The organism is Phycisphaeraceae bacterium, assembly GCA_015709595.1.
Taxonomy (GTDB): domain Bacteria; phylum Planctomycetota; class Phycisphaerae; order Phycisphaerales; family SM1A02; genus CAADGA01.
Map to the genome: position 1 here is coordinate 114327 of CP054178.1, position 115343 is coordinate 229669.

At 66.1% G+C, this 115343-nt stretch carries 88 protein-coding genes, 4 tRNA genes, 2 rRNA genes, 1 other RNA gene and 1 pseudogene (1 of these 96 only partly in view); 48 read left to right on the top strand and 48 right to left on the bottom strand.

Annotation, left to right across the window (positions count from 1 at the left end; all coding sequences use genetic code 11):
* Nucleotides 1–155: 155 nt before the first annotated feature.
* Together gmk and HRU76_00545 are read right to left on the bottom strand one after the other, a co-directional pair.
* Entirely contained in the window at nt 156–746 is a 591-nt protein-coding gene (gene gmk, locus HRU76_00540) for a guanylate kinase (protein ID QOJ16175.1), read from the bottom strand.
* Between the two features lie 60 nt (nt 747–806).
* Nucleotides 807–1721, bottom strand: a complete 915-nt coding sequence (locus tag HRU76_00545) for a sugar kinase (protein QOJ16176.1) — start codon at nt 1719–1721, stop codon at nt 807–809.
* 248 nt (nt 1722–1969) lie between these two features.
* Between HRU76_00545 and HRU76_00550 the strand changes: the two genes are divergently transcribed.
* Nucleotides 1970–2749 (top strand): hypothetical protein, encoded by a 780-nt coding sequence (locus HRU76_00550; protein ID QOJ16177.1) that lies wholly within the window; start codon nt 1970–1972, stop codon nt 2747–2749.
* 97 nt (nt 2750–2846) lie between these two features.
* Here HRU76_00550 and HRU76_00555 read toward each other — a convergent pair whose 3' ends face one another.
* The 3 genes from HRU76_00555 to HRU76_00565 form a co-directional block, all read right to left on the bottom strand.
* A complete protein-coding gene (locus tag HRU76_00555; GenBank protein ID QOJ16178.1) occupies nt 2847–3797 on the bottom strand; it encodes a N(4)-(beta-N-acetylglucosaminyl)-L-asparaginase in 951 nt (316 codons plus the stop codon).
* Between the two features lie 59 nt (nt 3798–3856).
* Nucleotides 3857–5236: a hypothetical protein gene (locus tag HRU76_00560; protein QOJ16179.1), complete on the bottom strand. Its 1380-nt coding sequence runs from the start codon at nt 5234–5236 to the stop codon at nt 3857–3859.
* A gap of 214 nt (nt 5237–5450) precedes the next feature.
* Entirely contained in the window at nt 5451–6587 is a 1137-nt protein-coding gene (locus HRU76_00565; GenBank protein ID QOJ16180.1) for a hypothetical protein, read from the bottom strand.
* Nucleotides 6588–6865: 278 nt separating this feature from the next.
* Between HRU76_00565 and HRU76_00570 the strand changes: the two genes are divergently transcribed.
* Together HRU76_00570 and HRU76_00575 are read left to right on the top strand one after the other, a co-directional pair.
* Nucleotides 6866–9568, top strand: a complete 2703-nt coding sequence (locus HRU76_00570; GenBank protein ID QOJ16181.1) for a glucosidase — start codon at nt 6866–6868, stop codon at nt 9566–9568.
* Nucleotides 9569–9775: 207 nt separating this feature from the next.
* Entirely contained in the window at nt 9776–10447 is a 672-nt protein-coding gene (locus tag HRU76_00575; GenBank protein QOJ16182.1) for a hypothetical protein, read from the top strand.
* A gap of 11 nt (nt 10448–10458) precedes the next feature.
* Here HRU76_00575 and HRU76_00580 read toward each other — a convergent pair whose 3' ends face one another.
* The gene (locus tag HRU76_00580; protein ID QOJ16183.1) at nt 10459–11244 is read right to left on the bottom strand and encodes a TatD family hydrolase; all 786 of its coding nucleotides are present in this window, start codon (nt 11242–11244) and stop codon (nt 10459–10461) included.
* A 91-nt stretch (nt 11245–11335) separates the two neighbouring features.
* Nucleotides 11336–13933, bottom strand: a complete 2598-nt coding sequence (locus HRU76_00585; protein ID QOJ16184.1) for a cation:proton antiporter — start codon at nt 13931–13933, stop codon at nt 11336–11338.
* A 183-nt stretch (nt 13934–14116) separates the two neighbouring features.
* Between HRU76_00585 and HRU76_00590 the strand changes: the two genes are divergently transcribed.
* Nucleotides 14117–14833: a hypothetical protein gene (locus tag HRU76_00590; GenBank protein ID QOJ16185.1), complete on the top strand. Its 717-nt coding sequence runs from the start codon at nt 14117–14119 to the stop codon at nt 14831–14833.
* Between the two features lie 102 nt (nt 14834–14935).
* Here the strand turns inward: HRU76_00590 and HRU76_00595 are convergent, their stop codons facing one another.
* Nucleotides 14936–16015 carry a hypothetical protein gene (locus tag HRU76_00595; GenBank protein QOJ16186.1) on the bottom strand — a complete coding sequence of 360 codons (1080 nt, stop codon included), beginning with the start codon at nt 16013–16015 and terminating at the stop codon, nt 14936–14938.
* Nucleotides 16016–16183: 168 nt separating this feature from the next.
* Between HRU76_00595 and HRU76_00600 the strand changes: the two genes are divergently transcribed.
* On the top strand, nt 16184–17353 hold the full coding sequence (locus tag HRU76_00600) for a hypothetical protein (GenBank protein ID QOJ16187.1): 1170 nt from the start codon (nt 16184–16186) through the stop codon (nt 17351–17353).
* Nucleotides 17354–17583: 230 nt separating this feature from the next.
* Entirely contained in the window at nt 17584–17973 is a 390-nt protein-coding gene (locus HRU76_00605; protein QOJ19049.1) for a VOC family protein, read from the top strand.
* A gap of 44 nt (nt 17974–18017) precedes the next feature.
* Here HRU76_00605 and HRU76_00610 read toward each other — a convergent pair whose 3' ends face one another.
* The 5 genes from HRU76_00610 to HRU76_00630 all read right to left on the bottom strand — a co-directional run bounded on the left by HRU76_00610 (nt 18018) and on the right by HRU76_00630 (nt 22536).
* Nucleotides 18018–19463, bottom strand: coding sequence for a 2-oxo acid dehydrogenase subunit E2 (locus HRU76_00610; GenBank protein ID QOJ16188.1), 1446 nt, complete (start codon nt 19461–19463; stop codon nt 18018–18020).
* Between the two features lie 337 nt (nt 19464–19800).
* A tRNA-Glu gene (locus HRU76_00615) sits at nt 19801–19875 on the bottom strand.
* A gap of 195 nt (nt 19876–20070) precedes the next feature.
* The gene (locus HRU76_00620; protein ID QOJ16189.1) at nt 20071–20640 is read right to left on the bottom strand and encodes an NADH-quinone oxidoreductase subunit B; all 570 of its coding nucleotides are present in this window, start codon (nt 20638–20640) and stop codon (nt 20071–20073) included.
* A 126-nt stretch (nt 20641–20766) separates the two neighbouring features.
* Complete coding sequence (locus HRU76_00625; protein ID QOJ16190.1) at nt 20767–21162, bottom strand: STAS domain-containing protein; 396 nt, start codon at nt 21160–21162, stop codon at nt 20767–20769.
* A 114-nt stretch (nt 21163–21276) separates the two neighbouring features.
* Nucleotides 21277–22536, bottom strand: coding sequence for a hypothetical protein (locus tag HRU76_00630; GenBank protein ID QOJ16191.1), 1260 nt, complete (start codon nt 22534–22536; stop codon nt 21277–21279).
* 129 nt (nt 22537–22665) lie between these two features.
* On the opposite strand from HRU76_00630, the gene HRU76_00635 reads away from it, so the two are divergent.
* The gene (locus HRU76_00635; protein QOJ16192.1) at nt 22666–23817 is read left to right on the top strand and encodes a DUF1570 domain-containing protein; all 1152 of its coding nucleotides are present in this window, start codon (nt 22666–22668) and stop codon (nt 23815–23817) included.
* Between the two features lie 25 nt (nt 23818–23842).
* Here HRU76_00635 and HRU76_00640 read toward each other — a convergent pair whose 3' ends face one another.
* Entirely contained in the window at nt 23843–25081 is a 1239-nt protein-coding gene (locus tag HRU76_00640) for a hypothetical protein (GenBank protein QOJ16193.1), read from the bottom strand.
* 184 nt (nt 25082–25265) lie between these two features.
* The gene (locus HRU76_00645; GenBank protein QOJ16194.1) at nt 25266–26600 is read right to left on the bottom strand and encodes a YihY/virulence factor BrkB family protein; all 1335 of its coding nucleotides are present in this window, start codon (nt 26598–26600) and stop codon (nt 25266–25268) included.
* A gap of 212 nt (nt 26601–26812) precedes the next feature.
* Between HRU76_00645 and miaA the strand changes: the two genes are divergently transcribed.
* Nucleotides 26813–27793, top strand: a complete 981-nt coding sequence (gene miaA, locus HRU76_00650; protein QOJ16195.1) for a tRNA (adenosine(37)-N6)-dimethylallyltransferase MiaA — start codon at nt 26813–26815, stop codon at nt 27791–27793.
* 79 nt (nt 27794–27872) lie between these two features.
* On the opposite strand, the gene HRU76_00655 is transcribed toward miaA, so the two are convergent.
* Nucleotides 27873–28262: a hypothetical protein gene (locus HRU76_00655; GenBank protein ID QOJ16196.1), complete on the bottom strand. Its 390-nt coding sequence runs from the start codon at nt 28260–28262 to the stop codon at nt 27873–27875.
* 261 nt (nt 28263–28523) lie between these two features.
* On the opposite strand from HRU76_00655, the gene HRU76_00660 reads away from it, so the two are divergent.
* The 7 genes from HRU76_00660 to HRU76_00690 all read left to right on the top strand — a co-directional run bounded on the left by HRU76_00660 (nt 28524) and on the right by HRU76_00690 (nt 31669).
* On the top strand, nt 28524–28829 hold the full coding sequence (locus tag HRU76_00660; GenBank protein ID QOJ16197.1) for a MoaD/ThiS family protein: 306 nt from the start codon (nt 28524–28526) through the stop codon (nt 28827–28829).
* Between the two features lie 149 nt (nt 28830–28978).
* On the top strand, nt 28979–29344 hold the full coding sequence (locus HRU76_00665; GenBank protein QOJ16198.1) for a DUF1428 domain-containing protein: 366 nt from the start codon (nt 28979–28981) through the stop codon (nt 29342–29344).
* 61 nt (nt 29345–29405) lie between these two features.
* A tRNA-Ser gene (locus HRU76_00670) sits at nt 29406–29494 on the top strand.
* 92 nt (nt 29495–29586) lie between these two features.
* A tRNA-Pro gene (locus HRU76_00675) sits at nt 29587–29661 on the top strand.
* A gap of 82 nt (nt 29662–29743) precedes the next feature.
* Nucleotides 29744–30796: a hypothetical protein gene (locus HRU76_00680; protein ID QOJ16199.1), complete on the top strand. Its 1053-nt coding sequence runs from the start codon at nt 29744–29746 to the stop codon at nt 30794–30796.
* A complete protein-coding gene (locus tag HRU76_00685) occupies nt 30786–31052 on the top strand; it encodes a hypothetical protein (GenBank protein QOJ16200.1) in 267 nt (88 codons plus the stop codon). The genes HRU76_00680 and HRU76_00685 overlap by 11 nt, the downstream gene beginning before the upstream one ends.
* A 101-nt stretch (nt 31053–31153) precedes the next feature.
* Nucleotides 31154–31669 carry a DinB family protein gene (locus HRU76_00690; GenBank protein ID QOJ16201.1) on the top strand — a complete coding sequence of 172 codons (516 nt, stop codon included), beginning with the start codon at nt 31154–31156 and terminating at the stop codon, nt 31667–31669.
* Here HRU76_00690 and HRU76_00695 read toward each other — a convergent pair.
* From HRU76_00695 to HRU76_00715, 5 genes are read right to left on the bottom strand one after another with little or no spacing between them, the layout of a single operon-like run.
* Nucleotides 31661–32410 carry a 16S rRNA (uracil(1498)-N(3))-methyltransferase gene (locus tag HRU76_00695; protein ID QOJ16202.1) on the bottom strand — a complete coding sequence of 250 codons (750 nt, stop codon included), beginning with the start codon at nt 32408–32410 and terminating at the stop codon, nt 31661–31663. The genes HRU76_00690 and HRU76_00695 overlap by 9 nt on opposite strands.
* Nucleotides 32407–33087 (bottom strand): class I SAM-dependent methyltransferase, encoded by a 681-nt coding sequence (locus HRU76_00700; GenBank protein ID QOJ16203.1) that lies wholly within the window; start codon nt 33085–33087, stop codon nt 32407–32409. The genes HRU76_00695 and HRU76_00700 overlap by 4 nt, the downstream gene beginning before the upstream one ends.
* Entirely contained in the window at nt 33084–33746 is a 663-nt protein-coding gene (locus HRU76_00705) for a YkgJ family cysteine cluster protein (protein QOJ16204.1), read from the bottom strand. The genes HRU76_00700 and HRU76_00705 overlap by 4 nt, the downstream gene beginning before the upstream one ends.
* Nucleotides 33743–34234, bottom strand: a complete 492-nt coding sequence (locus HRU76_00710) for a YkgJ family cysteine cluster protein (protein ID QOJ16205.1) — start codon at nt 34232–34234, stop codon at nt 33743–33745. Before HRU76_00710 ends, HRU76_00705 begins: the two co-directional genes overlap by 4 nt.
* The gene (locus tag HRU76_00715; protein QOJ16206.1) at nt 34227–35216 is read right to left on the bottom strand and encodes a hypothetical protein; all 990 of its coding nucleotides are present in this window, start codon (nt 35214–35216) and stop codon (nt 34227–34229) included. The genes HRU76_00710 and HRU76_00715 overlap by 8 nt, the downstream gene beginning before the upstream one ends.
* Before the next feature lie 199 nt (nt 35217–35415).
* Here HRU76_00715 and HRU76_00720 point away from each other — a divergent pair, with 199 nt between their 5' ends.
* The 5 genes from HRU76_00720 (at nt 35416) to HRU76_00740 (ending at nt 42483) form a co-directional block, all read left to right on the top strand.
* A complete protein-coding gene (locus tag HRU76_00720) occupies nt 35416–36801 on the top strand; it encodes a sodium-dependent transporter (protein QOJ16207.1) in 1386 nt (461 codons plus the stop codon).
* A 32-nt stretch (nt 36802–36833) separates the two neighbouring features.
* A complete protein-coding gene (locus tag HRU76_00725; protein QOJ16208.1) occupies nt 36834–38636 on the top strand; it encodes a sodium:alanine symporter family protein in 1803 nt (600 codons plus the stop codon).
* 168 nt (nt 38637–38804) lie between these two features.
* Entirely contained in the window at nt 38805–40613 is a 1809-nt protein-coding gene (locus HRU76_00730; GenBank protein ID QOJ16209.1) for an SLC13 family permease, read from the top strand.
* A 41-nt stretch (nt 40614–40654) separates the two neighbouring features.
* Nucleotides 40655–41293, top strand: a complete 639-nt coding sequence (locus tag HRU76_00735) for a hypothetical protein (GenBank protein ID QOJ16210.1) — start codon at nt 40655–40657, stop codon at nt 41291–41293.
* Nucleotides 41294–41385: 92 nt separating this feature from the next.
* Nucleotides 41386–42483 (top strand): TlpA family protein disulfide reductase, encoded by a 1098-nt coding sequence (locus HRU76_00740; GenBank protein QOJ16211.1) that lies wholly within the window; start codon nt 41386–41388, stop codon nt 42481–42483.
* A 124-nt stretch (nt 42484–42607) separates the two neighbouring features.
* Here the strand turns inward: HRU76_00740 and rpoN are convergent, their stop codons facing one another.
* The 5 genes from rpoN to ffs form a co-directional block, all read right to left on the bottom strand.
* The gene (gene rpoN, locus HRU76_00745; protein ID QOJ16212.1) at nt 42608–44119 is read right to left on the bottom strand and encodes an RNA polymerase factor sigma-54; all 1512 of its coding nucleotides are present in this window, start codon (nt 44117–44119) and stop codon (nt 42608–42610) included.
* 131 nt (nt 44120–44250) lie between these two features.
* The gene (recR, locus tag HRU76_00750) at nt 44251–44895 is read right to left on the bottom strand and encodes a recombination protein RecR (GenBank protein ID QOJ19050.1); all 645 of its coding nucleotides are present in this window, start codon (nt 44893–44895) and stop codon (nt 44251–44253) included.
* A 28-nt stretch (nt 44896–44923) separates the two neighbouring features.
* Nucleotides 44924–45298, bottom strand: coding sequence for a YbaB/EbfC family nucleoid-associated protein (locus HRU76_00755; GenBank protein ID QOJ16213.1), 375 nt, complete (start codon nt 45296–45298; stop codon nt 44924–44926).
* Entirely contained in the window at nt 45291–46889 is a 1599-nt protein-coding gene (gene dnaX, locus HRU76_00760) for a DNA polymerase III subunit gamma/tau (protein QOJ16214.1), read from the bottom strand. Before dnaX ends, HRU76_00755 begins: the two co-directional genes overlap by 8 nt.
* A gap of 59 nt (nt 46890–46948) precedes the next feature.
* An RNA gene (gene ffs / locus HRU76_00765) (signal recognition particle sRNA small type) lies at nt 46949–47045 on the bottom strand.
* A gap of 88 nt (nt 47046–47133) precedes the next feature.
* Between ffs and HRU76_00770 the strand changes: the two genes are divergently transcribed.
* On the top strand, nt 47134–48441 hold the full coding sequence (locus tag HRU76_00770; GenBank protein ID QOJ16215.1) for a PIN/TRAM domain-containing protein: 1308 nt from the start codon (nt 47134–47136) through the stop codon (nt 48439–48441).
* Between the two features lie 37 nt (nt 48442–48478).
* Here the strand turns inward: HRU76_00770 and HRU76_00775 are convergent, their stop codons facing one another.
* Both HRU76_00775 and HRU76_00780 read right to left on the bottom strand, forming a co-directional pair.
* On the bottom strand, nt 48479–49846 hold the full coding sequence (locus tag HRU76_00775; protein ID QOJ16216.1) for an acetylglutamate kinase: 1368 nt from the start codon (nt 49844–49846) through the stop codon (nt 48479–48481).
* A gap of 239 nt (nt 49847–50085) precedes the next feature.
* The gene (locus tag HRU76_00780; protein QOJ16217.1) at nt 50086–50598 is read right to left on the bottom strand and encodes a peroxiredoxin; all 513 of its coding nucleotides are present in this window, start codon (nt 50596–50598) and stop codon (nt 50086–50088) included.
* A gap of 467 nt (nt 50599–51065) precedes the next feature.
* On the opposite strand from HRU76_00780, the gene HRU76_00785 reads away from it, so the two are divergent.
* From HRU76_00785 to HRU76_00800, 4 genes are all read left to right on the top strand, one after another.
* Nucleotides 51066–52256, top strand: a complete 1191-nt coding sequence (locus tag HRU76_00785) for an FtsW/RodA/SpoVE family cell cycle protein (GenBank protein QOJ16218.1) — start codon at nt 51066–51068, stop codon at nt 52254–52256.
* A 219-nt stretch (nt 52257–52475) separates the two neighbouring features.
* On the top strand, nt 52476–53603 hold the full coding sequence (locus tag HRU76_00790; GenBank protein ID QOJ16219.1) for a UDP-N-acetylglucosamine--N-acetylmuramyl-(pentapeptide) pyrophosphoryl-undecaprenol N-acetylglucosamine transferase: 1128 nt from the start codon (nt 52476–52478) through the stop codon (nt 53601–53603).
* A 242-nt stretch (nt 53604–53845) separates the two neighbouring features.
* On the top strand, nt 53846–54586 hold the full coding sequence (locus tag HRU76_00795; GenBank protein ID QOJ16220.1) for a hypothetical protein: 741 nt from the start codon (nt 53846–53848) through the stop codon (nt 54584–54586).
* Nucleotides 54583–56115 (top strand): diguanylate cyclase, encoded by a 1533-nt coding sequence (locus HRU76_00800; GenBank protein QOJ16221.1) that lies wholly within the window; start codon nt 54583–54585, stop codon nt 56113–56115. The genes HRU76_00795 and HRU76_00800 overlap by 4 nt, the downstream gene beginning before the upstream one ends.
* On the opposite strand, the gene HRU76_00805 is transcribed toward HRU76_00800, so the two are convergent.
* The 3 genes from HRU76_00805 to HRU76_00815 all read right to left on the bottom strand — a co-directional run bounded on the left by HRU76_00805 (nt 56116) and on the right by HRU76_00815 (nt 62355).
* Nucleotides 56116–57159: an LOG family protein gene (locus HRU76_00805; protein QOJ16222.1), complete on the bottom strand. Its 1044-nt coding sequence runs from the start codon at nt 57157–57159 to the stop codon at nt 56116–56118.
* 22 nt (nt 57160–57181) lie between these two features.
* Nucleotides 57182–61630 carry a hypothetical protein gene (locus HRU76_00810; GenBank protein QOJ16223.1) on the bottom strand — a complete coding sequence of 1483 codons (4449 nt, stop codon included), beginning with the start codon at nt 61628–61630 and terminating at the stop codon, nt 57182–57184.
* A 113-nt stretch (nt 61631–61743) separates the two neighbouring features.
* Entirely contained in the window at nt 61744–62355 is a 612-nt protein-coding gene (locus tag HRU76_00815) for a cob(I)yrinic acid a,c-diamide adenosyltransferase (GenBank protein QOJ16224.1), read from the bottom strand.
* 123 nt (nt 62356–62478) lie between these two features.
* Here HRU76_00815 and HRU76_00820 point away from each other — a divergent pair, with 123 nt between their 5' ends.
* Nucleotides 62479–62850: a hypothetical protein gene (locus HRU76_00820; GenBank protein ID QOJ16225.1), complete on the top strand. Its 372-nt coding sequence runs from the start codon at nt 62479–62481 to the stop codon at nt 62848–62850.
* A gap of 419 nt (nt 62851–63269) precedes the next feature.
* Here HRU76_00820 and lpxI read toward each other — a convergent pair whose 3' ends face one another.
* The 3 genes from lpxI to HRU76_00835 all read right to left on the bottom strand — a co-directional run bounded on the left by lpxI (nt 63270) and on the right by HRU76_00835 (nt 66002).
* Nucleotides 63270–64142, bottom strand: coding sequence for a UDP-2,3-diacylglucosamine diphosphatase LpxI (gene lpxI / locus HRU76_00825; GenBank protein QOJ16226.1), 873 nt, complete (start codon nt 64140–64142; stop codon nt 63270–63272).
* An 80-nt stretch (nt 64143–64222) separates the two neighbouring features.
* Nucleotides 64223–64726 (bottom strand): Lrp/AsnC family transcriptional regulator, encoded by a 504-nt coding sequence (locus HRU76_00830; GenBank protein ID QOJ16227.1) that lies wholly within the window; start codon nt 64724–64726, stop codon nt 64223–64225.
* A gap of 136 nt (nt 64727–64862) precedes the next feature.
* Nucleotides 64863–66002: a DNRLRE domain-containing protein gene (locus tag HRU76_00835; GenBank protein QOJ16228.1), complete on the bottom strand. Its 1140-nt coding sequence runs from the start codon at nt 66000–66002 to the stop codon at nt 64863–64865.
* Nucleotides 66003–66205: 203 nt separating this feature from the next.
* Here HRU76_00835 and HRU76_00840 point away from each other — a divergent pair, with 203 nt between their 5' ends.
* The gene (locus HRU76_00840) at nt 66206–67030 is read left to right on the top strand and encodes an SDR family NAD(P)-dependent oxidoreductase (protein QOJ16229.1); all 825 of its coding nucleotides are present in this window, start codon (nt 66206–66208) and stop codon (nt 67028–67030) included.
* 73 nt (nt 67031–67103) lie between these two features.
* Here the strand turns inward: HRU76_00840 and HRU76_00845 are convergent, their stop codons facing one another.
* Nucleotides 67104–68360 carry a hypothetical protein gene (locus HRU76_00845; GenBank protein QOJ16230.1) on the bottom strand — a complete coding sequence of 419 codons (1257 nt, stop codon included), beginning with the start codon at nt 68358–68360 and terminating at the stop codon, nt 67104–67106.
* 104 nt (nt 68361–68464) lie between these two features.
* Between HRU76_00845 and ribB the strand changes: the two genes are divergently transcribed.
* Nucleotides 68465–69655 carry a 3,4-dihydroxy-2-butanone-4-phosphate synthase gene (gene ribB, locus HRU76_00850; GenBank protein QOJ16231.1) on the top strand — a complete coding sequence of 397 codons (1191 nt, stop codon included), beginning with the start codon at nt 68465–68467 and terminating at the stop codon, nt 69653–69655.
* A gap of 256 nt (nt 69656–69911) precedes the next feature.
* A complete protein-coding gene (locus HRU76_00855) occupies nt 69912–70790 on the top strand; it encodes a hypothetical protein (protein QOJ16232.1) in 879 nt (292 codons plus the stop codon).
* Nucleotides 70791–70846: 56 nt separating this feature from the next.
* Here the strand turns inward: HRU76_00855 and HRU76_00860 are convergent, their stop codons facing one another.
* On the bottom strand, nt 70847–71437 hold the full coding sequence (locus HRU76_00860; protein ID QOJ16233.1) for a cysteine dioxygenase family protein: 591 nt from the start codon (nt 71435–71437) through the stop codon (nt 70847–70849).
* A 104-nt stretch (nt 71438–71541) separates the two neighbouring features.
* Between HRU76_00860 and HRU76_00865 the strand changes: the two genes are divergently transcribed.
* From HRU76_00865 to HRU76_00880, 4 genes are all read left to right on the top strand, one after another.
* A complete protein-coding gene (locus HRU76_00865; protein ID QOJ16234.1) occupies nt 71542–74220 on the top strand; it encodes a tetratricopeptide repeat protein in 2679 nt (892 codons plus the stop codon).
* A 36-nt stretch (nt 74221–74256) separates the two neighbouring features.
* Complete coding sequence (locus tag HRU76_00870) at nt 74257–74997, top strand: hypothetical protein (GenBank protein QOJ16235.1); 741 nt, start codon at nt 74257–74259, stop codon at nt 74995–74997.
* Nucleotides 74994–75848 (top strand): hypothetical protein, encoded by an 855-nt coding sequence (locus tag HRU76_00875; GenBank protein QOJ16236.1) that lies wholly within the window; start codon nt 74994–74996, stop codon nt 75846–75848. The genes HRU76_00870 and HRU76_00875 overlap by 4 nt, the downstream gene beginning before the upstream one ends.
* Nucleotides 75849–75939: 91 nt before the next feature.
* The gene (locus HRU76_00880) at nt 75940–77229 is read left to right on the top strand and encodes a hypothetical protein (GenBank protein QOJ16237.1); all 1290 of its coding nucleotides are present in this window, start codon (nt 75940–75942) and stop codon (nt 77227–77229) included.
* A gap of 91 nt (nt 77230–77320) precedes the next feature.
* On the opposite strand, the gene rrf is transcribed toward HRU76_00880, so the two are convergent.
* The 5 genes and pseudogenes from rrf to pilM form a co-directional block, all read right to left on the bottom strand.
* A 5S ribosomal RNA gene (gene rrf, locus HRU76_00885) occupies nt 77321–77427 on the bottom strand.
* Nucleotides 77428–77597: 170 nt separating this feature from the next.
* A 23S ribosomal RNA gene (locus tag HRU76_00890) occupies nt 77598–80426 on the bottom strand.
* Nucleotides 80427–81655: 1229 nt separating this feature from the next.
* Nucleotides 81656–81775, bottom strand: a pseudogene (locus HRU76_00895) (RNA-binding protein).
* A gap of 1084 nt (nt 81776–82859) precedes the next feature.
* Nucleotides 82860–84245, bottom strand: a complete 1386-nt coding sequence (locus HRU76_00900) for a hypothetical protein (protein QOJ16238.1) — start codon at nt 84243–84245, stop codon at nt 82860–82862.
* Nucleotides 84242–86590 carry a type IV pilus assembly protein PilM gene (gene pilM / locus HRU76_00905; protein QOJ16239.1) on the bottom strand — a complete coding sequence of 783 codons (2349 nt, stop codon included), beginning with the start codon at nt 86588–86590 and terminating at the stop codon, nt 84242–84244. The genes HRU76_00900 and pilM overlap by 4 nt, the downstream gene beginning before the upstream one ends.
* A gap of 968 nt (nt 86591–87558) precedes the next feature.
* Between pilM and HRU76_00910 the strand changes: the two genes are divergently transcribed.
* Complete coding sequence (locus HRU76_00910) at nt 87559–88761, top strand: S1 RNA-binding domain-containing protein (GenBank protein ID QOJ16240.1); 1203 nt, start codon at nt 87559–87561, stop codon at nt 88759–88761.
* 6 nt (nt 88762–88767) lie between these two features.
* On the opposite strand, the gene HRU76_00915 is transcribed toward HRU76_00910, so the two are convergent.
* Nucleotides 88768–89358, bottom strand: coding sequence for a hypothetical protein (locus HRU76_00915; GenBank protein QOJ16241.1), 591 nt, complete (start codon nt 89356–89358; stop codon nt 88768–88770).
* 197 nt (nt 89359–89555) lie between these two features.
* On the opposite strand from HRU76_00915, the gene HRU76_00920 reads away from it, so the two are divergent.
* Complete coding sequence (locus HRU76_00920) at nt 89556–90545, top strand: hypothetical protein (protein QOJ16242.1); 990 nt, start codon at nt 89556–89558, stop codon at nt 90543–90545.
* A 129-nt stretch (nt 90546–90674) separates the two neighbouring features.
* On the opposite strand, the gene HRU76_00925 is transcribed toward HRU76_00920, so the two are convergent.
* The 4 genes from HRU76_00925 to rpsO all read right to left on the bottom strand — a co-directional run bounded on the left by HRU76_00925 (nt 90675) and on the right by rpsO (nt 95352).
* Complete coding sequence (locus tag HRU76_00925) at nt 90675–91253, bottom strand: response regulator (GenBank protein ID QOJ16243.1); 579 nt, start codon at nt 91251–91253, stop codon at nt 90675–90677.
* 176 nt (nt 91254–91429) lie between these two features.
* Nucleotides 91430–92503 (bottom strand): threonine aldolase, encoded by a 1074-nt coding sequence (locus HRU76_00930; protein QOJ16244.1) that lies wholly within the window; start codon nt 92501–92503, stop codon nt 91430–91432.
* A 99-nt stretch (nt 92504–92602) separates the two neighbouring features.
* Nucleotides 92603–94891 carry a polyribonucleotide nucleotidyltransferase gene (gene pnp, locus HRU76_00935; GenBank protein ID QOJ16245.1) on the bottom strand — a complete coding sequence of 763 codons (2289 nt, stop codon included), beginning with the start codon at nt 94889–94891 and terminating at the stop codon, nt 92603–92605.
* Nucleotides 94892–95088: 197 nt separating this feature from the next.
* Nucleotides 95089–95352, bottom strand: a complete 264-nt coding sequence (gene rpsO / locus HRU76_00940) for a 30S ribosomal protein S15 (protein QOJ19051.1) — start codon at nt 95350–95352, stop codon at nt 95089–95091.
* A gap of 248 nt (nt 95353–95600) precedes the next feature.
* Here rpsO and HRU76_00945 point away from each other — a divergent pair, with 248 nt between their 5' ends.
* Together HRU76_00945 and HRU76_00950 are read left to right on the top strand one after the other, a co-directional pair.
* Nucleotides 95601–95957 carry a hypothetical protein gene (locus HRU76_00945; protein ID QOJ16246.1) on the top strand — a complete coding sequence of 119 codons (357 nt, stop codon included), beginning with the start codon at nt 95601–95603 and terminating at the stop codon, nt 95955–95957.
* Nucleotides 95918–96550, top strand: a complete 633-nt coding sequence (locus tag HRU76_00950; protein ID QOJ16247.1) for an SIS domain-containing protein — start codon at nt 95918–95920, stop codon at nt 96548–96550. Before HRU76_00945 ends, HRU76_00950 begins: the two co-directional genes overlap by 40 nt.
* A gap of 652 nt (nt 96551–97202) precedes the next feature.
* Here HRU76_00950 and HRU76_00955 read toward each other — a convergent pair.
* Both HRU76_00955 and HRU76_00960 read right to left on the bottom strand, forming a co-directional pair.
* Nucleotides 97203–97988, bottom strand: coding sequence for a hypothetical protein (locus HRU76_00955; GenBank protein QOJ16248.1), 786 nt, complete (start codon nt 97986–97988; stop codon nt 97203–97205).
* 3 nt (nt 97989–97991) lie between these two features.
* Nucleotides 97992–99764, bottom strand: coding sequence for a hypothetical protein (locus HRU76_00960; GenBank protein ID QOJ16249.1), 1773 nt, complete (start codon nt 99762–99764; stop codon nt 97992–97994).
* Nucleotides 99765–99926: 162 nt separating this feature from the next.
* Here HRU76_00960 and HRU76_00965 point away from each other — a divergent pair.
* The 11 genes from HRU76_00965 to HRU76_01015 form a co-directional block, all read left to right on the top strand.
* Nucleotides 99927–100000: transfer RNA gene (locus HRU76_00965), tRNA-Met, on the top strand.
* Nucleotides 100001–100648: 648 nt separating this feature from the next.
* The gene (locus HRU76_00970) at nt 100649–101155 is read left to right on the top strand and encodes a DUF2924 domain-containing protein (protein ID QOJ16250.1); all 507 of its coding nucleotides are present in this window, start codon (nt 100649–100651) and stop codon (nt 101153–101155) included.
* Nucleotides 101152–102750 carry a recombinase family protein gene (locus HRU76_00975; protein QOJ16251.1) on the top strand — a complete coding sequence of 533 codons (1599 nt, stop codon included), beginning with the start codon at nt 101152–101154 and terminating at the stop codon, nt 102748–102750. Before HRU76_00970 ends, HRU76_00975 begins: the two co-directional genes overlap by 4 nt.
* A complete protein-coding gene (locus HRU76_00980) occupies nt 102747–103160 on the top strand; it encodes a hypothetical protein (protein ID QOJ16252.1) in 414 nt (137 codons plus the stop codon). The genes HRU76_00975 and HRU76_00980 overlap by 4 nt, the downstream gene beginning before the upstream one ends.
* A gap of 134 nt (nt 103161–103294) precedes the next feature.
* A complete protein-coding gene (locus HRU76_00985; GenBank protein QOJ16253.1) occupies nt 103295–105442 on the top strand; it encodes an SAM-dependent DNA methyltransferase in 2148 nt (715 codons plus the stop codon).
* Between the two features lie 372 nt (nt 105443–105814).
* On the top strand, nt 105815–107902 hold the full coding sequence (locus tag HRU76_00990) for a restriction endonuclease subunit S (GenBank protein QOJ16254.1): 2088 nt from the start codon (nt 105815–105817) through the stop codon (nt 107900–107902).
* A gap of 3 nt (nt 107903–107905) precedes the next feature.
* Complete coding sequence (locus tag HRU76_00995) at nt 107906–110017, top strand: ATP-binding domain-containing protein (protein ID QOJ16255.1); 2112 nt, start codon at nt 107906–107908, stop codon at nt 110015–110017.
* Nucleotides 110014–110706 (top strand): DUF2290 domain-containing protein, encoded by a 693-nt coding sequence (locus HRU76_01000; protein QOJ16256.1) that lies wholly within the window; start codon nt 110014–110016, stop codon nt 110704–110706. The genes HRU76_00995 and HRU76_01000 overlap by 4 nt, the downstream gene beginning before the upstream one ends.
* 45 nt (nt 110707–110751) lie before the next feature.
* Nucleotides 110752–111876, top strand: coding sequence for a DUF262 domain-containing protein (locus HRU76_01005; GenBank protein QOJ16257.1), 1125 nt, complete (start codon nt 110752–110754; stop codon nt 111874–111876).
* A 3-nt stretch (nt 111877–111879) separates the two neighbouring features.
* Nucleotides 111880–112620, top strand: coding sequence for a hypothetical protein (locus HRU76_01010; protein QOJ16258.1), 741 nt, complete (start codon nt 111880–111882; stop codon nt 112618–112620).
* A protein-coding gene (locus HRU76_01015; GenBank protein ID QOJ16259.1) for a type I restriction endonuclease subunit R crosses the window boundary here: on the top strand, nt 112610–115343 show its 5' portion. The gene runs 386 nt beyond the window's last position; only the first 2734 of its 3120 coding nucleotides appear in the window; it begins with the start codon at nt 112610–112612; its stop codon lies off the right edge, out of view. Before HRU76_01010 ends, HRU76_01015 begins: the two co-directional genes overlap by 11 nt.

The following is a 115343-nucleotide window of genomic DNA, read 5'->3' on the forward strand; positions in this document are numbered from 1 at the left end:
TGCGCCGCCTGAACAAGCCCCACTCTGCACGAGCGTCGGACCGCTCAGATTCCGACGCTCCAACCCCAGGAGAGCCGCGGTTCTGACCGCGGCTCTCTCTGTTCGTGGGGTCCGCGGTGGCACCGTGAGGATTCGCTGAACCACTCGGACATGAGTCACCCGCGCCGCGCCGTTTCGATCACCGCGCATGCTTCGTCGATGGCGCGATCGAGATCGTCGTTGACGATGAAATGGTCATAGGCGCCGCTGGAGCGGGCGGTCTCGATCTCGCGCCGCGCCTCGGCGAAGCGGCGCTGAATGGCGGGTTCATCATCGCGACCTCTGGCGCGCAGGCGACGAAGCAGGTCATCCTCCGAAGGCGGCTCAATGAAGATGAGCAGCGCGCCGGGCATGGCCCGTCGCACCTGAAGACCTCCCTGCACGTCGATCTCGAGAATGACCAGCCGCCCTTCCGTCAGCGCCCGCTCCACCGGCGCGCGGGGCGTGCCGTACCAGTTGCGACCGAAGACCTGCGCGTATTCGAGCATTTCGCCGGCATCCACCCGGCGCTGGAACTCCGGCTCGGAGAGGAAGTAGTAATCGCGTCCCTCCACATCAGCCGCCGTGCGCGGCCGGGTGGTCGCCGACACGCTGAAGACGGCGTCCAGCCGCTGCTCCACGGCGCGGGCGATGGTGGTCTTCCCGGCGCCGGAGGGTCCGGAGATGACCACCAGCAGACCGCGATGTGTCGTACCCGGCTGGGACATGGATCGAGAGTGTATCGGTTCGTCGTCAACGGGCCAGCGATGCCAAGTCGGCCGCCGCGTTCACCCGACCCGAGCCGCCCTTCTGAACACGGCCATGCGGCGGTCGATCTCCTCGCGCGTGAGCGTCCGCAGGCGCGAGAGGCCGAACGACTCGATGGTGAAACTCGCCGTCACCGTGCCCCAGGCCAGGGCGGTCTGCACGGCCTCAAGATCGGTGCGTCCGGCGGCGGCCAGATACCCCATCATGCCGCCCGCGAAACTGTCGCCCGCGCCGGTGGGATCAACGACGTGCTCCAGCTCGGCCGGGTAGGCGGGCAGCACGGCCACGCCCTCCCGATGCACCAGGATCGCCCCGTGCTCCCCCTTCTTCACGGTGACAAACTTCGGGCCCATGTCGAGGATCGCTCGCGCGGCGGTGACCGGGTTGCGCGTGCCCGCCAGTTGCTCGGCCTCCTCGTAGTTCAGCGCCAGACCGTCCACCTGCTTCAACAGGGCGCGGAGCTCGTCGTTGGCGATGTTGATCCACAGATCCATGGTGTCCGCCACGGCCAACGTGCGATGCGGGAAGTGGCTGAGCAGCTCCATCTGCACCGCCGGGTGGGTATTGGCGAGGAACACAAACCGGCTGTCGTGGAACGCCTCGGGCACACGGGGCGGCTGCTCCTCCACCACGCCCAGGTGGGTGTAGAGCGTCTCGCGCCGATTGAGGTCGTCGAAGTATCGCCCGCCCCACGCGAACGTCTTGGAACGAGGACGGACTTCCAGCCCCGAGAGATCCACGTTGCGGAAGGATGAGAGAATGCGGCGATGCTCCTCGGGCCAGTCGCCTCCCACCGCCGCCACCACGCGCACCGGTGCAAAAAACGACGCCGCGGCGGCGAAGTAGGCGCACGACCCGCCGGGCACGCCTTCCGCACTGCCGGTGGGCGTGTGAACAGAGTCAATGCCGATGGTTCCGGTGACGATGAGGGACATGATGCTTCCTGCGCGGACAGATGGTGGGTTCGTAGCATAGCGAACACCTCACGTCCGGACAGCCGCCGGCATGTCGTCGGACATCGATCGTCGGAACCAGACAGGGCGGGTCTCATCACGTGATCCGCCAGCAGCTCCCCGGCGTTATGCATACGCCTTCTGCCACCGACAAGGCGACGCAGCGGTACAAATGGCACGCTCGACGCGGCTGTTCACACGTCCCGGCGTCGCGTCATCGAGGAGTCACCATGCATCCGATCGCGATCATCATCCCCTTTGTCATGCTCGCTCAGGATCCCGCGGCGCCCAAGCAGGAGGAGTCGCCCGCCCTCGCCATCCTGAAGGCGGCGGACGAGGCCACGGCCAAGGTCATTTCCGTCCGCTACCAGGGCCACTTCGAGGGCACCGGCGCGCAGGCGGGCCGGCAACCCGTGGCGCATGGCACGGTCACCAAGGGCTGGGCCAGCGAGTCGGACGAGACCATGCGCATCATCGGCAGCGGGTGGTTCTTCGTCCCATCGGGCGCACAGGGCGCCAGAACCACGCCGTACAAGGCCATGTTCGACGGGCGAATCATCCGCCGCCTCGACCCGGAGAAGAAAGTGGTGTACGAGGGCTCCGACGCCTCGGTGCTGGGGCCGGTCTTCCGGCTCGACATGTTCGAGTACGGGCACGACACGCCATTCCGTGACGAGCTGAGCGGCACGGTGCAGATTCACGAGGGACGCACACTGGTCGGCGGCATCGTCTGCGACGTGGTGTATGTGGAATACGGCATCGAAGGCGCCATGCCCGCCCGCTGGTACTTCGGCGCGGAGGACCACCTGCCTCGCAAGGTCGAACGGCTGGCGCCCGTTGACGGCCGCGCCGGGGCCCTGGTGCTCACGCTCACCAATCTGGAAGTCAACTTCGAAGTGACGGAGAAGGATTTCGAGCTGACCGTCCCGGAGGGCTACACCAAGGCCTCCAGTCGTTCCGGTGGTCCGACCCCCACGGCCGAGCCGCGCCCGATCGGACGCCAGTCCTGAAAGGCGCGGCGGCGGCACGGGCGTCCCGCCCGTGATCGAAGCCGGTGGCGTGAACGTCCAACGGCGCGGCGTCACCGCATGCGTCTGACTCGTCGTGTCAATCCCGTCGAAGCACGATCGGCGGATCTACGATGGCGTCCGTCGCGTCATCGCGGATCGCGACCTTGAACCCCGGCCGGAGCGCGCCCGCGCTCCATTCGCCGCGCGGCGTCAGCGTGACGAAGGCGACCTGATGCTCGGGACGGAGCGCCTGCGTGCGCTCGATGCGGCCCAGCGCCTCACGGATGGCTTGGGCGGGCGATGCCCCGCGTCGGAGCAACTCGACGATCAGAAAAGACCCGCAGACGCCCATGATGAGTTCGCCGGTGCCGGTGGCGGTCGACGCGCCGACCTCGGGATCGACGTACAGCCCGTGCCCGATGATGGGCGAGTCGCCCACTCGCCCCGGCAGCTTGTACGGCATGCCGCTGGTGGAGCACGCGCCGGCGATGACGCCGCTGCGGTCAATGGCCAGCGTGCCGATGGTGTCGTGGCCCGCCATTTCACTGGACGCGACGAACAATCGCCCGGATTGGTCCGCGTCCACAGGCCGCAATCCCCGGCCCGAATCGCGCGACTGGTCCACGGCGCCGCGGCCTGAAGTGCGCCAGGTCTCCCATGCGCTCCGCGCCGCGTTGCTGAGCAGCGAGGTCGGCTCGAACCCCTGCTCGAGCGCGAACCGCTCCGCCCCATCGCCCGAGAGCATGCGATGAGGCGTTCGCTCCATTACGCACCGGGCCAGCGACGCCACGTGCAGGAATCGGCGAACGTAGGTGACGCTGCCATGACGCGACGGCGAGAGCATGATGGACGCGTCCAGCGACACTTCGCCGGAGGCGTCAGGCAGCCCCCCGAAGCCGACGGAATCGACCTCCGGGTCCGACTCGACCACGCGGCAGGCCTGTTCAACCGCGTCGAGCGACGAGCCGCCGGAGGCAAGAATCGGCCACGCCATCGCGTGCCCGCGCTGTCCGAACGACCAGGTGGAGAGGATGATGGGGGGTGTCACGGGTGACGATTCTCCGGCGCCGCGCTGACGAACCAGGCCCATCGTAGCGTGCGAAATCGTCACCGCGCCAGCCACCCCACGCGGTCGATCTGGCTCGTCCACGTCGGCGCGATGGCGAAGGCCAGGGCGTTGCACTGGATCAGCGCGCGAATCCGGCCCGTCTCGACGTTCACGAATCGTGACGGGTCGCCCGGCGGCGTGATCTCCAGCAGTCGATCCGTCGTTGTCATGGGTCGGGAGTCCACGATCACCCATGTCTCACCAACGTGATCGAACAACAGCACGCGCTGCATGATGTTGTTGACGCTGGCGCGGCTCTCGATGAGGAACCGCAGATCGCACACATGCTCGATCGGGCAGACCGTCTCCACCATCACCTGGACGGGCGGCACCGCGCTGGTGCGGAAGACATCCGGACGGGTGACGAGACGATTGTCGTCATCCTCGTGAAGCGAACCAAGATCGCCCGACACCGGCAGGCCCCGCACGCGTGTGAAGGAATCCGCCAGCGACGGCTCATACGGCGCGGATGAGCCAGGCCCTCGGAGCAGCAGCGAGCCGCTGTAGAGCATGTGGACCGACTCGAGCTGGTTGGTGATCAGCAGGTGGGCGGTGGCTCCAGGTGGGAGAATCGTGGGCACATCCACCGGAAAGGCGTCCAGCCCCACCCCCTCGAACGGACCCTCGAAAAGCTCATCCAGTTCCCACTCGCTCTCACCCTCCAGCACAAGTCCGTTTCCTGTAATCGTCACCTGCGCCGTCACGGGCAGTTCGAGCAGGAACGGCTCCAGTTCGACGGGCTCCTCGTTGAACTCGGCCTCCATGAGCACTTCGACCGTGACGACGACGGCGATCTGATACACGCCGCCGCCCAGATCGATCAGCGTGCCGACGGCGGGGCCGCCGACCTGGATCGCCTCCAGGCGCGTGACGACCATCTGACCAAGCGGAAACTCGAAGGGGATGCCGCCGATGAACAGCGAGTTGGGCTGGAAGGTGCGGAAGGTCTGAAACAGCACTTCCAGGACGAGGTCAAAAGTCGGCGTCGAGCCGCTGAGCAGGTCCAGCGTCAGCCCCGAGATGCTGGCAGTATCGGTCTCGTGGTCGAGACAGAGCCGGAAGACGCCGTCCGGAGCGCCATCAATCGCGCCTTCGCTGATGCCCGTGCTGTCGAAGTTGATCGGCATGTTGCCGCTGCCCCCGAACGTGCCGGGCCGGGTCATGGTTCCGGTGGGGTTCTCCACCGGGTCGTAGTTGCCGATGAGGAAGCCCGGCAGGTCGGCCTCGACCCGCAGCGTGCTCTGCAGCTGGCTCTCCTTGCCGGTGATCACGACGTTGAAGACATCGCCCGCGATCGCGGGTGTGGACACCATGATGCAGGCCGCCATGAGCCAGGCCATTGAGAACCCCGGGTGTCTGACTGTCTGGAACCGGACCATGCCGCTTTCTCCTCTGATGAAGCCCTTCAGCCGGACGCCATCGTACCAGTTCATCCGGGAATCAAGGGCTCAAAACGCGCGGAATCGGCGATGACTCCTTCCGCAAGGGGACTCGCTCGGCCGCCGTCGCCATGTCAGGAACGGGGAATGAAACGGGGCGGCGCGGGTGATGCCCACGCCGCCCCGGAGATGAAGGAACCACGTCCGGAAGACGTCAGTTGACCACCGTCACCACCACATCGTCCATCCGGTGCTGCCAGATCGGCGCGATGGTGAAGGCCAGCGCGTTGCATTGCACCAGCAGCCGGATGCGACCGGTGCCCGCCTGCACGTAGCGAGACGGGTTGGTCGTGATCGTCAGGTCGATGCTGCTGTCCACCTGCGTGAGCGTGCGGGTGTTGAGCAGGTCGTAGGTCTGCGTGTCATTGTTCCAGATCAGCGTGCGCTGCGAGATGTTGTTGGCGTTCACAGCGGATTCGAGGTGGATTCGCAGTTCGCTGGGTGTGTCGGTGGGCGAGGTGAAATCCATCTGCGTCTGCACGGGCGGAACCGCCGAGGTGCGGAACACGTCAGGCCGGTGCGTCAGGTAGGCGTTGTCCGACCCGCACAGGTTGGCGAGCGTCCCGCCGACCAGCAGCCCGCGGACGGCGGTGTATGAGGCGGGGCAGAGCGGCGTCTCGCTGCTCACCGGCTGAACCGAAAGGTCGTCGTACCAGTAGGTGCCAGTCTCGGCGTAGAGATCCACGGCCTCGATGGCGATGTTCGCCCCGGACCACTGCTGGGGCTGCGTGAACATCGGCACGTTGTTGTAGTAGAGGTCATGCAGGTTGTTGTCGAGATCGACGACGATGCGGACCTCCACCCATTGATCGCGCACCAGCGGCACAGGCGTCCCGAGCGCCAGGTGCGCGTCCTCGCACATGCCGGTGTCGGCGTTGAGGCGCACCTGGGCGGACCACTGGTTGAAGTTGTACACCCAGTTCTGGCACTCCGACGCGGTGGGATAGTCGTTGAGCACGATGAAGTACGTCGTTCCCGTTGCACCGGTGGGAACGTAGGTCCACAGCGAGAGTTCCCACATGCCGCTGGTCGCGTCAACGCGATGCGTCATGTCGTCGCCTGGGTCACCCTGGATTGACTTCGACCCGCTCCGAGCCCGCAGATTGGTCACTGTCACATCCACCCCGCTCGACTGGCACCACTCGCTCCATCCTCCCTGGCCGTTGATGCCGCCGCCCACCGTGTAGCTCTCGAAGTCATCGGTGAACGCCTGGCCGTGAGCGGCTGCTCCCAGCATCGTCGCCCCGATCCCCAGCAGTCCGAGAGTGATCCGTCGTGTGAGTGCGTTCATGCTCAGATCCTCCATTCGAGATTGAAAGCGTTCGACGACCGGACGACATCGCCGCAGCGTTGCGGCCACGCGCCCCGGTCGCCATGTGTCGCGGATTCGATCCCTGAACCACCCCAGCCGCGCCGTCATGCGCGGCACGTCGTCGAGAAGAACCCCCGAATCTCCTCGACCCGTGCAGCATACCCGCGGTGCATCGGGGCTGCAACGGTGGACTCCGACTTCAGCGTGAACCACATCACGCCGTTCCTTGCGGTACCATCGTCGCACGAGCCATTCCCATGCCGCCCCCCACGCCTACGCCGCCCATCGACCCAGAAGCCCGACGACTCATCGAAGACGCCGCCCGCGCCCGCAACTGGAAGCGCTGGGGGCCGTATCTGGCCGAGCGACAGTGGTCCACGGTGCGCGAGGATTACTCCCCGGACGGCAACTGCTGGGAGTACTTCCCCCATGAGCACGCCCGCAGCCGCGCCTATCGCTGGGGCGAGGATGGCCTGCTCGGCATCACCGACCGCCAATGCCGGTTGTGCTTCGCCGTCGCACTGTGGAACGGGCGAGACCCGATCCTCAAGGAACGGCTCTTCGGGCTGACCAATCCGCAGGGCAATCACGGCGAGGACGTCAAGGAGTGCTACTACTACCTCGACGCCACGCCCACGCACTCCTATCTCAAGGCCCTCTATCGCTATCCCCATCAGGAATTCCCCTATCGGCAACTGATCGACGAGAACGCCCGGCGCGGTCCAGATGAGCCGGAGTACGAACTGCTCGACACCGGCGTCTTCGATGAGAATCGGTTCTTTGACGTGCTGGTGGAGTACGCCAAACACTCGCCGGACGACATCCTCATCCGCCTGACGCTCACCAACCGCGGCCCCGAGGCGGCGGACCTGCACGTGCTGCCCACGCTCTGGTTCCGCAACACCTGGTCGTGGGGACGCCGAGGCGAGGAAGGACATCACGACAAACCGCGCCTGGTTCGACACGACGCGACGACGCTGCACGCGGAACACGAGTCCATCGGCGCCTTCCGCTTCGCCGTCGAACCGGGATCGGACGGGGCCGCACCGGTGTTTCTCTTCACAGAGAACGAGACGAACGCCCAGCGGCTCTTCAACGCACCGAACCCCGCGCCCCACGTCAAGGATGGATTCCACGACGCGGTCATTCACGACCGTGCCGACGCCGTCAACCGTGACCCTTCCGGCACCAAGGCGACGGTCCATGTCCGGCTTCGCATCGACCCCGGAGCCAGCGTCACGCTGCGGCTGCGGCTCACTGTCGAGCAGGAGGCAACGATCGATCCATTCGGTCAGGCGTTCGACCAGGTGTTCGCGGCTCGAATCAGCGAAGCGGATGCGTTCTACACCTCCCGCATTCCCGCAGGATTGACCGACGATCAGCGGCTCATCGCCCGTCAGGCGTACGCCGGGCTTCTGTGGAGCAAGCAGTTCTACCACTACGTGGTGAGGGACTGGCTGGAGGGCGACCCACGGCAGCCGCCTCCTCCGGAATCGCGCAAACGCGGGCGGAACGCGGACTGGACGCACCTGTTCAACCGCGACGTGATCTCCATGCCCGACAAGTGGGAGTATCCCTGGTACGCGGCGTGGGATCTGGCCTTCCACATGATTCCCTTCGCGCGCATCGATCCGCACTTCGCCAAGGAGCAGCTGCTGCTCCTGCTGCGTGAATGGTACATGCATCCCAATGGTCAGATTCCCGCCTATGAGTTCGCGCTGGGCGACGTCAACCCGCCGGTGCATGCCTGGGCGGTGTGGCGCGTGTACAAGATCACCGGGCCGCGCGGCGGACGGGATCGCCAGTTTCTCGCCCGAGCGTTTCAGAAACTGCTCATCAACTTCACGTGGTGGGTGAATCGCAAGGACATCGAAGGCAAACACATCTTTTCCGGGGGATTCCTGGGTCTGGACAACATCGGCGTCTTCGATCGCTCGCGCCCCCTGCCGACCGGCGGACACCTGGAGCAGGCCGACGGCACCGCGTGGATGGCCTTCTACTGCGCCACCATGCTGGCCATCGCCCTGGAGCTGGCGGCGGAGGATCCCGCCTACGAAGACGTCGCCAGCAAGTTCTTCGAGCACTTCGTGGCCATCGCCGACGCCATGAACACGCTGGGCGGCTCGGGGCTCTGGGACGAGGAGGACGGCTTCTACTACGACCAGCTGCACGTCGACTCGCGCGTCACGCCTCTCAAGGTGCGGTCGATGGTTGGCCTGATTCCGCTCATCGCGGTTGAGATCCTGGAGGATTCGGTGATCGACCGACTTCCCGGCTTCCGGCGGCGAATGCGCTGGTTCGTGGAGAATCGCCGTGACCTGGCCCGACACATCTCGTACATGGAGGCGCCCCACGGATCCGACGCCCGGGCCCATCATCTTCTGGCGATCCCCTCGCGTCTGCGCCTGGAGCGCGTGCTACGGTACATGCTCGACGAGTCCGAGTTCCTTTCTCCCTTCGGGCTTCGCAGCGTCTCGCGCGTTCACGCGTCGAAGCCGTACATCTACCGCGCCAATGGCGACGAGTTCCGCGTCGATTACGTGCCGGGAGAATCCACAACCGGGCTGTTCGGCGGCAACAGCAACTGGCGCGGCCCCGTGTGGTTTCCGCTCAACTACCTGCTCATCGAGTCGCTGGAGCGATACCACCATTTCTACGGCGACTCCTTCACCATCGAGTGCCCCACGGGCTCCGGACGTTTTCTGACGCTTGACCGAGTGGCTCACGAACTGCGTCGGCGCCTGAGCGCCATCTTTCTCGCCGACGCACGGGGACGCCGCCCCGTCCACGGCGAGGAACTCCGGTACGCGACTGATCCGCACTGGCGCGACCTGATCCTCTTCTACGAGTACTTCCACGGCGACACCGGTCGCGGCGTCGGAGCCAGTCACCAGACCGGCTGGACCGCGCTCGTCGCCTCATGCCTCGACGATCTGGGGGCCGACCCGGCGTCGCGGTAACCGGGTCGGGCCGTCGTTCTCGGACGCGCCGCCGCCCTTGCAGGTTGCCCCGCTTTCCCCGGTGACGCACGCCGATCTCTTCGTGAGGGTCCGGCGTCGACGTGGTTTGCACCGCTCTCGCCCGCGGTCATGGTGAATGCGGCCGCCCGGACTTGGGCGACTCGCGCCAGGCCGGTTCGGCCCAACCTGAAGATCGGAGATGGACCCATGAAGCGCATGCTGCTTTCGGGCGCGATCGGTGCGCTCACCCTCACCGGCTCCGCCCACGCGGACCTCCTGGAAATCGGGCTGTTCTGGAACGTGGGCCAGGGGCAGATCCACTACGAGGGCGCCTTCCGCGACTACATCACCTCGGAACGCACGGGCAACACCGGGCAGTACACCGTCATTCACATCGCGCTCGAAGACATCCTGCGGTCGGTCGGCGCTCATGCCATCGCCGCCCTGCACATCGTGGACTCCGGCAACAACATTTACACCTCCACGCCGGGTGCGGACATCGACTGGGTGCGCTTCAACGGTCTGAGTAGTGATGTCACGTACTCCTACGATGGCCCGACGCCCACCCACCGCGCCGAGACTCCAGGGCAGCTGGCTCAGCGCGTGGCCAATCTCGACTGGGGACAGAACGGCGGCGGCAACCTCCCCAGCATGCAGTTCGTGTCGCTGGGTCGCTACGGCACGCTCACCGCCACCCTTGCCGAACCGCATCGCATCTTCGGCAACCGGGGTTTCCAGCCGTTGACGCTTGACCTTTCAGAGGCGGGCAACAGCGAGAGCTTCTACATCTATGCCGAGAATCTGACCTTTCCCGGCCCCGGATCGCTGGTCTGCCTCGCAATGGGGCTGGCCGCGCCATCACGGCGCCGCCGCGACTGAGTCCGTGGAACTCACGCCGGAATCGTGATGCCGAAGAAGCGCTCGACGTTCCGATCGGTGACGCGCTCAAACTCGTCGGGGTCCATGCCGCGCCTCGCCGCGATGAACCGCGCCGTGTGAACCACGAACTTCGGCTCACAGGGAAAGACGCTGCGATGCGGCGCGGGCGAGAGGAATGGCGCATCCGTCTCCACCATGATGCGGTCAAGCGGGGTGATCGCAGCCGCCTCCGCCACCTCGGGGGCGCTTTTGAAGGTCACCACGCCGGTGTAGCTGATCCATGCCCCGAAATCCAGCACGTTCCGCGCGTCCTGCACGCTTCCCGTGAAGCAGTGGAACACGAACCGCGACGGATCAAGGCCGGACGCGCGGAACACCGGCAGCAATGCGTCGAACGACTTGCGGCAGTGAACGACGATCGGCTTCACCAGCCCTTCCGATGCACAGGACCGGATGAACGCGAGCTGCTCCTCCAGCACGCGCCGCTGAAGGTCGCGCGGCGGATGGTCGTAGTGATGATCCAGTCCCAGCTCGCCCCACGCCACGCACTTCGGATCACGGGCGACGCGCTTCAGATCGTCCCAGTTGCGCGGCTCGTGCGCATGAAGGGGATGCACCCCCGCGCTGCACCAGACGTTCGGGAACCGGCGGGCGATGGCCAGGTTCACCGAAGCGTTGGCGGTGGTGGTGGAGATGGTCACCATGCCGCGCACGCCATCGGCCCGCGCGTCGGCGATCACGCGGTCCACGCGACCTTCGAACACGTCGAAGGCGAGATGGCAGTGAGAGTCGAACATGGAGGAAGAGAGTGCTGAGTGCTGCGTCGAGGAAGTTCGAGGTTCCGCATCTCCGTCGTTCTGAAGCCACGTGGCTCCGTCGCCCACCGCCCTACGCCACACCACCCCCCGGCGCTGTCGAGCCGCTTGCCTGCGGCGTGAAGAGCTGATCCAGTTCGCCGAACGATGTGACACCGATGACCTTGTTGACCACTTCGGCGGAGCGCATCAACCGGCCGATGTTGGCCAGCGACTGCAGGTGCTTCTCCGGCGGCAGGTCGGCGGGGCTGAGGAGCACGAGCATCATCCGAACGGGTCGGCTGATGCGCGGCAGCGTCAGCCCCTGGGGACACGTGGCCAGGAAGAAGGTGGGGCTTGATACATGCGTCACGTGGGCGTGGAGCAGCGCGACGCCGGGGCTCATTTCCGTGGAGTACTCGTTGGCGTTGCGGATCAGCGCGTCGCGCACCTCGCGCAGGGCGGCGGGAAGGGTGCGGAAATGCGGCCTCAGCACGTGCTCGAGCGCCTGATCGAACGGCATGGCCGAGACGCCCAACGCCACGCGCTCGGGCGCCAGAAGTCCGGATGTGCCGGGAATGGCCGCCGATGCCGCGGCCCGGGCTTCGGAGGACTGCTCCGATCCGTAGAACACGATGAGATTCGTACCGGGGAACTCCGCCGCCAGCCGTTGCGGCAGTCGATCCAGCTCCGGCGTCCACGCCAGGCGACCTTCTCGGGTGCTCATCAGCACGATCAGATCATCCGTCTCGATCATCGACTGGAGGCGCGGCACGACGTTGGAAAGCGGACTGACGGGCGTGAAGGTGGTCGCCACCTGGGGCTTGATGGCGCCGATGCGCGGCTGAAGGTGCTTGATCTCCGAATCCGCCGCCGCCACCACCAGTTTCGCGCCCAGGCGGCTGGTCATGAGTTTCACGGTGCGGGCCGCCTCGCCGAACCCGTGCTCGCGCTCGAGGAATCGCGGCACCACCATGATGACCCGGCGGGTGGTGTTGAGCGGCGTCTGCAGGCGACAGAGCAGGAAGGTCTGCGGGTTGCTCTCCAGCAGCTGGTCGATGACGCTGCCGAAGATCATCCGTCTCGCTGACGGCTCGCCCGACCAGCCGATCACCACGGTGCTGATCCGAAGCTCGACGATGGCCCGCGACACGCCGTTGGCGATGCTGGTGTCGACCCGCGTCACGGCATGCACCGGTACGCCGGCCGCCGAGGCATGGGTGACCGCGTAGCCGAGCATGCGCTCTCCGGCGGCCACCTTGGCGGCCACGTCTCCACCCTCGAAGGCCACGGTCAGCGGGTAGAGCGGCTCGGTGGAGTTCTGCCGCCGGATCGCGATGGCCGTCTCCATGAGCAGGGTCGCGGACTGCGGATTGGCCAGCGGAATGAGGATGCGCAGCAGATTCTGGCCCGGTTCGCTCGGCGCCGCCTGCTCGTCGATGGCGACGCGGCGCCCGAAGTGATCGACCACCCACGGACCGAGGATGCACGTGACGAGAATCATCATCACCGCGCCGTTGAGCACCTTTTCATCAAACAGGCCGATGCGGTATCCCACGAACACCGCGGCGAGCGTCGCCGCCGCCTGCGGAACGCTCAGCCCGAACATCACCTGCCCCTCGGCCGACGAGAATCCGAGCACCCTGCCTGAGATGACCGCCGCGAGAAACTTCGTGACGACGACGGCGACCACCATCGACCCCGATACCAGCCACGCCTCCGGACCCGCAACCAGAATCTTCAGGTCAACGATCATGCCGACCGACAGCAGGAAGCACGGCACGAAGATCGCCTCGCCCGTGAAGTGGATGCGGTTCATCAACACGCTCTGCGCCGGGATGAGCCGGTTGAGCGCCAACCCCGCGAGGAACACGCCGATGATCGCCTCCAGGCCCGCAGCCATCGCCAGTCCGGCGCACCCGAAGGCCACCACCATGACAAAGACGTACTCCGTCGGCCCGCGCTCCGTCTGACTCCGGAAGAACCATCGACCGATCCGCGGCACCACGAGCAGGCAGATGGCGACGAACAGGGTCGTCGAGATTCCGAAGCGAGCCCAGAATCCGACGGACAACTCGCCGGTCGAATACGCCGCGATGATCGCCAGCACCAGCAGGGCCAGCGTGTCGGTGATGATCGTCCCGCCGACGGCGGCGCTCACGGCGCGGTTTCTCACCAGCCCAAGCCGGGCCGCCACGGGATACGACACCAGCGTGTGGCTGGCGAACATGCTCGCCAGTAGAATCGCCGCCGGCCAGTTGTAATCGAGCAGCGTCAGCGCCATCACCGTGCCCAGCACCTGCGGCACCGCGAAGGTCAGCAAGCCGAACACCAGACTGTTGTTGCGATGGCGGAAGAGATCATCCAGGTCGATCTCAATGCCGGCCAGGAACATGATGTACAGCAGGCCGACCGTTCCCAGCAGCACGATCGTGGCGTCGCGCTCAAGGAGGCCCAAACCGTGGGGTCCGACGATCATGCCCGCCACCAGCAGACCGATGATCCCGGGCAGTTTGAGCCGCGACATGAAGAATGGAGCGATCAGAATCAGCGCCATCACCAGCGCGAACACCAGCACCGGGTCGGTGAGCGGCAGTTTCGCTCCGACGGCCGACGCGATCGACTCCGCCGCCTCCGCGGCCTGCTCCAGGGCGCTGTCGCCGGGCGGGATGGTCGCTGTCAGAAGGTTCATGCGTCACGCCATCGCCCCGGCGGCGCACTCATCGCCATGCCCATTCGGGGCCAGTCTCCGCCGCCTCGCTCGCCGGGGGCGGCAGAGAATAGCACTTCCCGCCCCGACCGTCGAAGCGCGTGATGTCCCGCCTCGGCATCGATCGGACACGCGGGCGGCTCATGCGCCGGCTACGCTCCCGTGATGACATGGCTCGGACCCGCCATCATGGGCTGCGCTTCGGCACCCGCGGTCATCTGGGCGACCTCTCGACTGTTCGGCGCGCTTCGCCCGTGGCGACTGGCGCGAGCCGGCCATCGGCTGGGGTTGTCCCCCATCGATCAATGCGCCTTCGACCCGGCCACGCACTTCGCCGATGACGCCACTCTCGGCCTGCGCAGCGCGGTGCGGACCGTCATGCTGCGGGGCGAACTCGCGGGACGCCGCCTCGTGGTCTACGAGCAGGTCCACGAGGTGATGGTGAACAATCGGTCGCGGCGAGTCATGCATCGAGTCATCGTCATGGAGGCGCCGGACTGGCCGGTGGTGACGATCGAACCACGCCGATCAGGAAGGTCGTTCCGCCGATCTGATCAGGCGCTTCGACTGGATGATGGTCGCTTCAATCGCCGCTGTCGCGTCTCCGCCGTGGATGACGACTTCGCCATCTACCTGCTGTCGCCTGCCGTGCAGGTCAACCTGCTTCAGGATCGGCGCCGAGCACACTGGCGTCTCGGCGGCGGATTCATCGCCCGTGCGGAATCCGGCCCGCTGCGGCCGTGCGACGCGAAGCGTCTGATCAGCGCTGTCGCGGGCCTCATCGACGCACTGCCCGACGCTCTGCGCGACGAAGCCCGCAGCCCTGGCAACACCTCGGCCGATCCGCCGGAGCGCATCCGAGCACGAGAGCAATGCGTATGAGTGTTCAGTTTGAAGGAATACGCCGCGTCATCGCGCGGCGCCTGGACATGGCCGAGCGATGGAGCACGGCGGCGGCCTGCGGATGAAGAACGGCACGCTGCCTTATCGCCCCGACCGGTCCATCCCCGGCGGGCTGATGCGGCCCGAGGCATCGAGCGTTCTGCTGCGCACATCCTCCACCACGCCTTCCTCGTTGATGTAGATCTCCAGCGGCGAGATGTAGTCCCAACGCCGATCATCCGGCAGTTCCACCCACTGGCAGCTCGGACAGATCAGCGGCTTGTGCAGCAGATCCTGGCTGACGACGATGGCGTCCTTCTCCAGGGGAATCTTGATCGCCACAACCACGCGGTCGGTGATCTCCTTCGAGTACTTCTCATCGAACAGGGCGTGACAGTCCGGGCAGGTCTGGCGATAAAGGATCCATACCTGCTTCCCGCCGTTGTAGAGAGCGTGGTCAATGTTCAGCGCCCTGGCCAGCGGCGTCTCGTCAATGGGATGGCCCTTCCAGAAGTGCGGCTGCTGCTCGTGCCAGGGCACATGCCGCTCGTCGCTGGGCGGGATGGGATTCGTCCCCAGCGCCAGTCCGATGGCCGCCCACACCACGCAGGCCACCACCGCCCATTTGGGCGTGCCCCCCACGCGGCCAGACGCCTGCTCCACGGACCCACGAGCACCCTCCGCGCGCCTGGCCCTTCCCGGGCGGAGGAGCGTCGCGCCCAGCGCCAGAGCGGCGTCAATGAGAAGCATCACGCCTGGTGGAATGGGAAAGCGACCACCAAAGCAGCCGCAGTCCCCGCCGAACGCCGCCGCCCAGTACGTCACGCCGCGCACCGAAGCGTGGTGGACAATCTCCGCCAGCAACACGAAGCAGAACACGGACATGATGACGATGGCCGCCAGCCGCGCGAACCGGGCGATCAGCAGCATCACCCCCACCGCCACGAACTCCACGCACAGAATCGCGCGCAGAATGACCATCAACGTGTCCTCGGCGGCCATCACGTCGCGCGTGTTCTCGCTCACCACGTGCTGAATCCACGTAGGCAGACGGCCGGGATCGGCGGCGGTGTACTTGGCCAGCGCGCCCAGCAGCACCCACAACGGGATTACCAGCCGCACGAGCGCGGCGTCGAGAATCCCTCGAATGGAAGCGGCGGCGGACGGTGGGGAGTCAGACATGCGTCGATGCTCGCGGAAGTTTCGCCAACTGTACGCCCCACGGGCGCGGGAGGATCGGGCGCGGTTCGAGGGATGGAAGATGCCGCTGGACAGCGCAGAGCGTCGATCGGTGTCGTATCGTACGGCCACGTTCCCACCCGTCAGCCGCCAGCCAACCAGATGCCCCCCGTGAGCACCGCCGCCAGCCCAACCCGTCCGATCGTGCTGTTCACCGCCTTTGAACCCAGCGGTGACTCCCACGCCGCTCCGGTGATCCGCGCGCTGAAGCGGCTGGCGCCCGAACTGGACATCTACGCATGGGGCGGACCGAAGATGGAGCAGGCCGGGGCGACGATTGTCGAAAAGAGCGTGGATGACGCGGCCATGGGGCTGGGGGCGATCGGCAAGGCGCGGGCGGTGAAGAAGCAGATCGGCCGCATCAAGCGCTGGGCGAAACAGGCGAGGGTGGTGGTCCATGTGCCGGTGGATTCGCCGGCCTCAAACTTTCCCATCTGCCGCATCCTGCGAAAGCAGGGAGCCAGAACCGTGCATCTGGTGGCGCCGCAGATCTGGGCGTGGGGCGGCTGGCGCATCGGCAAACTCCGCCGCCGGACGGATGGAATCCTCTGCCTGCTGCCCTTCGAGGAGAAGTGGTTCAACGATCGGGGCGTGCCGGCGACCTTCATCGGCCACCCGGCGATCAACCGCGCGCTGGATGAACAGGAACTCCATCGTCAGGCGGGCATGCTGCCGCAGGCCGCGCCGCGGCTGGCGATCTTCCCCGGCTCGCGCACGCACGAGGTCAAGAAGAACGTCGGCCTGCTCTTCGCGGCCTTCCGCGACCTGAAGACGCGGCACGCCGACCTGTGCGGCCTGGTGGTGGCCGCCCGGCCCGCCCTGGGTCAGATCATGCGCAAGAAGTTCGCCGTGCTGCCCACGGGGCTGCACATCGTGAACATCGACCCCGACGTGGCGGTGCATTGGTGCGACTTCGCGCTGACGGTGTCGGGCACCATGTCGCTGGACATCGCGCGGCAGCACAAGCCGATGGTGGGCGTCTACAGGGTGGGGTGGTTCGCCAAGGCGCTCTCGCTGGTGATGCTGCGGACGAAGCACCGCCTGCTGCCCAACATCATCGCGGGCCGGCGCATCGTGCCGGAGTTCGTTCCCTACGCGGGGGGTCCCGGCAGGATTGTGAAGGCCGTGTCGCCGTTCCTGGAAGATACCGCACTGGGAGCGAAACAGCGGGCCGACCTGAAGCAGATGCTGGCGGCGTTCGCCGACAAACGCCCGGCGGAGGAGGGCGCGGCCCTCATCCTTCGCGTGCTGAGGGGGCAGCCGTTCCGGGCGGAGAAGTGAGTCCGCCGATGGACGCGGATGAAGCAGGTGAACGACGGCATGGGCGTCAGGGCGTTGACGCTTCGAGTATGATGCGCAGCATGCGCCAGTTCATTGCCGCGTCATGCGTCGCGCTTCTGCTGGTCACGAGTGGATGCGCCTCGACCACCGCCGCATCATCGAGCGATTCCGCCGGCGAATCGAGCATCATGTCGGTCTCCGGGGAGGCCGTGCAGGAAGGAACATCCGCCATGCGACTCGGCAATTTCTCAGTCAGTCTGGCCGTCAAGGATCTGAACGCCTCGCGCGAGTTCTACGAAAAGCTGGGCTTCCGCGTGTTCGGCGGCGACGCCTCCGGGGGCTGGCTCATCCTGCAGAACGAGTCCAGCACCATCGGATTGTTCCAGGGCATGTTCGAGAAGAACATCCTCACCTTCAACCCCGGCTGGGACAGGGCGGCCAACATGCTGCCGGACTTCGACGATGTGCGCGACATCCAGCGTGAACTGATCCGGCGCGGCATCACGCCCGTCACGCCCGCCGATGAATCCACCACCGGCCCGGCGGCCCTGGTCATCGTCGATCCGGACGGCAACCCCATCCTCATCGACCAGCACGTGCCCAGGCCGGGCGCGAAGTGAGCCGGGGCGGCTGGTCATTGCCGAGTGATGCTGTTGAACCCCGCTCAGTACATCAGCCGCGCCGGGTTCTCCAGTTGGCCGATGATGTCCTGCAGGAAGGCGATCTCCTGCCCGCCATCCGCGATGCGGTGATCGAAGGAGTGCGAGAGGGGCATGATGAAGCGTGGCTGAATCACCGGCGGGACGCCGGCGCCGCTGGGAGATCCGCCCACCACCCAAGGCATCCACCGCGTTCTCCCCACCGCCAGCACCGCGCACTGGCCCGGCGCGATGATGGGCGTGGAGTAATGCGACCCGCCGAACGCCCCGGCGTTGGAGATGGTGTACGTGCCGCCGCGCGTGTCGGCCACGCTGAAGGATGCGGCGCGGGCTTTCTCGATGATGGCATCCAGTGCATCGGCGATCTGAATCACCGAGAGCCGGTCGGCGTCGCGGATCACCGGGGCCACCAGGCCGCGCTCGGTGTGGACGCCCACGGCGACGTGGATATATCGCCTGTAGACGATCGCCTGCTTCTCAGCGTCGAACACCGCGTTGAACACGGGATGGCGCGAAAGCGCCTGCGCCACCGCCCGTACGATGAACGCCAGCATGGTGAGCTTGCGATGGCCGTTGGCGGGCGAAGGATAACCCTTGCGCAGCGCCTCGAGGTCGGTGACATCCGCATCGTCCGAGTCCGTCACATGCGGAATCGTCGTCCACGACTGCGTCATGTTGGCGGCGATGGTCTTGCGCGCCTGGCTGACGGGCACGATGCGGATCGGCCCGTGCGCGTCCGCCGCATCATCGCCGGGGGGAATCGTCATGGCGGCAGGCGCGATTGAAGACGTTGGCGCACCCACTCTTCCTTGGGGAGAGGGCGGGCGTGCGGGTCGTGACCATGTCGCCTGTGCTGTCGCGGCCTCCGTTGAGGCGGGCGCACCGCTCCCAGCCGCCGCCCGCTCGACATCCTCGCGCGTCACGCGCCCGTTGGGGCCGGAGCCCTGAATCGCGTTGAGGTCGATGCCCAGCTCCCGCGCCAGTTTGCGCGTGGCGGGCGAGGCGGGCACATGCCTCCCTGAAATCCCCTCACGACCGCCATGAGACGCCATGGATGACGACACGCGCGGCTCGATCATCGCGGTTTCCGAGCCAGGGACGTCCCCCGTGGCCGCGGTGCCCCGTGCAACCGCACCCGCGACGGGTCGCCCGGCCGCAATGCCGCCGCTCGCCCGTGCTTCTGCACCTCCGTGCGCCGGCTCTCTCTCGCCCCCGCTCGCCTTGCGCCACGTCACCATGACATCCCCCACGTGAGCGAGCTGGCCCTCTTTCACATGCCACTGCTCGATGACACCCGTGAACGGGGCGCGGATTTCGACCGCCGCCTTGTCAGTCTCGACCTCCATGAACGGGGCGTCTTCTCTCACGAAGTCGCCGACCTTGGCGTGCAGACGGATGATCTGCCCTTCGTGAACGCCTTCGCCAAGATCAGGGAGCTTGAAATCAGGCATGGCCGGTGATGCCTCTCAAAGACGGGCGAAACGGGAATTGGATGATAGTGTCTCCCGCGAGTCTGTGCAGTGGAGGATCGCGGGATCGCTCCGCCGTCTCCGAACGCTCATCCACGCAGAACCCTGGTGGCCACAGGATGCTGCAGAAGCCACTCGACACGATGGACTGGACGAGGCGAAAGCCATGCCGGCGGCGGATCGGCTCGTCGCCCGGCACGATGGAATACATGATCCCGGCAATGCCGGGTCGCTTCAAGGCCATGACAGGCCACAACCACAGGCCCCCGGGGCAGCCCGTGGCCGACGGTGCTCGGCACGTATCGATATCAAGAAAGAGCGTCCCCAAGGGGATTTGAACCCCTGTCTTCACCGTGAAAGGGTGACGTCCTGGACCGGGCTAGACGATGGGGACGAGGGTTCGATCGTAGGCGCGCGGCGAAGACCCGCCAACGGAGCGGCGATGTTCGCCAAGGCGAACTCGTTCACAGTCTCCATGCACGCCGGTCCATCATCCAAGATTGCCAAGATGGCTCCGGAAGAGGAGGAAACATCGACAACCGACAACCGATGGCCACGGGATCATCGGCGCCTTTGGCGTCGCGACCGCTCACGTCGCTCCGATCGATACCGGCAGCGGCTGACGAGCGGGCTGATAGTTGGGCTTCACCGCCAGCGAGAGTGGGATGCGCTTGCCGTCCGGCCCCTTGGGAATGTTCTCATCGTCGATCAGCCGCTGGATCGCCATGATGCCTTCGATGAGCATCTCGGGCCTCGGCGGGCAGCCGGGCACGTACACGTCCACCGGAATGAACTGATCGACGCCCTGCACCACGGCGTAGGTATCGAACACCCCGCCGGTGGAGGCGCAGGCGCCCATCGAGATGACCCACTTGGGCTCGGCCATCTGCATGTAGATGCGCTGCAGCACGGGCAGCATCTTCACCGCCACGCGCCCGGCGACGATCATCAGGTCGCTCTGGCGCGGGCTGAATCGCATCACCTCCGCCCCGAACCGGGCCAGGTCGTAGCGGCTGGAGGCGGTGGCCATGAGCTCGATGCCGCAGCACGCGGTGGCGAAGGGCATTGGCCAGACGCTCGACCGCCGCGCCCAGTTGATGAGACGGTTGAGCTGCGTCGTCATGTACCCTTCGCCGGTCAGGGCGGCTTCGAGACCCATGCATCACTCCTGAATGCCTCGCACCGCGATGCGCCGTACGGCGCCGGGGGCTTCGGACCGACAATCGTAGTGGTCGGAGCGACGATGGGCCAGTATCGGATTCGGAGTCCCCCGACCCGGCATGCGTCATGCGGCAAGCCGCTCCAGCTCGTCGGCGGACTTCACGATCGTGTAGAGCCGCTCCAGGCGCATCATGCGGAAGAGCTGGGCCACGTCGGGGCGCAGCCCCAGGAGCACGGACCTGGCCCCCTGCTGGGTGGCCTGGTTGCGAAGATCGATGCACATCCCCAGCCCCATGCTGCTGACGAACGACACGTCGCTGAGGTCGATGACCAGCATCCTGGCCTCGCGCCCGGCACGGCGCATGATTTCGCGCACTTCCTCAAGGATGATCGGCGCCTCGCGCTGACCGATGGATGGACCGACCGGCCGCACCAGCAGCATCCCCCGCTTCAGCTCCGTCGCGACGTACTGACGACGACCGGGTTCCGAAGGTGGACGAGGATCGGGTGTGAGTTGCATGGCCGATGATGAATCGGCTGGTTTCGACGATGACTGGCCGCGCAGGCGCGGCGCCGGGCGGAGGGCCAGCCGCACAAATGGCAGGGGTTCGCCGGCCCGCATGGGCGATGACCGCTAATCTCGCATGTCGGGCAGCCGTCCGGCCGTCAGACGCTGCTCGCCGGAGGCCAGATGGATGCCCGGCGCCAGAGGCCCCGACTGGTCGGGAGGCACGAACAGGTACCCGCCTCGCGCCACGATCGAGCCGTCGGGTTCCTGCCTCCAGGAGGTGCGGAGCCATGCTCTGGGCATGTCCGGGAGCGACCAGAGTCGCTCGTCTCGAAGATTCAGCCCCCGCACCGCCGCGGTGGGGCGTCGCCTCTCGCCATCGACCGTCTCACCGCCGACCACCACGATCAGCCCATCCCGCTCGAACACCGCGGGACGGGCGATGCCGCCTTCGATGCCAAGCCGTGGACCGGGCAGGATCGCCAGCGTTCCCGGGTTCAGGAACCATGTCGCATCACTGCTGCGACCTGTCGCGGGGTCGATACCGCCGACCACGAACACGCGACCATCCGACAGCCGCGAGACGCCCGGCTCGTGGAGATGCAACTCCCAGGGCGTGGCCCACACCTCGGATCGACGACGCTCGTCCACTTCGTCGGGGCGGATGATCTCGATCGTTCCCCGATCGTCGCCGCCGATGACAAGGATGTCACCCCCCGGCAGAGCGATCGAAGCGTGCCCCTGCCTGGCGTGGCGCAGCGGGATCCGATCCACCCATTTCAGCAAGGCGCCGTCGAAGATGCGGACCGCGTCGCGCCACACCACCGCGACGCGGCCGCCCGGCAGCGGGTGGGCGGTATGACCGAACATCGGCTCGTCAATCGCCTCCGCCTCGGTGCTTCCGGCACTGAAGGGGTCGAGCACTTCGCAGGCGTCGAGCGCGCGCAGCGTCCCGCCCAGCGTGCCTTGTACGCCTCCGACGATCAGGTATCGACCATCGCCCAGGGGCGTCGCGGTGTGCCCCGCACGCGACTCCAGCATCTGCGAACCGATCGGCTGCCACCCATTCCGCCGGTCCATGATCTGAATCGCCACCGTCGTCTCCAGACGCTGCGTGAAACCGCCAAGCACCGCCAGTCCGGATCGTCCGGCGACGACCGCGCCATCAAAGACGGGCAGCACCATGCGATCGTCAGTGGTCGTCCACCGCCCCCAGTGAGGCGGCGGCGCCGACGGTGATTCCGGCGGTTCCGCGAATGTCTGACGGTCCGGTTGCCCGGCTTCGCCGATCATGCCAGACGAAAGCGGTTCACGCACCACCCATGGCGGCAGGTGCACGCCCACGAGCGTCAGGCCGATCGCCATGCTGTGCCAGCGGCGTCTCATGCCATTGTCCTGATCGTCTGCCTGTGGCTCGAAGCGCCCGGTGCGATTGCGCCATCGCGTATGACGCCATCAAGCGGCACGGAAGATCGACACGCTCCCTCCCTGATATCGGACGATCCCCGCACCGAGTTGACTCCCTCGTGGGCGCGGTCGAACGCGCTGCCGGTGGATTCCCCCGCGCTCCTGGAAACGCTGCAATGGCTGCCGGAACGGTTCGCGCGGTACGAGACAACCCGCTACATCACCCTGTCCGACGCCGATCCGGACTGGGTTCGAACGCAGACGACGCATCTTGAGCGGGCGCACCAGCAGTTCCTGCGGTTCTGCCGTCGTCTCGGCCTGCAACCGGGACCGCTGCGTCACAAGCTCGTGTGCGTGATCTTCGCGTCGCGGCTGGAGTATCGAACCTTCGCGCGGGAGCGGGACGGCGTCGCCGATCCCTCGATCGCGGGCTACTACGCGCCCGCCGCCGATCGGATCGTCTTCTACGACCCGTGCGACAGCCCCGGCGCGGCGGAGGCGCACGCCGCGCTGCGCCGATTGTCCGAACAGGTCTCCCTGCTGGAAGAATCGGCGCGTCGGTGCGAACGGTTCGGACCATCGGATGAATCACGCCGGTTCCGGAACGAACTGAGCGAACGACGGGCGCAGCTCCACGAAGCACGACGCCAGTTTCAGCACCGGCTCGACCGGGCCGCGGCGGCCACCGTGGTTCACGAAGCCGTGCATCAACTCGCCTTCCACACCGGCGTCCAGTCGCCGTACGTGCAGTATCCGCTCTGGATCAGCGAAGGCCTGGCTACCGCGTTCGAGACTGAATCACCCGAGAACGCCTTTGGTCCCGATCACGAGTACGCCAGCCGACGGCAGGGCTTCGAGCGGACCCTGCGCGCCGGGCATGTGATGCCGGTGGCGACGTTGGCGACGCTCACCATGCTGCCCGGCGGCGGACCAGATTCGTCGGCAAGGCCGACCAGCGCGCCCCCCGATGAACCCCCGGATGACGACGCGGTACGGCTTCTCTACCACCAGAGCTACGCGCTGGTCACGTGGCTTGCCCGGTACCGGCGGACCGAACTCAGACGGTACCTTGACGCCATGCTTCTCGAGCCGCCGGGCCGACCGACGCGCGAGCGGCACCTTGCCATCTTCACCGAATGCTTCGGCGACCCCGTGAAACTGGAGGCCTCCTGGCTTCGGTACGAGCAGGAACGTGCCGGGATGATGCGAGCCGACCACATCAACCCCATGCGAGATCAACCCGACATCGCCGCCGAGTGAACCGGACGCACGCCTCGTCAAGCGGTCAATCCGCCGCGTGCGGCAGCGTGTCCGGATCGTGCCAGAGCGATTCATCCAGCCGCTCGACCTGGATCACCGGCCAGTCGTGCTTGACCTCGATCTCCGCGGTCGGTGGTTCGGACGGGAAGAGTTCATCCACCTGCGCCGCCAAGCCGCGCAGCGACGACGTGGTTCGCCGAAGTTCCGCGGCGATGCGCTCACGAGCCGCCCGCGTGATGCCGGCCACGCGCTGCGCCGCCAGCACGCCGTCGCCATCCAGCAGCAGAGGTCGCCAGGGTTCGAGGGCGCTCAGCGCCTGCCTGGCGCGCTCCTCCACCTGCCCAAGCCGCGCCACGTCGCCATCAAGGGCGTCGAAACGCCACATCTGTTCGGCCACATCAATCGCCCGTCGCTCGCACACTTCCGCACTCTCGAGCATGCGCTGACGCAGGGTGGCCATGCGCAGCTCCACCGAATCGACCTGCTCCTCGCCGTCCACGAGTGCCCTGCTCAGCCGGTCACCGACGACCGTCGCCCGCGCCAGCAGCGACCGCATCTCCTCGATCGCCGCGGAGAATGAGCCGGCGCTGGCGGCGCCTTCGGCAATGTCATCCAGCGCATCGGCCGCGCCTTCGGCGCGTTCGACGGCGGCATGCACCCGCGCTTCGACCTGCTCCAGCCGCTGCCGATGCGCGGTAATGGCTTCTTCGCGGGCGGCCAGTGACGACATCGCCCGAGCCAGGGCCTCGCTCACGCGCGATTCGACCTGCGCATCGATCGCTTCAAGCGCCGCCTGGACGCGTGCTTCAACGACCTGGGCGACGCGCGCTTCAACCGCCGCCAGGTCGTTGACCAGCTGCACCCGGCGTTCGGCGTCCGAAATCAGCCCTTCGATGCGGTCGATCTGCGCCTGGGAGGCCTTGAGCAGCCGCGCCCCCAGGTTCAGCCGTTCCTGCAATTGACGCGCCGCCGCCGCCGAATCCGCCTCGGCTCGGCCCGCGGCCTCCAGCGCGTCGCGGAGCCGCTGCTCCTCCCGTGACGATCGCTCCACCAGCATGCGCAGCGTCTGGATCGTCCGCTCCAGGGCGGGCCTGTCGATCACGCGCGGTGCGGGCGTCGGATTGGCGTCATGCATGGCCTGACCGCCTCGATCAATCGCCGCGGCGACATCCTGCGGCGACACGCTCACCACCCGTCGCGGGCCGGAATCCATCGAACCGGATCGCTCAGGGCGGTCGCCAAGCGTGGCAGGCGAAGCGGTCATGGCGCGTCTCCACGTCTCCCGGAACGGCCGGCTCCGCCGACCGCGTCGTGCCCGTGCGGCGCACGACGGATGTCCCACGTCGCGGTGGGCCGTGGGACGTATCGGCAAGACCGCCGATCGAGCATGAATGACGCACGGCGTCCGCCAGGCGACGCCCTGAGGGCGCCGGCGTGGGTCGCCGCCCCTATGACGGCCGCGGAATGGTCAGCGTCACGCCCGCCGCCTCGCGCAACTGGGCCTCGCGCAGGCGACCGATGATGGCGCCCGGCTGACTCGACTGCCCCTCGTCCACCAGCGCGAACCCGATTCGCAGGAGCCGATCGGCCGGCGCCTGCTCGGGCGGGAGCGCCAGGGCGTACGCGCCCACCGACCCCTCGACGCGATGCAGCAGGCCCTCGCGCACCAGCCGCTCCAGCATCACCTCCACCAGCGGCTCCGGCAGCGACACGGCGGCGGCGGCCTCGGGCGCGGTGGCCGGCTGGCCCTGCTGGAATCGCTCCAGCACGTGCTGCATCAAATGCACGATGCCCGCCGGATCGACCAGCCCGGTCGGGGCCCGTCGGGTCTCCAGATCCTCCATGCGATGCGTGTCCACCATCTGGATGGCGACCGCCACCTCCAGTCCGAACAGCACCACCAGCCACATCACGTACACCCAGAACATGAGGACGGGAATCAGTCCCAGCGACCCGTACACCACGTTGATGGTGAAGGCGTTGGAGAAGTACACCGCCAGCAGCGACTTGCCGCCCATGAGCAGCACCGCCGTCACGAACGCGCCGCCCAGTGCCGCCCGCATGGACAGCGCGGCGTTGGGCACCAGCCGGTACACCAGCAGGATGAACACCCACGCGAAACAGAAGTTCCACGCCAGGTTCGCCAGGTTCAGCACCCAGTGCCACGCCGGCACCGAGGCGATCCAGCCGCCCACCCGATTATCCACGTATTGCGTCAGGGCGATGGCCACCGGTCCGTTGACGAGCACGAAGAAGTAGAGCGGGACGCGCCGCGTCCACGACCGCCCCGAGGGCGCGCGGCAGATCTGGTTGAAGCTGTTCTCGATCGTGACCATCAGCCCGATGGCGGCGTAGATGATGATCGCGGCGCCGATCCAGCCGATCACGTCGAGCCGGAAGCTGGTCGCCGCCTCGACCATCGACTCGACGATCGTGTCCAGCGACCGCTGCTCGGTCGCCCCCGCGGCTGTCTCCTGCGTCAGCGAAATATCGCGCACGCCCAGCGAATCGAGCGTCCACGACACGATGCCGCGGAACATCTCCTCGCCGCGCAGGGCCTTCACCAGCACCGTGGCCACGATCAGCACCGGAATCAGCGCGAAGAAGGTGCGGAACGAGAGGGCCGCCGCCATCTGCGCCGCCCGGTCCTGGCGCAGATTCCGCCAGCCATAGCGCCCCAGGAAGAACAGGTACCGCACCAGCCGCTCGGACGCGCTGCCGCCGCCTGTCGCCGCGGGGGCGTGGACCAGCCAGTTCATCAGGTTGGCAAGGCGATCGCGCATGGTTCCCAGGAGGATTATCGACCATCCACGGACGCGGGACAATGAGGGGTTGAAGGTGGTCGGCTCTCAGTGGGGGCTGCCATCCTTGTGCCAAGGTCGGAGCGGCCGTGCGGCTCATTCCAGTGGAACAATGACCGGAGCATCACCGTCGCCGCGATGGCTCGCCCGGCTGGCACGACTCACAGAGCCGCAGCACGCTGCAAGGGCTGACGATGACCGCCCCTCACTACCATCCAGTCGTGACGCCGAATCGCCCCATTCTGCTGATCCTCGGCCCCACTGCGGGGGGCAAGACGGCCCTTTCCCTCGAACTCGCCCGGCGACTGCCCGGCGGCGGTGAATGCCTCGCCGCCGACTCCATGCAGATCTACCGGGGCATGGACATCGGCACCGCCAAGCCCACTACCGCCGAGCGGGCGGCCGTCCCCCACCACCTCATCGACATCGCCGACCCACGTGGGGGGGCATGTGGGGTGGACGGCTTCACCGTCGATGACTGGCTCGACGCCGCCGAGCACGCCATCGCCGCCATCCGCGCCCGCGGCTGCTGGCCCATCATCGTGGGGGGAACCAACTTCTACATCAAGGCGTTCCTGGAAGGCATGTTCGAAGGCCCCCAGCCGGACCCCGCCCTGCGGCGGGAGCTGGAAGCCCTCGACCAGGCCGCCCTGCGAACCGAACTGGAGCGCGTGGACCCCCCCGCCGCCGCCCGCATCCACCCAAACGACCGACGCCGGACCATCCGCGCACTGGAAGTATTCCGCCAGATGGGCCATCCCATTTCGGCCCTTCAGTCGCAGTGGGATCGCGGCCGGACGCGCCCGAATGTTCGCATCATCGGGCTGGACTACCTCGCCGCCGCCATCAACCCGCGCATCAACGCCCGCGTGAAGGCGATGATGGCCGCGGGTCTGGCGGACGAAGTGAAGCGTCTCTGGCAGGCGGGCGACCTCGGCCCGCAGGCCCGCGAGGCCCTCGGCTACAAGCAGCTGATCGACTGGCTGGAAGGTCGTTGCACACTTGATGAAGCCGTCGAGCAGATCAAGATCCGCACGCGCCGCTACGCCAAGCAGCAGCGGACGTGGCTGCGGCGGTTCCGGCTGTGGCCCAACGCCCGCTGGTTCGAGGTGACCGACCCGGACGCCGGGCCGCCGTTGGAGGCGATCCTGGACTGGGTGATGGAATCGGCGTGACCGTCTACCGTGGCGCCGCCGTCCCGTCGTACACAATCGGGGATGTACGTTACGGGGGGGCGAAATGCGCGAGCACGGCTTACAGGTCGTCTTCCATGTTCTCCATCGCCGGGGCGATGATGGCCAGAAGTTCGGGCTTCGCCATCAACCGCTGCTGCGCGGCGAAGATGGATTGCATGGCCTCGCCCATCTCCTTCTCGAACATCTTGGCGATGCGCTGCTCGGTGGCGGCGTCAATGGGCGGAACTTCCTTGGCACGGCGCCCGCACTCCTGCATCTTGGCCCGAACCGCTTCGATCCTGGGCACGGCGGCCTTGGCGCTGGCCTCATCCGTGATGCCCGTGAGGATGGACGCCATCTCCTTCATGTTGGCGACCATGTCCTTGCTGACCGCCTCGGCGGAGTCTCCGCCGCAACCGACGAGAAGAGAAGCGAGCAGCAGGGTGACGGCGAAGGTTGCGTATCTCATCGAAGACCCGGATCCTTTCGTTGGTGGTTGCGGCAGGCGGCGTGCCGGACATGGCGTTCGAGCACGCTATCGGGCGGCATCGTACGCCGGCCGGAGGCGAACGCCACGACTGGAGCGACGATCTCACACCTGTCGGCGATGGACACCGGCGCGTCTTGATCCGCGGCGTCACGCGTTCCCGTTGCGTCCTCTCAACTGCACGACATGCGCGAGTTCCGGTGGCTTGCCTTCGCCGCCTGACAAAGCCAACGATCACCCCGCATGATCCGCGTCTCGATCCCCTTCCACCTGCGCACGCTCGCCGGTTTGACCGGCGATGGCGATGTGCTGGTGGAAGTCGCAGGGCCGGTGACGATCGCCGCCGTGCTGGAGGCGCTGGAGCAGCGGCATCCCATGCTGCGGGGCACGATCCGCGATCACGGCACGCTGGCGCGGCGGCCGTTCATCCGCTTCTTCGCCTGCGGGAAGGACCTTTCACACGACCCGCCTGAAGAGACGCAGCTTCCCGAGCCGGTGGCGGCGGGGCACGAGCCGTTCCTGGTGGTGGGAGCCATCGCGGGGGGCTGATCGAGGGCGCCGTGATGCAGCGCCACGAGTGGCCGAGCGACCCCAGCGCCGTGGCGCGCTACGCTGCAGCGGGAGTCCTGCCTGGTGTTCAGCCGCTCGCGCGCGGGGCGCGGGCAACCTGGCGGACATCGCCGTGCTGGAGATCAATCATGTCCTATGTTGACGGATTCGTGCTGGTGGTGCCCAGGAAGAACCTCGCCGCGTATCGCCGAATGGCGAAGAAGGCGTGCCGCGTGTGGATGGACCACGGCGCGATGGAGTACCGCGAGTGCGTGGGAGATGACCTGAAGGTCAAGGGAATGGTGACCTTCCCTGCGATGGCCAAGTGCAAGCCCTCGGAGACGGTGGTCTTCGCGTGGATCACGTACCGTTCTCGCAAGCACCGCGACGCCGTGAACGCCAAGGTGATGAAGGATCCGCGACTGGCGGCCATGATGCCGACCGATGCGAAGAAGATGCCCTTCGACTGCTCCCGAATGGCCTACGGCGGGTTCAAGACCATCGTGTCCAGTTGATCCGCCGCCCGGCCGAAGAGGCGACGGATTCGGGCACGCGGCCTATGCTTCCGGTCCTGAAGGACAGGTGTCCGAGCGGCTGAAGGAGCGGCACTGGAAATGCCGTATGCGGGGTTTCCTGCATCGTGGGTTCGAATCCCACCCTGTCCGCTGGCGGAGAAGGGTTGAGGGGTGAGCCACCAGGGATCAGCGGATCCTTTCGGCTGTTGGCTGGCGGCTCATGGCTGGTGGTTTGCACATCACGGGCTGTAGCGCAGCTTGGTTAGCGCGTCTGACTGGGGGTCAGAAGGTCGGAGGTTCGAATCCTCTCAGCCCGATTTCACAGGCCGCCAACGGCGGCCACACTGTCGCGGGGTGCCCTTCCATATCTGCCTGGCGTTGGCCTTCGTGACGTGCTCCATGACCAATCCAGCCGCGGCCGTTCAGCGACTGGCCGACGTTCGTACCCGGCTGATCGACGCCGAGGCCGACGCAGTCCACACCGCCCTCGTCGAGTGGCTGGGGCGTTCGGGCGTGGAGCGGAATCTGCACGCCGCGCTGGACCGATTCGAAGGGCGCATGCGCGACGTGGAGAGCGGTGCGTGCATCGTTCGCACCTTCTGCCCCGAGTTGGCATCATCAGTCCAGTCGGGCGATGTGCTGCCGCGCGTGATCGATCTGCCCGGCGGCGAATCGGCGCTGGCCCGCATCCGCTTTCGGGCGGATGGCAACAACGTTCGATTCATCGCGGTGGAGGCGATGACGTTCGCGCCCCGCACGACGGAAGAGGTCGATGGGCTCCTCGCCGGGCTTCAGCAGGCATTCGCACCGTTCCAGCCGCGGCGCGTGCGGGTTTACGTGCATGGCGGGGCGCGGGGCGAGGGTGCGGGCGTAATGAGCGCGATTCCGGCGCACCCGCGGGCGACGGCATACAAGCGACTGCTCGCCGCGCCGCTGGTGATGTTGCAAGAGCGGGCGGCGACGCTTGCCAGCGATGATGCGAGCGAAGGCGGTGGCGGAATCCCGACCGTGACGGTGGCGCCACCGACCACCTTCGACTTCTACGACGACTACGCTCGGCGCTACGAGCAGTTCTGGCGTGAGCGGCCCGACCTGAAGCACCTGGTTCGATGCGAGACGCTGGATGATCTCATGTCCTTCCATGCCGCGGGCGGATTGCGGCTGGTGTTGATCGGCGGCGAGATTGCCGGCGTGATGGCCGCCTCTCCGGGCGTGGAGCACGGGCTGCGCGGCTGGTGGATGCGCGAGCGATTCCTCTACGACACGCATCGCGGCCAGGGGCTCGGCGCCGCCGCGCTGGCGGCATTTCTGCGATCACTGCCGAGCAGGCCCCACGACCTGCTGTACGGCACGATCGCGCCGAAGAATCAACCGTCCATGCGATCGGCCCTCGCGCTGGGGCGCGTGGACGTGGGTGGGTTGTGGTGGATCGAGCTGCCCCATGCGCGTTGACCGCTGCGTCTGCCATAACCTGACATTCGAGTCGCTCAAATCGATCCGCGACCGCGAGGATCTGGACTTTGAGGGTCTGCGCGCCCGCACGCGCTGCGCCACCGGCTGCCGTCTCTGCGAGCCGTATATCCGGCTGATGATTGAATCGGGCCGGACCGCGTTTCCAGTCCTGAGCGACGGAGAAGTGCGTGACATCATGGCGCGTTCGAGGGCGCGAACTGCGCCGCCTGACGCGCCGGGTGCGAATCACCGTTGATTGTCGGGACCGGAGTGAGCATCCACGACGCGGAGTATGGCGCTACGCTCGTCCGACCTTAGCCACATCAGCAACTCCACTCAGCCCCGCGGGGAGCTCACATGATTGACTATGTCCGCACCATGCTCATCAGCCAGTTCGAGGCGGCCCTGTGCATGATGGACCAGTGCATCCGCGCCTGTCCGCCTGAGCACTGGGAAGGGAAGATCGCCAACGGCACCTTCCGCTGGGCCGCGTACCACACGCTGTTCTGGGTTGACCTCTATCTCTCGCCGGGCGACGAGGACGCCTTTGAGCTGCGCGACCTGCATCGTCGCGGCGGGGACGAGCGACTGCCCGGCGCCTGCGTGGGGCTGAGCAAGGAGGAAACGATCGACTATCTGGCGATCTGCCGCCGGAAGATGCTCGACACGCTGGCGACGGAAACGACGGAATCTCTCCAGCGACCGTGCGCGATTCCGTGGCGGAAGTTTTCTCGCGGCGAACTGCATCTCTATAACCTGCGTCACGTGCAGCACCACGCCGGTCAGATGAGCGCGTACCTTCGACGGGTTGACCCCGCCCTGAGCGATCACAAGCAACTGCCGTGGATCGGTGCGGGCTGGCGCTCACGCTGAGGATCGCATCGAGGCGCCGGTGAGGGCGGCGGCAATCGCCAGCATCGCCGCAGCGGCGGTTTCGATGCGCAGCACGTACTCGCCGAGCGTGACGGGGCGTGCGCCGGCCTCGGTCACCGCGCCGATCTCCGCACCCGTGAAACCACCTTCGGGGCCGACGAGGCAGAGAATCGACCCGGGCTTTGACGCCGATGCGCCGCTGATCACGTGCGCCATCGGTTCGCCGCGCTGATCCGCGAGCAGCACCGGGATTCCCGCGGCGACGCCGGCACGAGCGACTTCCGCCGGCGCCGCCCCCGCGTGGATGGCGGGCAACCACGCGCGCTGACATTGCTTGCAGGATTCGATGGTGATCCGCCGCCACTTGTCCGCTGCGTCATCGCGGCGGGGCGGACGGCCGCGCTCGCAGTGCAGCGGAGTGAAGTCGGTCATGCCCAGCTGGGTGGCCATGTCGAGCATCACGGCGAGACGCTCGCCTGTCGGCAGCGCGGAGGCCAGGTGGAGACACGCGAGTGGAGCGGGGCGATGCTCGATCGATTCGACCTGCACTGCGACGCGGCGCGAACCAGCCCCACCCTGCAGAACGGTGGCGATCGCAACGCTGCCCGCGCCATCGAACAATCGCACCGACTCGTGCGGGCGCAGACGGCGCGAGGCGGCGTGGGCCGCTTCGCGACGGTCCAGCACGAACGTGCCCGGCGCGGCCGGAAGCGCCTCGGAGTAGAACCAGTGGATCGTCATGCGTCGTGCCCGTCACGCCGGCTGGTCATGTACACATCGTACCGCACGAGTTTGCTTCGAATGGCGAACGACGGATCGGGCGCGAGCGGCGGCGCATCGTCCGATCGCTTGACCACCACGCGCTCACGGGCGACGCCGCGGGCAATTTCGAACAGAGATGCCGCGTCGAGATCATCACCCACCGCGGCGCGGACGAGACGGATGGCCTTCTTCGAAAGCGCCGACTTCGACTTGTGCGGGAACATCGGATCGAGGTACACCGCGTCCGGCGGCGGGCGGAGCGTCGGCAGGATGGCGTGGGCGTCGCCCTGGCGCAGTTCGAGCCGCCCATCCAGCCGCAGATTGACGGCGGGGTTGGTTCGAACGCGATCAAGTTCTTCCGCGAGCAATGGGAACAGCAGAGGCGAGCGCTCGACCGCGATCACGCGGAAGCCCGACATCGCCAGCAGAAACGCATCCCGCCCCAGCCCGGCGGTGGCGTCCGCGATCGTCCCGACCCGCTCGCCGAAAGCGCGGCGGAGGGGATCGCGTTTCGGCAGCCCTGCGGGGGTCAATCGCCTGAGCAGGTCATCGAAGCAGGGGGTGACGCCTCGCTCCGGCGGCGTCTCCGCGTCGCACAGCGCGAGCACGCCGTCGGCGCGGCGCACCAGGCGCATGTGATTCGGCGGTTCGCTCATGAGCGCCCCACCTGAACGAGTCGCGAAGGCGGCGGTTCATCCCGCACGACCACGCGTGAGGCCAGCGCCGGGGCGGCCAGAGTCAGACGCCGCAGCAATAAACGCCACTCCGCAAACTCGTAGGGGATCGAGCGCGCCGTGTGCAGGTCGGCGATCTTTCGATGAGCATGCTCGAACAGATCCTGCTGCCACTCCCGCGCAGCAGGATCGCAGAAGTAGACGCGGCAGCCCATCGGGCGGATGGCGTGAACCGTGCAGCGGCCGCGCGAGAGGAACGGGCAGTCGCCGCGCGCCTGGGCAGCGTCGATCACCTGCACCGAAAGAGTCGTCGCAACCGATGCGCGATCCGGCGGAGGAGGCGTTTCCGCCCGTTCCGACACGTCAACCGAGGCCGCACCGGGGTCCGCTCCACCGCGTGTCTCGATGGCGGCTTGACGCAGAAACCACGCCGCCTCCAGCCCTGTCACGTACAACCGATGCCCCCACTGCTCAAAGCGGCAGCAGCGCCCCGAGACGTCGCATCGAGGCCGTGCCGCCGCGGTCTCCCGCGCAATCAGATCGTGAATCGACCGAATCCCGGCGTCCACCTCGGACAGGGCGGCTCCATCAATCCACGCGCGGGCCGCGGCGTCGCCGCGATGGATCGTCGGATCGATCACCGCGAGGCGTCCCGTTGGATGCGGATCGACTCGATGGGCACCAGCCGCCCCGAGTCCATGCCCGGGCAGGGCGTGTGACGCTTGACGCGCTCCCAAGTCGAGCGCGAACGGAGATTCTCCGGCCAGAATGGCCAGGTGCGGCACTGCATGGGGCGGGACTTGTAGATCGAACACACCGCCCTGCCGGGATACGTGGTCCGGTCGAGAAACACGCAATCCTGCCCGTGCTTGGTGGCGCGCTCGTTGAGCGATCGCCGGGCGCCCTCACGCCGGGTGTATTGGTCTAGGAATGTCTCCTCGGTCAGTCCCAGCTCCTCCGCCATGGCGCGGCCCTCTTCAGGCGTGAACCACACGTATCCCGGCGGCCCGGTGCAGCAGTTGCCGCATTGCGTGCAACTGAAACGGAGACCATCGGCATACCACTCCGCCGGCTCGATCGAGGCCTGGGTCGCGGGCACGTCGGGCTGGGCCGGAGAGCCGTCAGGCATCGGTCGGCTCCGTGGGCGGCTCCTCATCCCCGTGCAGGCGCACCAGATGCACCTCGGGCTTGGAGCGGCGCGGCTTCAGGTGATCCAGTTCATCGGGCCGGTCGTCGTAGGCCACGCGGCAGACCGAGTAACACTCGAAGGATGACCACTCGGGATAGTCCTGCAGGGCGGCCTCGATCAGACCCTCCAGTTCGCTGAGCGACTTGGCGCTGGCCCACACTGTCATGAACGCGGATCGGTCGTTGAGGTCGTCATGCACCAGCAGGGTGGCGTACCACAGGGTCATGCCCAGTTCACGCCCCCCGTCATCCACGTTGCGGTCGGGATCGACGTTGAGCTCCAGCCGCCAGCGGCGCCGGAGCTCAAGGATCACGTCGTCCAGCGTCGGCAGCGTCTCCTCGGACGTGTCCAGCACCGGACGGATGGTGGCGTCGTGCGGATGCGTCGGATCGGCGGCCGGCCAGGTTTCCTCCACCTGCTCGATGTGAAGCTGGCTGAGCAGGGCCTCCACCGGCTGACGCAGATCAGGCGGCACATGGATGGACAGCCCCTTCCACTGGTCGAGGAACACCTCGATGAACGGATCCTCGCTGTTGGCCCCGGCCCCCACGGCGCCGTCTTCGAGGAAGACCGGCTCAAAATCCTCCCACGTCTCCAGGAACTCGGAGATGGAGATCGGTTCATCCTCGCGCCCGATGTACACGTCCACCGTGCGGTAGGCGTCGTAGGAGTCGATCTCGATGATGGGCGACACCTGCGCCGGAAGCAGCGTGAAGGCCCGCTGAAGCAGCGGACGCAGCCGTTCATGCGACACCACGATATGAAAGGTGTAGGTGTCCGGCTCGTCGTCCTGGGCCGGGTTATAGGTCAGGGTGTACCCCTGACGCGGCGGACGGGGGTCCACCGGCTCCAATCCGAGGGGAAGGGCGTAGTCGCCCAGCCGGACTCGCTCAAGGTCTGATCTGACGCGGAGGATCGACATGAATCGTCAGTGTATTCGGGCAAGCGGGTTGCCGGTGATCGGTTCCCAGGGGTCGCGGGTGGAATCGACTGACGCCTCTTTGACGCGTCGAAGCCCTGTTCTCATTGGCGCCTCCCCCACAACCGGCCCGTTTCCTTTATGATGGGCCGCGGTCGCCCGCGGGGGCGGCGAAGTCGGCTCGACTGGCGAGGAGTGCGTGATGGCAGGCGACCGTGGTCATTGGGGAAGCCGCATGGGCTTCATCCTCGCAGCGGCGGGGTCGGCGATCGGGCTGGGAAACATCTGGAAGTTCCCGTACATCACCGGCGCCAACGGCGGCGGGTGGTTCGTGCTGATCTACCTCATCTGCATCGCCGTGGTGGGCCTGCCCATCATGATGGCGGAGATCTTCATCGGCCGCACGGCCCAGAAGTCGCCCGTGGGCGCCTTCCGGGCGCTGTCCGCACCACGCAGTCCGTGGATGGGCGTGGGCTGGATGGGCGTGGCGGCGGGATTCATCGTCCTGTCGTACTACAGCGTGGTGGCCGGATGGGCCATGCACTACTCGTGGCTGTCACTCACCGGCGCGCTCACCGGCGACACGCAGGAGCAGATCAACGAGACGTTCGGCGGGCTCTATACCAGCCCGGGGCTGAACCTCTTCTGGCACGCGCTCTTCATGGGGCTGACAATCGCGATCGTGATCGGGGGCATCCGCTCGGGCCTCGAGCGCGCCAGCAAGATCCTGATGCCCCTCCTGTTCGTGTTGATGATCGTGCTGCTCGCACGGGCGACGACCATGGAAGGGTTCGGCCGGGCGGTGGACTTCGTCTTCGCGCCCAACGCCGACAAGCTCACGGCGGCGGGCGTGCTCGAGGCGCTGGGGCACTCATTCTTCACCCTGTCGCTCGGCATGGGCGCGATGATCACGTACGGCAGCTACCTGAAATCGAAGGAGGACATGGTCTCCACGTCGGTCACCATCGGCGTGCTCGACACCATGATCGCCCTCATGGCGTGCCTCGTGCTGTATCCCATCACGTTCAGCTTCGGCATGGAGCCCGGACGGACCGTCGGGCTGGTGTTCATGAACATGCCGCTGGCCTTCGCCCAGATGCCGGGCGGGGCGATCTGGGGCACGATGTTCTTCATCCTGCTCACGTTCGCCGCCCTCACCAGCGCCATCTCCCTGCTGGAGGTGACGGTGAGCTACTTCATCGACGAGCGGGGCTGGAGCCGGACGCTGGCGACGCTGGTATGCGGGCTGGCCATCCTGTTGCTGGGCGTTCCCTCCGCACTCAGCGGCGGAACCGCGCTCTTCGGCTCGGGCTTCCAGTCGCTCACCGCGCCCCTCGGACTGGCCGAGGGCGAGGGCATGAACTGGTTCGATTTCCTCGACTACCTCGCGAGCAACTGGCTGCTGCCTCTGGGCGGGCTGGGCATCGCGATGTTCGTGGCCTGGCGCGTGGGCGGCAAGGCCCGCGAGGAAGGGTTCAAGGCCGGCACCCGGCTCGGCAAGCTTTACTGGGGCTGGGTGTTTCTGCTTCGATTCATCGTGCCCATCGGCGTGCTGGGCGTGTTCCTGCACGCCATCGGCGTGATCTGACCTGACCGACGATTCACTCCCCGGAGCGACGCATGGACCGGCTGATCCAACTTTATCACGACTACGTGCCTGAGTTCACGGACAACATCCTGTGGGGGACGCACACGTTCATCGTGCTGCTTGGCGTGGGCCTGCTCTTCACCATCTGGAGCAAGTTCATCCAGTATCGAGCGCTGACCCACGGCGTCACCGTCATCCGCGGCAAGTACGACGACAAGAAGGATCCCGGCGCCATCAACCACTTCCAGGCCCTCTCCGCCGCCCTCTCGGCGACCGTCGGTCTCGGCAACATCGGCGGCGTGGCGGTCGCCGTGGCCGTGGGCGGACCGGGGGCGGTCTTCTGGATGTGGGTCGTGGGCTTCCTCGGCATGGCCATCAAGAGCGTCGAAGTGACGCTGGCCATGCTGCACCGCGACGTGAGCGACCCGGAGAACCCTCACGGCGGGGCCATGTTCGTCATCAAGCGCGGCTGGGGCGACAAGGTGGGCGGGGCGGCCAAGCCCATCGCCTTCATCATCGGCGCCATCTTCGTCGTCACACTGCTCATCTCCACCATGACGGGCGGCAACATGTTCCAGGTGTGGAACGTGTCACGCATCACCAACGAGTACTTTGGCATCGACACCCGCATCACCGGCATCGTGCTGGCCTCGCTGACGGCCCTGGTCATCATCGGCGGCATCAAGCGCATCGGCGCGGTCGCCGGGCGACTGGTCCCGCTGATGTGCGGCATGTACCTGCTCGGCGGCATCGTGGTGCTGGTGGTCAAGGCCGCCAACATTCCTGAACTGCTCTGGTACATCGTGCGCGACGCCTTCAACCCGCACGAGGCCACCGGCGCGTTCCTCGGCGCCACCGCGTGGTTCGGGCTGACCACCGGCCTGAGACGGGCGCTTTTCTCCAACGAGGCGGGTCAGGGCTCCTCACCCATCGCCCACTCCGCCGCCAAGACCGATGAACCCGTCCGCGAAGGCGTGGTGGCCGGGCTCGAACCCTTCATCGACACCTGCCTGGTCTGCACACTCACCGCGCTGGTAATTCTCTCCACGGGCACATGGAACCGGGAGGCGGTCGGCGAGTTCAAGGGCGACGTGATCATCGCCCAGGTGCAGAACGACGCCGGGCAGACCGTGACGGCGGTGCAGGCCTCCACCTCGCTCGACGCACTGCCCAAGCTGCCCGCACCGGACAACTGGTACGACGGCAACCGCTTCTTCCTGCTGGGAGAAGTCGATCAGATCGCCGCCAACACCGGCACCAACCGGGTGCGCGTGGGCGGGCGGCTGGTCACAGGCGACACCGACGCCGATGGAGACGGACTCAAGGATCTCGTGATCGCCTGGGACACGCCCCCCGACGGGGTGCGTCTGCTCAACAAGGGCGTCTACCGCGACATCGTGGGAGCGCCTCTCACCGGACATGCCTTTGACCGCGCTATTCCCGGGCTGGGCAAGTACCTCGTCACGATGGTCTGCTGGCTTTTCGCCTTCTCCACCATGATCTCGTGGTCCTACTACGGCGAGCAGGGGGTGGTCTTCCTGTTCGGCAAGAAGCTGGCTGGCGGGGCGGTGCTCCTCTACAAGCTCATCTTCTGCGCCCTGGCGATCGTGGCCAGTTGGCCCGGCTTCCTCGAGACGGATGCGCAGCTGGGCCTGCTGGCCGACCTTGGCACGGGCGTGATGCTCTTCGCCAACGTGCCCATCATCGTGTTCATGGGATACCAGTCGATGCGGGCGTTCAACGACTATTTCAGTCGTCTGCGACGGGGCGAGATGGAGCCCCCCCATCAGGCCCCGCCCATGGCGGACGTCATCGAGGGCCGGGACGTGAAGTGACGCCCTGACGGCCTTCGACGACGGCGACAAGCACGAAATCACTCCAAAGCCCGCGGTTTTCGGACCGCGGGCTTTTGCCATCCCCTCGCTTCGACCGATCCTGTAGGGGGCGTCGGACGTATGGATCGCCTGACTCATCGGGCGCGAGCCCTGCACCAGGGGAGAGACATGTCCCTCGAAGCGTGGATCACCATCGCGGTTGTCGTGGGCGTACTGCTGGGGCTGGCGTTGACGCGCATCGCCGCCGATCTCATCATGCTCGCCGCGCTCACGGCGCTGATGGCGATTGACGCCATCGTGCCGGGCGTGACGATCTTCGACAAGCCGGTGGATGGCATTCTCGGCTTCGCCAACGAGGGCGTGCTGACCGTGGGCGTGCTGTTCGCGGTGGCGGCGGGGCTGCGCGAGACGGGCGGCATGGCCATGCTGGTGCAGCGTGTGCTGGGCATGCCCAAGTCGCTGGCGGCGGCCCAGGCGCGCATGATGCTCCCCACCGCGGGCATGAGCGCGTTCATGAACAACACGCCGCTCGTGGCCATGATGATGCCCGTCGTCATTGACTGGTCCAAGAAGCTCCGCCAGCCCGCCTCGAAACTCCTGCTGCCGCTCTCCTACGCAGCCATCCTGGGAGGCGTCTGCACGCTGATCGGCACCAGCACCAACCTCGTGGTGCATGGACTGATGATCGAGCACGAGCGTGCCTCGGGCGTGGCGCGGCCCGTCGGGCTTCACATGTTCGACATCACCTGGGTGGGCGTGCCCTGCGCCCTGGCGGGGCTGGTCTACATCCTCATCGCCAGCAAGTGGCTGCTGCCGGACCGCACGCCCGCCGTCAGCAGCACCGGCGATCCGCGCGAATACACCGTCGAGATGATGGTGGAGGAAGGCAGCGCCTTGGTCGGCAAGACCATCGAGCAGGCGGGTCTGCGGCAGTTGCCGGGGTTATTTCTCATCGAGATCGAACGGGCCGGCGAGGTGCTTCCCGCCGTCGCTCCGCAGACCACGCTGCTGGCCAACGATCGACTGGTCTTCGCGGGCATGGTGGATGCGGTGGTGGACCTGCAGAAGATCCGGGGGCTGCGTCCCGCCACCAACCAGGTGTTCAAGCTGGATTCGCCGCGGGCCATTCGATGTCTGATCGAAGTCGTGGTATCCAACACCTGCCGCGTCGCAGGCCAGTCGATCCGCGATGGCAAGTTCCGCACCGTGTACAACGCCGCCGTCATCGCCGCCGCCCGCAATGGCGAGCGGCTGCGCGGCAAGATCGGCGACATCGTGCTGCGCCCCGGCGACACGCTGCTGCTCGAGGCGCACCCCTCCTTCTTCGAGCAGCACCGCAACTCGCGCGACTTCTACCTGGCCAACCGGCTGCCGGGCTCCAACCCGCCCCGGCACGAGAAGGCGTGGGTGGCCATCGGCATCCTCGCGGGCATGGTGGTGGCGGCGTCGCTGGGGCTGAGCATGCTCATCGCCGCGCTCCTGGCCGGCGGCCTGATGGTGCTGACGCGCTGCGTCAACGCCTCCACCGCCCGCCGCGCCGTGGACTGGCAGATTCTGCTCGTCATCGGCGCAGCGCTGGGCATCGGCAAGGCGATGGAATCGTCCGGCGCGGCGGAGGCCATCGTGAGCGTCTTCAGCGGCATCGGAGGCGACAGTCCGTGGCTGGCGCTCCTTGTCATCTACCTGCTGACCTTGTTCTTTACCGAAGTCATGACCAACAACGCCGCCGCCGCCCTGATGTTCCCCATCGCCACGGCGACCGCCGAGAAACTCGGCGTGAGCGGCATGCCCTACTACATCGGCATCATGATCGCGGCCTCCTGCGCCTTCGCCACCCCCATCGGCTACCAGACCAACCTGATGGTCTACGGTCCCGGCGGATACCGATTCACCGACTACCTGCGCTTCGGCGGTGGGCTCAACCTCGTGGTCGCCGTTGTCGCCCTGGCGCTGATTCCGCTCATCTACAGGTTCTGACACCGCCGCGAGCGGCGCCGCATGGACCGTACCATCCTGCGATGTGGTCGGTCGCTGACATCGCGGACGCCTTGATTGACGGCCTGGCCCGCGCTGAAGCCCGGTTGACCGAGGAGCACGCCATCTATGGGCTGGACGCCCTAGATGAACTGGGTCTGCACCCGGTGATCGAGCAGGCCTTTCGGGAGGCGGGATTCGGCGTGCATCGCGAACAGCGCTATCCCGCCGACCGCATCCTCGCACGCTTCAGCGAGGGCCAGCGATGCGACTTCGTGCTCACGCCGGACGGCTGCGGCCTGCGTGAGCCGGACCGTCCCCCCACGCTCTTCGACCCGCCCGATGCCGTGCCGCTGGACGAGGCCTTCTGGCTGGAGATCAAGACCGCCAGACAGTTCACGACCGACGGCCCCAACCCGCGATACACCACTGAGATGCTCTCGGTATCGCGGGCGGATGTCTCCAAGTTGAGCAGGGACAGGCACATCCTGCACGCCGGGCTGGGGCTGGCGGCGTTCGTCGAGGATCAGCGCGTGGCGGACAATGATTTGAGCGTGTGGTACGAGCGCGCCGTGGCCAGAGGGCTGCCGATTGGCTTTCCCAGCATGCGATTGACGCCCATCACCAATCGCCTGGGCAACGGATTGTGCGCCATCGCCATCTGTCCGGTCAACCATCTGTAGGAATCATCCGGCCGGCCAAGAATACGTCTCCCGTGCCGATCGTTCCTGTGGTAGCATTCCGGGCACTCACTTTTCCACGAGGAGGCAGGTCCATGCGAATCAATCGAACTGGAACGATCGTGCTGGGCGGCACCTTGCTGGCGGTCGCTCCGTGCTGGGCACAGGGAGCCCGCACCGACACACCGACCGCGGCCCGCGCCGCTTCGGTCGCCGGTGACCCCGCCAAGGTGCTGGCCGAACTCGAGGCCCACGAGGCCCTCAAGCCCGGTCCGCAGCCGCGCACCACGGAAGCCGAGGCGTACGCCGTCTGGGCGTCGCAGAACAGCTTCTACAACACCAAGCGGGCCAAGCTCATCGGCGACCTGTGGCGGGCTGACCCCAAAGCCCCGCAACTCAAGGAGCTCATGACCTTCCGCTGGCAGAACGCCGCCATGCTGCGCGGTGTGGACGTGACCGGCGAGATCGAGGCCTTCGCCAAGCACCACCCGGACGCTTCAGAGGCGGTGCAGACCGGCCGCTTCATTCTCGCCAGCAACGCGATCAACGCCTGGCGCACCGACGGCGCCAAGGCCGAGGCGGCCCTCAACGACTTCCTGAAGGCCTACCCGGATGATCCGCGCGGCGCCACCCTGCTGGCCAACGCCGCCCGGCTGGCGGGCGATGAGGAGAAGGCGCTGGGCTTCAACAAGCGCCTCGCCTCCGAGTACGCCAACACCGACGCGGGCCGCCGCGCCCTCGGCCAGATCCGCCAGGCGGAAGGCGTGGGCAAGACCTTCGAGCTGGCCTTCACCGACCACCTGACGGGCAAGCCCATCTCGATGGACGAACTGCGCGGCAAGGTGGTGGTGATCGACTTCTGGGCCACGTGGTGCGGGCCGTGCATCGCCGAGATGCCCAAGATGAAGGAGCTGTACGCCAAGTACAAGGATCAGGGCGTGGAGTTCATCGGCGTGTCGCTCGACCAGCCCGCCGACCGAGGCGGCGATAAGGCCCTGACCAAGTACTGCGAGGAGAACGGCATCACCTGGCCCCAGTACTATCAGGGCAACTACTGGCAGAGCGAGTTTTCTGTCAGCTGGGGCATCAACGCCATTCCCGCCCTCTTCATCGTGGACAAGGAAGGCAAGCTTCACTCCACCAAGGCCCGCGGCCAGCTGGAGCGAATGATTCCCGAACTGCTCGCCAAGTGACCCGGCGACGCTCCTGACCATCAACCCACGAGCCGCGGGAGAGTCGCTCTCCCGCGGCTTTCGTTTGGACGGACTATCAGGGGGGAGAAGGTGCGGTGGAAGCCGCGCCCCAGCCGCCGTCCCATCAATGCACCTTCCGCAGCCGCGCGGGGGGGATGCCCAGCTGTGAGCGGTACTTCACCACGGTGCGGCGGGCGAGCTCCACGCCGCGCTTCTTGAGTTCGGCGGCCAGGGCGTCGTCGCTGAGCGGCCTGGACTTATCCTCGCCGTCGATGATCTCCTTGAGCATCGCCCGCACCGCCTGCCACGACATCTCTTCGCCCGAGTCGGTGGTGGCCCCGCCGGAGAAGAACCCGCGCAGCGCCACCATGCCGCGCGGCGTCTGCAGCCACTTGTCCGCCACGGCGCGACTGACGGTCGCGACGTGAATGCCCAGTTGATCCGCCACCTCGGTCATGGGCAGGGGCTTGAGGTGCGCCGGACCGTAGTCGAAGTAGTCGCGCTGGCGCGACAGCACCACGTTCACCACGCGCAGCAGCGTGTTCTTTCGCTGGTTGATGGCGTCGATGAGCCAGCTGGCGCTGCGGATGCCGTTCTGGGCGAACTCCCGCGTCTGCTTGTCCAGCGTCTTGTCGGTCGCCAGACGCTCCGCCTCGGTGGAGATGCGCAGCACGGGCAGGATGCCGTCCGCCAGACGGGCCACGTAGGTGTCGGTGGATTCCTCGTACTCGATGATGACGTCCGGGATGATCGGCTGGGCGTCCACGGGGACCAGGTCGCGGCCAGGGTGAAGGTTCAGCCGACGCATCAGCCCCATGGCGTGACGGATGCGCTCCATCGTCAGACCGGACTTCTGCTCGATGCGCGGCAGGCGGTTCTGGATGAGGTCGTCGAAGTGGTGCTGCAGCAGCGTGGCCACGTCGGCCCACTCGCCGGGATCGGTCAGATCGTCGCTGAGGCGATCGACCTGCAGCAGCAGACATTCACGCTGGTTGCGGGCGGCGATGCCGGGCGGGTCGAGGTTGGATTGCAACTCCGCCAGCGCCTCTTCCAGCAGTTCCCGCGACATGCTGACGCCCTGAAACATCGGCTGCCGCTCGAGGATGGTGTCGAGATCCGTCGAGAGGAACCCGTCATCGTTGATGTGCTGGATGAGCAGACGCCCCGCCGCGTGAATCTCGTCGCTCACGTCGATGAATGTCCACTGCTGCAGCAGCTGCTCGGTCAGCCCCTCGCCTCGGGCGGCGTGGTTGGCCATGGCGTCCATCTTGCCGTCGCGCTCACCGGCGTGCCGGGCGGGCGAGTACATGTCGCCCACGTACTCGTTCTCGGCGGCCTCGGCGTAGCTGGATTCGAACTCGTTGAGTCGCTCGAACTCGTGGGAGTCGCCCACGATCAACTCGCTCTCGCGCGCGTCGGTTTCGGGTTCCTGCTCCGGCTCCGCGACGGACTCGGCGCTCTCCGCGTCCGGCTCGTCCGTCGCCTGCTCCAGCGCGATGTTGGATTCCAGCTCCTGCTCGATGCGTTCCTGCAGCTCCATGAGCGGCATCTGCAGAATCTCCATGGACTGGATCATCCGGGGCGCCAGCTTCATCTGCTGGCTGAGGCGCATCTGTTGGCTGGCGTCGAATCGCATGGCGAGTCGGTGCTTCGGTGACTCCAGAATCCTGACGGCGTCCGCCCGACCGCGCGGCCGGGCGTGAATCTCCACCTCGCCATCTTATCGACGATGCGGCAGGCCGAGCGGGAAGAACCACGGTCAATCGCTCAGGGCATCTGCTGCCGACCCTGAATCGCGTCGCCCAGCACGGCCCGGTTGGCGTATTCGAGCTGCGAGCCGGTGGGCAGTCCGCGGGCCAGCCGTGACACCGCCACGCCACGGCGGCGCAGGTCTTCGGCGATGTGCATGGCCGTGCCGTCGCCTTCAAGATCCGGATTCAGGCCGAGGATCACTTCGCGCACCGCCTCGCCCCTCGCGTTGCTGGCGGGGTCATCCACGCGATGGAGCAGTGCTTCGAGCGTGATGTCCCGCGGTCCCACGCCGGCCAGCGGATCAAGACGGCCCATCAGCACGTGGTACACGCCCCGGTACATGCCTGTCTGTTCCAGCGCGATCAGATCGCGCGGCTGCTCGACGACCAGGATGGTCGCCGCGTCGCGCCGCGGGTCGGCGCAGATCGGACATGGGTCCGCGTCGGTCAGGTTGTAGCAGATCGAACAATGGCGGACATTCTTCTTCACGTCCGTCACCGCATGGGCCAGGCGCAGGGCCTCGTCCGAGGGCGACTTGAGAACGTGAAACGCCAGACGCTCCGCCGTGCGCCGTCCGATGCCCGGCAGCGAGGCGAAGGCCTGGATGAGCCGGTTGACCGCCTCGGGGTAGGGACCAGGTTCGTTGGGGCGACGGGCGATGAGCGGACTCCCTTGCACATCCGGTCGGTCAGAGCAGCTCCCCCAGACCGCCCGGCGGCAGGGGAAGCCCCAGTTCCTGCGCGGCGCGGGCCAGCTCCTCGGCGGCGCGCTGCTGGGCCTTCTCCAGCGCCGCGTTCACCGCGCCGACGATCAACTCCTGCGCCAGCGCGCGGTCATCGGCGTTCGACGGGTCCGCCAGTGCCGCCATGAGCGCCGGGTCCACCTCGATCGAGACGACGCGCAGCTTGCCGGTCGCGGTGGCCCTGACCACGCCGCCGCCCGTGTCGGCGGAGACACGCAGGTCTCCCAGCTTGGAGCGGACCTCCTCCAGCCGCGCCTTGATCCGGGGCAGATCCTTCATCAGCCCCGCCATGCCCGTGAGATTGCGAAGCGCATCAAACATGTTCACTCCCGGAAGCAGCGTCGGACGCCCCCGCGCCCATGACACGATCGTCGTGCTGGGTCGTGCCGCGATGGTCATCGATATTCTCCACATCGCTCTGAACGCTGACGATCTCGGCGTTGAACAGCGTTCTCACCCTGGCGACGATCGGATGGGAGGCGAGGGCATCGACCTCCGCGCGACTGCCTCGCCCGGTTGGCTTGATCTCGCCGGCGGCGACAGGCCCGGCGCCGGCTGGCGTGACCGTCGCCGGAGCCGTTGACGCCATCGGTGCGCGGGTGACTCCGACGGAGCGGCTGATGAGCGTGGTGGAGGCCGGGTCCGTCGGGCGACCGAATGACGCCGGCCCCGCGGGCGTCAGCCCCGCGTCATCGGACTTTTTTTTTTCGACGCCCGCGGCGCCGGCCCCCCCTGCCGTGCTCCCCTTGACCGACCCCTGCAGGAGCGCGGGGATTGACGCCAGCCGCTCCGTGAGCGCCAGGCGCACGATGACCGCGTCGAACAGCGCTCGGGGGGTGGAGGAGGCCTTGACCGACCGCGAGGTCGTCTCACACAGGGCGATCATGTGAACCACGGCTGGCAGGTCGAATCGCTCGGCATGACGCTCGGCGGCTTCTCTCGCGTCGCCGAAGAGTTCGACGAGCTCCGAGTCCTTGCCGCACGCCGCGATGACCATGACGTTGCGCAGATGCTCGGCGAGGGTCTCCAGGGCCTGCTCGATGGAGGTTCCCCGCGCCAGCAGGTCGCTGGCGGCTGTCAGCGCGGCCCTGGGATCGCCCGCCGCCATACCGTCCACCAGGGCGGCGACCAGCGCGTGGTCGGGCGTGCCCAGCGTGGCCTGCAGCACGTCCTCGGTCACCCGTCCGTCGCCGGCGGCGATGAGCCGGTCGAGCAGACTCAGCCCGTCGCGCATCGAACCGTTGGCCAGCCGCGCCACTTCGAGCACGGCCTTGGGCTCCGCCTCGATCGATTCCTTCTCCAGCACCTCGCGCAGGTGGGCGGCGATCTTGGCGGCGGGGATGTTGCGGAAGTCGAAGCGCTGGCAGCGCGACTGAATCGTCGCGGGCACCCTGTGCGATTCAGTGGTGCACAGGATGAACTTGACGTGGCTGGGCGGCTCCTCCATCACCTTCAGCAGGGCGTTGAAGGCCTGAGGCGTGAGCATGTGGACTTCGTCGATGATGTAGATCTTGTACGGACAGCGGGCGGGGCGCAGCCCGGCGTTGGCGATCAGGTCGCGCACCTCATCAATGCCGCGGTTGCTGGCGCCGTCGATCTCGATCACATCAATGTCGTCGCCCCGCAGGATGGCGGCGGCGATGGCGTCCTTCTCTCGGAGCGAATCGTTGACGTTGAGCGTCTTGGCGAAGATGCGGGCCATCGAGGTCTTGCCCACGCCGCGCGTGCCCGTGAAGAGATAGGCATGGGCGGTGCGGCCGCGGTCAATGGCGTTGCGCAGGGTGGTGGCGATGGCTTCCTGGCCGACGATCTCCTCGAAGCAGGTGGAGCGGTACCGCCGCGCGAGCACCGTGTAGGCGCCCGTCTGCTTGGTTTCGACGGCGTCCATTCCGGGAAGGAGCGTGGTCATCATGCACCCGTGGCCGGGGGAGGGGCGGACGCCCCGGCATCCCGTGGCCCGGCGGCGCGGATGACGACCAGGTAACCGAAGGCCCGGACGACGACGCTTATGGCTGCTGCGGTCAAGCCCTGACCAGGTTCGCGAGCCATCCGTCCACCGGCCCCGGTCGTCATCCGACGCCGCGGGGTCCACAAGATCACACGATCCCGCGGGGCTGACATCCTATCGCGCCCGACGCCCGTGGTACACTGGTGGCATGACGGATGATCTTCAACCCGGCGCCGAACCCCTGGATTCCGCGCAGGCCGCCGGTTCGGCCGCTCCGGCGCTTCGGGCCGGGTATCAATCGGTCGGCGATCGATTGGAGCAGGAGAAGCGGTCGGTCCGCATTCTCATGCGGGTGGTGCGCTTCCTGTTCCTCGTGATGCTCGTCACGGTCACCACGCTGACCGTGGGCAGCCGCACCGATCGGGTGGAGGAGTTCACGCCCGCCACGGTCATCGCCATCGTGCTGAGCACGCTGGCGGTGGGCGTGATCGTGCTGGCGGTGGACTACCTCACTCCCAACAAGCGCCTGGCGTCCACGGTGGCGGTGTATCTGGGCATCTGCGTTGGCCTGCTGGGCGCGCTGGCGGTGGCCAAGCTCATCGACGTCATCGCCCAGGCGTGGGGATTGCTCGGGGCCCAGACGCAGCCCAATCCATACATCGAACTGGCCAAGGTCGTGATCGGCATCGTGCTGTGCTACCTGGCGGTGTCGTTCGTGCTGACCACCAAGGACGACTTCCGGCTGGTCATCCCGTACGTCGAGTTCGCCAAGCAGGTGCGTGGCACGCGGCCCATGGTGCTTGACACCAGCGTGCTGATCGACGGACGCATCGAGGCCATGGTGCAGTCGGGCTTCGTGGACGCCCCGCTGGTCATTCCGCTGTTCGTGGTGGAGGAGCTGCAGGCGCTCAGCGACAGCAGCGACCGGCTCAAACGCGCCCGTGGACGACGCGGGCTGGATGTGATCGCGCGGCTTCAGTCGCAGGGCAACGTGGATGTGTCGATCGAGAGCTTCGACGTGCCGGGCCACGCGGTGGACAAGAAACTCGTTGATCTGGCCAACCTTCAGCAGATGCGCATCCTCACGACGGACTTCAACCTGGTGAAGGTGGCCCGCATCAACGGCGCTACGGCGCTGAATCTGAACGACCTGGCCGCCGGGCTCAAGACCGCCGTCGTGCCGGGCGAAGTGATGCACGTGGACATCGTGAAGCGAGGCGAGAACGAAGGCCAGGGCGTCGGCTACATGCCCGACGGCACCATGGTCGTCGTGGAGCAGGCCATCGAGCACCTCGGCCACGGCGTGGACGTGGTGGTCACCAACTCGGTGCAGACCAGCGCCGGACGGCTGGTGTTCGCGCGCGTGGCGCGTCTCGACGACATGCAGGCGGAAACCGAAGCCCGCGTGGAGGATTCCGCCGCCGGAGCCGCTCGCGCCGCGACCGCCCAACCGCGTTACACCGGTCCGGTTCGTCGGGAGAACCCGGTCAACCCGCGCCGAAATCCGCGCCGCTGAGGACCGGGGTCGGTCCCGTCGCCCGGCGACGCGCGGTTCACACCACCGATCCATGCGCCATGAACGTCGGCGGCAGGGCCAGCGCGTAGTCCACGCACTGCCGCATCACGTCGTACGAGCTCAGCCCGTACCAGAACACCACCCACGTGTCGGTGCGGTAGCAGCCCTGCGACTGCTGGAAGTACCATCCGTTGATGGGGTTGTTGGCCCGCGAGCGCCAGAACATGCGCGGCACGTCACGCCGCATGCGGCTCCAGATCGAGGCGCCAAGTCCCAGCCCCTGGGCTTCCTGCGTCACGGCGAACTTGTCAAGGTACAGGACCTCCGGCGTGGGGCTTTCCTTCGTCACGATCGCCGCTCCGCGGTACGAATCGGTCAGGTACAGCCGATCCAGCGGCTTGGTGGCGAAATAGTCGGGCGTGAGCGGACGCTGAAAGCACGTCTCCAGCAGGGTCCGCAGCCGGGCCACGTCGATCTCGGCGAACGAGTCGAACCGCTTCACCCGCTCGCCCCTTCGCACGAGCGTGCCCGAACCCATGTGCGTGAAGAGCTCCTTGGCCAGCCGATCGGGCGAGGTGATCGACACGCTGGTGGTATCGGGCAGCCGGTCGAGCAGGGCCTTCACTTCCTGCATCTTCAGCCGCATCCCGCCGCTCACCCACGGCTGAGCCATCAGGGTGTCGTAGTCCTCCGCCAGGTTGACGGCGGGGATGATCCGCTCCTTGTCATCCAGCAGCCCGCCCGTAGGCGTGAGAAAAATGATCTTGTGCGGCTGCACCGCGATGGCCAGCTCACGGGCCGCCACATCGGCGTTGATGTTGAGAATCTGGCCGCTCGCGGTCTCGCCCAGGCACGCGATGATCGGCAGGTGCCCGGCGCGGATGCACGCCTCCACGGGGTCCAGGTGAACGCGCGTCACCTCCCCCACCAGGCCGTACCTGTCCATGTCGAGCGCTCGGGCCTCGAAGACGCCCGACGTGATCGGCCGCGCCCGCGTGCCCAGCGACTCCAGCTCCTCCACCAGGCGCAGGTTGACGCGCTGGAACGTCCGCCGCGCGTGCTCCAGAATCTGCGGCGTCGTGACCCGCAGCCCGTCCACGCGGGTGGACTCGATGCCTTCCTGCTTCAGCGCGGCATCGAGCTGCTCGCCCGCGCCGTGGACGACGATCGGCGTCAGCCCCACCTGGTGCAGGAAGGTCAGCGCCGAGGCCAGAGCATCCAGATGATCCTCGATCACGCCCCCGCCCACCTTGATGACGGCGAACCGCTGCCGATCCACACTGGCGTACTGCTTGAGGTACTGGTCCACCTCGCGAGCGCTGCCCAGGTTGGTCAGCAGCCGGGCGATGATGCCCTTCGTGGAGCGGTGCGGCGATGGGGCGAGTTCTGTTGAAAGTGTGGTCATGTGGAGAGAGGTGTTTCAACACGTGAGCGACGCAAGAACAACACGGAACGGAAGTGATTGTTCCGGAATCCGGAGCCACGATTCTACGACCGGATCGGACCGCCATGTCACGATCGTTCGTGCCTCCATGCGGACGATCTTCCCAAGCCGATCGTTGGCCACGCGCGCCGCTTACCCACGACTCGTTCCACCCCCGCACATCCCTCGGTTGTTGAACTCAACGAATACCACGATGACGATCACCCGCCCTGCAGTTCCTTCAGTTTCGCCAGCACTTCCGCCGCGTGTCCGGCCGGGTTGACGGCGGGCCAGTGGTGCGCCACCCGTCCCTCCGGGTCGATCAGGAACGTGCAGCGGACCAGGCGTCCGCGGCCGCCCTCTTCCGCGGGCGGAACCCACGCTCCATACTGCTTCATCATCTCGCGGGCGGGGTCGCTGAGCAGGTCCACCGCCAGCGAGCACTTCTCGCGGAACGCGCGGTGGCTCGCGGTGCTGTCAGCGCTCACGCCGAACACCGACGCACCCGCGTCGGTGAAGCGGGGCAGCAGATCGGTGAACTCCCTGCCCTCGACGGTGCAGCCGGGGGTGTCATCCTTGGGGTAGAAGTAAAGCACCACCCAGCGCCCCGCCAGGGAATCCAGCGCGACCAGCCGGTCATCCTGATCCGGCGCCGCGAAGAACGGCGCGGCCAAGCCCGCCCATCGGCCATCCGCGGGCGGGTAGATCGGAACCGGCGGTTCGGCCGGCGGCATGACGGGCGGCGTGCTCGTCTGACCACTCCCCGAGGCGCTTCCGCCTGCTTGACCTCCGTTGACGTTTCCCCCGCCGGGTTGACCGGTCCCTGCGCCACTCTCTCCTGTCTCCCCTCCTCCCACGGTCGCTCCGCTTCCATCGCCGGGCGAGCCGCCGACGGGCGCGGGCTGGTTCGCCCCTGCCCCCCCGCTGCCACCCCCTCCCGCAGGCGCCTGCGGCTTGCAACCGGTCATCATCAGCACACCGGCCAGTCCGGCGATCACCAACGCACGAGGCAACGAGGCATGGAGGATTGATTTGAGCATGGCGGCTCCTTGCTTTGGCGTGATTCTACGCCGAACTGAGGAGCGGCTGGGCCGAATCAATGGATCGAGTACCCGGCGTCTGAGCACTTCTTTGTTGATGATTCGCATGGTGCTCCTGCCCATTCACCTCTTCGATGTCCCTTCGCCGATGAAAACGGGTCATGCTGCGCCCAGGTCAGGGTCTGGTCATCTTCGCCGTCGCCCTCCTCATCTTCGGGGTGGTGATGGTCAACTCGGCGGGTCTGTCGGTGCAGGAGGCCGACGGCATCACACTGTCGCGCGTGCTGACCAGCCGGCCCATGATCTACGCCCTGCTGGCCGGGGCGATGCTGGCGATCGGGGCATGCGTGCCGGTCAGGCGGATCTTCACGGCCCGAGGGCTGGCGTCGCCGATCCCGTGGCTCACGCTGGCCACGCTGGTGTTGCTGCTGGCGGTCTACCTGCCGGGCTTGTCGCGCGAGATGAACGGCTCGAAGCGCTGGCTCAACCTGGGCGGCGTCTCCTTCCAGCCCAGCGAGTTCGCCAAGTGGACGCTTATCATCCTGCTGGCGTGGCACGGGGCCAAGCGGGCCGCGGTGATGCACCGGCTGACCAGCGGCTTTCTTCCGGGGGTCTTCCTCATCGGGCTGGTCTGCCTGCTGATCGGCGTGCATGACCTGGGCACGGCGGTGCTGGTGGGCCTGGTGGGCATGGCCATGCTGGTGGCGGCGGGCGTGCGCTGGTGGCAGGCGGGGATGCTCGTGCCTGTGGGGGCGGCGGCGTTCACCGCGGCGGTCATCCACAGCCCCTACCGCATCAACCGCCTGCTGGCCTATGTCAACCCCTTTGATGACCCGCAGGGCATCGGCTACCACGTCATCCAGTCGATGTCCGCCGTCTCCGGGGGCGGGCTGGCGGGCCGCGGGTTGGGCAACGGGGTGCGCAAGTTCGGCTACCTGCCGGAAGACACCACCGACTTCATCTTCGCCATCATCTGCGAGGAGCTGGGCATCTTCGGCGCGGCCCTGGTGCTGTTTCTATACGGCGGGCTGGTGGTGTGCGGCCTGCTGGTGGCGCGGCGCGTCTCCCACCCTTTCCTGCGTCTCGTGGCCCTTGGGGTGGTGCTCACGATCGGCCTGCAGGCGGCGATCAACATCGCCGTGGTGACGGGCGTCGCCCCGACCAAGGGCATCGCCCTGCCGCTGCTGAGCCACGGCGGCACCGGCTGGGCGCTCACGGCCTTCTCAATCGGGCTGCTGGTGTCAATGGATCGGCGCGTTCGCGAAGAAGAAGAGGCCGAGGCATCGGGGCATCAAGGCATTGAGGGGCAGGAAGACGACGACGAGGCGATCCTGCCCGCGGGGGTGATGTGAGTCCGGGCGATGGGCGCATTCTCAGGCGAACGGGATTCCGGGGCGGCTGCAACCAATCGGGCGGCGCCGAGGCGATTGCTTCCACAAGTCCGTGAAGTGTGTGATATCGTGTCTGTTGACCCGCCGGAGCGGGCTGGCATTGCTTCAATCGGTACGGGTAGGACGGCCAATCGTGGGGCTGCGATGGAGGAGGCGCGTCGTGACATTACGGGCACAGTCGTGTTCGCCGGCGGCGGCACGGGCGGGCATCTCTCGCCCGGGCTGGCCGTCTCCGAAGAACTGGCGACCCGCGCACCGGGACTGAAGCGGGTTTTCGCCTGTTCGACGCGGTCCATCGACGCCCACATGCTCGGGCCGTCAGGAGCGAACGAGCGATTCGAGCCGATCGAGGCGTCGGTATTCAGCGTACGACCCGCCGGACTGTGGCAATTCGTGCGCACCTGGCCCGGCGCGGTCAGGCAGGCGCGCGAGCTGCTGGAGCGCGAGAACGGGACGGTTGTCGTGGCGCTGGGTGGATTCGTGGCCGCGCCGGTGGTGCGGGCGGCCTGGTCGATGGGCCTCCCCTCGGTCCTGCTGAACCTGGACGTGGTGCCCGGCAAATCGAACCGGCTGGTCGCGCGATGGTGTCGCGAGGTCATCTCGACCTGCCCTACGCCGTCGCTGCCTCTCTTCGCGTCGCGCCTCATCCCCATGCCGCTGCGTCGATCGACCCTGGCGAGCACGTTCGGCGGTCGGGCGGCCTGCAGGGAGCGGCTTGGTTTCGATACACAGCCGGAAAAGCCCGTGCTGCTGGTGACCGGCGCGTCGCAGGGCGCGGCGTCGCTCAATGACCTGATGCTCCTGCTGGCGCGGGAGCACGCCGACCTGCTGCGCCCCTGGCAGGTGTACCACCTGACGGGTCACGGCCGCGAAGGCGACATGGCCGCCGCGTATGAGCAGGCGGGCGTCCGGGCGCGGGTGGAGCCGTTCCAGCCGTCGATGGGTCTGGCGTGGGGCTCGGCGGATCTGGCGATTTCCCGGGCCGGAGCCAACTCGGTGGCCGAGATCGCCGCCAACGCCGTGCCCACGCTCTTCCTGCCCTACCCCCACCACCGCGACCAGCACCAGCGCTTCAACGCGGCGGAACTGGTCGAGATCGGCGGCGCGGCGTGCGTGGAGGACAAGGTCGATCCCGCCGCCAACCTGCGTGAGCATGGCGATCTGCTGCGTTCACTGCTGACCGACGCCTCTCGCCGCGCCGTCATGCGCGAAACGCTCGAGGCCAACCGCCCCGCCAACGGAGCCGCCACGATGGCGGACATCGTGGAGCGACTTGTCACCGTCGCCCAATGCGAATCGTCGCCCTGAGTCGCGGCATCAGCCGACGGGATGCGTTTCCAGCCGCGATGGAGCAACGGCGGAACAAGGGAAGGCAAGGAGAGGCAGCCCGTGCCGGCAACCTGCCAGCGGCAACCGATAACCGACGTTCGACCACCTCATTCGGATCTGTGCGGACTGTACGGGATGCAACGTCACGCCCGGATCGAGTTCTCGGAAGCATGGTGATGAGAGGCCGATCGCCGTCCATCCTGTGCTAGACTTCAGTCACGATGCCCGCTGTTTCGACCATTCTGCACGCGGCCGCCGGGGGAGATGTGGCGCGGGTGATTGTCGTGGCATCCAACGGCGCGGCCCCGGACGAACTGCTGCACGGCGCCCGCGACGTGGGAGCCGAGATCGTGGTCACGGGTGACCTGCTGTGGGCCTTTTCCGATGCCGCCCTGGCGGGGCGACTGGAGGCCATTCGCAGCGCCTGGGGGCTCGCCAACGCGGGGCGGACCGTGATCGTGGGCGTCGAGCCGGTCAACGAAGAGGATTGGCGAGAGTTGGAGCAGGCCAAGGCCGCCTTTCTGCCGGAGGCGGCGCTGCTGCGGTGGGCGGGAGTGAGCGGCCAGCCGTCAACAGGCAGCCGTCAGGGGGAGGAAAACAGAACCGCGGAAGAACGCAAGAACGACGGCATGCGGGCGGAAGTGGCGGGGGTTGCGATCGAAGAACCCGGGACTCGGAACCTGCCGGCATCCGGCACTCAGCACCCGGCGCTCAGCACTCCGCTCACCGCATCCGCTGCGACTCAATCCCTTGTTGAACTGGTCGCTCTATCCCCGCCTGCCCTGCGACTGGCGCACAAGGCCGCGGAATCGGATGCGGCCATTCCGCGTGAACAGGAGGATGCCGACGACGAGCGCCCCACGCTGACGCGCGAGGAACTGGCGATGCTGCTGGGGCCGTTGGACGACGACGGTGCGGGCACCACGCTCCCGGCAGGGGCGCGATCCGGGGGTGGAACATGAATCCCGCGGCGCCGCAGCATCGGGCCAGTCGCGGCCGAGTGGTGGCGGTTCACCGCGCGCCGATCTTTGACGAATCGCTGACGGCCCCCTCCGACGGCGTGATCCACGTGCAGACGCTCTTTCAGGCCGTGGGCGAGGTGGCGCGGTCGAGTGCCCGGGAACCGGTCGATGCGGTGCTGATTCATGCGCCGCTGGCGAATCGTCCGCTCGACCTGGTGCTCAGTTCCATCCAGCGTCTCGATCCGTCGGTGATGGTCTTTCTGGTCGTCGAGCCGGATGACGTGAGATCGGCCGAGCAGGCGCGGGCGAGCGGGTTCGACGGGGTGCTGCAGGCCCCCGTGAGCGTTGAAGCGCTGGAGGCGGCGCTGATCGGCGAGGTGACGCCCCCTGCCGATGAGGAGGAGGAGCATCCACTCGACGAACGCCTCCCGCCATCGGCCGTCATCCGCAAGACGGAAGCCGTCGAGATCGCGGCATCGCCCGATGCACCCCGCGGGGACGCCGGAGCCGGGAGCCGCCAGCCATCCGCCGCGGGTCCGGCGCAGGTGGATGCTTCGACCATCGCTCCGCACGAGGCCACGCAGGCGCCGGACCGACCTGCTGGTCACGGCTCCGTCATCGCGCCTGCCGCCCATCGGCTCGGCGACGTTGACATGGTCGAGACCATCCTGCGAGACCCGGACGCCGCGGTGGAAACAGCCGTCCGACTGATTCAACAGGAGACCGGCTGGACCGATGTCCGGCTTCTCCCCGGCGACGAGGCGAGCCCATTCGAACAGAACCGACCCGGCGCGGTCACGGCTGCCGCCTTGCGAGTCCGTTTCGGGTCGGACGACCATGGCGTGCTCTCCTGTCCGGGCGCCGAGGCCGCGGCGCTCGAGGCGTGGGCGGCATGGCTGGCGCGATGGCTGTCGCTGGCCAAGGCCCAGCGGACGCTGTGCGCCCTGGCGTACTCCGATCCCCTGACGGGTGCGTGGAACCGTCGTTTCTTCGACGAATTCATGCCGCAGGCGATCGAGCACGCGCGAGCCAAGCGGCGGACGCTGGTGGTCATGGTCTTCGACGTGGACGACCTCAAGTCGTTCAACGATCGTCACGGACACGACGCCGGCGACCGCGTATTGCGCGAATGCGTGCGCCTGCTGCAATCGGTCATTCGCAAGGGCGACCGGGTGTGCCGCATCGGAGGCGATGAGTTCGTCGTGGTCTTTGCGGACGAGGAGCCGCCGCGGCGCGCCGGTTCGACGCCGGTGGAATCGGTGGAGGTGATCGCGCGGCGCTTCCAGGACGCCATCTGCGCCGCCCGGCTGCCCGCGCTGGGGGATGGTCCCTGCGCGGGGCTGAGCGTGTCCGCTGGGCTGGCCACGTTCCCGTGGGACGCGTCCGACGCCGAGTCGCTGCTGCGCGTCGCCGACCTTCGGGCTCTCGAGTCCAAGCGGCGCGGCAAGAACGCCCTGACGATCGGACCCTGCCCGGAGTCTGATGAACCCCCCGCCGGTTCCGCGCCGAATCCTGCCGTCGAGCGGTGATCAGCCGAGCGTGTTGAGCCGGTCGATGAACGCCCGCACCAGGCCGAACTTGCGCCGGTTGTGGTGGAAGACCAGGCGCGGCAGCTCCATGTGATCGGTTTCGCCCGACAGCGGGCCGGATCGCTCGATTCGCCCCGATCCAAGCAGCGGCGTGAACTCATCATTGAGCCGCGTCAGCAGATCATCGGAAACCGGCTGGTTGAGCCGCACCACGAAGAGTTCCTTGACGTAGCGGCTGGAGTGATAGACGCGGTAGAAGCGGCAGACGTGCTGCACCGCATCATCCACGTCGCTGGCGATGTGATACAGCCCGGGATCCTCCGGGCTGATCCAGCCATTGTGACGCAGGTTGCCGAGGATGTAGTCGTTCCAGTTGCGCCAGTACCTGCCGCCGGCGCCTTCCACCAGCACGATGGGAATCAGGTTGCTCTTGCCGGTCTGCACCAGCGTCAGGGCTTCGAAGAGTTCATCCTGGGTTCCGAAGCCGCCGGGGAAGGCCGCCACCGCGTCAGAGTGGCTCATGAACATGAGTTTGCGGGTGAAGAAGTAGCGGAAGTTGACCAGTTTCGGATCGCCGGCGATCACGGTGTTGGCGGTGGTTTCAAAAGGCAGACGGATCGACAGCCCGAAGCTGGCCTCGCGCTGCGGACCTTCGTGCCCGGCCTTCATGATGCCGTCACCCGCCCCGGTGATGCACATCCACTGACGGCGCGCCATCGCCGCGCTGAAGGCGCGGGCGGCGAGGTAGTCGGGATGATCGGGTGGCGTGCGGGCCGAACCGAACACGCTGATCTTGCGCGTGCCGCGGTACTCGTTGAAGACGCGGTAGGCGTAGCGCATCTCCTTGAGCGCGCGGTTGAGCAGCTTCACCTGCCCGGTATCGTGCCCGTCCGGAATGAGCTTGAGGCAGGTCTGCACCAGCTCGACGATCATGCGCCCGTCGGCATCGTCGGTTCGGCCCCCCACCATCGAGACCAGCCGCTCGATCTCCTCGATAGTCACCGGGTCATCCACCCTCCGGGGGGGTTGGGGTGAGTCGTGCATCAGTCGCTCCCTGTGTGAACCATCATTGGCTGTTCGGCGCGTTCGAGACGGGCCGCAGCGCCGGGGCCGCCCGATGCCCGGATGACCTGTCCAGCCCGAGCAGGCCCGACAGCGCCGGGATTGGCACCAGCCGGGCGCGCGTGCCGGTGATGGGGCCGGTCACCTGGATGGCGTAAATCTGATCGGTGATGAAACCGACGATTTCGCTCAATCCGGGCACCGCACCTCGCCCCCGCCCGCGAAGGCGCAGGTCCACCACAAGGTCGTCCAGCGTCATGATCCCGCTGCCGGAAAGAAGGAGTGAATCGCTCTCGAAGAGAATGTGCTCCACCACCGCCACGTCGCCCTCGATGTACGCCGATGCCTCGGCATAGTTGAGCGAAGCGTTGAGCGGCAGCATCAGCTGCGAAAGCTGCAGCAGCGGCATGGTGATCGGGTTCCGAGCCAGTGTCCCGTCGAAGACGCGAAGCGACGCCGTGCCTCGCCGCGACGCCGGATCCCCTCGCATGCCGCTCATCGACAGTCCGGCGAAAACCATGCCTTCGGGGCCTCCCGCGGCTCGCCCACCACCATTGGCGCCGTGGGTCGGCCCGGACGCGGATTCGGCCCGCTCCGCCAGCGCCCTGAGGTCGACTCCCACGGCGGTGGCGTCGAGCATGTACCAGCCTGGCTCCGCCGGGAAGCCGGGAAGCCGCCCCTCCCCGACCTGGAGCCGCACGTCCGCCGTGACCACGCCGCCAGCCAGATCGGCTCGGAAATCGGAGATCCGCAGCGCGTCGCCGGTCTCGTTCAGGTGAACGCGGGTCCGCAGGTTGGCGAGCAGTCGCTCCTTGGCCACGGCGCGATCGGCGTGAACATCCAGCACAAGACGCAACGGCTGGCCGGGATTGGACTCCACGGCGGCGTCGATCCGCCCATCCACGTTGGAAAAGAGCAGTCCCGCATCCAGCGTCGCCCCTCGCACCACGATCGGCCCGGTCATGGACACGCTCCACGGCGCGGCCGTCGCGCCCTCTCGTGCAGCGTGGAGCCGCACGCCATCCAGTTCAACCGCCTCGCCGAACGTGAGGGCGATCGACTGGAACGCGTCCTTCACCCCCTGCGGCAGGAACGCCAGAATCTCACCGCCATCTCCGCGCCCACGGTAGCGAATGTTCAGGTCCAGCAGCGTGCGGTCGTCGCGCATGGCGGCGTCGCCGGTCACGTCGAAGGTCGCGCCGCTGGCCAGCGTGCCCCGCGCATCGTGCAGCACCAGTCCCAGGGCGTCCGCCTCGATGGCGCTGCCAGGGTCGAAGGTCATGCGCAGCCGCTCGCCGCTCACCGTGGCCTCCATCGTGACGGGGCGGATGACCGCGCGGGCTTCCGGCGGATTCCCCGGGGAAATGGCGGCCTCGAAGGAAGCATCGAACACTCCGGCGGGGTCGTAGGACTCGTAGGTCTCGATCAGAGACTGGCGCCCCAGCACGCGCAGCACCTCCACGGGCCACACGGATTCGAACCGCGCGCCCGTGACCGTTCCATCGACGCGAAGCGTGGCCTGCCGGTCGTTCAGCCCGTACGCGCCGTGCAGCCGCAGCAGGCCGTCCGGTTCGCCGCGGTCCAGCACCTCGAGCGCCAGATCGGTGAACTCGATGCGGCTTGAGCCGAGCGTGACCGACGCCCTTTCGCCCGTGCCGCGCAGGCGAAGCGTCTGCTCGCCCAGGTGCAGCGCCACGTCGCGCGGCTTGACCGAAAGCGCCAGCGGCGACAGCACGCCGCCTTCCGAACGGTACCGCAGTGAGGCGTCGAACATCCCCTCCGGGCGGTAGCGCTGCCAGAAGGCCGTGGCGGCTTCCGCTCCTTCGCCGGGAAACAGGTTGAGCAGGTACTCCTCCAGCGCGAAGCCGGTGAAATCCACGTCCAGATCGATCGCCTCGCCGCCCTGAGCCGTGGCGTTGCGCACCTCGCCCTGCACCGTCACGCGACCCTCGCCGCGACGACCCGTCATGCCGGGGTGAGCGATGGCGATGCCGCGACGCGAGATGGTCATCGACCCGGCCACCTGGTCCAGCGAGAAGCCGGTCGGCCAGAACAGCCCAAGCCCGCGCATGGCTCTGGTCAGCTCCTCGCGCGGCTCGGCTCGCGCGCCATCCACCACGGCGTCGATCGACCAATCCACCTCGCCCGCCTCATCCACGCCGATGCGGGCCACGTAGCGGAAAATGCCTTCCAGACCGGCGGCCTCGATCATCCGTCCGACGCGGGAGATGGCGCCGGCCTCGTCCTCCCGCGCTTCGTTGGACCCGAACGGAATGGCCGCCAGCAGCGCCGGATTGAGCACGTCGTCAATGACCCCGATCGTCAGGTCGGGCGCGATGCGCACGCCGCCTTCGGGCTTGCCGGGCGTGCGAATGTCTCCATTGACCAGCACCTGCCCACCCCCTGCCGCTACGCCCAGCCAGTCGCGCACGCGAGCGCCGTCCCGTTCAAGAACGAGTTCGCCGCGATGGATGCGGAATGGATACGGGAACCGGTCGAACATCAGGCCAACGTCATGCAGGGTGATGACGCCCGTGGTGTGCGTCGCCTGCCCTCGCCCTTCCTCGCGGTCGATGCTCAACTCCAGGTCCACCGTGCCGCCCAGATGAAAATCACGCATGGAGCGAAGCCGCTCCAGCGCCGCCAGCCGCCGGGCGATCTGCACATCCAGCGCGGCGACGGCCTCGCCATCCGCCAACGGCAGCGTCCGCTGGCGCTCCGCCTCCTGCACGAATGCGACGGTGGACGCCTCGGCGCGGGCCACCTGCTCGTCGCCGGGCAGCACACCCGCCTGCGCGAGCCGCTGGTACGAGGGTTCATGCAGCAGCGCGTCGATGATGCGCTGATACTGCTCGCTCATCGCTTCGCGCAGGGCGTCATCAACCGGCAGGCCCTTGCCGCTCACGCGCAGCCGCACGCGCGGCCACTTGGTCAGCGGCTCCACCACGCCTCCCAGCGAGACCGTCCCCCCGCGCGGCCCGGACCCAATGAGGGAGAGCACCTCGATGCGGTCACCTTCGAAGACGATCTCGGCGGTCACGTTCTCCAGCGGATAGGGGAACTTGACGTAGGCGCCGCTGGCCTCGGTCATCTTGGCATGACCGCTGGTGCGCAGCGGCTGAGGCACTCGAGTTCCCGCCGCATCCGACGGCGCGGCGGCCCGCGTCACGTGCACGCCCGTGTTCAGCACGCAGGTTCTGGCGTTGAACAGCCGCAGCACCTCGGCCACCACCTGCGGCAGCTCCACGGTGCCGGCCCCGCCCCCCGCCTCGACCAGCCGGAAGTCGTCGAGCGAGAGCGTGAGATCGAGCTCGGCGAACTCCGCCACTTCCAGCGCCCACTGCTCGCGGTCATCCCACGAGATGGCGGGAATGCCGCCGATGGTTCCATTGATGCGGTACGGCACCGCCGCGCTGTCGCTCGGGGCGAGGTTGCCCGCCACCACGCCTCGCAGGTCGCTCAGCCGAAGCGTCTCGCCATTCAGGTCAATGCGTCCCGCATCCACCCGCAGCCGGGGAAGCCCCTCGATGGGCGTCACCTCGCCCGCCCGGTAGCGGGCCCAGATGACCTCCGGCGGCAGCGGAATGGTGATGCCGATGTCCTCCACCGCGATCCATGCATGCGCGGGCGCTCCCGGCTCAAATCGCACCCCCGCATCGCGCACACGACCATCGAGCTCCAGCCGGTCCCACCACGACCGCACCACCAGCGGCGTCAGCGACTTCATCCGCTGGTCCAGCGTCAACCCGCTGATCCGCCCGTCCAGCGCGAAGTTGCTGACGTTGACCCGCCCGCGAATGGCGAATCCGCCGTTCGGCAGGACCGCGCCCCTCTCGTCCCGCTCCTCGATGTCGTAGTTGTACCACTCCGACCCCGCCTGCGCGTGAATGCTGCCGGAGATCGGCATCGACCCGGTCGGCCGCCACCGATCGCCATCGTGCGTGCCCATTTCAAGGCGGCCTCGGACGAGTTCGACAATCAGTCCCGGAATCGGAGTGTCGGCCCCGGAGTCGTCGGTCTTCGCCCCCAGCGAACTGAAGTTGAAGCGACCGGCCTGGTCCTCATCCTCGCTGATGCGGAGCACCGCGTCCTGGAACTGGATCGTGGCCGTGTCGATCGTTCCGCCGATCAGCGCCAGCAGGTCGGTGCTGATCTCGGTGCGCGGCACGAACAGCACTCGTCCCGCGTCGCCACCCACGTCGGGCGATCGGATCTCCAGGTTCTCCAGCACCACGCGCTGAAAGCCGCGCACTCGCACCGCGCCGATGCTCACTTCGCCGCCAAGCCCCTTCGACAACTGCGAAGCGATGATGGGCGAGAGCACGAACGACCGCGTCATCACCCAGGCGGCGACGACCAGCAGCGCCACGATCACGCCGAGCGCAATGACCGCCCGGCGGGTCCACCACCTCAGCCGTGCCCCGGATTGGGTGCGTTGATCGCGCTCCGTCATGCGATTCCCTGAACCCGCACGGGTCGGGATTCTATGATCCCGCGTCCCACTCGACCCTTCCGCGCCGGGCCCATGGGTCCGGCGGCGTCGTCCACGCCGCGAACACCGGACGCTCACCCGCGCCCCTTCGGCCTCCATTCCACGTCCCCCACGCCATGCAGTGCGTTGGCGCGGCGGGCCAGGGCGAAGAGCAGGTCGCTCAGCCGGTTGAGCAGAACCAATCCCTGCGGGTTGATCGGCTGCAGCCGCGACAGCGCGAGCGTCCGCCGCTCCGCCCGGCGGCAGATGGTCCGCGCCAGGTGCAGACGGGCGGCCAGTTCCGATCCGCCCGGCAGGACGAACGCCCGCATCGGCGCATTGACGCCATCCACCTCGTCAATCCACGCCTCCGCCTCAGCCACGTCCGCGGCGTCGATGCGGGCGATCTTGCCCTCGTGCGGCGAACCGATGGGCGTGGCCAGGTCCGCCCCCAGGTCGAACAGCCGCGACTGCACCTGCCGCAGAATCTCGCCCAGACGCCTCATCCCTGTCCCGACTTCACCACTTGCCGCAACCGGCTGGCGCGGTTCGATGGCGCCGAGGCAGGAGGCCGCCGCCAGTCCGACGGCGGCGTTGAGTTCATCCACGTCGCCGTAGGCCTCGACGCGAGGGTCGTCCTTGCCCACGCGCGGGCCGCCGAAGAGTCCCGTGCTGCCGTCATCGCCCGTGCGGGTGTAGAGTTTCATGCCCCAAGGATACAAGCCCCCCGCACCCGTTACCCGAAACCCCGATCGAGCCGATCACAGTAGAACCGGGGGAGCCCGCGAGTCGTAGACGAGGCGGCCTGCCCCCGCCGTGGAGAACCATCGATGAACCGGACGATCGTCACCGCCTGCCTGCTCGTCGCCTGCTGCCTGCCCGTGGGCGGATGCCTGCTGGCGACCTCGAACTCAACATACGAGACGGGGCGGCTCGTGTCGTCCAACACGCTGTCTCGCGTGGAAATCGGCAAAACCACCGAATCGTGGCTCATCGGCACGCTGGGCGAGCCATCCTCTCGCTCCACCGTGAGCGAGGCGAACCCCAGGGTGGAGATTCTGCGCTACGACTACACCAGGCGGGAAGAGTCGGGCGGGGCGCTCTTCCTCATCTTCGCCGGCTCCTCGACCAGAAGCACCACCAACAGCACGTGGTTCGAGGTCACGGACGGCGTGGTGACCAGCCACGGCACGGACAAATAACTGAGGCAACGGCGTTCAGCAATCCTGACGAGTCCGTGCCCATGCGGCATCGCCACCCATTCACTTCGTCCGGCATCCCGACAGGCCCCAGGCACGTCCGGCGGAACGAGGCGCGAAACGATGTGAGAAGATGCCGCGTCCTTCTCGACAGATGGTTCGTCGGTCTGATCTGCCGGAAACTGGACCTTGCCTGTTCCCGCGGGGAGCTGCCCTGATCCCGGCGCGGACAGACCCGCTCCCGTTCGGAACTGACCGGACGCCGCGGGCGCCAGACCGGACCCCGATGGGAACAGGTCTGTTGAAAGAGGGAACTCTGAGGAAGGGCGCAGGAACTTGGCTCGACGCGCGACTCGATCGACCCGGCGACACGGCGCCCGAGCGCGTCCGGACCACCCCGTGCCGATGCACGGCGGCATGCCTCAGACCCCCTCCACGCCGACCAGCGCGATCCCCCGCTCCTCCGCCGCGGCCAGCACGGCGGGTTTCTCGACGAGAATCACGCGCCCCGCGCCGACCGCGATGCAGCCCCCCCCGCCGCGCGCCACGGCCTCGATGGTCTGCACGCCGATGGTCGGCACGTCGGCCCGCATGTCGTGGCGCGTGCTGGCGGTCTTGAGAAGCGTCCAACCCTTCGCCCGGCACAGTTCGCCAGCGCGCTCGATCAGGCGATCCGTGCCCTCGATGGCTTCCACGGCGATCACGTCCCGGTCACGCACGGCGATGGATTGGCCAATGTCCAGCTCCACGACCTGCCTGAGCAGCGGCCAGCCGAAGGCGATGTCCCGCTGCTGGGCGGCGGTGGGCTGACGGCGGGTCATCACGCCGGGGGTGGCCAGGTGGTCGGGGATGTAGGTGGTGGAATCCATGAGCGTGATGCCGCCGCGGGCCAGTTCCTCCGCCACGGCCCGCAGCACGGCGGCGTTGCGTCGGTCGTGGCGCAGGTGACGATACCACACGACGGCGGCGCGCAGGTCGGGGATCTGGCGGAAGAGGCGCAGCGGGTCGTGCATGCGCTCCTTCTTCACGCCGCCCACCATGACGGCACGGGTGATGCCCCAGCGGCGGAGCAGCCGCATCCACTGGCCCAGGCGCACCCAGCCGGCCGAGCGGAAGTCATCGCAGACCTCGGGCAGTTCGGGGTCGTACTGACCGGCCAGCCCCACGCAGGAGACGCGGGCGCCGGCGGCTTTCATGCCCCTGGCGATGAGGATGGGCAGCCGCCCCTGACCGGCGATGAGGCCGAGGCGGGGGGGTGGATTGGGCGACGGAATGGAGTCCGAAGTGTTCACCACGCAGGCGCATCGAATTTGCAACCGCCGTCTTTCCGTGATCTCCGCGTCGGCGACGGCGAAACGGTGTTTCAGAATCGCCGCTATTTCAGCCGCATCGACTCCAGCGACACGCACGGTGAGTCCTTCACCTCGCTGAGCACGAAACTGGTCCGCAGTTTCCCGATACCGGGCACGGCGGCGAGTTTGCGGCTGACGAACTGCTCGTAGTGAGCCATGTCCTCCACCCGCACCTTCAGGATGAAGTCCTCGTCCCCGGCGCAGTACCAGCACGACTGCACCTCGTCGAGAGCGGTCAACTGGCGGCGGGCCTCCTCCAGCACCGCGGCGCTGTGCTCCTTGATGCTGATGTGGACGATTGCCGCGATCGACTGGTTCAGGCGCACCGGGTCGAGCAGGGCCGCGTAGCCCTTGATGACGCCCTGCGACTCGAGCTTCTTCACGCGCTCCAGCGTGCTGGGCGGGCTGATGCCCACGCGCTCGGCGAGCATGGAGTTGGTGATCCGCGCGTTGCCCTGCAACTCGCGCAGAATCGCCCGGTCGATGGCGTCGAACTTCACCGGTCTGGCCGCGGCCTGCCTGGGCATATGGTGGTGATCGTAGGCGGCGAGGGCGGACCATTGATCCGCCCGCTCCAGTCAGCCAGGGCGGCCACATGATCGTGCGGTCCCGCGCCGGCGCCTGATCCCCCCACCACGCCCCACCACCCCGTCACCACCACCCTCAGTTCCGCACTCGCCAGATTACCTGGTCCTGCCGCGCCTGCCAGATGGGGGCGATGGTGAACGCCAGGGCGTTGTACTGCAGCAGAACGCGCATGTTCCCCGTGCCGTCCTCGATGAACCGGCCGGGGTTGGCGGCGACGATCACATCCGTCACGATGTCCGTGGTGGGCAGCGTGCGCGAGTTGAGCACCTCGTACTGGCTGGTGTCGTAGTTGAAGGCCATGAGTCGCTGGAAGATGTTGTTCACGCTGGCGTGCGACTCCACGCGAATCAGCAGTTCGGCGGGCGACTGGATCGGCGACTGCCCGCGCACCTCGATCTGCACCGGTGGTACGGCGGAAGTGCGGAACACGTCGGGGCGCGTCACCACCCGCAAGTCGTCGCTGAGGAACAGGTCGCTGAGAACGCCTGACACCGGCAGTCCGCGCACGCGGGTGAATGACTCGGGAGTCACCACCACCTCGCCCGGCGTGTAGTCCACGATCAGCACCGGACGGTTCTCCGGCACGGGGTTCTCCCGGCTGTCGAACCGCTTGGCGGTCACGCTGACGGCCTCGTTGCCGATGAGCACCCAGCCGAAGTTGGCGGCGGGATTGTCCAGCCAGCCCTGCACGTCCCCCACCATGCCGGATGTGCTGCCCCAGGTGTACGGGCCGAACTGATCGACGACGGCCATGGCGCTGGGTGCGGCCACGAAATCGCCCCCCGGCCCGCCCCAGAACTGCGTGTCAAAGAACGTGTGCCGCCACGTAGCGTCGCCCGCTTCGGCGGGCGCGCCCGAGCCCTCGTTGCCGAAGGCGTCCGAAGCGCCCTCTCCCCAGTTGCTGACGACGCGATGAAGCGTCATCTCCTGCGGTCCCGAGATCGTCATCGACATGTTCAGACGCAGCGTCACGCTGTTGATCGTCGCGCCGGGCGGAATCGCCCCGGCCACATCGAACGCCAGCAGCGCCCTGCGCACGCTGTTCTGAACCTGCGCGGTGCGGCCCGCAAAGAGATGCTGCCCCGCCCCGTTGCTCCACAACCCGTCAGGATCCTGATACAGCGTGTTGTCCTTCATCGGCGTCAGCTGCACCTGGTCGGCGTGAACCGCCCCGCCAGCCACGATCACCAACACCACGACAGCGAAGCACTTCATGGCTTTTCTCCTCCACTCCACCGCCCGTCCCGGGTCGGACTGTCAGAACAGGGCGATCGCGCATCCCCCGGCATCCGCCTCCTTCTCATGTCTTGAATCAACCAAGCACTTGCACGAATCGGCTGAATCACATGACGCCGGGATTCCTGACCCGGCTTCACGCTCGGGAACGAACCCTGATCAGGCCCCCTACCGTTGAGGGCATGCCCCGCTCCCTGACCGATTCCGTGTTCATCATCACCGGCGCCTCGTCCGGCATCGGCGAGGCGGTCGCGCTGCAAGCCGCCGGGGCGGGGATGAACCTGGTTCTCACCGCCCGGCGGATGGATCGCCTCGAATCCGTCGCCGCGCGGGCGCGGTCCCTGGGGCGCCTGGTCGAAACGGTTCCCGGGGACGTGACGGACGAGCGCCACTCCGAACGCCTGCTCGACGCAGCCATGACCCGCTTCGGTCGCGTCGACGCCGTGCTCGCCAACGCCGGGTACGGACTGGAAACCAGCACGTTGCACATGGACCAGCCGTCATTGCGGCGGATGTTCGAGGTCAACGTCTTCGCCGGGTTCGACCTGCTCCAGCGGGCCGGGCGGCACCTGGTGGCGCAGGGCCGGGGGGGGCATCTGCTGATGTCCTCCAGTTGCGTCGCCAAGATCACCATGCCCTACTACGCCGCGTACTGCGCCACCAAGGCGGCGCAGAACCACCTCTGCCGCGCGCTGCGGCTGGAACTGCGGCCGCACGGCATCGAAGTCTCCAGCATTCTGCCCGTCTCAACCACCACCGAATTCCACCGCGTGGCCACCGGCGAGGACCGCGACGCTCCGGCACACACGCCCCGGCTCTTCGTGCAGACCCCGGAGCGCGTGGCCCGCGCCGTCATCCGCTGCCTGCGGCGGCCTTCGCCCGAAGTCTGGACCAGCCACACCGTACGCTTCGCCTCGGCGCTCATGACCATGTTTCCATCGCTGATGGACTGGTCGGTGCGCAAGGAGGTGGCGAAGCGGCGCGGCCGCGTGATGGGATCGGAGTAAGGCACGAGGACATCAAGCGGGACACGACCGTCGGGGAGCGGGACTCCGGCCTGCCGCCGACCTGCCGCGCCGGTCAGCGACGACTCGAACCACCGGCGCGACTGCTCGTCGTGTGCTTTCCTGGCAAGGGAAGCCCGACGATGGCGTGATGCTTCGCCAGCAGGTCGTCCATGCGTTCACGCATGGGCTTGATCGCGGCGCTGTCCAGCTGGGCGCAGCCGAGCAGCAGCAGGTCGATCAGGCCGTGGTAGTCGCTCACCGAGATGAACTCCGATCCCACGCGGGCGGGTCTCCTGCCGGCCTGGACGCCGTCGATATCACGCATGTTGTGATAGTTTCCCAGCGGCAGGCACACACAGGTAGAGCGGTACCCGTACGAGGAGAACGTGGTCGCCTCGCACGTGCCGCCTGGCATGAGCTTGCGCTGCCACCTGAAATCGGGGCGTGCTTTGGCGTGCTCAAGCAGGATGTCGGTCAGCCGGTTGGTCAGCGTCGGCTCGAAGACGCTCATGCGGTCGCCCACGCGCAGGATCGGCCCGGCGCCGATGGGGCTCTCGGCGAAGGAGCGTGAGTTCTCCAGGCAGATCAGCCGCGACTTCTTCGAAACGGTGCCCAACTGGCACGCGGCGATGGCGCCGACAAAGCCGATCTCCTCCGCCCGCGTGAGCAGAACTCCCACATGCTCGAATCCGGGCGCACGATGCGTGACATCCAGCACGGCCAGCGCCGCCGCCACCGCCGCCAGATCATCACACGCGTGGGTGTGGAGCAGGCCGTCGCGGATGACGGGTTTGGGCAGTTTCCACCGGGCGATGTCGCCGGGCGCGACGGACGCGCAGCGGGCTGGATGGCGCGGGGTCGCGGTGACGCGCTTGAAGGGCTGGGCGGCGGCGTCCAGCGCGGTGATGGCGGCGATGTGGCGGCGATCCGCGCGATCGAATACCTCGATGGCGGCGCCGACGAAATAGGGGTCATGCACGCCGCCCCGGAACTCCAGTTGCAGCGTGCCCCCGGGTTCAACACCGGTGACAACAAATGCGGGATGATCGAGATGCGCGGTGATGTAGATGGGCTCGGGGCGGGCGCGGCCCGTGGCGCGCGGCTTCTTCACCCGGCCGAGGCGCGCCACCCCCTTCGGCGCGGGCGTGATGATCAGGTTGCCAGCCCGGTCGCGCTTGAGACGCAGCCCCGGCCGCTCGGCGACCCAGTTCGCGACCCAGCGAATCACCCGATCCTCCCGACCCGCGGCGGTGGGGATGGCGGTAAGAGCGAGCAGCCAGTCGAGGTGCCGGGCGCGTGTATCGGGCGTCACGGTGGGCGAAGAAGTCATGGGCGGATTGTACGGAGCGCGGAAGGCATCGAGGAATCGAAACACACCGTTCGCGGAACAGACAACACCTCTCCGCGCCGGCCCACCCGAATACACTTCCGCCCATGCCATTTGCGCCCATCGAGGACATTCTGGCCGACCTGCGCGCCGGGCGGATGATCGTGCTGGTGGACAACGAGAACCGCGAGAACGAGGGCGACCTTGTCTGCGCGGGTGAACTGATCACGCCCGAAATCATCCGCTTCATGACCCGCCACACGCCCGGCTATCTCTGTCTGGCGATGACCGCCGCCGACTGCGACCGGCTGGACCTGCACCCGCAGACGGGCATCAACACATCGCTCCGCGGCACGGCGATGGCGGTATCGATTGACGGACACCCACGGCATGGCGTGGGGACGGGCATCAGCGCTTCCGACCGGGCGAAGACGGTGCGCATCGCGGTCGATCCCAACAGCCGACCGGATGACCTGGTGAGGCCGGGGCACATGGTTCCGCTGCGGGCGCGCGAGGGCGGCGTGCTGGTCCGCACCGGGCAGACCGAGGGCTCGGTGGACCTGGCGCGGCTGGCCGGCTGCCGACCCGCTGCGGTCATCAGCGAGATCAGCCGCGATGACGGCGAAATGGCCCGGCTGCCTGAACTCGAGCAGTTCTGCGCCGCGCACGGGCTGAAGATGTGCTCGGTGGAGCAGATCATCGAGTACCGGCTGGCCCGCGAGCGATTGGTCGAACGACTGGAGCCGAAGGCCGGCACGGTGATCGAAACTCCCCAGGGGTCGTTCAACCTCATCGCCTTCCGCACGGCGATCGACCCCCTGCCTCACGTGGCCCTCACCGTGGGCGGGGTGGGCGACCTTGACGCCCTCGGCCACCCGGTGCGGATCGACGAGCCGGTGCTGGTGCGCATGCACCGGCGCGATCTGCTGGGGGACGTGTTCGAGGAACTCTCCAACCCCACGCGGCGCGATCTGCTGGCGTCGATGCGGATGATCCAGCAGGCGCGGCGCGGCGCCATCGTCTACCTGCGGCCGGAAGGGTACGGCAACGACCTGCGCAGCCGCCTGCTTCGCCTGCAGCGACATGCAACCGATGATGTCAACACCCCCGACCTGACGCGGCCCGAAGGCGTCGGCGGAAAGGCCCAGCCGATGGATCAGCGCGAGATCGGCGTCGGTGTGCAGATTCTGCTTGATCTGGGACTGACGAGACTGAGAATCCTGACGAATCATCCCAAGACCCTGCCGGGCTTGCACGCCTTCGGGCTCGAGGTGGTGGAGCAGGTGGGGATCGGGTGAGGGGAGAGAGTGCTGAGTGCTGAGTGCTGAGTGCTGAGTGCTGAGGTGTTGTCGCTTCTCGGTTGTCAGTTCCCGGTTTTCAGTGCTGTCGGCTGACGGCTCTCGCGCCAACGGTGTGGCTTGATGTCCAGTGCCTGACGCCTTCCATCCGGAATCCGCCGCAGGAATCCACCCCCGGAATCCACCCCCCGGAATCCACCCCCCGGAATCTACCCTCGACGCCGCGTGTCTTAGTGCTGGAACGGAGCACACAACCATGATGTCACTGCTGCTCATCCGGTTCATGCTCACCTTCCTCGGACTGGCGATCATCGCGGCCCAGGCGTCATGGCGCGCTTCCGACCCGCCCCCCGCTGGCGGGACGGAGGTGAAGACGGAGGAGGCGGTCGTCACGGGCGACCCCGCCACCGCGGAGGAATTGCTTGATCGCCTGGAGCAGTCGGAGAAGACGCTGGAGAACTTCGAGGCGGGCATTCACCGCCGCACGTTCGATGCGATCTTCGAGGAAACCCAGGTCTATCTCGGCGACATCTACTTCGACGTGAATCGCGCGGGCGCGGGTCGGCGGTTCGCGATTCTCTTCAAGCGCAAGGGCACGCTGGTGGAGGCGGACGGCGCGCCCCGGATGAACCTTCGCGACCGCAACGAGCACTACATATTCGACGGCCAGTGGCTGGTGGAGAAGAACGTCGAGGACAAGCAGTTCATCAAGCGGCGCATGGCCAGACCGGGCGAGAAATTCGACCCCCTGTCGCTGGACGGCCCCTTGCCCATGCCCTTCGGCCAACCCAAGTCGGAAGTGCTGCGGTTGTTCGACGTGGAACTGGTCCAGGCCCCGGCGGAGGATTCCTTCCTGTTCACGCAGCTGAACAATGTGTGGGGGCTTCGTCTGGCGCCGAAACCAGGCACGCGCGGCGCGGAGCAGTTCGAGACCGTCACCGTGTTCTACGATCGCGCCACGCTGCTGCCTGCGGGCATTGACGCCGTGAAGGTGGGCGGCAACCGCGACATGGTGTGGCTCTTCCGCCAGAAGCGGAACGCCGGGTTCGACGCGAAACTGGTTGATGTCTCGGAGCCCACGGAGCCGGGGTGGAAGATCGACCGGCGCGACTGGCAGGAGGAGAAGCCGAGATGATCGACCAGGCGCAAGGTGCCCCCCGCACCACGCCTCGGCGAGCGATCACCTCGCTTTCACACCCCCCGCGCCGGAAAGGTCGCCGGCTTCATCTGCCCTTCGCAGCAGGGCGTATCCAGCGTGTACTTACGATAGTTCTTCAGCGGCGGCGAGTAGATGTGCAGCGTCACCACGTCCTGCCCAGCGGGCAGGGCGTTGAGCACCTGGTGAATATCCGCGTCGGGCGAGGCGCAGATGTACCCCTCACCGGCGTGATTGACCGCGCTGCACGTCAGCAGGCCCGACGGCGTGGGGTCGAACTGAATCTCCGTCACCGTACCCTGCACCACGCGGAAGGCGCAGCTCGAACCCTGGTGGTCGTGAATTGGCGAGCGCTGGCCGCTCTTCCAGCAGATCGCCACCAGTTCATACCACGGCGATTCCTTGATGATGTTCCGCTGGTAGCCGGAGTCGCAGAAGCGACAGGCGTCCTCGATGTCCGTGCGCGTGATGTCCAGTTCGCGCAGCAACCCGGACAGAACCGTCAGATCCGCACGGTCCTGCAACGAGTCAAGGTAGGCGAGGAGTTGGCGCAGCTTGGGGAAGCGCTCGGCAGCGCTTCCCGTGCAACAGCCGGACACATCCCGTTGAGCCGTGACGGTCTGCATGGAGATAGTGTACCGCACGCCGCGCCAAGTCGGAAAGGAGAAGCCGGGGAAGTTTCGTCCGGTAAACTCCCTGTCAGGGAAAATCCCTCACGGCAGGAGGCCACATGTCCCCCACCCACCTTCGGATACCCTTGACGCCCGGCGCCGCGCCGCCCCAGGCCGCCGAGCGACGATGCGCCCCGTGCCATCGGCTCCGGCCTCTCGTCGCGGCGGCCCTGATGTTCATTGCGGCGCCGGTCGTTGCTCAGCCGGAGCGCTCGACGCTGGTTCCCCCCAGGGCCGAACTCGCCGAGCCCGTCCGCAAGGCCATCGAGGCGCCTTTTCTGACCGACGAGGAGCGCAAGGATCTGCGCGTCTTTCACGGCGCGTGGGAGCCGGGCGACCTGGACACGCCGGCGCGTCGCGCCACGGTGGCCCTCAACGCCTGGGCTTTCGATGACGAATCGCTGGCCGACCCCACGGTTCCCGCGGAGATCCGTGCCGAGGCGCTGGCCCTGGCGGGCGACGTGGAGGGGGCGCTCCGCGTGCTGGACGGCGTGCGCTCGCTGCACGCCGATCGCATCCGCGCCGAGGCGCTGGAGACGATCGGCTCGCTGGAAGCGGCCGACCAGGCGATCGAGCCGGCCGTCGCGCTGCTGCTGGCCCGCGAACTGCACGACGCCGCCGCGCTCAACGAGGGCGTGCGCTCCCTCATGGTGCGCAGCCGCCTGCGGGGCCAGCCGGCCCGTGACTACCAGACGATGCTCGACCTGCTGGCGACGGCCCGGGAGCGCTACGACCGGCTGCACTGGCCCGTGCTGCTCACCGAGGCCCGGCTGCTGCTCGACAAGGACAACATGCCCGAGGCGCTGGCGGTGCTGCAGCAGGCCTTGCAGCTGAACCCTCGCTGCGCCGAGGCATGGTACGAACTGGGGCTGACCTCGGTGGCCAGGTTCGACTTCGACGGCGCCCGCGCCGCGGCCGGCGCGCTCCAGGCGCTTCATCCGGCGCACCCCCTGGCGGACCTTTTGCTGGCCGAGTCCGCCATGATCCAGAACGACCCGGACTTGGCGCTGCAGCTCCTCGACGGCGTCCTGGCGCGATACCCCAAGCAGCGCGCCGCGCTGGCCTTGCGGTGCGCGGCCATCGCCCTCACCTACGACGAGCCCGCGCTCGCCGAGGCACTGAGGCGACACGACGAACTCTCCCCCGGCAGCGCCCGGGCGCACTATGAAGTCGGACGCTTCCTCTCCTTCGACCGCCAGTACGAAGCCGCCGCCGCCGCGCTCAATGAGGCCATCGCTCGCCAGCCCAAGTGGCCCGCACCGCGCATCGAACTGGGACTGCTGGAGCTCCAGTCCGGTCGCGACGCCCTGGCGCTGAGCGCCTTGCGCGACGTGCGCGAGCTGGACCGGTACAACAAGCGCGTCGCCAACTCGCTCTTCCTGCTCGAGGAGCTGATGAGCGCCTACCGGCAGGTGGAAACCGAGCATTTCATCATCCGTTACAGCCCGACCACCGAGGATCGTGTGTTCGTGGACATGATGCCCGAGACGCTGGAGCGCATCCACGCCGCCGTCGCCGGGCGTTTCGGCCACGAACCGGACCGCAAGACCATCATCGAGGTGCTGCCCAACCACCAGTGGTTCGGCGTGCGCATCGGCGGGATGCCGTTCATCCACACCATCGCCGCCTGCACCGGCCCGGTGATCGCCATGGAGGTGCCGCGCGAAGGCCCGAGGCAACTGCACCTGGGCCCCTTTGACTGGCCGCGCGTGCTGCAGCACGAGTACACGCACACCATCACGCTCAGCCAGACGCGCAACCGCATTCCGCACTGGCTCACCGAGGCCGCCGCCGTGAGCATGGAGTTCGCCCCGCGCCGCTGGGAGACCGTGCAACTGCTCGTCAATGCCTGGCGCACCAACGAACTCTTCGACCTCGACGCCATCAACTGGGCCTTCGTGCGGCCCAGGAAACCCACCGATCGCGCCCTGGCCTACGCGCAGGGGCATTGGATGGTCGAGTTCATGAACGAACGATTCGGCGAGGAGGCGCTGGTGCGCCTACTCGCCCGCTATTTCGACGGCGAGCGCGAGCAGCAGGCCATCCCCAACGCCCTGGGCCTGTCTCGTGAGCAGTTCCATGCCGACTTCCTCGCCTGGGCCGGCGAGCAGGTGAAGACGTGGGGCTTCGATCCCCAACCGGCCTTTTCGACGCTTCTTGAAGCGGCGGGAATCGACTCCGCCGTCAGACCCGGCGAGCCCGTCACCGGCGTCACCGACGCCATGATCGAGCAGTGGCTCGCGGAGCACCCCGATCATCCGGACGTGCTGCGGCTGGCCATCGAGCGCACGCTGGCCCGCATGGATGAGCCCGACCTGATGCTGATTCCGCTGCTGGAGAAGTACGCCGCCGCGCGCCCCGCGGACCCCATGCCGCACCGCGTGATGGCGCGGATCTGGCAGCGTTCCGACACGCCGCACCGGGCCATTCCGCACCTCGAGCAGCTCGACGTGCGCGAGGAATACTCCAACGTCTACGCCGTGGCGCTGGCGGAGATGTACCGCTCGCGGGGCGACCTGGACCGGGCGATGGAAAAGATCACCCGCGCCGTGAACATCAATCCGTATCACGCTCCGATCCGCGAGACCGCCGCCGCCATCGCGCTGCAGAAGGGCGACCTGTCCCTGGCTCGGAGACACGTCATGGCGCTCACGATCCTGGAGCCGGGTCGGCCCCAGCATCAGCGGCGTCTGGAGGCGATCGAGAAGCGCATCGCCGACGCAGGCCTCGGATCGTGAGCCGCCGGCGTCGGATATGCTTCAACCATGCGCGGCATGACGCCGACACGCTGGTGTCTCACCCTCTTCGCGGCCTTCCTCAGCACCGCGCTGGTGCTGTTCCTGTTGGACACCGTGACCGGTCGCGGCGTTGTGTGGCTGAACAATATGGTGTCGGTGCTGTTTCTCCTGGCGGGCTTCATGCTCCCGATGGCGGCCGCCGCCCGGGCATGGGAGCAGCGCCGCATCCCCGTGGCGATGGTCGTGACCATGATCGTCATCGGTATCGCCGCGCTGCTCTGGGCGGGCATGATCCTCGACCTCGGCGGTCTGACGATGCGAAGTCAGGATTCCGCCTGCGCCGCAGGGATGGCGACCGCACTGGGCGCCGGAGCCGCCTTTGCGGGCCTGCTGCTCGTTCCCAACCTGTCACGAGTCGGACCGCGGGTGGTGCGCGGCATCGCGGTGGCGGCGATGCTCATCCTGTCGCTGCAGCTGACGACGTGGTTCGGGATCAGTTGGATGCTGGCGCATCAGGACACCTGGGGCACCTACTGGAGCAACGAGTTTCACGAGGACATGGCCCGCGCTGCTGGCGCGCTGGGGGTGCTGGCGGCCGCCCTTGGAATGACGACGTGGGTGCTCTCGCATACTCGATCGCTCATGGGCGAGGCGGAGATCGTTGAGCATCTTCCCTTCACGTTCACCTGCCCTCGATGCGGCGCGAAGCAGTCCGGCGAGACCGGAGGCGACGGCTGCGACGTCTGCGGGCTGTCCATCACGGTGGTGATGCTGTGAAGGCGATCAACTCCGACCGGCTGAGCGTCGCGCGACGCACCTGCATCGGTCTGGTGCTCGCCGCCCTGGGCGTGGCGGCCTGGTCGCTGCTCAATCTCATCCTGTCCGACTTCACAGACTCGACGCTGGCCGTGCGCGGCACCATGACCGGCGCCATCATGCTCGTCACATCGCTGCTCCTGCTGGCCAACCTTGGCGTGCTGGGAAAGGACGGTCGGCACGAACTGGCATGGACAGCGATGATGTCCTCCCCCATCGCCGCCTCCCTGTGGCTGACGGCCATCTGGCGGGACTGGAACCGCCATGACGAGTTCGACTGGGTGTGGCGCGGGGCCATCTGCCTGTTCCTGGCGTCGCTATGGGCCACCGTGAGCGGGCAAATCTTCATGCTCAAGGCGAGGAGCCCCCTGCTGCAGGCCGCACGGTGGGCCGCCGTGACGGCTCACGGTCTGGGCTTCCTGCTCATCGTCCTGATGGTTCTGGAGATTCTGAACATCGAGGATCGTTTCGGGCGTGGGCCTTCCACGCTCTTCACCATGCTGGTGGCGCCGCTCAACCTGGCGGCGCTCATCGGCGTCGTCGTCGTGCCCATGCTGATCCGCATGGAAAACAGCGCCGGGCGCAAAAACCCCATCGAATCGCTCGACCGGAATGTCTCCATCACACTGACCTGCCCGCGTTGCGGCTTCGAGCAGTCCATGAAGCCCGGCGTGCGACCCTGCGCCGGCTGTCAGGCGCTGATGCGCGTGGAGATCGAGGAGCCGCGCTGCGAGTGCGGCTATCTGCTCTTCCGTCTGTCAAGCCCGCAGTGCCCCGAGTGCGGGCGACCCGTTCCGCATCTGGGGGTGTGACCGGCAACCACCGAGAGGGAGCGAACGATCGGCGGCGAGCGGTCAACCCGCACCTCCCGCCCGCGGTATGCTCTGGTGTCTGGAGGTCATCGTGTTCGAACGACGCTTCACAACGTATCTGACGCTGGTGGTGCTGGCGACGGCGGTCTCGCTGGCCGCAGGGCTGGCTCCGATCGACCGGGGAGACCTGTTCGGGCGCGTGTACGACACGCTGCACAAGCGGTACTACGACCGGTCGTTCCGCGAGAGCCGGCTCCCGGAGATCGCCGCCCGCTTTCGCGAACAGGCGGCGACGGCGGAATCCATCGAGGCCGAGCGCGAGATTGTTCACCGCTTCCTCGAAGAGGTGCCCGCCAGCCACCTGCAGATCATTTCCTCGCGGGCGCACCGCAGCATGTTCAAGGCGCTGATGAACGAATCAGAGCTCATGTGGGGGTTCGAACTCATCGAACTCGACGGAGCGTACTTCGTTCACACGCTGCTGGAGGGTGGGCCGGCGGCGAAGGCCGGACTGATGACGGGCGACCGCGTGCTCACCATGAACGGCGTCAGCCCGCGTCAATCACCCCTGCTGGACCTTCGCACCGACGACGCCGCCCTGCCCGACCCGCCGATCCACGCCGTGCTCCCGCCTGAGCCGACACCGGCGGATGCCGACGGCGTCGAAGCGGCCGGGGCCGACGATGATGCCGAACACGGTCGGGCAGGCGGCAAGACGGAACCGCCCCAGCCCCATCGCGTTCGGCTGGTGATCCAGCGCGAAGCGGACGGCCCGGAGCAGAACCTCGACATCGATGCGGCCGAGTATGCGGCCTTCGACGCCGCCAAGGCCAGCATTCGCGTCATCGATCGCGGCAACCGGAAGATCGGCTACATCCACTTCTGGTACATCCACATGCAGGGACCGGATCGACTGCTGGCGGCGGCGATGCGGGACCAGTTCAGCGACTGCGACGCCCTCATCCTCGACCTGCGGGGTCGAGGCGGCAACGCCATGATGGTGCCGCAGATACTCGCGGTGCTCGAAGGTCGCCGTGTCCCGTGGCGAAAGCCGGTGGTCGCCCTCATCGACGAGCTGACCCGCAGCGCCAAGGAGGCGATCGCCTACGAGATTCGAGAGCGAGGCGTCGGACGACTGGTTGGCGCGACCACCGCTGGCGCCCTGCTGCCGGCGACGTTTGTGGACGTGGGGGAAGGGCACGTGCTGATGTATCCCGGCATGAAGCTGCCGAAGTACTCCGACGCCGTGGAAGGCAAGGGAGTGCTGCCGCACGTGGAAGTCGCCCCGCTGCGTCGGTTCAACAACGGGCGTGATCCGATCCTCGAGGCCGGTATCGAGGAGGCGCTGCGATTGATCGTCACGGCTCCTGACCCGAACTGAAGCCCGGTTCTCGTGGATGAACGACTCTTTCGTGCGATGACGGTGTCAAAAAGGACGACCCCCGCCAAGGGTTGCCTGACGGGGGCCGTGACATCGGCGACGACCTACTTTCCCGCGGAGCAGTATCATCGGCGGCCCGGGCTTAACTTCTGAGTTCGGGATGGGATCAGGTGGATCCCCGGACCTGTGGTCACCGACAAATCCGTGGCTGGGCTTTCGCCCTGCCACGGGAGATGTTGGAGTGCGTGAGAAGCGGGTGTGCGCTGGCACACCGAAGGTGTGTGTCTGTCCGGCGCAAGGCCGGAACCGACCGGGGATGACGCTCAGCGCGGAGCGCGCTGAATGAGACATCGGATCCCGGTTGGTGCGATCAAGTCATTGACCGTTCGTACTGCTTTGCTGAAGACATTACTGTCCTTACACATGCAGCCGATCAACCCGGTGGTCTTCCGGGGGTCTTTCGTCTTGCGACATGCAACACTCATCTCAAGGGGTGCTTCCCGCTTAGATGCTTTCAGCGGTTATCACTGCCCCATGTAGCTACCCAGCGATGGACCGAGCGGTCCAACTGGCGCACCAGGGATGGGTCCCTCCCAATCCTCTCGTACTAAGGAGGAGTCCTTTCAGTGTTGCAACGCCCACGGCAGATAGGGACCGACCTGGCTCACGCCGGTCTGAACCCAGCTCGCGTACCACTTTAATCGGCGAACAGCCGAACCCTTGGGACCGCCTTCAGCCCCAGGATGTGATGGGCCGACATCGAGGTGCCAAACCGCGCCGCCGCTATGGACGCTCGGGCGCGATCAGCCTGTTATCCCCGGGGTACCTTTTATCCGTTGAGCAACGACCCTTCCACTCGGGATCGCTGGATCACTAGAGCCCTCTTTCGAGACTGCTCGACCAGTATGTCTCGCAGTAAAGCCGGCTTATGCTCTTGCACTCGAGGCACGGTTTCCAACCGTGCTGAGCCGACCTTTGCGCTCCTCCGTTACTTTTTGGGAGGAGACCGCCCCAGTCAAACTGCCCGGCATACACGGTCCCTCGCCCGGCTTCACGGGAGTCGAGGTTAGGTCACAAGCATGCACAGGGTGGTATTTCAACGTTGGCTCCATCCCGGCCGGAACCGGAACTTCAAAGCCTCCCACCTATCCTACGCAGTACAGGATCGTGACCAATGTAAGCCTACAGTAAAGGTCCACGGGGTCTTTCCGTCTTGCCGCGGGTAGGCGGCATCTTCACCGCCACTACTATTTCACCGAGTCGGTGGTGGAGACAGTGCTCCAGTGATTACGCTATTCATGCGCGTCGGAACTTACCCGACAAGGAACTTCGCTACCTTAGGACCGTCATAGTTACGGCCGCTGTTTACCGGTGCTTCGGTCGCCAGCTTCGGGTTGCCCCTAACCGACTTCCTTGACATTCCGGCACCGAGCAAGCGTCACACTGTATACGTCCTCTTGCGAGTTAGCACAGTGCTGTGTTTTTGATAAACAGTTCCCAGAGCCTTTTCTCTGCGCCCTCTGTTGCCAGTAGGGCCCCCTTGTTGCGAACGTACGGGGTTAATTTGCCTAGTTCCTTCACCACCGTTCTCTCGAGCGCCTGAGGTTATTCACCACGCCTACCTGTGTCAGTTTTAGTACGGACTTCGTGCTTGTCACCGGACGGCTTTTCTGGGAACCGCTCCATCCGACATCGGCCCGAGGGCCTGGACGCTTCACTGTCCCGTCGAACTTCACGATCCGTCACGCCGGATCAACCGCACACGAAGGGGCCGGAATATTAACCGGCTGTCCATCGACTACGCCACTCGGCCTCGTCTTAGGATCCGCCTAACCCTGGGCGGATTTACCTTCCCCAGGAAACCTTAGGCTTTCGGCGAGCGGGATTCTCACCCGCTTTATCGTTACTCAAGCCGACATATTCACTTGCTGCCGCTCCAGAACCCCTTCCGGGACCCCTTCGCAGCTGACAGCAACGCTCTCCTACCGGTCGTCAGAGACGACCCCGCAGGTTCGGTACAATCCTTGATTCCCGATCATTTTCGGCGCCGGATTCCTCGACCAGTAAGCTGTTACGCACTTTTTAAATGGTGGCTGCTTCTAAGCCAACATCCTGGCTGTCACGGCAATCCGACTGCCTTTCGAACTGAGGACTGTTTGGGGACCTTACCTGGCGGTCTGGGCTGTTTCCCTTTTGACTGCGAAAATTATCTCCCGCAGACTGACTCCCACGACAGGGCCGCACGGTATTCGGAGTTTGGTTGGAGCGGGTATCCGGGTAGGACCCCGAACCCCATCCAGTCGCTCTACCCCCGCGCGGTGGCTCGTGAGGCTAGCCCAAAAACTATTTCGGAGAGAACGAGATATCTCCCAGTTTGATAAGACTTTGACTCCTCCCCACAGCTCATCCCATAACTTTTCAACGTTAACGGGTTCGGCCCTCCAGGCGGTGTTACCCGCCCTTCAGCCTGGCCATGGGTAGATCACTGAGGTTTCGCGTCTACCTCCTGCGACTCGACGCCCATTTCAGACTCGGTTTCCCTTCGGCTTCGTCTCGGAGAGACTTCGCCTGGCCGCAGAAAGTAACTCGTCGGCTCATTATGCAAAAGGCACGCCGTCACCCCGAAGGGCTCCGACCGCTGTGTAAGCATACGGTTTCAGGTGCTTTTCACTCCCCTTGTCGGGGTGCTTTTCATCGTTCAGTCGCCTTACTGGTCCACTATCGGTCGTTGAGGAGTATTTAGCCTTGGAGGGTGGTCCCCCCATCTTCATACGGAGTTTCACGAGCTCCGTACTACTCTGGTGCGCCGAGGCCTCCTTCACGTCTGCTACGGGACTGTCACCCGCTGTGGTCCAACTTTCCAGAAGGTTCACAGACGATCCAAAGTACCATGTTGGCGTCCAAACCCCCGTCCGAAGACGGGTTTGGGCTGGTCCGCTTTCGCTCGCCGCTACTCACGGAATCGCGGTTGCTTTCTCTTCCACCGGGTACTGAGATGTATCAGTTCTCCGGGTTCGCTTCCGACGCCTATGCATTCAGCGCCGGATACCCGCCGAAGCGGGTGGGTTGCCCCATTCGGAAATCCCAGGATCACAGCTCGTTTACCAACTCCCCTGGGCTTATCGCAGGTTTCCACGTCCTTCATCGCCTCTCAACGCCAAGACATCCACCGTATGCCCTTGGTGACTTGATCACACCAACCCGAACCCGATTCGTCCCGTCACCCGTGTGACGACCGAAAAAGTCCTGGTCGGCCGACCAGCCGGGGCGCCTTTTCAGCCCCGGCGACCACCGCCCGGCCTTCCGGATCGGCAGTCGTCGCTCAGACACTCACCTATTCGTTCTCGGTGTACGCTGGCACACTCCCCGTCGCCATCGACGAGGAGCCCGCGTCAATCTCACGCATCCAACTTGTCAAAGATCGCCCCGGCGGCCGAAGCCGCCTTGCCGAAAACGTCTTGCGACGCTTCGTGGGAAGCCCAGAAGGGTATCCGGCTCCCAACCGCTGTCAACCGGCCCGCCTTCTCATTTTTTGTGTTTTTCGCATCCGTCGTGAACGCCTCCTCGATGGGAACGCAAAAACCGGCTTCCGTTTCTCGGAAGCCGGTCGTTCACGACCTGTCCACAGGATGTCCACAACCCGTCGGCGGTTTCAGAGCCCAGAACTGCCTCTCGACAGGGCCTGGCGTTCCGGATCCGACGAGTCCGAAGCCGGATCGCGCACCACCAGCGTCCCATCCGGCAGCGAGACGACCACTTTGCCGCCACGAGATGTGGAAGTGGTTCGACCCTCATCGGGAACTCGCAGCACGTCCTGCACGAAGGCCGACGTTCGGAAGTCCACCGACATCGCCTGCCCATCGGACGTCTTCGAGCTCTCAACCTGCCCGATCGGCTCGCCGGGCTGAACGCGGAAGGACTTGAGATACCACTGTCCACGGAACAGCCGATAGACCTCGATGGTGGCTTCGCCGATGCCCAGCGCCCCCGCGGCGTCGTCGGGACGGGCCGCGGTGACGAAGAACCGCGTCAACGGCTTGACCGTCACCGGGTCGGACCACTCGCTGGTCTGCACGTTCATGCACACATCCTTGGCCAGCTGCTGCTGACTGGGGACGAGGAACGCGGTCTTCCCGAAGAACGGGTTGTACACCCGCGCGGTGATGCGGTACCGATAGGTCGCACCCGGGGTGACCTTCAGGTCATGCCCCCAGACGAGCACCTGGTCATCGAGAAGCAGGTTGGGGTACCGCCGCGCGGCACGATCCGGGTTCAACTGGATGCCCAGTTCCGCGGCTCGCTTGCGGAGCAAGTCCTCCAGGCGAGTAATGGTTGCATCGATGCCCCGGAGACGATTGGTCAACCGGATACGTGCGGCATCCGTGCTGCGTTCACCACCACTGCGTTCGTCGCCGAGGTCAACGCCGCCGCCTCCGCCGCCACCACCGCCGGGGGGTGGTCCGCCGCCGCTTCCTCCGCCGCCCGGCGGGGGCGGCCCGCCGCCGCGTCCGCCTCCGGTGCCGCGACCACTGCCGCCTCCGCTGCCGGAACGCCCGGACTCATCCAGTGGTCCGCCGAGACGGTCCAGTTGAGCCGCAACCGCCTCGCGCAGGGTTCGCTGAGTGGCGATCTGTCGCTGCAGCTGGGTGATTTCCGCCATGGCCGGATTGCTCGCGGCGCCTTCGGCCACCGGCACTTCCGGCTGCACCCATGACGAGCCCACCGTGGGCAGCGCCCAGGGCTGAATGATCTGGGCCTGGTTGGCTCCGGAAGGTTCTCGCAGCCAATCCAGCAGCGTCGCCGCCGAGGTCATGGGTCCGGCGGGGTCGCGTCCGTTGATTCGCTCGCGGTGCTCGCGCAGATCAGGCATGGCGGGGATCAACTGCCGGTCGCTCCACTGTCCGCCGATCAGCTCTTCGCGCTCGATCTCCAGATCGAGGAAGTAGACGCGCGAGTCGTACCACCGCGCGGGGATGGGCAGTTTGCTGTCGTCAGGGTCTTTGGCGGCGTACTGCTCGCGCAGGGCCTTCACGTCCATCAGCACGGCGGGCGTGGTCCACGACATGTCATGCGGTCCGCCCGTGGTGGACACCACGTGCTGACGCACGTCCTCCGGCAGCTGGCTGAGCACCTCGTCGTCGATGGCGTCGGCGTGCTGATCGACGAAGGGCTTGCCAGCGGCGGCGAAGACCGGAACCACGAACTCCATGTCGCGGCGTTCCTCGCGCCCGCCGCCGATGGCGACCGTGTAACTGGGCACCGACAGGCGCGCAGCCAAGGGCGGGCTGACCGAGTCCTTGACCGCCGTGCGAATCCAGTTCAGCACCCTGGGACTGTCCGGCGGCTGGACCGTGGCGGGAGCGTCGTCGCGCAGCGACGCCTCCAACGACCTGGCCTTGTTCTCCAGAGCGCCGTCCACCTGCGAGGCGGACAGGGGTTGGTTGTTGATCTCGATGGTGTTGCCCTGACCGAGGAACTGCATCGCCGCCAGCGCCACCGCGACGGCGCCGACCAGTCCAAGCACGATCTTCTCCACGTGCTGCTCGATCAGTGTGATGCCTTTGATCTTCATGTGAGTCGTTCCTCTGCCGGTTTCCGAGCGATTCAGCGGCGTTGGATGAGCGGATGACCTAGGGGTTGGCGGGCGACGTGCCCTGATTGGTCTGCGTCGGCACGCCGAGCGCCCGCTTCACCTCGTCAGGCATGAACGGCGCCGTCCAGGAGCGCAGCCAGACGCTCTCGATGCGAAGCGTCAGGTTGGAAGTCTGCACCCCGCCGTACACATAGCCGACTTCCAGATCGGCATAGGGGTCGGTCGGCCACATCTCCAGGTCAACGACGGTCATCAGATTCTGGCGGCTGATGGCGTCGATCACGTCGGGAACGCGATCCGTCTCCACGACCAGATGGACGTTGACGTAGCGCACGTCGTACAGCGGATTGGTGGCGCGTCCGGTCATGGATTTGGTGAAATCGGGCTTCACCTCCTGCGAAGGATCGGCGGGCGCGACGCCGGCAGGACGCCCCGCACTCTCGCCGCCAGGCGGCGGGGCGGCGCCGCCTCCGCCCATGCTGGCGCCGCCGCCGGAGATGAACGGTCCACCGCCGCCGCCGGGCGCGGCGCCGCCGCCACCCGTGTCGCGTTTGCGGGCTTCCTCGCTGCCCTCGACGCGAATCGAGACAATTCGCTTCACCGGCGCGTCAAGCACCGAAGCAGCGTTGCGATTGGCCTCCTTGAGCGCCCGCAGCACGTCCTCGATCGCCCAATAGTCCCACTGCCAGTACCAGACGATCGTCGGAGTGAGCGACGGCTGCCCGTAGTTCCACGACGGCGGATTGATCGCGTCCAGCGAGGCGTAGACCTGAATCTGCCTGGCCGCCTCCTCGCACAGGGCGACGCGCCGTCCGACCATCTCGTCGCGGAGCTGGGCCTCTTCCTCCGGCTCCAGGCGATCGCGCCCGGTTCGGGCCAGCGTCGCCGTCATGAACTGGTTCTGAAGCCGCAGCAGCTCGCGCCGCAGCCCCTCGGCGGTGGGCGGCGCCCCGGCCCCGATGTCCGTCAGAAGGGCGACGTACGCGGAGTTGAGTTTCTCACTCAGTTCCAGCCACTTGATCTCCGCCATGCCGCCCTGCACCGAACCGGGCAGCAGATCCGGCACGAACACGGTGCGGCCGCGACGATTGTGCGCCTCGACCGTGGAGACCACCTCGGTCACCTCGTTCATGCGCGCATCGGCGTAGGCCTTGAACGCATCGCGCGCCGCGGGGTTGATCAGCGAAGTTGACTGCGATGGGCGCGTGAACCAGGGCGTAGGGTCATTCAACTCGATGCCGGTGGTCGTGAGCCGGCTCAGGTCGTTGTCCTTCCCCTTGCGGGCGGCCATGGCCCGGGCGACATCCTCGCTGATCCCGCCGGAAAAGATCGGCAGCGCCACGTACGCCGCGATGATGAGCACCGCGAAGATGACGATGAACAGGTTCTTCTTGACCCAGTTGAGGATCTTGGTGTGATTCATGATCGCGACTCCGATCCGGCCTCACCGGCCTCGGCGGCACGGGTCTGATTCGACGCGGCGGCGTTGTCGAGCAGTTCAACCGTGAAGGTGATGGTGGTCTCGTACACGCGTGTTCCGACCGGCAGGAACCGGGGCATCTTGGGCACGGGGGCGAGTTGATTCACGTCTTTCAGTTCCTGGGTGCTGCGGTCATCTCCACCCCCGCCTCCGGGAGGACCAATCGGCAGCCCGGCGCCGCCGGGGGGTGACCCGCCTCCGGAACCACCGCCGCCGGGGATGGGGGGCTGGCCCCCCCCGCCGCCACCGCCGCCGGGGAAGGGCGGCTGGCCACCGCCACCACCACTACCACCGCCGCCAGGGAAGGGCGGCTGCCCTCCGCCACCGCCACTGCCGCCGCCACCTGGGAAGGGTGGCTGCCCGCTCCCACCCCCGCCGCCGGGACGCTGGGGCGGCGGACTCGGGGGCGGCGGCTCGATCGGCATTCCCATGCCGCCGGGCGGATCACCCGCCCCCCGACCGCCACCCGGCTGCTGCGGCTGAGATGGGCGACTGGGACCGGACGGAGGAGCCCCGCCTGAACTGCCGCCGGATGAGCGCCCTTGGCCTCCGTCCGACGCCTTTCCGTCCGCCTGAATCTCATAGACGCGCAGGTTGGTGAGATTCAGGTTGATCGAATCGGTCAGGATGCGATAGGGCACACCCACGCGAGCGCCGGATGGCTCGGCGTTGTCGCGGAGCCAGCGGGCCACGGTTCGGTCGAGGAAGGGTCCCGGCTCGTCATGGGTCAGGCGGACCTGCATGGACACCTTGATCAGGCGTCGATTCTTCTTCGAGGCCTCGTCCTGCCGCCCCTGGGGGTTCCACGGTTCGAAGGCGTACTCGCCGCCCAGGTGCATCAGTTCAACCAGACGCCGCTGGGTCGGGGGGATGCGTTCGATCAGTTTGAGATCCGTGGAGAACAGTTCGAGCTGCGGATCGGAGGCGTTGAGCGCCGCGGCGGCGTCGTTGACCAGGAACGGCCACGCCGTCCGGTAGTCCATGAGACGCCGCATGTTCTCGGCCCGGTAGCCCACCGCGTTGTGCGCGCTGATGATGCTGGAGAACTCGTCCGCCAGCATGCGACCTCGGTTGATGGTGCTGGTGACCGCGGCCGGACCGTCACCTCGCAGCGCCGCCTGGTCACTCAGGGGCCTCACGAAGGTCACGGCGCCGCCGGCGATGGCGATGGCCGCCGCCGCCGCAAACCACTTGATCTTGGCGTGCCAGATCTGGTCGCGAAGCACCTGCACGGGCACGAGATTGATGTCGATCTTGCCCAGCCCCACACCCTGAAGCGCCAGGCCGTAGGCCGTGGCCATGTTGACCGCGTTCTCGGCGAACGAGGCGGCCTCACGTCCCTCAACCCGGATGCGCCGGTACTCGTCCAGACGCACCACGTCCATCTGCAGTTGCTGGCCCAGGAACTTACGAAGTCCGGGGATCTTGAACGTCGAACCGAGCCCCACCATGGTCTTCAACTCGACGTCGCGATGCACCGACTGGTAGTACCCCAGCGAGCGCTGAATGTCCTGCAGCAGGTCGCCGAACACGGGACGCATCGCCTGCATGATCTGCTTGGCGTACTTGCTGGTGGCGGCCTCCTGCTTGAGCTTCTCCGCCTTGGTATATGACAGTTTGAATGACTCGGCGATCGCCTCCGTGAAGTGCGTCCCCCCCAGCGGGAACGTCCGAATCCAGCAGTTCCCCTGGTTGGCCACGATCAGGTCCGTGGCGCTGGTGCCGATATCCAGATAGATGACGGCCATCTTGCGCTCTTCAAGCGAATGGTCGTAGGCCATCGCGTTGAACACCGCCACGGGGCTGAGATTCAGCGCCTCGGGGGTGATGCCCAGCTCCGCGTACAGGGCCAGCCGCTGCTGCACGCGCTCCCTCGTGATGGCGAAGATTCCCACTTCAACCTCGGGGGAATCCTGCTTCATGAAGACCTGGTAGTCCCATTCCACTTCCTCGATGGGGAAGGGAATCTGCTGCACCGCCTCGAACTTCACGATGTCAGGAACCTTCTTCGGCTCCACCGGGGGCAGCTTGGCGAAGCGGGCGAACGCGGAGTGCCCGGGAATAGACATCACCAGCGTCTCACCCTCGATCGCCTTCTGACTCACGAACTGGCCCAGACCGAGCCGGACGGCCTCGTTCTGATCCATGTCGGGCGTCGAGAGCACCTTCTTGTGGGGAATCACCGCGAAGTCCGACACGCGAACCTCGTCACCTTCGCGTTCCAGGCGCACCGCCTTGATGGCATAGGCGCCGATCTCGATCCCCCATGCCGCATTCGCTGATGCCATGCTTCGACTCCAGATCTGTGGTCCGACCTGCCGCGCGCACGATCACCTCGCCCGCCGCGGAACGGTCGGAACCAGCCGATGATACCGAAAGTTTCCGAGAATACAACGTGGCGTGGGTGAACTCCTCGCACAATGGTGCGGCGATCGACTCCCGCCCCCACCCCCTCCGCCGCCCACGCGCCAGGTTCTCGGCCCCGGATTCTCTGACCTTCCCCCTCCCCGACGCCATCATCCCGCTCCCATCGGCAGCATGACGACTTTGCCCCCGTCTGTCAACCACCGCCAGAGGGGCATCCTGCAAGCGTTCACTCTTCGCGGCGCGGCGCAACGTGCCGCCCGTTCTGGCCAAGCGCGTGCAGCGTGACCCCTTCCTGTTGGGAAGGTGGATCACGCCGTACGTCTGGCCCGGAAGGACTCGGTGAACGGGCCGCGGCCCGTCATGGGGAGTGTTCGAGCCGCTCTCGGGAATGGTTCCCACCACTTGGGGAAACTCCGAATCAATCACGCCCCCGGCGGGAACGCCGTGAACTGGACCAACGCGGTTCATCAACCTTGCTTGGTCGATGCGTGGATGAAGTCAACGCCTGATACAACGACGCTCCGTTGTCCTAAGCGTTTTCATATGCTTGGCTTGCGTCGATCCGGACACTCTGGGTGGGGTGATCCGGGTGCGACGGAACCGCCGGTCGCGGTTCACACCCATCTTCATCATCGTTCAACCCCAGGCGATTGCCGGTGTGGTGAACATCGTCCACACGCCCAACCGCGTCACGGTCCCCGCTGTGTCTCGCCGCTCTCGCAAACATCCCTTCAGCGCGCTATCGTCGTGGAGCTGGTGACGACGCTCTGTGCGCTGTCGTCATCTCGTTTTCTGCTCCTGTCTTCCCTCCGGACGGCCAATCTCGGTTGTCCGGTTTTCTCAAGCGGATATTCCCGGACACCCCACGGCCATGGCCGATCCACGCCCGATGTCGAACGACCCCCGTACCGATCTTGACGCCCGCCTGGAGGCGGAGATTCAGGCCGCCCTCGGCGACATGAGCATCGAGGACATGCTCGATGAGCGGGAGCGCCCGGGCAGTCCCGGCGCCGCGAAATCCGACCGCACCACGAAAACCGGCACCATCGTCGCCGTGACCCGCAGCGACGTGATCGTAGAGTTTGGTCCGCGCGTGCAGGGGGTGTGCGAACTGACGCACTTCGACGAACCACCCACGGTCGGCGCCCGCATGGACTTCGTGCTGGAGCGGTTGGACAAACACGACAACCTGTGGGTGCTGTCACGCCGCGGCGCGATTCAGAAGGCGGCGTGGGAGAATCTCGAGGTCGGTCAGACCGTCGAAGCTCGCTGCACCGGCGTCAACAAGGGGGGGTTGGAGATGGAGGTCGCCTCGCACCGCGCCTTCATGCCCGCGGGACAGGTGGATCTGCGACACATCGAGAACCTCTCGGTGTTCATCGGCGAGAAGATGCCCTGCGAGATCATCGAGCTCGACAAACGCACGGGGCGCATCATTCTCTCGCGCCGATCGTTCCTCGAGGCAGACCGCGCCGCCAAGCGCGAGGAACTGCTGTCCAAACTCGAAGTGGGGCAGGAGGTGCCCGGCGTCGTCGTCTCGGTGCAGCCCTTCGGCTGTTTCGTCGACATCGGCGGACTGGACGGCCTGGTGCATGTCTCCGACCTGTCCTACAAGCGCATCAGTCACCCGAAGGAAGTCGTCAAGGAAGGTGACCAGATCAACGTCCGAATCCTCAAGATCGACGATACGCAGGAACCGCCGCGCCTGTCCCTGGGGCTCAAGCAGACCATGGCCGACCCGTTCCAGACCAGCGCCAACGAACTGGTCGAAGGCGGCACGGTGACCGGTCGCGTCACGAAGATCATGCCATTCGGGGCGTTCGTCGAAATCTCACCCGGCGTCGAGGGGCTGATTCACATCTCCGAAATCGCACACGACCGCGTTCACGACGTGTCACGCCACCTGAAGGTTGATGAAATCGTGACCGTGAAGGTGCTGTCCGTGGATCTCGGGCGTCAACGCATCTCGCTCTCACTCAAGGCCCTCAAGTCGCAGCAGGAGGCGGAATCGCCCCGCGCCAGCGACAAGGCCATGGAACGCCTCCGCGCCAAGTTCGGCGGGGGGAAGGGTCTCAAGGGCGGAATCGGCTGACGCACGCTATGACGAACGAAGCCGCTCACGCAACCGGCTCAGCGTCAGCACCTCGACCCGCGACCCGTCGTGCAGGTTCACCGCGGCTTCGGCCCGCATCTCCGGTCGGCAGCGCGTGATGATGATCTGCACGCCGGCTTCCTCCAGACGCAGACGGTTCAGGCGTCCCCAGCGCGTGTTGATCGTGTCGAAGGTCGGTTCGTCGTATTCGTGCTCCACCAGGGTCTGGGCCAGTTCTCCAACGTCTTCATCGGTGTAAATGCGGATGTGGATGGTCGCGCCCGCGTCAATCTGCCCCTTGGCGGCGCGTCCCACCAGCACGGGGTCATACGAATCGAGGAGCGTCATCACGTCCTCCGCGACCCGCCATACGTCGCGCACCGACTCGTGGTAGGCCTGCTCCCCCATCGACTGCATGGCGTAACCGCGCACGTGCTCGCGCACCAACCCGTGTGATGGCGCGCGCACGTGGCTTCGCGTCCACTCGTCCAGCGCCTCCATCACCTGCCGCAACGCGTCGTCAACATTGGCGGCGCGGCCCAGTTCGATGAGCCGGGCGGCCCGTCGGGCAAGATCATCGGTCGTCACGTCGGTCACGCAGTCATTCTACGAATCCCATCGCACACCGAACGAAACGACGCAATCCTTTCTCATCACGGACTTTGCGATCGAAAGACCCGCCCGGCCGGATGGGCGACGACCCCTGCCCGCGCGAACCGGAACGATGTGTTTCTCGAATCATCATCCGCCGTGCAGGGTTGCGCGGCATCGAAGGGGTGGATGGAGTCGCTCGAATGAACACGCAGTCCCAACGCCTCGCGGCTGTTCGCCTCACTTCGCTGCTCATCCTGACGCTGGTCGCCGCAATGGGTGCGCCGGCCATGGGCCAGTCGTGGCGACTGGCATCCACCACCGGCCCCTCGGCCCGCGAACTGCATGCGATGGTCTACGACTCGGCGCGCCAGCGCGTGGTTCTGTTCGGCGGCAACGAGGTCTTCCGCTTCGGGGACACGTGGGAGTGGAACGGCCAGTCGTGGACGCGCGTCGCCGTGAGCGGGCCGTCGGCTCGCTCTGGTCACGCCATGGCCTACGACGCCTCTCGCGGGCGCGTGGTTCTCTTCGGCGGGTCCGCTGACCGCCTGTTGAACGACACCTGGGAGTGGGACGGTCGCGTCTGGACGCGACGATCGATCACCGGCCCTTCGCCCCGCTGGGGCCACGCCATGACATACGACGAGCATCGCGGGCGCGTGGTGCTCTTCGGCGGCATGACGCAGAGCGGACCCGCGGGCGACACTTGGGAATGGAACGGTTCGCGCTGGACGCGCGTGGCCGACTCCGGACCGCGCGAACGGCTCGGCCACACCCTGGTCTACGACGCGCGGCTGAAACGATCCATCCTCTTCGGCGGCTCGTCGTGGCGCAGCAAGTGGTACGGCTCGTACTGGGAATACCGCCGCGACACGTGGGAGTGGGATGGCGTGCTCTGGCGACTCAAGTCGGAGTCCGGCCCGTCGGCGCGCGAGTTCCACGCCGCAACCTACGACACGGTGCGACGGCGCGTCGTGATGTTCGGCGGCGTCGGCTCGGGCGGACGGCAGGACGACACCTGGGAGTGGAACGGGCTGCGCTGGGTCTTCCGCGCCGATGACGGCCCCGTATCGCGCCGCTACCACGCCTTGGCGTTCGATCAGGCCCGCGGGCGGGCGGTGCTGTTCGGCGGGCGAGACGGCTTCGGGCGACGGCGCGACACCTGGGTGTGGGACGGGCGCGTCGTTCGCTGATCGGGCGGCGCTGAGCGCGGCGTGAAGCATCGTGCCGCCTTCGAGCCGCCTGCTCTCAATGTGAGCGCCAATGACAACGGGGCCGCGACCATCGTCGCGGCCCCGCGGAATCGGTTACGATTCGAACGATCAGTACACCAGTGCGTGGGCGCCTTCGATCGATTCGATCACCTGACGGACGCTGAAGGGCTTGCGCAGCACGCCATCGAAGCCCTGCGACGTGAGCTGGGCGGCCTGTCCATCGGTCAGCTTGCCCGTCATGGCGATGACCTTGGTCATCTGCAGGTCGTCGGTGCTCTTGACGAACCGCGCGATGGCCTGGGCGTCGCCGTCGGTCAGGTGGATGTCGATCAGCAGCACATGGGGCCGGAACTTCTCGCAGTCGAACCCCGCGGCGAAGTAGCTGGTGGCGGTGCTGACCTCGTAGCTGGTCTTCTCCTTGAGCACCTGTCGCAGGGTTGAGAGCACCTGTTCGTCGGAATCCACGATCAGCACGCGGGTGCTGCCGCTCATCAGCCCGTCGAGCGGAATGCCGTGCTGCTTCATGAAGCGGATGAGTTTGTCCACCGGAATGCGTCGATCCTTGCTGCCGGGGATGCGGTATCCCTCGAGCTGGCCGGAATCAAACCATTTGCTGACGGTGCGCGACGCGACGTTGCAGATCCTGGCAACTTCGCCCGTGGTCAGGACATCCTTGTCGAAAAGCATGGTGTTTCCTCGGCAGTTCACGGGCGATGGCGACTCTTCACGCAAGTCGAGCCACGCCCGCTCCTTGCTTCGGTCCGATTGACGGGTGGGTTGAGCGCGCCATCCGCGAATCCGGCGCAGAAGGATCAGTCCGCGCCGATGGCGCAGCCGGACCCCGGAACGGTTATCGGTCGTCGTCATCGCGCCGACGCGGCGGCTCCGCCGATCGCCTTCGCCGCGTCCATGGCCAGTCCCCTCACGTCGTCCTCATGCGTGTCGTGGCTGCACATGAAGCGGGCCATGTTCCACGACGGCTCACCGAAAGTGTAGAACTGGTGCCCGCGGGCGCGCAGCGCCGATTCGACCGTCGGAGCAAGCGACGCGAAGACGCCGTTGGCCTGCGTGGGGAATCGCACTGAAACACCGGTATCACGCAGGGCTTCCGACAGCATCAGGGCCATGCGATTGGCGTGCGCCGCATGATGCAGCCAGGCGCCGCTGCGAAGCACGGCCTCGAACGGAGCCGCCACGAAACGGTGCTTGCTCAGAAGATGACCCGTCCCCTTGCGGTGAAAAGGAAACGTCCCGACCGCGCGGGTGAAGAGGGATCGGTCGCCCTGGGGGAAGAACAGCACCGCCTCGCCGAACGCCAGCCCGTTCTTGGTGCCTCCGAAGGAAAGCGCATCCACGCCCGCGCTGACGGTGAGTTCGCGGGGATCACAACCGAGGTGCGCCACGGCGTTGGCGAACCGCGCCCCATCCACGTGAACACGATAGCCCATGCGATGCGCCGCCTCGCAGATCGCGGCGGTTTCGTCGGGGGTGTAGACCGTCCCGAACTCCGTGGGATTTGAGATCGACAGCACGCCCGGCGCGGGTTGATGCACGTCGCCGCGAGTCATGCCGCCGTACTCCTGCACGTCCTCCACCGTGAGTTTGGATGACTCGGTGCGGATCACCGTCATGCGGCAATGACTGAAACGCTCCGGTGCGGTGGACTCATCATCGCTCAGGTGGCTGTGCGCATGGCAGAGCACCCGCTGCCACGGCTCGGTGAGCGCGGTCACCGTCAGCGTGTTGGCCGCCGTGCCCGTGGCGACGAAAAACACCGCCGCCTCATGCCCGAAGAGGTCGTGAAAGGCGGCCACGGCGCGGGCGGTGAATACGTCGTCCCCGTATCCGACCTGATGCGAGCCGTCGTTGGCGTCAATCATCGCGCGAAGCGCTTCGGGGCAGAGTCCGGCGTTGTTGTCGCTGCGGAACGTGCGCATGCCGGAGTGTATCGCCATGACCCGTCGGCATCCCAGCGATGAAGAAAAGGAGCCGCGGGCGAACCCGCGGCTCCGGACGATTCACGTGTATGCCGTCGATCAATGCGAACCGGCGTGCTCGCGTCGATCCCGGTCGCGCCGCCCACGATCTCCACCACGATCCCCCCCACGATCTCCCCCGCGTCCTCCGCCGCGGTGGCCTCCCCCGCCGCCGCGGTGTCCACCGCCGCCCTGGCCGTCATCCGGTCCGGGCTGGTAGTCGTCGCGGGCCTGCTTGATCGAGAGCTTGATGCGTCCGGTGTCATCGACGTTGATGACCTTGACCTTCACCACGTCGCCGATCTTGACAACATCCTCCACGCGCTTCACGTACCCCTCGGCGAGTTCGGAGATGTGGCACATGCCATCGGTGCCCGGCGCCAGCTCGATGAAGGCGCCGAAGTCCTTGGTCGAGATGACCTTGCCGTGGTAGATGGTGCCGACCTTGATCTCGGCGCAAAGCGCCTCGACTTCCAGCCGCGCCTGCTCGCCTCCCGGACCGTCGACCGAGGCGATGTGGACGGTGCCGTCTTCCTCCACGTCGATGGTGGCGCCGGTGCGCTCCTGGATGCCTCGGATGGTCTTGCCGCCCGGTCCGATGAGCTTGCCGATCTTCTCCGGGTCGATCTTGATGACCACGATGCGCGGGGCGTACTTGGAGATGTCCGCCCGCGGCGCGGGAAGGACGCGCTCCATCTGCTCGATGATCTGAAGCCGTCCCTGCCTGGCCTGCTCGAAGATCTTCTCGATCTCGTCGAACCACAGTCCACGGGCCTTGAGGTCGAGCTGGATGCCGGTGATCCCCTGTCGGGTGCCCGAGACCTTGAAGTCCATGTCGCCGAAGAAGTCCTCTTCGCCGATGATGTCGGTCACGTGAACCACCTTGCCGCTGTCGTCGCTGAAACGACCGATGGAGATACCGGCACAGGTGTTGCGGATGGGCACGCCCGCGTCCATCAGCGCCAGACACCCGCCGCACACCGACGCCATCGACGAGGAGCCGTTGGACTCGGTGATGTCGCTGACGATGCGGATGGTGTAGGGGAACTGCTCAGGGTCGGGCAGGATGCCCAGCAGCGAGCGTTCCGCCAAGGCGCCGTGTCCGATCTCGCGCCGTCCCGGCCCCATGATGCGCCCCACTTCGCCGGTGCAGAAGGGGGGGAAGTTGTAGTGCAGGTAGAACTTCTTCGAGTACTCGGGCAGCAGGCCGTCGATGATCTGCTCATCGCGCCCGGTGCCCAGCGTGCAGGAGACCAGCGACTGCGTCTCGCCCCGCTGGAAGAGCGCCGAGCCGTGCGTGCGCGGGAAGAACGACACCTGCATGTCCAGCGGACGGATCTCGTTGAACGCCCGTCCGTCGGCCCGGATGCCCTTCTGCACGATCAGCTTGCGGGTGATCTTCTTCTCCAGCGTGCGGAAGGCCTCCTTGGCCCATGATCGTCGCTGCTCGGCCTTCACGTGCTCGCTGTAAGGCACGCCCTCGGGCACGGAAAAGTGCTCACTGAGAATCCGATCCCGCAGCGCGTCAATCCTGGTATTGCGGTCCTGCTTGCCCTTGATCTGGCGCAGCTCCAGCATCTCCGCCTCGGCGTGTTTCCAGACGAGGTCCACCACGTCCTGAGGGGGCAGGGCGGAATCGCCCGGGCGCGGATCAGGGGCGCCGCATTTCTCGCGCAGTTCGCGGATCAGGTCCAGCAGAGGCAGGATGCCCTGCTCATAGCCGAAGCGAATTGCGTCGAGGACGACCTTCTCCTCCACTTCCGCCGCCCCCACCTCGATCATGTTGATGCCGTCCTTGTGGCCGGAAAGCACCAGGTCAAGGTCGGAGAACTCCAGCTGCGCCACCGTGGGATTGATGACGAACTGCTCGCCTTCCTCGGTCTGGATGCGGGCCACGCGCACCGTGGCGATGGGGCCTTCAAACGGCGCATCGGTGACGGCGAGCGCGGCGGACGCGCCGGTGGAGGCGATCACATCCGCGTCGTTCTGCGCGTCGTGGCTCATCACCCAGCACTGAATCTGGATTTCGTCGATGAAGCCGTCGGGAAAAAGCGGACGGATCGGGCGGTCGATCATCCGCATGGTGAGAATTTCCTTCTCATTGGGCGCGCCCTCGCGCTTGCGGAAGCCCCCGGGGAATCGCCCCACCGCGCTGGTCTTTTCGCGGTAATCGACCTGGAGGGGGAAGAAGTCCAGTCCCGGCCTGGGGTTGGCCCGCATCACGGTGCACATCACCGCGGTATCCCCATGACTGGCGATCACCGCCGCCGTGGCCAGCTTGGCCACTCGACCGGTTTCAATGCGATACATCCGCCCCGCGATTTCGCGTTCCACGATCACATGAGCCATTCTGTCGTGTCCTTCCTTGTGGTTGAGTCGTGCGGGCCGCGTCGCGCGGACCCGACCCCGGCAGGGCCGGGGCGGCCGTCGTCACAAAGAAGGCAGATGGCAAAGTTCAGGCGAGCCCAACCCGGAAACCGAACGGCGACTGTGCTTTGCCCACTGCCGTCCGGTGCCGAACGGCCGCGACGGAGCAGGTCACCCAGTCACTTCCGCAGGCCGAGCCGCTTGATGAGGCCCTGGTAGGCCTCGCGGTTCGTTTCCGAAAGGTACTTGAGCAGCCGGTTGCGCTTGCCGACCATCCGCAGCAGCCCGCGCCGCGTGGAGTAGTCCTTCACGTGCGTGCGCATGTGGTTGGTCACTTCGTTGATGCGCTCGGTCAGCACCGCCACCTGCACCTCGGGCGAACCGCTGTCGCTCGCATGGCGCTTGTGAGTCTGAACGAGTTCCTGTCGCTTCGATTCCGAAATCATGGTGTGCTGTCACCCTGGATGAACAGAGGCCGCCCGCATCGAGGGCGGCAAGGTGCGATCCCGTTTTCAGGCCACCAGTGTAGCAGGGTCGGCGTTCGGCTCCAAATCGGGTCGCGAATGGCGCCCGCCACCCGAATTCACCCGGAACTACCCCGCTACGATGCCGCCAGAGGATGATCCATGCCCGCGGTGACCCCCGCGACCTGTCAGAGAGCCGACCGAGTTGTCGGGCAACGGAGTCCCCCGTGAGGCAGTCACTTCACGCCATCATGGCCATCGCGAGCGTGGTCATCGTTCTTGCATCACTCACGCTCACGATCTGGCTCGCGGGGTTTGCGATGCTGGCGTTTCGAGGCGAGATGATCGACGCCAGTCGAAGCGAGAACACCCAGGTGGGACTGGTGTTCGCGGGGCTTGCCCTGCTGACGATGATTCCGGGGCTGCTTGTCATGGGCGTCTGGGCGTGGCGATCTCGTCGAACTGCGGCAGTCCTTGGCGAGAAGCGGTGCCGCCGCTGCGGATACGACCTGCGCGGCCACGCCGAGGGCGGATGTTGCCCGGAATGCGGCGTGCCGCACGAACCGGTACAATCGCACCCGTGAGCACGACGACTCCACCGGACATCGTGGTTCAGCGCATCAATGGCGCGGCCCGGGCCGTCGCGTCACTGCGCGGGCAGTCCGAGGCCATCGCAGCGGCGGCAACAGCGATCACCCAGTGCCTCATACGCGGCGGCACGGTCTACACCTGCGGCAACGGCGGTTCCGCCGCCGAGGCGCTGCACCTGGCCGAAGAACTCATCGGCCGCTACCGATCGAACCGGCCAGCGCTGCGAGGGATATGTCTCAACGCTGACCCGACCGCCCTGACCTGCATCGCCAACGACTTCGGGTTCGACGCGATCTTCGCACGCCAGTGCGAGACGCTGCTCACCCCGCGCGACGTGCTTGTGGTCTTTTCGACTTCCGGCAGGAGCGCGAACCTGATTCACGCACTGGAGACGGCTCGGGCGAAGGGGGCGATGACGATCGGTCTGCTGGGGCGCGGCGGCGGCCCGTGCGCCCCGCTTTGCGCGCACGCCATCGTGGTCGATGACCAGGATTCAGGGCACATCCAGGAAGCCCACCAGGTGGTGCTGCACATTTTCTGCGAATACGTGGAGGGCGAGTGCATGGCGGGCCCAAATGACGGGTGAAGCCAAGATTGGCGCCGGCCAGAAACCCTTGTCCGACACGGTTTTCATCTGGAATCCCTGAACAATCCCGCCGCTTTGTTCAAACGTCCCGTGAACGCCAATTCCGGTCGAGGCATGTCCTCATTCCAACCCTCTCCCGGTGGAAGAGGGGTTTGTTCAGAGAATCCTGACGAGAGTCGGGCAGTTCATGCGGGCGCGAGTTTCGCATCGTGCATCGCCGCGGCGAGCCGCGCCCCATTGACGCCCGGCAAAGACCTGGGATTCGCTTCAAGGAAGAAACAGCGGGGGCGGGTTTCGAGTCAATTGCGCCCGTGGTGTGCCGGGAGACGCGGTGGGAAGGCAGGCGGTCGGCGTATCAACCGCGAACAAGGTGACAACACCGGTGGGCATAGAGACCGTGCGATCGAGGATGGAACGACTTGCGAAGCTGGCAGATGCGAGGATCTAGATGCCCATCCCTGAACTCTCGAAGAAGACATTACCGCAGAGCTTCAGAGGCTGCGGAGTCTGGAATTCCGGCTGTATTCTCTCTGCGACTCTTGCGAATCTGCGGTGAATCCGGGCTTCGGGATAGCTTCTTCACACAACGGACCCCACATCGTGAGTTGGGCATGAAGTGCTGACAACCAACACTTCGACATGGTCGATGGGGCTACTTCAGAGGGGGTGGAATCAGCTTCTTGTCTGTCACAAGATCCTGAAGATTCTCCCGAAGTGGAAAATTCACGCGAAAATAACGATATTCGATGTGCGGCTGATAATCTGTCCAAATGCCTCCGGGCTCATGGACCTTCGAGAGAGCCATCAGTCGCGGATTCCTGTCTCGCCAATCGATGGGTGCCGCGATTCTGAGGATATCGTTCTCCCCGAACGTGCCGATGGGTTTTGCAGGATAATAGCTGCATCCAGCGATCAGATACTCTGACTTTGGAAGCCGATACGCCATCGTACTCGCTGGAATATTGAACATGATGCGAAGCAGAAGCATGATTCGCACGCCGAGCCAGTCGGCCAAGTGCGCGTCTGGCACATTGTCGTGTCGATATTTGGTCGACCAATGATCGACATTCGACGGCGATGCACGATAAGCAGTGCCGATCAGCATTGCCAAAATCACCAAAGTTTCGATACAAGATGGTCGTGATCGCTGCCATGATACCGCAGTCGCGCAATACTGTTGCCATTCCTCCGGTTGAAAGTCCCGGTCAGATGGCCATTGCGGGAGGCGCATCAAGTTACCAAGCAATCCGTCGAAATCGTCCCATGGGAGCCACTCTGTCGTATTGAGAACATCGTCAAACAGATCGAGCGGGGGATCGGCGGGACGATCTTTCGGCCCTTGGGTGCGAATCAGATGGCCTGCCGCAAGAACCGGCATCCCGGACAAGATCGCGCGTCTCGAAAGAGGCATGTGAGAACTAACATTGATCCGGGTCATCTTTCATTCTCCTCGAATACCCTTTGGAACATCGCCCTTATCGTCAGAACAATACACATTGTTGTGCGCTTTATCGTCGGCACAATCACATCCCCAATTATAAACCATGAGCCGGGTTCCAACTGCTCGCGGAGTCACTGTGTCCCACCACTGCGGCTTGGTACCGATGGAGTCGAAGTTTCCTGATCGAACCAGTAGTCCAAAACAGAGACTCTGCGCGTCGCCCTCGTTCAGTGCGTAGCCCGTCCCATTGGGAACTTGGGTGTCCCAGTGATCAAAGGCACTATCCGGAAGATCTTGGCGACAAAATGTACGAATCTCGCCGGCTTGGTAGAAGACCCCATACGACTCATGTGGAGCGCCCCAGATTCCACGATCAGTGCGAGCCGAACGCAGCCAGAATCCACCGCCCACTTCTCGTGGAGCAACTTCGGGAACAGGAATCCTCTCCCAATATGACCTTCGAACCCATCCGCTTGTAGGATTCATACAGCATCGGTCACAGGCAACCTCGTTGCGGACTTGTTGCACCATGACAAGCGGACATCTCGGGTGCACTGATAATCGGGCCCAGAAATACCACTCACATGCGCCCTCACAAGCTGCGGCATGTGAACGATGAAGCAGGGCATAGACCCCATCAGGCTGGAGTCCCATTGCATCGTTGTAGTTCGGAGGAGCCGTCGATGCGTACAAGTAAAGACCCGTGTCGAAGGACTCACTTGCAGGATCGCGCCTCGTCCACACCCCCAGGTCACTGCGCAGCACCCGATGCCGCACGTGCCAGTGCCCGGCCAGCACGGGGTCGATCTCGTACCCCGCGTAGCCCCTCCTGTTCCCGTTGGTGCTGAACGTTCCGATCGGCATCCCGTAGCCGTCGTAGTTCGCCCGCTCCACGATCGCGCCGGACGTGTCCACCAGCGCCACCACATCATGGTGCCAGTTCTGAAGGTAGTACACGCGCTCATCGAGGATGCCCTCGCCCTCCGCGCCCGTGGCCCGGTCGCGCAGGACCACATCGTCGATGTAGGACGATCCCCCAAACCCCGACGGACCCGCGTTGTGGTGCCAGAACTGCTCGGTCGGCACATCCGTCGCCGCATCGTCCTCGTACATCGCCACCATCCGCCACCGCTCGTCGTAGGCGAAGTGGAACCACGGCGCGGTCTCGCCCCCGGACGGGTACCGGGCGCTGATGCGATGCCCCAGCCCGTTGTACTTGAACTCCGCCACGATGTCACCCCCGGAACCGTTCTGCGCCCGCACCCTCACCAGCCGGTACCACGCATCGTACTCGTACTGCCAGTCACGCTTGGCATCCGTCATGTTCCCCGCGGCGTCGTAGACCGGCGTCACGTTGCCTCCGGGGGACTGGTTGTCCCCCCCCGTGATCTCGTTGGCCTTGTTCTGGGTGAAATCCCAGTCGTACTCCCCGCCGCCGGTGTACACATCATCCGCGTTCAGGTCGAAGGTGGTGTGGCCCCAGTTGCCCGCATGGTCCAGCGTCCAGTTCTGGTCGCGGGTCTCGCTGGTGATGCTGCCGCCGCCCCCGGAAAGGGTGCCCGCCCGCGCCCGCGTGAGGCGGTCGAGGTCATCGTACGTGTACTGCCAGTCCAGACCTGACTGGACCGCATCGTCGATCTCGGTGATGTTCGAGTTGCGGTCATACGACAGCGTCACTTTGTACCGATCCGCCCCCGGACCTGATGGATCCTCAACCCACCGAATCCGGGGGCTGATGACCTGGCGGTTGAATCGGTCGAGGGTGCCGTACATGTCGGTGGCATTGTACCGTCCATGCCTTCGAGGTGACCTGTTGTTGTGGTGATGGTCGGTCGTTCCACCGCTCTCAATCGTGCGCCGTCGATCCGCTGTTTCCTTCGCCTCGCGCGACGCCTTGACCCCCACCGGGTACCGGTCTACGGTTGGAGTCACGACTGCGGGGTAGAGCAGTCTGGTAGCTCGTCGGGCTCATAACCCGGAGGTCGCAGGTTCAAATCCTGCCCCCGCTATTGCCGGGCCGGTTGCGAAAGCAGCCGGCCCTTTGGTTTTCAGGGAACGCCGCCGAGAGACCTCCGCGGCGTTTTCGCGTTTTGGCCCAGGTTCCGAAGGTTTTGCCGGAGGCGGCAGACGCAAGCCGGGTCTCTCTCCCGAGCCACGGCCATAACCGGCCCCTCCCCCTCCTGGCCCCACGGACGCGATTTTGGCCCAAAGTCTCTCCGCGTCTCTCGTCCCCCGGTGCCGGGGTTAACGGGACTTCGCGCTCGCGTGGGCGTGCGCGATGCTGGCTTCCATGCTTGCGATGCGTGCGCAGCGGTGTTCGGATCAGCCCCGCGCGTTCACGCCGCGGGCATGTCGCGCCTCCGCCGCATAGGGAACGCCTACCGAGGCGCACGACGCGCCACCAGGCGGGAGCCCGCATGATGCGAAGCCGAGATCCCGAGACGATGACGCCTGCTGAGCGCGACGCCGAAGTGGCGAGCATTCTGGCCCGCGGGCTGGTGCGAGCGGTCCATGCGGATCGTTCGCGTTCCACCCGGGACATCAGCGAGCCGGCGGAATCTCCGGCCGGTGGACTTGAACTCTCGCAGCATGCGGACCTCAGTGTCTCCGCGCGGCCCCGGGGTTAGGGCTCCGGGCCGATGCGATGAGGAGTCCACATGTCCGACGCGATACAGCGACAACTCGACGAGCTTCAGCGGATGAGCACGGGTGACCTCGTGGACCGCTACGAGGAACTTCACGGGCACGCCTGCCGCACGCGGCACCGGGCGTACCTGATCCGCAAGATCGCGTGGCGTATCCAGGCCAACGCGGAGGGCGACTTGACTGAACGAGCGAGGCGTCGCGCCGCCGAACTGGCCGACGACGCGGAGATTCGCACGATGGCTCCACGGATGCTGGTCACGCCTCCCCAGCCAGGCGAGATCCGCAGTCGGATCAGGTCGCTTGACCCAAAGGACCGCCGTGACCCACGGCTGCCGCCCCCCGGCTCTGCGATCGTGCGCCAGTACAAGGGTCGCACCATCCGGGTGTCGGTGCTTGCCGACGGTGAAGGATTCGAGTTCGAGGGCGAGCGGTACCGCACGCTGTCGGTGGTTGCCAAGAAGGTGACAGGCCAGCACATCAACGGGTACCGCTTCTTCGGACTGCGGGGTGGCCGATGAGCAAGCGCCCCCGGTCATCCAGCACACCCGCCGACCGAACCCGAGGAACCGGAATCGCCGCGCCCGTTCGGTGCGCCATCTATACGCGAAAGAGCAGCGAGGAAGGTCTGGAACAGGAGTTCAACTCCCTCGACGCACAGAGGGAAGCCGGCGAGGCGTACATCGCCAGCCAGCGCAACGAGGGCTGGGTCTGTCTTCCGAACCGGTACGACGACGGCGGATTCTCCGGCGGCAGCATGGAGCGACCGTCGCTGGAACGCCTGCTCAGGGACATCGAGGCGGGCACAATCGACTGCGTCGTGGTCTACAAGGTCGACCGGCTCAGCCGGTCTCTGATGGATTTCGCGCGGATCATGGAGGCGTTCGATCGCAAGGGCGTGTCGTTCGTCTCCGTAACGCAGCAGTTCAACACGACCAGCTCGATGGGTAGGTTGACGCTCAACATCCTGCTCTCGTTCGCTCAGTTCGAGCGTGAGATCATCGGGGAACGCATCCGCGACAAGATCGCGGCCCAGAAGCGGCGTGGCAAGTGGGCGGGCGGCGTGCCCGTCCTCGGGTACGACGTCGACCGCTCAGGCGGCAGCCCCCGCCTGGTCGTCAACCCCAGGGAGGCAGCGCGGGTCCGGGAGATATTCCAAATCTACCTGGACGCGGGATCGCTCCAGCGCGCTGTGACCGTTCTGAGGCACCGCGAGTGGACCAACAAGCGACGGCTGACTCGCAAGGGCGAGAAGAGGGGCGGTCGCCCGTTCGACACCGGCACCCTCCACGTCCTGCTGACGAACCCGATCCTCACGGGCAAGATCGTCCACAAGGGCCAGACCTACGACGGAGAGCATGAGGCGATTGTCGATCCCGGTCTCTTCGAGCGCGTGCGACAGCAGTTGGCAGAGAACGGCCGAACCGGCGGTGCCGAGGCCCGCAACAAGTACGGCGCGCTGCTCCGCGGGCTGCTCCGATGCAAGCACTGCGACTGCGCCATGATCCACACGTTCTACGGCAAGAGGGGCCGGTACTACCGCTACTACCGGTGCCTGAACGCGATCAAGAACGGTGCCCGCACCTGCGCGGCGGCGACGCTGCCCGGGCTGGAGATCGAGAAACTCGTCATCGACGAGATCCGTGCGTTGGGAAACGACCGCGGGTTGCTGGATCGCATTCTCGCGGAGGCCAAGGTCGACGTGGACGCGGAGCAATCGGCCCTGAAGGCCGAGCGAGGGTCCATACTGAACGCGCTGGCCCGGATGGACCGCGAGCTCCGGGAACTCGTCGCCGACAAGGACGGCGGCGCGACAACGACCGCCCGCCTGGCCAACCTACACGAACAGATCACCGGTGCCCGTTCGCGCCTCGGCGAGGTGGACGCGAGGCTCGGCACGATCAAAAGCACTTCCATCACCCGCGATGAAGCCCGAAAGGCACTCAACGAGTTCGACGGCGTGTGGTCACAACTGTCCCCGCGCGAGCAGGCACGAGTTTTGAAGCTGCTGCTCTCGAAGATCGAGTACGACCCGGCGAACGCGAGCGTCGCCGTCACGTTTCGGGCGACCGGGATCGCCGCCCTGTGCCGCCGGAATCTGGAGGAAGCCGCGTGACAACCGTCGTCAGAACCATCCACTTCGCCGTGAAGTCCCGCCGCAAGCGCCTGGTGGTTGGCCCGGAGGCTGAACTGCCCAAGCCGACCAGCAGGATTCCCCGCGTCGCCCGCTTGATGGCACTGGCGATCAAGTACGACGATCTCCTCCAGCGCGGAGTTGTGGCCGACCTATCCGAACTGGCCCATCTTTGCCAGGTCACGCAGCCCCGGATGACGCAGATCATGAACCTGCTGCATCTCGCGCCGGACATCCAGGAGCAGATCCTGTTCTTGCCGCCCGTCGAGGCTGGCCGCGATCCCATCCACGAGCGCATGCTTCGGGATCTCACCCGAGTGCTGGATTGGCGGAAGCAGAGGCGGGTCTGGCTGGCCGTGGGCCAGCGAACGTGCTGTACTGACCGGGGTTAGACCCCCAGCGTCCGCCCGGGATTCGGGCTGCGTTCGCGGCGGAACTCGGTTACACTCAGCGTGCAGCGTTTAGTACACGCCGCACGCCGTCGCCGTCACCCAGCCATCCAACCAATCGCCGATCCGACCCCGCCATGCACAACTTCAGCGACAAGGTCTCCCTGATCTGGCAGGTCGCGGATCTGCTCCGCGGCCCGTACCGCCCCAACCAGTACGGCAAGGTCATCCTCCCGCTGACCGTGCTGCGTCGGCTCGACTGCGTCCTTGAACCCACGCGCGAGAAGGTGCGGACGAAGGCGGAGGAGCTGAAGCGCAGGGGCACGCCGATCAACAACCTGGAGCCGGTGCTCAACCGCGCGGCCATGCCACCGGATTGGCCCAAGGACCGCCCGTTTCCGCTGCACAACACGAGCAAGTTCGACTTCCGCTCGCTTGCGGGCGATCCGAACAACATCGCCAAGAACCTGACGCACTACATCAAGTCGTTCTCCTCCAAGGCCCGTGAGATCATCGAGTACTTCGGCTTCGCCGAGCACATCGAGAAGTTGGACAAAGCCAACCGCCTCTACCTGATCGTCTCCAAGTTTGCCACCATCGACCTGCATCCCGCGACGGTGTCCAACGTCGAGATGGGATACATCTTCGAGGAGCTGATCCGGAAGTTCAGCGAAGCCGCCAACGAGACCGCGGGTGATCACTTCACGCCGCGCGAAGTCATCCGGCTCATCGTCAACCTGCTGTTCACGCCCGACGGCGAGGTCCTCACACGCAAAGGCATCGTGAAGACGCTGTTCGATCCCGCCTGCGGCACGGGCGGCATGCTGTCGGTCGCTGAGGAATACCTCGCGGAGCTCAACCCCGATGCGCGCCTTGAGGTCTTCGGCCAGGACTACAACCCCGAGTCCTACGCGATCTGCGGCTCGGACATGCTCATCAAGGGTCAGAACATCGACCACATCAAATTCGGCGACTCGTTCACCGACGACGGGTTCCCGAGCGAGCACTACGACTACATGCTGGCCAATCCGCCCTTCGGGGTTGAGTGGAAGCCTGAAGAAGATGAGATCCGCAAGGAGCACGAGACGTTGAAGATGGCCGGTCGGTTCGGCGCCGGCCTGCCCCGCATCAATGACGGCTCCCTGCTGTTCCTCCAGCACATGATCTCAAAGATGAAGCCAGCGGACCCCAGGCGAGACAACGGCGGCACGCGCATCGGCATCGTCTTCAATGGTTCTCCGCTCTTCACCGGTGACGCCGGGTCGGGCGAGAGCGAGATTCGCCGTTGGATCATCGAGAACGACTGGCTTGAGACGATCGTCGCACTCCCGGATGAGCTGTTCTACAACACGGGCATCTTCACCTACGTCTGGATCGTCTCCAACCGCAAGGAGCCGCGCCGGCGCGGCAAGGTCCAGCTCATCAACGCGGTCTCCTTCGCCCAGAAGATGCGGAAGTCACTGGGGAACAAGCGCCAGGAGATCGGCGACGGCAAGGACGGGAAGCCCGACCACGTCGGCGAGATCACCCGCCTGTATGGCGACTTTGCCCAGGGCCAGCACTCAAAGGTCTTCGACAACGCCGACTTCGGATACCGCCAGATCACGGTCGAGCGCCCGCTTCGCCTTCGGTTTGCGGTGACGCCCGAGGGGATCGAGGCCCTCCGCGACTCCGGCCCCTTCAAGAAGCTGGCGGAGGATGCGGACACCAAGCCGAAGAAGCGCGGCCGGAAGGCCAAGGGTGCGGCAGCCGCGGCGAACGAGCCTTCCTCCCCCGCCACCTCCGCCCCCGCGAATCCCGCTGGCGACGCGATCGTGGGCGTCCTCGAGGGCCTGCCCGGGAAGGTCTGGATGGATCGGGCAGACTTCCTGGCGGACCTAGAGACCGCGTTCGAGGCGTCGGACGCGAAACTCTCCGCGCCGATCCGCAAGGCGATCGTCGCGGCGTTCGGCGTGCGCGATGAGAACGCGGCGATCTGCCTGGACAAAGACGGCAACCCCGAGCCGGATCCGGAACTTCGCGACTACGAGAACGTCCCCCTCAAGGAGGACATCCTCGTGTACTTCGATCGCGAGGTGAAGCCGCACGTCCCCGATGCCTGGATCAGCACCGACGAGAAGCATCGCGACAAGAAGGACGGCAAGGTGGGGATCGTCGGGTACGAGATCCCACTGACGCGGCACTTTTACGTCTACCAGCCGCCGCGCGAGCTGTCGGCCATCGCGGCGGACATCACCGGGCTTGAGAAGGACATCGTGCGGATGCTCGCGGAGGTGACCAAGTGAGCGGCCTCGTGCTGGGCAGCCCGGCTCTCCGAACCGAGTTCCGCGCCGGCGGCCCGTGGGGGGGCGGGGCTGGATCGCGGGCTTCCGTGGATGCGCCACTCCCGGGAATGGCGGCGCGCCGGAACTGTCCGGGCCGATTGGAAGGACGTCCGGATCAGTCGGACGATCATCCGGCCCGTCCGGAGGGTCGTCCGCACGAGTTGGAGCGTCGTCCGGGCGGACTGGAGGATGTTCCAGGTGATCCGGAGGACCGGCCGACTGGACCGGAAGATCGTCCGGATGACTCGGACGGTCGTCCGAGTCGGTTGGAACACGCTCCGGGCGAGCCGGAGCGTGGCGGAGGCCGCGCCGGGGCGGGAGAGGGGCGCGGACATGGCTGACGCGACCCTGTTTTTGACCCCCCCGGACGCGGGCGCACGCCTTGCGCCGGCGCAAGAGGTGACGACCCGTTATCCGGCCTATCGGCCCAGCGGAGTGGTGTGGCTGGGGGATGTGCCGGCGCACTGGGAAGTCAAGCGGCTCAAGCATCTATGCACCCGCTCTGCTTTGTACGGCGCGAACGAATCGGCCGAGTCGTACCAGTCGGAGGGCGTGCGATTTCTGCGAACCTCGGACATTGATGACGAGGGCAACCTCGCGCCTGCGGAGACCAGCGCGGTCTATCTCGACCCCACGAGAGTCACGGACTACATGCTCTCCGACGGCGACTTGTTGTTGTCGCGCAGCGGGACGCTCGGCCGCTCGTTCATCTACAACGCGGAAACACACGGCCCCTGCGCCTACGCGGGCTACCTCGTCCGATTTGTGCTGCGAAAGACCCTGAACCCGCGCTTCGCGTTCTATTTCACCAAGACCAAGCCGTTCGAGCAATGGATTGGTTTGGCTGCGATTGCCGCGACGATCGGGAACATCAACGGCCAGAAGTTCGCCAACATCGAACTTCCCCTCCCCCCTCTCCCTGAGCAGGAGGCGATTGCGGCGTGGCTGGACGAGCGGACGCGACGGGTCGATGAGCTGGTCGCGGCCAATCGGCGGCTGATCGACCTGCTCGCCGAACAACGCACCGCCCTCATCACCCACGCCGTCACCAAGGGCCTCAACCCCGCCGCCCCCATGAAGCCCTCCGGCATCGACTGGCTCGGCGATGTGCCAGCGGAGGTGCGGCGACTCAAGTTCCTCTCTTCGTTCGTGACGTCCGGATCGCGTGGATGGGCCGAGTACTACAGCAACGATGGAGAGGTATTCCTTCGCATTGGCAACGTCTCACGCGTCGGTGTCGACCTGGACCTTGGCGACATCCAGCGGGTTACGCCCCCCGATGGTGCAGAGGGTGAACGGACGATTGTGCAAGGTGGCGACGTGCTGATCTCGGTCACGGCGTACATCGGTGCCGTGGGCGTCGTGCCAGAAGGATTCGAGCGGGCGTATGTCAATCAGCACCTCGCGCTGGTCCGGCCTCGCCGCAATCGCATCGAGCCCAGGTATCTGGCCTACGCCCTGTTCTCTGGACTCGGCCAAATCCAGTTCCGCCAGTTGATGTATGGCGGGACCAAGGAGGGCTTGGGACTTGAGGACGTCAAGAACCTGCTCGTGATCGTGCCGTCGCTTGACGAGCAGCGCGCCATCGTCGCCCACCTAGACGCCGCGTGTGCCAGGTTCGACTCCCTCACCGCGGCCGCTGAATCCGCGATCGTCCGCCTGACCGAGTATCGCCAGGCCTTTATCTCCGCCGCCGTGACGGGGAAGATCAGCGTCTGCGGCGCGGCGAGCACCGTGCAACCGGAGGCCGCATCCGCAAGCGACCCTGTGATCGCCGGTCGAATCAACGGCGAGGCCGGTGGCACTGGCCGGACCGCGAACAAGTACTTCCAACGCAGCGTGCTCGCCGCGGAGATCATCGCCCGCATTGGGAATGACCGCACGTTCGGGCGGGTGAAGTTGCAGAAGGCCCTGATCCTCGCCGAGGGGCACCTCCAGTTGGCGGAGATCGAGAGCCAGCCGATGCGGGCCGCGGCCGGGCCGTTCGACAACGCGATGATGCGGTCGATCCAGTCGCAGCTGCAGAAGTCGCAGTGGTACGAGTATCGCAAGGACGGCGATCCGCTGAAGTTCTTGCCGCTGGCCAAGGCGGGCGGGCACAAGCAGTATTTCGATCGGTACTGGGGGGCGAAGGAGGCCGCGTTCGCAGCGTTGATGGACCTGTTGGTGAAGCTGGACACGCAGCGCTCGGAGATCGTGGCGACGCTGTATTCGGCGTGGAACGACTTCCTGATCGACCAGAAGCCGGTGACGGATGATGCACTCGTCGCCGAGGTGCTGACCAATTGGGACCCGGCGAAGACGGCGATCCCCGAGGACAAGTGGCGCAAGGCGATCGGGTGGATGCGCGGCAAGGGACTGGTGCCGACGGGGTATGGGGCGCACACACGCATCGCTCAGCACGATCGGAGCAAGGAGTAGAGCATGAACCTCGCCGCCAAGTTTGATGTCATTTACGGCAGCACGGCGCTCCCCCAGGCGCTGCTGGCGACGATTGTTCGAAGCCTGGAGCAGGCGGGCATTGAGGGTACGTTCTACATCGGCTACCCGGTGATGGCATCGGCGGACTCGAACACCACGATCGATGCGCTACTCGTCACCCAGAAGCCAGGCCTGGTGGCGTTTCACTTCGCGCAGAAGGGCGAGGACTACAAGGCAGTACAGGACAAGCTGTACTACGTTCTCGAATCGAACCTTGGCAGGCATGAGTCGCTGCGTCGCGGGAGGGCGCTCGGCGTCACGGTCAACGTGCTGTCTGTTTTTCCTGAAGGAGAAGTTCCTGCGCCGGCAGATGCCGCGTATCCCGCGGCGTCGCCCTCCACGCTCGTAGCAGCGCTCGGTGGCATGAAGCCGATCGACGACCCCGCCCTCTATCGGAGCGTGTCGGCCGCGATCCAGCGTGTCACAACCATCAAGCCCGTCAAGAAACGGCAGAACATCGTGAAGGCCGGCTCGAAGGGGGCGATCCTGCGGTCGATCGAGAAAGAGATCGCCAACCTTGACCGATGGCAAAAGTCCGCCGCGATCGAAACTCCGGAAGGGCTCCAGAGGATTCGCGGCCTTGCGGGCTCGGGCAAAACGGTGGTGCTGGCCCTGAAGGCGGCATATCTGCACACTCAGCACCCCGATTGGCAGATCGCGGTCACGTTCCACACGAGGTCCCTGTATCAGCAGTTCAAGGACCTGATCGAGCGGTTCACGCTCGAGCACCTGGGGGATAAGCCGGACTGGGAGAAGTTGCGCATCGTCCACTCGTGGGGCTCATCCGCCACGGACGGCATGTATTCGCTCGCGTGCGCCGCGGCGAACATGATTCCGACCAACTACCTGAGCGCAAAGTCTCGCTTCGGAGTCATGCGGGCATTCGAGGGCGTGTGCGACGAACTCGCCGCCGCGATGAAGGGTCGCGAGTTCGACTTGTTCGACGCCGTTCTGATCGATGAGGCCCAGGATCTGCCACGATCATTCTTCCGGATCGTCGATGCGGTCACCAGAGCGCCGAAGAGGATCGTCTGGGCATACGACGAACTCCAGAACCTGTCAGATGCGGGCATGGCATCGACGGCCGAACTATTCGATCGAGACATTCAGCTCACGAACACACCCGGTGCACCTCAGCAAGACATCATTTTGCCGGTGTGCTACCGCAATACGCCGTGGGCGCTCACGCTGGCCCACGCGTTGGGGTTTGGGCTCTCGCGCGATCGCGGCATGGTGCAGCACTTCGATGAGCCCAGCCTCTGGGTAGACATCGGCTACATGGTTGAGAAGGGGCCGCTGGACTACGGGCAGGAGGTCGTCCTTGCACGCGGACCGCGATCCTACCCGCTGTTCTTTGAGAAGCTGCTGACGCCAGCCGACGCCGTGCAATCGCAGGCGTTCAACACGAAGGATGAGCAGTATGCCTGGATCGCGGAGCAGGTTGCCAAGAACTTGAAAGAGGACGAACTCGATGCCGACGACATCCTGATCGTGCTGCCGGAGCCAATAACGCAGCGCGATGAGTACTACTCGCTCCGTCGCCACCTGGATAGCCGCGGGATCCCCTCGTCCCTGGCCGGCGTTACCAACGACCGAGATCAGTTCTCGCAATCGGGCGTCGTCACCGTGTCGGGCATCTACCGCGCCAAGGGCAATGAAGCGCCGATGGTCTACATCGCCAACTCCGACTTCTGCGTCGTCGGCCATGAGTTGATCCGTCTACGGAACATCCTGTTTACTGCGATTACCCGGTCTCGCGCATGGGTGCGTCTCTGCGGCACTGGCCTCAGCATGACCACCCTACAGAAGGAGATCGATGCGGTCGTGAACTCGGGCTACAAGCTGGTGTTCCGCGTCCCGACGCAGGAGCAACTGGCGGTGATGCGCAGGATCAATCGAGATCGCACCGCCGAAGAGAAGAGCCAGATCCGCAAGGCAGAGAAAAGCCTGGAGGAGGTCCTCGATCTCGTGAAGCGCGGCGTCATCTCTCCGGATGCAATGCCTCAGCTCAAGGAGATCTTGAAGGCCATGCAGGACAAGGGGGGCAAGGCGTGAACGCTCGACAGGTCGCCACGATGATCGCGAGCACCTGCCAGGATCTGCGGAGCCTGGGGCTGGTGACATTCGACAATTCTCCCTGCCAGAGACGCGAGGGAGCGTTTCAACGCGTCGCGTGGCCAAGCGTCGGCCCGAGTGCTGCTCGCACCTTCGCTTTCGGCTCGCTTGGCCAGTATCTATCTCTGATCAAGGAAGGCGCGTTTACATGCCTCCTGAAGGACTACTCCGTCGTTCAGGCGAGCTACGACTGTGACGGAACGAACGTCGTGGCGCACAGCCTCTTGTACTGGCCCGCGCCTGTTGCCATTCAAGAGCCAGTGGAGGATCTCGGAGACCTGTGTGCAGCGGTGGCGATGTGCATGGAATCGCCCGCAAGCGCCGCCCCATTGTGCGAGCTGTACCTTCGGTCCCCCATGCGATTCGACTTCGATCCTGACCGGGCGAGCGAAGACCATCCGGAGGTGCATCTGCACACGCAGTTCGATGACACTCGCATTCACGTTGATCGACCCATGTCGTTCACCACGTTCGTGAAGATGGTGTTCAAGACGTTTTACCGGGAGACGTGGAACTCCTGCCCCGAACTCGCGCGAATGCACGAACAAAGGGTTCCCCTGGTAAAGGACGAGTTCGCGCCAGTCCCCCATTCCCTTTGTCTCGCGTGGTCGGCGGGGCGCGACGACTAGCAGCTCTCTATCGGCAGAGGCGTTTGACGAAGGAAGGACAGCAACATGGCGAAGGCATCTGAGTTGGAAGACCTGAAGTTCTCCGACCCCCGCGAGGAGGAGGAAGGCGCGATTGACCACATCCCAAAGGACGAGAGGCATCTGCGCACGCAGGCCTACGACATGAGCATCAGTGACATCGTTGGAAAGATCACCAACGGCGACATCGTCCTCGACCCGGACTACCAGCGGAACTACGTGTGGGACGACAAGCGCGCATCCCTGTTGGTCGAGTCCATCCTGCTAAACGTCCCGATTCCTGTCATCTACGTCGCAGAGGATGACGACAGCCTGTGGGATGTTGTCGACGGGCTACAGCGTCTGAACTCGCTGAGTCGGTTCTTCTCCAACGAGTTCAAACTGAAGGGGCTGGAGGTTCTCGATGAGCTGAATGGCCAGTTCTACAAAGATCTGAACCCAAAGGCTGCGAGGATTCTTCGTAACGGGATTCTCCGCATCATTCTGATCTTCAAGGAGTCCAATCAGGACATCAAGTACGAGATCTTCATGCGCCTGAATCGTGGTGCCGTGAAGCTCACTGAACAGGAGTTGCGGAACTGTCTGTACCGTGGTGCTTTCAACGACATGCTTCACGACCTGTGCGCCCAGGGACTAGTGCAGACGCTCCTCGATCTGGATGCTCCGCACAACCGCATGGCGGATGCCGAGCTGCTGTTGCGCCACTTCACGGTGAAGGGCGGGTACGACCCCGCAACCGGCAAGATCTCGACGTACTCGGGCAACATGCGCTCGTCGCTCAACCACTACATGTCCAAAGTGCGTCACACTAAATCTGAGGAGATCGTGGTGTTGAAGAAGGAATTCATGCTAAACGCCATGAAGGTGGCCGAGGTCTTCGGCGCCGAGGCGTTTCACCGGATCAATCCAGACGGCAGCTACGACGATCGTCTGAATCGCGCCATCATGGACGCGGTGATGGTCGGCGTCGGCTTCCACACGCTCGATGAAATAAAGGCCAAGAAGGCCGAGGTCAAGGCCGTCCTGCAGAAGCTGATCAACGATGACGCCCAGTTCGCGGACGCCATTACTACTCGGACTTCCGACAAGCAGCGCATGGAATATCGCGTGCACACCTTTGTCCGCAAGCTCGACGAAGTCATGCAGGGATAGCACATGGCCACGCGACTAGAGACCGCCGACGACTTCGCCGCCACGCTTGCTGAGGTGGAGTTGTTGCTGCGCGAGTCCGATGAGGCCGCTCCGGGAGGACCGCGCGAGGATGAACGACGCGCCGCGGTGTTGAACAAGGCGGCTCTGCTGCTCATGACGGGCAAGTTTGAAGCGTTTCTGGAGACGGCGGCCGAGGATTTCCTGTTTGCGGTGAATCAGGTCGGCGGGGCGACTCGATTCATCCCGCCTCGGATGCTTGCTGAGCACAGCGTCAAGGCAGTGGCCGGAATCGACTTGAAGCTCAGTGGCGGGGACATCGCCGGCGTGAGCGCGATCTTCGCAGGACTCGCGAAGATGTGGGGCAACGTGGACCCGTGCTCCGACCTGGCCATTGCCTGCAAATTCAACTACGGCAAACACGGCGAGAGCGAGGTCATCAAGCTGTTCAAGCGATTCGGGATTGACGATGTGTTTGCGCAGGTACCAGTCGTCGACGATGCTACAGAGCGGTATGAGGGCCAAGCGCCGCCATTGGTTGACGTAAAGGGAATGGTCAACTCCCTCACGGGCATCCGCAACAACATCCTGCACCAGGATGAGTCGCCCAGCTTGACATCCGATGGCTTGCGAAAGCAAATCGCCACGCTGCACAAGTTTGCTGTCGAGCTCGTGAAGGCTCTGCAGAGCATAGTGGACCAGATAGACACTCGAGTTCAGGCCGAGGGAGCCGCGAATGCCCGCTGACTACAAAGAGAAAGCCTTCGAAGCTGCTATCGAGGAGCACCTTCTCGCCAGCGGCTACGCCAAAGGCGATAACTGCGACTACGACGCCACGGCGGCACCCAATGGGTACGACCGCGCGCGGGGCCTGTTCCCGGGCGTGTTCGTCGCGTTCGTGAAGGCCACCCAGCCGCAGGCATGGTCAGCGCTCGAGAAGCTTCACGCCGGCGCCACCGGTGACGTCCTGGTGGATGCGCTCTGTAAGGCCATCGCGGGGAGCGATCGGGGTTCGCTGGAGATCATCAGGCACGGCTTCAAGTGCTACGGCCGACAGATCGACGTGGCGTTCTTCCGGCCTTCCAGCGGGCTCAATCCGGAAACCATGCGTCTGCACGCGATGAATGTGCTGACCGTTACGAGGCAGGTTTACTACTCGACCACCTGCGAGAAGAGCGTCGACGTGGTCCTGTCGCTCAACGGCGTGCCCATCGTCACGGCGGAGCTCAAGAACCAGATGAGCGGGCAGACAGCGGAGCACGCGAAGACCCAGTATCGGCTCGATCGGGATGAACGCGAGCTTCTGTTCGCGTTCAAGCAGCGGACACTCGTTCACTTCGCCGTTGATCCCGACGTTGCATGGATGACTACGCGTCTGCGAGGGAAGGAGACGTTCTTCCTGCCGTTTAACAAGGGCAACGGCACGGGTGCGGGGAACCCGGAGAATCCGGCCGGCCACCGGACATCCTATCTGTGGGAGCACGTCTGGCAGCGAGATTCGCTGCTCGACATCATCTCACGCTTCCTGCACCTTCAGGTGGAAGAGAAGCGGTTCACCTCGGGAACGGCAGGGCGAAAGGTGCGGAAGGAGACGATGATCTTCCCGCGCTACCACCAGCTGGATGTCGTGCGACGCATGGAGGCCGACGCCAGGGCGCTCGGCGCGGGCCACAACTATCTGGTCCAGCACTCCGCCGGCAGCGGGAAGAGTAACTCAATCGGGTGGTTGGCTCACCGCCTGGCCAGCCTTCACGACGACAACGACCGGCGCGTGTTCGATTCCGTGATCGTCGTCACCGATCGCGTCGTTCTGGACCAACAGCTCCAGGACACGATCTACCAGTTCGAGCACAAGCACGGCGTCGTACAGAAGATCGACGAGAACTCCACACAGTTGGCGGAAGCGATCAAGACCTGCGTGCCGATCATTATCACGACACTCCAGAAGTTCCCGTTTGTGACCGAGAAGGTCGCGGGGCTGCCGGATCGCCGGTACGCCGTCATCGTGGATGAGGCGCATAGCAGCCAGTCGGGGGAGACCGCGACCGAACTGAAGGGCGTCCTCGCGGCTGATCACATCAGGCAGGAGGCCAGAAAGCAGGCCGAGGCGCAGGGCATCAATGAGGGCGAAGAGGGAGCCGATGCCGAGGAAGAGATCCTCCGCACGATGCTGAAGCGGGGTCGCCAGCCGAACATCTCGTTCTTTGCGTTCACGGCGACGCCGAAGTACAAGACACTGGAGGTGTTCGGACGGGTCGGCACGGACGGCCGCCCGGCGCCATTCCATCTATACAGCATGCGCCAGGCCATCGAAGAGGGCTTCATCCTCGACGTGCTGCGCAACTACACGACGTACAAGACGTACTTCGGGCTGATTAAGTCGATCGAGGAGGACCCGAACGTCTCGAAGCGCAAGGCGGCAAAGGCCTTGGCGCGCTTCATGACGCTGCACCCCCACAACCTGGAGCAGAAGACGGAGATCATGGTGGAGCATTTCCGCGCATCCACCCGCCACAAGATCGGCGGCAAAGCGAAGGCCATGGTGGTGACAGCGAGCCGGATGCACGCCGTCCGCTACAAGCAGGCGTTCGACAAGTACATCAAGGACAACGGATACACCGACGTGAAGACGCTGGTCGCGTTCTCCGGCACGGTCGTCGACGACCTCGACCCGAACAAGCATTACACCGAGGGCGGGATGAATGCGGGGATCGACGGCAAGGAACTGCCCGAGAAGTTCGCCACCGAGGAGTTCCAGATCCTGCTCGTCGCGGAGAAGTACCAGACGGGCTTCGACCAACCGCTTCTTCACACCATGTACGTGGACAAGCGGCTAGCGGGCATTCAGGCGGTACAGACGCTCTCGCGTCTGAACCGCACGCACGCCGGCAAGGACGACACCTTCATTCTCGACTTCTACAACGAACGCGCAGAGATCCTGGAAGCCTTCAAGCCCTACTACGAACAGCCCGTCATAGGCGAACGAGCGGATCCTCAGCAGCTCTACACGCTGCAGGCGCGGCTCGCGGAGTGCGGTGTGTACCATGCCGACGAGGTCGAGCAGTTCTGTGCCGTGTTCTTCCGCGGCAAGGCCAACCAGTCGCCGGCCGACCACGCGAAAATGAACGCGATCATCGACCCGGCGGTCGAGCGATTCAAGGCGTTGCGCGACGACGTCCGCGCCACGATGCCTGAGAAGGAATGGGCGAAGGCCAAGGAGGAGGCACAGGAGGAGTTTCGGGGTCTGCTGTTTGCATTCCGTGGCCTGTACGCGTTTCTCTCGCAGGTCATCCCGTTCGGTGACAGCGACCTGGAGAAGCTCTACACCTTCACGCGATTCCTGGCGGCGAAGTTGCCGCGCCGAGCCCTCGGCCCCCAGTATAACTTCGACGATGAGGTCGCGCTCAAGTACTACCGATTGCAGAAGATCAGCGAAGGGTCGATCGTGCTCGAGCCGGGCGCCGGTGGCG

Bases quoted from the DNA above. Each gene is read 5' to 3' on its own strand.
- HRU76_01010 (QOJ16258.1), top strand. From the start codon at position 111,880: ATGGCCACGCGACTAGAGACCGCCGACGACTTCGCCGCCACGCTTGCT.
- HRU76_00660 (QOJ16197.1), top strand. From the start codon at position 28,524: ATGATCCGCGTCTCGATCCCCTTCCACCTGCGCACGCTCGCCGGTTTG.
- HRU76_00800 (QOJ16221.1), top strand. From the start codon at position 54,583: ATGAATCCCGCGGCGCCGCAGCATCGGGCCAGTCGCGGCCGAGTGGTG.
- HRU76_00715 (QOJ16206.1), bottom strand. From the start codon at position 35,216: ATGTCGATCCTCCGCGTCAGATCAGACCTTGAGCGAGTCCGGCTGGGC.
- HRU76_00730 (QOJ16209.1), top strand. From the start codon at position 38,805: ATGTCCCTCGAAGCGTGGATCACCATCGCGGTTGTCGTGGGCGTACTG.
- HRU76_00805 (QOJ16222.1), bottom strand. From the start codon at position 57,159: ATGCACGACTCACCCCAACCCCCCCGGAGGGTGGATGACCCGGTGACT.
- HRU76_00835 (QOJ16228.1), bottom strand. From the start codon at position 66,002: ATGAAGTGCTTCGCTGTCGTGGTGTTGGTGATCGTGGCTGGCGGGGCG.
- HRU76_00920 (QOJ16242.1), top strand. From the start codon at position 89,556: ATGAACACGCAGTCCCAACGCCTCGCGGCTGTTCGCCTCACTTCGCTG.
- HRU76_00770 (QOJ16215.1), top strand. From the start codon at position 47,134: ATGACGGATGATCTTCAACCCGGCGCCGAACCCCTGGATTCCGCGCAG.
- HRU76_00830 (QOJ16227.1), bottom strand. From the start codon at position 64,726: ATGCCCAGGCAGGCCGCGGCCAGACCGGTGAAGTTCGACGCCATCGAC.
- HRU76_00655 (QOJ16196.1), bottom strand. From the start codon at position 28,262: ATGAGATACGCAACCTTCGCCGTCACCCTGCTGCTCGCTTCTCTTCTC.
- HRU76_00610 (QOJ16188.1), bottom strand. From the start codon at position 19,463: ATGCCTGATTTCAAGCTCCCTGATCTTGGCGAAGGCGTTCACGAAGGG.
- rpoN (QOJ16212.1), bottom strand. From the start codon at position 44,119: ATGCGATTCGACGCCAGCCAACAGATGCGCCTCAGCCAGCAGATGAAG.
- HRU76_00710 (QOJ16205.1), bottom strand. From the start codon at position 34,234: ATGCCTGACGGCTCTCCGGCCCAGCCCGACGTGCCCGCGACCCAGGCC.
- HRU76_00855 (QOJ16232.1), top strand. From the start codon at position 69,912: ATGATGTCACTGCTGCTCATCCGGTTCATGCTCACCTTCCTCGGACTG.
- HRU76_00865 (QOJ16234.1), top strand. From the start codon at position 71,542: ATGTCCCCCACCCACCTTCGGATACCCTTGACGCCCGGCGCCGCGCCG.
- HRU76_00810 (QOJ16223.1), bottom strand. From the start codon at position 61,630: ATGACGGAGCGCGATCAACGCACCCAATCCGGGGCACGGCTGAGGTGG.
- HRU76_00595 (QOJ16186.1), bottom strand. From the start codon at position 16,015: ATGTCTGACTCCCCACCGTCCGCCGCCGCTTCCATTCGAGGGATTCTC.
- HRU76_00925 (QOJ16243.1), bottom strand. From the start codon at position 91,253: ATGCTTTTCGACAAGGATGTCCTGACCACGGGCGAAGTTGCCAGGATC.
- HRU76_00975 (QOJ16251.1), top strand. From the start codon at position 101,152: ATGAGCAAGCGCCCCCGGTCATCCAGCACACCCGCCGACCGAACCCGA.
- HRU76_00950 (QOJ16247.1), top strand. From the start codon at position 95,918: ATGCGGCGTGCCGCACGAACCGGTACAATCGCACCCGTGAGCACGACG.
- HRU76_00960 (QOJ16249.1), bottom strand. From the start codon at position 99,764: ATGTACGGCACCCTCGACCGATTCAACCGCCAGGTCATCAGCCCCCGG.
- HRU76_00755 (QOJ16213.1), bottom strand. From the start codon at position 45,298: ATGTTTGATGCGCTTCGCAATCTCACGGGCATGGCGGGGCTGATGAAG.
- HRU76_00605 (QOJ19049.1), top strand. From the start codon at position 17,584: ATGCGACTCGGCAATTTCTCAGTCAGTCTGGCCGTCAAGGATCTGAAC.
- HRU76_00630 (QOJ16191.1), bottom strand. From the start codon at position 22,536: ATGAGACGCCGCTGGCACAGCATGGCGATCGGCCTGACGCTCGTGGGC.
- HRU76_00930 (QOJ16244.1), bottom strand. From the start codon at position 92,503: ATGCGCACGTTCCGCAGCGACAACAACGCCGGACTCTGCCCCGAAGCG.
- HRU76_00665 (QOJ16198.1), top strand. From the start codon at position 28,979: ATGTCCTATGTTGACGGATTCGTGCTGGTGGTGCCCAGGAAGAACCTC.
- HRU76_00820 (QOJ16225.1), top strand. From the start codon at position 62,479: ATGAACCGGACGATCGTCACCGCCTGCCTGCTCGTCGCCTGCTGCCTG.
- pilM (QOJ16239.1), bottom strand. From the start codon at position 86,590: ATGGCATCAGCGAATGCGGCATGGGGGATCGAGATCGGCGCCTATGCC.
- HRU76_00640 (QOJ16193.1), bottom strand. From the start codon at position 25,081: ATGACCGCTTCGCCTGCCACGCTTGGCGACCGCCCTGAGCGATCCGGT.
- HRU76_00775 (QOJ16216.1), bottom strand. From the start codon at position 49,846: ATGACCACACTTTCAACAGAACTCGCCCCATCGCCGCACCGCTCCACG.
- HRU76_01005 (QOJ16257.1), top strand. From the start codon at position 110,752: ATGGCGAAGGCATCTGAGTTGGAAGACCTGAAGTTCTCCGACCCCCGC.
- HRU76_00680 (QOJ16199.1), top strand. From the start codon at position 29,744: ATGACCAATCCAGCCGCGGCCGTTCAGCGACTGGCCGACGTTCGTACC.
- HRU76_00780 (QOJ16217.1), bottom strand. From the start codon at position 50,598: ATGCCGCCGGCCGAACCGCCGGTTCCGATCTACCCGCCCGCGGATGGC.
- HRU76_00645 (QOJ16194.1), bottom strand. From the start codon at position 26,600: ATGCGCGATCGCCTTGCCAACCTGATGAACTGGCTGGTCCACGCCCCC.
- HRU76_00620 (QOJ16189.1), bottom strand. From the start codon at position 20,640: ATGGGTCTCGAAGCCGCCCTGACCGGCGAAGGGTACATGACGACGCAG.
- HRU76_00955 (QOJ16248.1), bottom strand. From the start codon at position 97,988: ATGACCCGGATCAATGTTAGTTCTCACATGCCTCTTTCGAGACGCGCG.
- HRU76_00700 (QOJ16203.1), bottom strand. From the start codon at position 33,087: ATGAGCGAACCGCCGAATCACATGCGCCTGGTGCGCCGCGCCGACGGC.
- gmk (QOJ16175.1), bottom strand. From the start codon at position 746: ATGTCCCAGCCGGGTACGACACATCGCGGTCTGCTGGTGGTCATCTCC.
- HRU76_00590 (QOJ16185.1), top strand. From the start codon at position 14,117: ATGACATGGCTCGGACCCGCCATCATGGGCTGCGCTTCGGCACCCGCG.
- HRU76_00840 (QOJ16229.1), top strand. From the start codon at position 66,206: ATGCCCCGCTCCCTGACCGATTCCGTGTTCATCATCACCGGCGCCTCG.
- miaA (QOJ16195.1), top strand. From the start codon at position 26,813: ATGACCGCCCCTCACTACCATCCAGTCGTGACGCCGAATCGCCCCATT.
- HRU76_00565 (QOJ16180.1), bottom strand. From the start codon at position 6,587: ATGAACGCACTCACACGACGGATCACTCTCGGACTGCTGGGGATCGGG.
- HRU76_00685 (QOJ16200.1), top strand. From the start codon at position 30,786: ATGCGCGTTGACCGCTGCGTCTGCCATAACCTGACATTCGAGTCGCTC.
- HRU76_00795 (QOJ16220.1), top strand. From the start codon at position 53,846: ATGCCCGCTGTTTCGACCATTCTGCACGCGGCCGCCGGGGGAGATGTG.
- HRU76_00900 (QOJ16238.1), bottom strand. From the start codon at position 84,245: ATGAATCACACCAAGATCCTCAACTGGGTCAAGAAGAACCTGTTCATC.
- HRU76_00740 (QOJ16211.1), top strand. From the start codon at position 41,386: ATGCGAATCAATCGAACTGGAACGATCGTGCTGGGCGGCACCTTGCTG.
- HRU76_00985 (QOJ16253.1), top strand. From the start codon at position 103,295: ATGCACAACTTCAGCGACAAGGTCTCCCTGATCTGGCAGGTCGCGGAT.
- HRU76_00575 (QOJ16182.1), top strand. From the start codon at position 9,776: ATGAAGCGCATGCTGCTTTCGGGCGCGATCGGTGCGCTCACCCTCACC.
- HRU76_00995 (QOJ16255.1), top strand. From the start codon at position 107,906: ATGAACCTCGCCGCCAAGTTTGATGTCATTTACGGCAGCACGGCGCTC.
- HRU76_00550 (QOJ16177.1), top strand. From the start codon at position 1,970: ATGCATCCGATCGCGATCATCATCCCCTTTGTCATGCTCGCTCAGGAT.
- HRU76_00785 (QOJ16218.1), top strand. From the start codon at position 51,066: ATGCTGCGCCCAGGTCAGGGTCTGGTCATCTTCGCCGTCGCCCTCCTC.
- HRU76_00910 (QOJ16240.1), top strand. From the start codon at position 87,559: ATGTCGAACGACCCCCGTACCGATCTTGACGCCCGCCTGGAGGCGGAG.
- HRU76_00725 (QOJ16208.1), top strand. From the start codon at position 36,834: ATGGACCGGCTGATCCAACTTTATCACGACTACGTGCCTGAGTTCACG.
- HRU76_00990 (QOJ16254.1), top strand. From the start codon at position 105,815: ATGGCTGACGCGACCCTGTTTTTGACCCCCCCGGACGCGGGCGCACGC.
- HRU76_00870 (QOJ16235.1), top strand. From the start codon at position 74,257: ATGACGCCGACACGCTGGTGTCTCACCCTCTTCGCGGCCTTCCTCAGC.
- HRU76_00580 (QOJ16183.1), bottom strand. From the start codon at position 11,244: ATGTTCGACTCTCACTGCCATCTCGCCTTCGACGTGTTCGAAGGTCGC.
- HRU76_00545 (QOJ16176.1), bottom strand. From the start codon at position 1,721: ATGTCCCTCATCGTCACCGGAACCATCGGCATTGACTCTGTTCACACG.
- HRU76_00625 (QOJ16190.1), bottom strand. From the start codon at position 21,162: ATGCAACTCACACCCGATCCTCGTCCACCTTCGGAACCCGGTCGTCGT.
- HRU76_00815 (QOJ16224.1), bottom strand. From the start codon at position 62,355: ATGAAACTCTACACCCGCACGGGCGATGACGGCAGCACGGGACTCTTC.
- HRU76_00585 (QOJ16184.1), bottom strand. From the start codon at position 13,933: ATGAACCTTCTGACAGCGACCATCCCGCCCGGCGACAGCGCCCTGGAG.
- HRU76_00970 (QOJ16250.1), top strand. From the start codon at position 100,649: ATGTCCGACGCGATACAGCGACAACTCGACGAGCTTCAGCGGATGAGC.
- HRU76_00560 (QOJ16179.1), bottom strand. From the start codon at position 5,236: ATGGTCCGGTTCCAGACAGTCAGACACCCGGGGTTCTCAATGGCCTGG.
- dnaX (QOJ16214.1), bottom strand. From the start codon at position 46,889: ATGATGACCACGCTCCTTCCCGGAATGGACGCCGTCGAAACCAAGCAG.
- HRU76_00690 (QOJ16201.1), top strand. From the start codon at position 31,154: ATGATTGACTATGTCCGCACCATGCTCATCAGCCAGTTCGAGGCGGCC.
- ribB (QOJ16231.1), top strand. From the start codon at position 68,465: ATGCCATTTGCGCCCATCGAGGACATTCTGGCCGACCTGCGCGCCGGG.
- HRU76_00735 (QOJ16210.1), top strand. From the start codon at position 40,655: ATGTGGTCGGTCGCTGACATCGCGGACGCCTTGATTGACGGCCTGGCC.
- HRU76_00720 (QOJ16207.1), top strand. From the start codon at position 35,416: ATGGCAGGCGACCGTGGTCATTGGGGAAGCCGCATGGGCTTCATCCTC.
- pnp (QOJ16245.1), bottom strand. From the start codon at position 94,891: ATGGCTCATGTGATCGTGGAACGCGAAATCGCGGGGCGGATGTATCGC.
- HRU76_00695 (QOJ16202.1), bottom strand. From the start codon at position 32,410: ATGACGATCCACTGGTTCTACTCCGAGGCGCTTCCGGCCGCGCCGGGC.
- HRU76_00845 (QOJ16230.1), bottom strand. From the start codon at position 68,360: ATGACTTCTTCGCCCACCGTGACGCCCGATACACGCGCCCGGCACCTC.
- HRU76_00860 (QOJ16233.1), bottom strand. From the start codon at position 71,437: ATGCAGACCGTCACGGCTCAACGGGATGTGTCCGGCTGTTGCACGGGA.
- HRU76_00570 (QOJ16181.1), top strand. From the start codon at position 6,866: ATGCCGCCCCCCACGCCTACGCCGCCCATCGACCCAGAAGCCCGACGA.